131 protein-coding genes, 6 pseudogenes and 2 riboswitches (1 of these 139 running past the window's edge) are annotated in these 115343 nt (G+C 36.2%); of the genes and pseudogenes, 110 read left to right on the top strand and 27 right to left on the bottom strand.

All coding sequences use genetic code 11. The features are described from left to right. Positions 1–163: 163 nt before the first annotated feature. The 9 genes from C9J31_RS13290 (at position 164) to C9J31_RS13255 (ending at position 4869) form a co-directional block, all read left to right on the top strand. A complete protein-coding gene (locus C9J31_RS13290; RefSeq protein ID WP_107951343.1) occupies positions 164–445 on the top strand; it encodes a helix-turn-helix domain-containing protein in 282 nt (93 codons plus the stop codon). Between the two features lie 237 nt (positions 446–682). Beyond that, positions 683–991 carry a hypothetical protein gene (locus C9J31_RS13285; RefSeq protein ID WP_107951344.1) on the top strand — a complete coding sequence of 103 codons (309 nt, stop codon included), beginning with the start codon at positions 683–685 and terminating at the stop codon, positions 989–991. A gap of 75 nt (positions 992–1066) precedes the next feature. Next, positions 1067–1333 carry a helix-turn-helix domain-containing protein gene (locus tag C9J31_RS13280; RefSeq protein WP_036164188.1) on the top strand — a complete coding sequence of 89 codons (267 nt, stop codon included), beginning with the start codon at positions 1067–1069 and terminating at the stop codon, positions 1331–1333. Positions 1334–1388: 55 nt separating this feature from the next. Continuing rightward, entirely contained in the window at positions 1389–2123 is a 735-nt protein-coding gene (locus tag C9J31_RS13275) for a hypothetical protein (RefSeq protein WP_107951345.1), read from the top strand. Positions 2124–2161: 38 nt separating this feature from the next. Beyond that, positions 2162–2398, top strand: coding sequence for a hypothetical protein (locus tag C9J31_RS13270; protein WP_107951346.1), 237 nt, complete (start codon positions 2162–2164; stop codon positions 2396–2398). Between the two features lie 248 nt (positions 2399–2646). Then, the gene (locus tag C9J31_RS13265) at positions 2647–2856 is read left to right on the top strand and encodes a hypothetical protein (protein ID WP_107951347.1); all 210 of its coding nucleotides are present in this window, start codon (positions 2647–2649) and stop codon (positions 2854–2856) included. Positions 2857–2921: 65 nt separating this feature from the next. Then, complete coding sequence (locus C9J31_RS23995) at positions 2922–3056, top strand: hypothetical protein (RefSeq protein WP_274520199.1); 135 nt, start codon at positions 2922–2924, stop codon at positions 3054–3056. 74 nt (positions 3057–3130) lie between these two features. Beyond that, positions 3131–3775 carry an ORF6N domain-containing protein gene (locus C9J31_RS13260; RefSeq protein WP_107951348.1) on the top strand — a complete coding sequence of 215 codons (645 nt, stop codon included), beginning with the start codon at positions 3131–3133 and terminating at the stop codon, positions 3773–3775. Positions 3776–3786: 11 nt separating this feature from the next. Next, a complete protein-coding gene (locus C9J31_RS13255) occupies positions 3787–4869 on the top strand; it encodes a DNA replication protein DnaD (RefSeq protein ID WP_107951349.1) in 1083 nt (360 codons plus the stop codon). A 45-nt stretch (positions 4870–4914) separates the two neighbouring features. On the opposite strand, the gene C9J31_RS13250 is transcribed toward C9J31_RS13255, so the two are convergent. Then, a complete protein-coding gene (locus C9J31_RS13250) occupies positions 4915–5646 on the bottom strand; it encodes a hypothetical protein (protein ID WP_107951350.1) in 732 nt (243 codons plus the stop codon). 82 nt (positions 5647–5728) lie between these two features. Between C9J31_RS13250 and C9J31_RS13245 the strand changes: the two genes are divergently transcribed. The 30 genes and pseudogenes from C9J31_RS13245 (at position 5729) to C9J31_RS13100 (ending at position 30583) form a co-directional block, all read left to right on the top strand. Further along, on the top strand, positions 5729–6136 hold the full coding sequence (locus C9J31_RS13245; protein ID WP_107951351.1) for a hypothetical protein: 408 nt from the start codon (positions 5729–5731) through the stop codon (positions 6134–6136). Next, entirely contained in the window at positions 6124–6375 is a 252-nt protein-coding gene (locus tag C9J31_RS13240) for a hypothetical protein (protein WP_107951352.1), read from the top strand. The genes C9J31_RS13245 and C9J31_RS13240 overlap by 13 nt, the downstream gene beginning before the upstream one ends. A gap of 87 nt (positions 6376–6462) precedes the next feature. Further along, positions 6463–6660, top strand: coding sequence for an XtrA/YqaO family protein (locus tag C9J31_RS13235; protein ID WP_107951353.1), 198 nt, complete (start codon positions 6463–6465; stop codon positions 6658–6660). A gap of 202 nt (positions 6661–6862) precedes the next feature. Then, positions 6863–8413, top strand: a complete 1551-nt coding sequence (locus C9J31_RS13230; RefSeq protein ID WP_107951354.1) for an AAA family ATPase — start codon at positions 6863–6865, stop codon at positions 8411–8413. Further along, on the top strand, positions 8400–9368 hold the full coding sequence (locus C9J31_RS13225; protein WP_107951355.1) for a DUF4435 domain-containing protein: 969 nt from the start codon (positions 8400–8402) through the stop codon (positions 9366–9368). Before C9J31_RS13230 ends, C9J31_RS13225 begins: the two co-directional genes overlap by 14 nt. A gap of 189 nt (positions 9369–9557) precedes the next feature. Further along, positions 9558–10098 (top strand): annotated as a pseudogene (locus tag C9J31_RS13220) (site-specific integrase). A 144-nt stretch (positions 10099–10242) separates the two neighbouring features. Further along, complete coding sequence (locus tag C9J31_RS13215) at positions 10243–10650, top strand: sigma factor-like helix-turn-helix DNA-binding protein (RefSeq protein ID WP_107951356.1); 408 nt, start codon at positions 10243–10245, stop codon at positions 10648–10650. Positions 10651–10848: 198 nt separating this feature from the next. Then, the gene (locus C9J31_RS13210; RefSeq protein ID WP_107951385.1) at positions 10849–11112 is read left to right on the top strand and encodes an HNH endonuclease; all 264 of its coding nucleotides are present in this window, start codon (positions 10849–10851) and stop codon (positions 11110–11112) included. Position 11113: 1 nt separating this feature from the next. Beyond that, the gene (locus C9J31_RS13205) at positions 11114–11422 is read left to right on the top strand and encodes a hypothetical protein (protein WP_107951357.1); all 309 of its coding nucleotides are present in this window, start codon (positions 11114–11116) and stop codon (positions 11420–11422) included. Between the two features lie 124 nt (positions 11423–11546). Then, positions 11547–12077 carry a P27 family phage terminase small subunit gene (locus C9J31_RS13200; RefSeq protein WP_274520201.1) on the top strand — a complete coding sequence of 177 codons (531 nt, stop codon included), beginning with the start codon at positions 11547–11549 and terminating at the stop codon, positions 12075–12077. After that, positions 12064–13713: a terminase large subunit domain-containing protein gene (locus C9J31_RS13195; protein ID WP_107951358.1), complete on the top strand. Its 1650-nt coding sequence runs from the start codon at positions 12064–12066 to the stop codon at positions 13711–13713. Before C9J31_RS13200 ends, C9J31_RS13195 begins: the two co-directional genes overlap by 14 nt. A 12-nt stretch (positions 13714–13725) precedes the next feature. Then, positions 13726–14880 carry a phage portal protein gene (locus C9J31_RS13190; protein ID WP_420798450.1) on the top strand — a complete coding sequence of 385 codons (1155 nt, stop codon included), beginning with the start codon at positions 13726–13728 and terminating at the stop codon, positions 14878–14880. After that, positions 14877–15614 (top strand): head maturation protease, ClpP-related, encoded by a 738-nt coding sequence (locus tag C9J31_RS13185; protein WP_107951359.1) that lies wholly within the window; start codon positions 14877–14879, stop codon positions 15612–15614. Before C9J31_RS13190 ends, C9J31_RS13185 begins: the two co-directional genes overlap by 4 nt. 37 nt (positions 15615–15651) lie before the next feature. Continuing rightward, a complete protein-coding gene (locus C9J31_RS13180) occupies positions 15652–16839 on the top strand; it encodes a phage major capsid protein (protein ID WP_107951360.1) in 1188 nt (395 codons plus the stop codon). 14 nt (positions 16840–16853) lie between these two features. Further along, positions 16854–17195, top strand: a complete 342-nt coding sequence (locus C9J31_RS13175; protein WP_107951361.1) for a hypothetical protein — start codon at positions 16854–16856, stop codon at positions 17193–17195. A 2-nt stretch (positions 17196–17197) separates the two neighbouring features. Further along, positions 17198–17506, top strand: coding sequence for a head-tail connector protein (locus C9J31_RS13170; RefSeq protein WP_107951362.1), 309 nt, complete (start codon positions 17198–17200; stop codon positions 17504–17506). Continuing rightward, positions 17472–17855 carry a phage head closure protein gene (locus C9J31_RS13165; protein ID WP_107951363.1) on the top strand — a complete coding sequence of 128 codons (384 nt, stop codon included), beginning with the start codon at positions 17472–17474 and terminating at the stop codon, positions 17853–17855. Before C9J31_RS13170 ends, C9J31_RS13165 begins: the two co-directional genes overlap by 35 nt. Beyond that, a complete protein-coding gene (locus C9J31_RS13160) occupies positions 17818–18219 on the top strand; it encodes a hypothetical protein (RefSeq protein ID WP_107951364.1) in 402 nt (133 codons plus the stop codon). The genes C9J31_RS13165 and C9J31_RS13160 overlap by 38 nt, the downstream gene beginning before the upstream one ends. After that, positions 18216–18629, top strand: coding sequence for a hypothetical protein (locus C9J31_RS13155; protein ID WP_107951365.1), 414 nt, complete (start codon positions 18216–18218; stop codon positions 18627–18629). The genes C9J31_RS13160 and C9J31_RS13155 overlap by 4 nt, the downstream gene beginning before the upstream one ends. Further along, positions 18629–19222 (top strand): phage tail protein, encoded by a 594-nt coding sequence (locus C9J31_RS13150; RefSeq protein ID WP_107951366.1) that lies wholly within the window; start codon positions 18629–18631, stop codon positions 19220–19222. Before C9J31_RS13155 ends, C9J31_RS13150 begins: the two co-directional genes overlap by 1 nt. Before the next feature lie 57 nt (positions 19223–19279). Beyond that, positions 19280–19750, top strand: a complete 471-nt coding sequence (locus C9J31_RS13145) for a hypothetical protein (protein ID WP_107951367.1) — start codon at positions 19280–19282, stop codon at positions 19748–19750. A 159-nt stretch (positions 19751–19909) separates the two neighbouring features. Next, positions 19910–23458: a coiled-coil domain-containing protein gene (locus C9J31_RS13140; RefSeq protein WP_107951368.1), complete on the top strand. Its 3549-nt coding sequence runs from the start codon at positions 19910–19912 to the stop codon at positions 23456–23458. A gap of 75 nt (positions 23459–23533) precedes the next feature. Next, a complete protein-coding gene (locus tag C9J31_RS13135) occupies positions 23534–24145 on the top strand; it encodes a phage tail tape measure protein (RefSeq protein WP_153062544.1) in 612 nt (203 codons plus the stop codon). Beyond that, positions 24111–24539 carry a distal tail protein Dit gene (locus tag C9J31_RS13130; protein WP_107951370.1) on the top strand — a complete coding sequence of 143 codons (429 nt, stop codon included), beginning with the start codon at positions 24111–24113 and terminating at the stop codon, positions 24537–24539. Before C9J31_RS13135 ends, C9J31_RS13130 begins: the two co-directional genes overlap by 35 nt. Next, entirely contained in the window at positions 24536–26815 is a 2280-nt protein-coding gene (locus C9J31_RS13125) for a hypothetical protein (protein ID WP_107951371.1), read from the top strand. Before C9J31_RS13130 ends, C9J31_RS13125 begins: the two co-directional genes overlap by 4 nt. Continuing rightward, the gene (locus C9J31_RS13120) at positions 26808–27986 is read left to right on the top strand and encodes a M26 family metallopeptidase (RefSeq protein ID WP_107951372.1); all 1179 of its coding nucleotides are present in this window, start codon (positions 26808–26810) and stop codon (positions 27984–27986) included. The genes C9J31_RS13125 and C9J31_RS13120 overlap by 8 nt, the downstream gene beginning before the upstream one ends. A gap of 290 nt (positions 27987–28276) precedes the next feature. After that, positions 28277–28663, top strand: coding sequence for a phage holin family protein (locus C9J31_RS13115; RefSeq protein WP_107951373.1), 387 nt, complete (start codon positions 28277–28279; stop codon positions 28661–28663). Continuing rightward, positions 28660–29325: a M15 family metallopeptidase gene (locus tag C9J31_RS13110; RefSeq protein WP_107951374.1), complete on the top strand. Its 666-nt coding sequence runs from the start codon at positions 28660–28662 to the stop codon at positions 29323–29325. The genes C9J31_RS13115 and C9J31_RS13110 overlap by 4 nt, the downstream gene beginning before the upstream one ends. A 138-nt stretch (positions 29326–29463) precedes the next feature. Continuing rightward, positions 29464–29718 carry a hypothetical protein gene (locus tag C9J31_RS13105; RefSeq protein ID WP_107951375.1) on the top strand — a complete coding sequence of 85 codons (255 nt, stop codon included), beginning with the start codon at positions 29464–29466 and terminating at the stop codon, positions 29716–29718. A 64-nt stretch (positions 29719–29782) separates the two neighbouring features. Continuing rightward, positions 29783–30583, top strand: coding sequence for a hypothetical protein (locus C9J31_RS13100; RefSeq protein WP_107951376.1), 801 nt, complete (start codon positions 29783–29785; stop codon positions 30581–30583). 648 nt (positions 30584–31231) lie between these two features. Here the strand turns inward: C9J31_RS13100 and C9J31_RS13095 are convergent. Continuing rightward, on the bottom strand, positions 31232–31495 hold the full coding sequence (locus C9J31_RS13095) for a hypothetical protein (RefSeq protein ID WP_107951378.1): 264 nt from the start codon (positions 31493–31495) through the stop codon (positions 31232–31234). Between the two features lie 342 nt (positions 31496–31837). On the opposite strand from C9J31_RS13095, the gene C9J31_RS13090 reads away from it, so the two are divergent. The 5 genes and pseudogenes from C9J31_RS13090 (at position 31838) to C9J31_RS13075 (ending at position 36209) form a co-directional block, all read left to right on the top strand. Next, complete coding sequence (locus tag C9J31_RS13090) at positions 31838–32269, top strand: BrxA/BrxB family bacilliredoxin (protein WP_107951379.1); 432 nt, start codon at positions 31838–31840, stop codon at positions 32267–32269. After that, on the top strand, positions 32257–33045 hold the full coding sequence (locus C9J31_RS13085; protein ID WP_107951380.1) for a class I SAM-dependent methyltransferase: 789 nt from the start codon (positions 32257–32259) through the stop codon (positions 33043–33045). The genes C9J31_RS13090 and C9J31_RS13085 overlap by 13 nt, the downstream gene beginning before the upstream one ends. Before the next feature lie 470 nt (positions 33046–33515). Beyond that, positions 33516–33728 (top strand): annotated as a pseudogene (locus tag C9J31_RS24390) (hypothetical protein); the annotation flags it as partial. A gap of 715 nt (positions 33729–34443) precedes the next feature. Continuing rightward, on the top strand, positions 34444–35331 hold the full coding sequence (locus C9J31_RS13080) for a nucleotidyl transferase AbiEii/AbiGii toxin family protein (RefSeq protein WP_107951381.1): 888 nt from the start codon (positions 34444–34446) through the stop codon (positions 35329–35331). 269 nt (positions 35332–35600) lie between these two features. Continuing rightward, entirely contained in the window at positions 35601–36209 is a 609-nt protein-coding gene (locus C9J31_RS13075) for a YpjP family protein (protein ID WP_107951382.1), read from the top strand. A gap of 153 nt (positions 36210–36362) precedes the next feature. Here C9J31_RS13075 and C9J31_RS13070 read toward each other — a convergent pair whose 3' ends face one another. Together C9J31_RS13070 and C9J31_RS13065 are read right to left on the bottom strand one after the other, a co-directional pair. Next, the gene (locus C9J31_RS13070; RefSeq protein ID WP_193767175.1) at positions 36363–36539 is read right to left on the bottom strand and encodes a hypothetical protein; all 177 of its coding nucleotides are present in this window, start codon (positions 36537–36539) and stop codon (positions 36363–36365) included. 43 nt (positions 36540–36582) lie between these two features. Beyond that, positions 36583–36935, bottom strand: a pseudogene (locus C9J31_RS13065) (alpha/beta fold hydrolase); the annotation flags it as partial. An 848-nt stretch (positions 36936–37783) separates the two neighbouring features. Between C9J31_RS13065 and ltrA the strand changes: the two are divergent. Further along, positions 37784–39553 carry a group II intron reverse transcriptase/maturase gene (gene ltrA, locus C9J31_RS13060; RefSeq protein ID WP_107951743.1) on the top strand — a complete coding sequence of 590 codons (1770 nt, stop codon included), beginning with the start codon at positions 37784–37786 and terminating at the stop codon, positions 39551–39553. A gap of 169 nt (positions 39554–39722) precedes the next feature. Here ltrA and C9J31_RS13055 read toward each other — a convergent pair whose 3' ends face one another. Both C9J31_RS13055 and C9J31_RS13050 read right to left on the bottom strand, forming a co-directional pair. Beyond that, positions 39723–40232 carry a DUF3231 family protein gene (locus tag C9J31_RS13055; protein ID WP_107951610.1) on the bottom strand — a complete coding sequence of 170 codons (510 nt, stop codon included), beginning with the start codon at positions 40230–40232 and terminating at the stop codon, positions 39723–39725. 166 nt (positions 40233–40398) lie between these two features. Further along, on the bottom strand, positions 40399–40644 hold the full coding sequence (locus C9J31_RS13050) for a gamma-type small acid-soluble spore protein (protein WP_107926570.1): 246 nt from the start codon (positions 40642–40644) through the stop codon (positions 40399–40401). Between the two features lie 186 nt (positions 40645–40830). Here C9J31_RS13050 and C9J31_RS13045 point away from each other — a divergent pair, with 186 nt between their 5' ends. The 5 genes from C9J31_RS13045 to C9J31_RS13025 all read left to right on the top strand — a co-directional run bounded on the left by C9J31_RS13045 (position 40831) and on the right by C9J31_RS13025 (position 43193). After that, entirely contained in the window at positions 40831–41034 is a 204-nt protein-coding gene (locus C9J31_RS13045) for a hypothetical protein (RefSeq protein WP_107951611.1), read from the top strand. A 22-nt stretch (positions 41035–41056) separates the two neighbouring features. Next, positions 41057–41302 (top strand): hypothetical protein, encoded by a 246-nt coding sequence (locus C9J31_RS13040; protein WP_153062551.1) that lies wholly within the window; start codon positions 41057–41059, stop codon positions 41300–41302. Positions 41303–42122: 820 nt separating this feature from the next. Further along, the gene (locus C9J31_RS13035) at positions 42123–42281 is read left to right on the top strand and encodes a hypothetical protein (protein WP_193767239.1); all 159 of its coding nucleotides are present in this window, start codon (positions 42123–42125) and stop codon (positions 42279–42281) included. 290 nt (positions 42282–42571) lie between these two features. Beyond that, positions 42572–42742: a hypothetical protein gene (locus tag C9J31_RS13030; protein ID WP_193767207.1), complete on the top strand. Its 171-nt coding sequence runs from the start codon at positions 42572–42574 to the stop codon at positions 42740–42742. Between the two features lie 265 nt (positions 42743–43007). Beyond that, on the top strand, positions 43008–43193 hold the full coding sequence (locus tag C9J31_RS13025) for a sporulation protein Cse60 (RefSeq protein ID WP_107951613.1): 186 nt from the start codon (positions 43008–43010) through the stop codon (positions 43191–43193). A gap of 407 nt (positions 43194–43600) precedes the next feature. Here the strand turns inward: C9J31_RS13025 and C9J31_RS13020 are convergent, their stop codons facing one another. Next, positions 43601–44227, bottom strand: coding sequence for a nitroreductase family protein (locus C9J31_RS13020; RefSeq protein WP_107951614.1), 627 nt, complete (start codon positions 44225–44227; stop codon positions 43601–43603). A 130-nt stretch (positions 44228–44357) separates the two neighbouring features. On the opposite strand from C9J31_RS13020, the gene C9J31_RS13015 reads away from it, so the two are divergent. Then, positions 44358–44729, top strand: coding sequence for a winged helix-turn-helix transcriptional regulator (locus tag C9J31_RS13015; RefSeq protein ID WP_107951615.1), 372 nt, complete (start codon positions 44358–44360; stop codon positions 44727–44729). Between the two features lie 428 nt (positions 44730–45157). On the opposite strand, the pseudogene C9J31_RS13010 reads toward C9J31_RS13015, so the two are convergent. From C9J31_RS13010 to C9J31_RS13000, 3 genes and pseudogenes are all read right to left on the bottom strand, one after another. After that, a pseudogene (locus C9J31_RS13010) lies at positions 45158–45346 on the bottom strand (Ger(x)C family spore germination C-terminal domain-containing protein); the annotation flags it as partial. Positions 45347–45620: 274 nt separating this feature from the next. Continuing rightward, positions 45621–46151 carry an HXXEE domain-containing protein gene (locus C9J31_RS13005; protein WP_107951635.1) on the bottom strand — a complete coding sequence of 177 codons (531 nt, stop codon included), beginning with the start codon at positions 46149–46151 and terminating at the stop codon, positions 45621–45623. Between the two features lie 435 nt (positions 46152–46586). Continuing rightward, a complete protein-coding gene (locus C9J31_RS13000; protein WP_107951618.1) occupies positions 46587–47048 on the bottom strand; it encodes a GNAT family N-acetyltransferase in 462 nt (153 codons plus the stop codon). Positions 47049–47420: 372 nt separating this feature from the next. Here C9J31_RS13000 and C9J31_RS12995 point away from each other — a divergent pair, with 372 nt between their 5' ends. The 3 genes from C9J31_RS12995 to C9J31_RS12985 all read left to right on the top strand — a co-directional run bounded on the left by C9J31_RS12995 (position 47421) and on the right by C9J31_RS12985 (position 49906). Continuing rightward, a complete protein-coding gene (locus tag C9J31_RS12995) occupies positions 47421–48701 on the top strand; it encodes an oligosaccharide repeat unit polymerase (RefSeq protein WP_107951619.1) in 1281 nt (426 codons plus the stop codon). Positions 48702–48857: 156 nt separating this feature from the next. Then, a complete protein-coding gene (locus C9J31_RS12990) occupies positions 48858–49229 on the top strand; it encodes a DUF4181 domain-containing protein (protein ID WP_107951620.1) in 372 nt (123 codons plus the stop codon). Between the two features lie 32 nt (positions 49230–49261). After that, positions 49262–49906: a hypothetical protein gene (locus tag C9J31_RS12985; RefSeq protein ID WP_107951621.1), complete on the top strand. Its 645-nt coding sequence runs from the start codon at positions 49262–49264 to the stop codon at positions 49904–49906. Positions 49907–50114: 208 nt separating this feature from the next. Here C9J31_RS12985 and C9J31_RS12980 read toward each other — a convergent pair whose 3' ends face one another. Beyond that, positions 50115–50765 (bottom strand): FusB/FusC family EF-G-binding protein, encoded by a 651-nt coding sequence (locus tag C9J31_RS12980; protein WP_107925576.1) that lies wholly within the window; start codon positions 50763–50765, stop codon positions 50115–50117. Positions 50766–50988: 223 nt separating this feature from the next. On the opposite strand from C9J31_RS12980, the gene C9J31_RS12975 reads away from it, so the two are divergent. The 9 genes from C9J31_RS12975 (at position 50989) to thrS (ending at position 58218) form a co-directional block, all read left to right on the top strand. Beyond that, positions 50989–51195 carry a hypothetical protein gene (locus tag C9J31_RS12975; RefSeq protein ID WP_107925578.1) on the top strand — a complete coding sequence of 69 codons (207 nt, stop codon included), beginning with the start codon at positions 50989–50991 and terminating at the stop codon, positions 51193–51195. 137 nt (positions 51196–51332) lie between these two features. Further along, positions 51333–51731 carry a MarR family winged helix-turn-helix transcriptional regulator gene (locus C9J31_RS12970; protein WP_054768358.1) on the top strand — a complete coding sequence of 133 codons (399 nt, stop codon included), beginning with the start codon at positions 51333–51335 and terminating at the stop codon, positions 51729–51731. After that, on the top strand, positions 51731–52078 hold the full coding sequence (locus tag C9J31_RS12965) for a DUF3147 family protein (RefSeq protein ID WP_054768359.1): 348 nt from the start codon (positions 51731–51733) through the stop codon (positions 52076–52078). The genes C9J31_RS12970 and C9J31_RS12965 overlap by 1 nt, the downstream gene beginning before the upstream one ends. A gap of 15 nt (positions 52079–52093) precedes the next feature. Further along, the gene (locus tag C9J31_RS12960; RefSeq protein WP_107951622.1) at positions 52094–52570 is read left to right on the top strand and encodes a GNAT family N-acetyltransferase; all 477 of its coding nucleotides are present in this window, start codon (positions 52094–52096) and stop codon (positions 52568–52570) included. A gap of 97 nt (positions 52571–52667) precedes the next feature. Continuing rightward, entirely contained in the window at positions 52668–53132 is a 465-nt protein-coding gene (locus tag C9J31_RS12955; RefSeq protein ID WP_107925582.1) for a hypothetical protein, read from the top strand. Between the two features lie 223 nt (positions 53133–53355). Continuing rightward, the gene (locus C9J31_RS12950) at positions 53356–53865 is read left to right on the top strand and encodes a hypothetical protein (protein WP_107925584.1); all 510 of its coding nucleotides are present in this window, start codon (positions 53356–53358) and stop codon (positions 53863–53865) included. A gap of 236 nt (positions 53866–54101) precedes the next feature. Beyond that, complete coding sequence (locus tag C9J31_RS12945; protein WP_193767205.1) at positions 54102–54917, top strand: lipid II flippase Amj family protein; 816 nt, start codon at positions 54102–54104, stop codon at positions 54915–54917. 269 nt (positions 54918–55186) lie between these two features. Next, positions 55187–55465 carry a hypothetical protein gene (locus C9J31_RS12940; protein ID WP_107925586.1) on the top strand — a complete coding sequence of 93 codons (279 nt, stop codon included), beginning with the start codon at positions 55187–55189 and terminating at the stop codon, positions 55463–55465. Between the two features lie 821 nt (positions 55466–56286). Continuing rightward, positions 56287–58218, top strand: a complete 1932-nt coding sequence (thrS, locus tag C9J31_RS12935) for a threonine--tRNA ligase (RefSeq protein ID WP_107951623.1) — start codon at positions 56287–56289, stop codon at positions 58216–58218. Between the two features lie 104 nt (positions 58219–58322). Here the strand turns inward: thrS and C9J31_RS12930 are convergent, their stop codons facing one another. From C9J31_RS12930 to C9J31_RS12920, 3 genes are all read right to left on the bottom strand, one after another. Continuing rightward, on the bottom strand, positions 58323–58781 hold the full coding sequence (locus tag C9J31_RS12930) for a hypothetical protein (RefSeq protein ID WP_107951624.1): 459 nt from the start codon (positions 58779–58781) through the stop codon (positions 58323–58325). Between the two features lie 233 nt (positions 58782–59014). Beyond that, positions 59015–59182, bottom strand: a complete 168-nt coding sequence (locus tag C9J31_RS12925) for an aspartyl-phosphate phosphatase Spo0E family protein (protein ID WP_054768363.1) — start codon at positions 59180–59182, stop codon at positions 59015–59017. Positions 59183–60530: 1348 nt separating this feature from the next. Next, on the bottom strand, positions 60531–61091 hold the full coding sequence (locus C9J31_RS12920) for a GNAT family N-acetyltransferase (protein ID WP_107951625.1): 561 nt from the start codon (positions 61089–61091) through the stop codon (positions 60531–60533). A gap of 405 nt (positions 61092–61496) precedes the next feature. On the opposite strand from C9J31_RS12920, the gene C9J31_RS12915 reads away from it, so the two are divergent. The 4 genes from C9J31_RS12915 to ccsB all read left to right on the top strand — a co-directional run bounded on the left by C9J31_RS12915 (position 61497) and on the right by ccsB (position 64822). Then, positions 61497–62090 (top strand): SMI1/KNR4 family protein, encoded by a 594-nt coding sequence (locus C9J31_RS12915; protein WP_107951626.1) that lies wholly within the window; start codon positions 61497–61499, stop codon positions 62088–62090. A gap of 90 nt (positions 62091–62180) precedes the next feature. Further along, positions 62181–62666 carry a GNAT family N-acetyltransferase gene (locus C9J31_RS12910; protein ID WP_107951627.1) on the top strand — a complete coding sequence of 162 codons (486 nt, stop codon included), beginning with the start codon at positions 62181–62183 and terminating at the stop codon, positions 62664–62666. Positions 62667–62832: 166 nt separating this feature from the next. Then, positions 62833–63252: a GNAT family N-acetyltransferase gene (locus C9J31_RS12905; protein WP_107951628.1), complete on the top strand. Its 420-nt coding sequence runs from the start codon at positions 62833–62835 to the stop codon at positions 63250–63252. A 400-nt stretch (positions 63253–63652) separates the two neighbouring features. Beyond that, entirely contained in the window at positions 63653–64822 is a 1170-nt protein-coding gene (gene ccsB, locus C9J31_RS12900; RefSeq protein ID WP_107951629.1) for a c-type cytochrome biogenesis protein CcsB, read from the top strand. A gap of 518 nt (positions 64823–65340) precedes the next feature. Here ccsB and C9J31_RS12895 read toward each other — a convergent pair. The 3 genes from C9J31_RS12895 to C9J31_RS12885 all read right to left on the bottom strand — a co-directional run bounded on the left by C9J31_RS12895 (position 65341) and on the right by C9J31_RS12885 (position 68667). Then, positions 65341–65541 (bottom strand): cold-shock protein, encoded by a 201-nt coding sequence (locus C9J31_RS12895; protein WP_010859201.1) that lies wholly within the window; start codon positions 65539–65541, stop codon positions 65341–65343. A gap of 311 nt (positions 65542–65852) precedes the next feature. Beyond that, a complete protein-coding gene (locus C9J31_RS12890; RefSeq protein ID WP_107951630.1) occupies positions 65853–66479 on the bottom strand; it encodes a response regulator transcription factor in 627 nt (208 codons plus the stop codon). Beyond that, the gene (locus tag C9J31_RS12885; protein ID WP_107951631.1) at positions 66472–68667 is read right to left on the bottom strand and encodes a sensor histidine kinase; all 2196 of its coding nucleotides are present in this window, start codon (positions 68665–68667) and stop codon (positions 66472–66474) included. Before C9J31_RS12885 ends, C9J31_RS12890 begins: the two co-directional genes overlap by 8 nt. Before the next feature lie 214 nt (positions 68668–68881). On the opposite strand from C9J31_RS12885, the gene C9J31_RS12880 reads away from it, so the two are divergent. The 7 genes from C9J31_RS12880 (at position 68882) to aspA (ending at position 74459) form a co-directional block, all read left to right on the top strand. Beyond that, positions 68882–69802: a hypothetical protein gene (locus C9J31_RS12880; RefSeq protein WP_107951632.1), complete on the top strand. Its 921-nt coding sequence runs from the start codon at positions 68882–68884 to the stop codon at positions 69800–69802. A gap of 170 nt (positions 69803–69972) precedes the next feature. Continuing rightward, on the top strand, positions 69973–70950 hold the full coding sequence (locus C9J31_RS12875; protein WP_107951633.1) for a thymidylate synthase: 978 nt from the start codon (positions 69973–69975) through the stop codon (positions 70948–70950). Between the two features lie 203 nt (positions 70951–71153). Then, positions 71154–71360 carry a hypothetical protein gene (locus C9J31_RS12870; RefSeq protein WP_107951634.1) on the top strand — a complete coding sequence of 69 codons (207 nt, stop codon included), beginning with the start codon at positions 71154–71156 and terminating at the stop codon, positions 71358–71360. A gap of 56 nt (positions 71361–71416) precedes the next feature. Continuing rightward, positions 71417–71623, top strand: a complete 207-nt coding sequence (locus C9J31_RS12865) for a hypothetical protein (protein ID WP_054768377.1) — start codon at positions 71417–71419, stop codon at positions 71621–71623. A gap of 148 nt (positions 71624–71771) precedes the next feature. Continuing rightward, positions 71772–72182, top strand: a complete 411-nt coding sequence (locus C9J31_RS12860; RefSeq protein ID WP_054768366.1) for an Rrf2 family transcriptional regulator — start codon at positions 71772–71774, stop codon at positions 72180–72182. A gap of 75 nt (positions 72183–72257) precedes the next feature. Beyond that, the gene (locus tag C9J31_RS12855) at positions 72258–72887 is read left to right on the top strand and encodes an NAD(P)-dependent oxidoreductase (RefSeq protein WP_107925608.1); all 630 of its coding nucleotides are present in this window, start codon (positions 72258–72260) and stop codon (positions 72885–72887) included. Between the two features lie 153 nt (positions 72888–73040). Then, entirely contained in the window at positions 73041–74459 is a 1419-nt protein-coding gene (aspA, locus tag C9J31_RS12850; RefSeq protein ID WP_107925610.1) for an aspartate ammonia-lyase, read from the top strand. A gap of 107 nt (positions 74460–74566) precedes the next feature. Here aspA and C9J31_RS24300 read toward each other — a convergent pair. Next, positions 74567–76140, bottom strand: a protein-coding gene (locus C9J31_RS24300) for an IS3 family transposase (RefSeq protein ID WP_420798456.1) whose coding sequence is annotated in 2 segments (ribosomal slippage) — positions 74567–75498 and positions 75498–76140 — 1575 coding nt in all. Because the reading frame shifts where the segments join, the coding sequence is not laid out codon by codon here. Between the two features lie 192 nt (positions 76141–76332). After that, a pseudogene (locus C9J31_RS24135) lies at positions 76333–76521 on the bottom strand (hypothetical protein). A gap of 252 nt (positions 76522–76773) precedes the next feature. Here C9J31_RS24135 and C9J31_RS24295 point away from each other — a divergent pair. From C9J31_RS24295 to C9J31_RS12760, 19 genes and pseudogenes are all read left to right on the top strand, one after another. Further along, positions 76774–77148: pseudogene (locus tag C9J31_RS24295) on the top strand (PAS domain S-box protein); the annotation flags it as partial. Positions 77149–77193: 45 nt separating this feature from the next. Further along, entirely contained in the window at positions 77194–77589 is a 396-nt protein-coding gene (locus tag C9J31_RS24290; RefSeq protein ID WP_420798440.1) for a methyl-accepting chemotaxis protein, read from the top strand. A gap of 392 nt (positions 77590–77981) precedes the next feature. Beyond that, on the top strand, positions 77982–78209 hold the full coding sequence (locus C9J31_RS23700) for a hypothetical protein (RefSeq protein WP_238602178.1): 228 nt from the start codon (positions 77982–77984) through the stop codon (positions 78207–78209). Between the two features lie 46 nt (positions 78210–78255). Next, entirely contained in the window at positions 78256–78495 is a 240-nt protein-coding gene (locus tag C9J31_RS23695; RefSeq protein WP_238602177.1) for a hypothetical protein, read from the top strand. Positions 78496–78983: 488 nt separating this feature from the next. Then, positions 78984–79286 carry an urease subunit gamma gene (ureA, locus tag C9J31_RS12830; RefSeq protein WP_107925614.1) on the top strand — a complete coding sequence of 101 codons (303 nt, stop codon included), beginning with the start codon at positions 78984–78986 and terminating at the stop codon, positions 79284–79286. A gap of 14 nt (positions 79287–79300) precedes the next feature. Then, positions 79301–79669, top strand: a complete 369-nt coding sequence (locus C9J31_RS12825; RefSeq protein ID WP_107950809.1) for an urease subunit beta — start codon at positions 79301–79303, stop codon at positions 79667–79669. Beyond that, complete coding sequence (gene ureC / locus C9J31_RS12820; RefSeq protein ID WP_107925616.1) at positions 79666–81381, top strand: urease subunit alpha; 1716 nt, start codon at positions 79666–79668, stop codon at positions 81379–81381. The genes C9J31_RS12825 and ureC overlap by 4 nt, the downstream gene beginning before the upstream one ends. A 93-nt stretch (positions 81382–81474) precedes the next feature. Beyond that, entirely contained in the window at positions 81475–81921 is a 447-nt protein-coding gene (locus C9J31_RS12815; RefSeq protein WP_054768368.1) for an urease accessory protein UreE, read from the top strand. Beyond that, positions 81863–82603 (top strand): urease accessory protein UreF, encoded by a 741-nt coding sequence (locus C9J31_RS12810; RefSeq protein WP_235616353.1) that lies wholly within the window; start codon positions 81863–81865, stop codon positions 82601–82603. The genes C9J31_RS12815 and C9J31_RS12810 overlap by 59 nt, the downstream gene beginning before the upstream one ends. 18 nt (positions 82604–82621) lie before the next feature. After that, positions 82622–83251, top strand: a complete 630-nt coding sequence (gene ureG, locus C9J31_RS12805; RefSeq protein WP_107950807.1) for an urease accessory protein UreG — start codon at positions 82622–82624, stop codon at positions 83249–83251. Then, positions 83244–84050: an urease accessory protein UreD gene (locus tag C9J31_RS12800; protein ID WP_107950819.1), complete on the top strand. Its 807-nt coding sequence runs from the start codon at positions 83244–83246 to the stop codon at positions 84048–84050. The genes ureG and C9J31_RS12800 overlap by 8 nt, the downstream gene beginning before the upstream one ends. A 35-nt stretch (positions 84051–84085) precedes the next feature. After that, positions 84086–85678, top strand: coding sequence for an ABC transporter substrate-binding protein (locus C9J31_RS12795; protein ID WP_238602176.1), 1593 nt, complete (start codon positions 84086–84088; stop codon positions 85676–85678). Then, complete coding sequence (locus C9J31_RS12790; RefSeq protein WP_107950805.1) at positions 85668–86639, top strand: ABC transporter permease; 972 nt, start codon at positions 85668–85670, stop codon at positions 86637–86639. The genes C9J31_RS12795 and C9J31_RS12790 overlap by 11 nt, the downstream gene beginning before the upstream one ends. Further along, a complete protein-coding gene (locus tag C9J31_RS12785; RefSeq protein WP_238602175.1) occupies positions 86636–87448 on the top strand; it encodes an ABC transporter permease in 813 nt (270 codons plus the stop codon). The genes C9J31_RS12790 and C9J31_RS12785 overlap by 4 nt, the downstream gene beginning before the upstream one ends. Continuing rightward, a complete protein-coding gene (locus C9J31_RS12780) occupies positions 87441–88190 on the top strand; it encodes an ATP-binding cassette domain-containing protein (protein ID WP_107950803.1) in 750 nt (249 codons plus the stop codon). The genes C9J31_RS12785 and C9J31_RS12780 overlap by 8 nt, the downstream gene beginning before the upstream one ends. A 12-nt stretch (positions 88191–88202) precedes the next feature. Next, positions 88203–88925, top strand: a complete 723-nt coding sequence (locus tag C9J31_RS12775) for an ABC transporter ATP-binding protein (protein ID WP_107950801.1) — start codon at positions 88203–88205, stop codon at positions 88923–88925. 223 nt (positions 88926–89148) lie between these two features. After that, entirely contained in the window at positions 89149–89349 is a 201-nt protein-coding gene (locus C9J31_RS12770; protein WP_054768370.1) for a hypothetical protein, read from the top strand. Between the two features lie 40 nt (positions 89350–89389). After that, on the top strand, positions 89390–89983 hold the full coding sequence (locus C9J31_RS12765; RefSeq protein ID WP_107950799.1) for a YdeI/OmpD-associated family protein: 594 nt from the start codon (positions 89390–89392) through the stop codon (positions 89981–89983). Between the two features lie 213 nt (positions 89984–90196). Beyond that, positions 90197–90380: riboswitch (cobalamin riboswitch) on the top strand. A gap of 269 nt (positions 90381–90649) precedes the next feature. Continuing rightward, positions 90650–91432 (top strand): hypothetical protein, encoded by a 783-nt coding sequence (locus tag C9J31_RS12760; RefSeq protein ID WP_107950797.1) that lies wholly within the window; start codon positions 90650–90652, stop codon positions 91430–91432. A gap of 150 nt (positions 91433–91582) precedes the next feature. Here the strand turns inward: C9J31_RS12760 and C9J31_RS12755 are convergent, their stop codons facing one another. After that, a complete protein-coding gene (locus C9J31_RS12755; protein ID WP_107950795.1) occupies positions 91583–93523 on the bottom strand; it encodes an elongation factor G in 1941 nt (646 codons plus the stop codon). Between the two features lie 180 nt (positions 93524–93703). Next, a riboswitch (cobalamin riboswitch) is annotated at positions 93704–93889 on the top strand. Between the two features lie 195 nt (positions 93890–94084). Here C9J31_RS12755 and C9J31_RS12750 point away from each other — a divergent pair. Continuing rightward, positions 94085–95080: an ABC transporter substrate-binding protein gene (locus C9J31_RS12750; RefSeq protein ID WP_107950793.1), complete on the top strand. Its 996-nt coding sequence runs from the start codon at positions 94085–94087 to the stop codon at positions 95078–95080. A gap of 104 nt (positions 95081–95184) precedes the next feature. Next, the gene (locus tag C9J31_RS12745; RefSeq protein ID WP_107950791.1) at positions 95185–95856 is read left to right on the top strand and encodes a nitrite/sulfite reductase domain-containing protein; all 672 of its coding nucleotides are present in this window, start codon (positions 95185–95187) and stop codon (positions 95854–95856) included. Positions 95857–95878: 22 nt separating this feature from the next. Here C9J31_RS12745 and C9J31_RS12740 read toward each other — a convergent pair whose 3' ends face one another. Together C9J31_RS12740 and C9J31_RS12735 are read right to left on the bottom strand one after the other, a co-directional pair. Further along, positions 95879–97075: a class I SAM-dependent rRNA methyltransferase gene (locus C9J31_RS12740; protein WP_107925630.1), complete on the bottom strand. Its 1197-nt coding sequence runs from the start codon at positions 97073–97075 to the stop codon at positions 95879–95881. Between the two features lie 61 nt (positions 97076–97136). Continuing rightward, positions 97137–98054, bottom strand: coding sequence for an alpha/beta hydrolase (locus C9J31_RS12735; RefSeq protein WP_107950789.1), 918 nt, complete (start codon positions 98052–98054; stop codon positions 97137–97139). A gap of 174 nt (positions 98055–98228) precedes the next feature. On the opposite strand from C9J31_RS12735, the gene C9J31_RS12730 reads away from it, so the two are divergent. Continuing rightward, entirely contained in the window at positions 98229–98717 is a 489-nt protein-coding gene (locus tag C9J31_RS12730) for a dihydrofolate reductase (protein ID WP_054768373.1), read from the top strand. A 300-nt stretch (positions 98718–99017) separates the two neighbouring features. Here C9J31_RS12730 and trhA read toward each other — a convergent pair whose 3' ends face one another. Beyond that, positions 99018–99653 carry a PAQR family membrane homeostasis protein TrhA gene (gene trhA / locus C9J31_RS12725; RefSeq protein WP_107950787.1) on the bottom strand — a complete coding sequence of 212 codons (636 nt, stop codon included), beginning with the start codon at positions 99651–99653 and terminating at the stop codon, positions 99018–99020. Between the two features lie 273 nt (positions 99654–99926). On the opposite strand from trhA, the gene C9J31_RS12720 reads away from it, so the two are divergent. The 5 genes from C9J31_RS12720 to msrB all read left to right on the top strand — a co-directional run bounded on the left by C9J31_RS12720 (position 99927) and on the right by msrB (position 103580). Continuing rightward, positions 99927–100769: a DegV family protein gene (locus C9J31_RS12720; RefSeq protein ID WP_107950786.1), complete on the top strand. Its 843-nt coding sequence runs from the start codon at positions 99927–99929 to the stop codon at positions 100767–100769. A gap of 330 nt (positions 100770–101099) precedes the next feature. Next, on the top strand, positions 101100–102029 hold the full coding sequence (locus C9J31_RS12715) for a GDSL-type esterase/lipase family protein (RefSeq protein WP_235616357.1): 930 nt from the start codon (positions 101100–101102) through the stop codon (positions 102027–102029). 4 nt (positions 102030–102033) lie between these two features. Then, a complete protein-coding gene (locus C9J31_RS12710; protein WP_107950784.1) occupies positions 102034–102612 on the top strand; it encodes a YpmS family protein in 579 nt (192 codons plus the stop codon). A 12-nt stretch (positions 102613–102624) separates the two neighbouring features. Then, entirely contained in the window at positions 102625–103155 is a 531-nt protein-coding gene (gene msrA / locus C9J31_RS12705; RefSeq protein ID WP_107950782.1) for a peptide-methionine (S)-S-oxide reductase MsrA, read from the top strand. Further along, positions 103152–103580, top strand: a complete 429-nt coding sequence (gene msrB / locus C9J31_RS12700; protein WP_107925640.1) for a peptide-methionine (R)-S-oxide reductase MsrB — start codon at positions 103152–103154, stop codon at positions 103578–103580. The genes msrA and msrB overlap by 4 nt, the downstream gene beginning before the upstream one ends. A gap of 475 nt (positions 103581–104055) precedes the next feature. Here the strand turns inward: msrB and C9J31_RS12695 are convergent, their stop codons facing one another. Next, positions 104056–105894, bottom strand: a complete 1839-nt coding sequence (locus C9J31_RS12695; protein ID WP_238602172.1) for a methyl-accepting chemotaxis protein — start codon at positions 105892–105894, stop codon at positions 104056–104058. A gap of 271 nt (positions 105895–106165) precedes the next feature. Between C9J31_RS12695 and C9J31_RS12690 the strand changes: the two genes are divergently transcribed. Together C9J31_RS12690 and deoD are read left to right on the top strand one after the other, a co-directional pair. After that, a complete protein-coding gene (locus tag C9J31_RS12690) occupies positions 106166–106387 on the top strand; it encodes a YozE family protein (RefSeq protein WP_107950778.1) in 222 nt (73 codons plus the stop codon). A 115-nt stretch (positions 106388–106502) separates the two neighbouring features. Next, positions 106503–107210 (top strand): purine-nucleoside phosphorylase, encoded by a 708-nt coding sequence (gene deoD, locus C9J31_RS12685; RefSeq protein WP_107925646.1) that lies wholly within the window; start codon positions 106503–106505, stop codon positions 107208–107210. Positions 107211–107336: 126 nt separating this feature from the next. Here deoD and C9J31_RS24285 read toward each other — a convergent pair whose 3' ends face one another. Further along, positions 107337–107561 carry a tyrosine-type recombinase/integrase gene (locus C9J31_RS24285; RefSeq protein WP_107950776.1) on the bottom strand — a complete coding sequence of 75 codons (225 nt, stop codon included), beginning with the start codon at positions 107559–107561 and terminating at the stop codon, positions 107337–107339. A gap of 768 nt (positions 107562–108329) precedes the next feature. Between C9J31_RS24285 and C9J31_RS12675 the strand changes: the two genes are divergently transcribed. Both C9J31_RS12675 and C9J31_RS23990 read left to right on the top strand, forming a co-directional pair. After that, positions 108330–108479, top strand: a complete 150-nt coding sequence (locus C9J31_RS12675; RefSeq protein ID WP_016429071.1) for a hypothetical protein — start codon at positions 108330–108332, stop codon at positions 108477–108479. Positions 108480–108797: 318 nt separating this feature from the next. Then, positions 108798–108932, top strand: coding sequence for a hypothetical protein (locus C9J31_RS23990; protein WP_274520191.1), 135 nt, complete (start codon positions 108798–108800; stop codon positions 108930–108932). Between the two features lie 238 nt (positions 108933–109170). Here the strand turns inward: C9J31_RS23990 and C9J31_RS12670 are convergent, their stop codons facing one another. Next, complete coding sequence (locus tag C9J31_RS12670; protein WP_107925158.1) at positions 109171–109287, bottom strand: YjcZ family sporulation protein; 117 nt, start codon at positions 109285–109287, stop codon at positions 109171–109173. Between the two features lie 407 nt (positions 109288–109694). Here C9J31_RS12670 and C9J31_RS12665 point away from each other — a divergent pair, with 407 nt between their 5' ends. The 4 genes from C9J31_RS12665 (at position 109695) to C9J31_RS12650 (ending at position 113136) form a co-directional block, all read left to right on the top strand. Then, entirely contained in the window at positions 109695–109868 is a 174-nt protein-coding gene (locus C9J31_RS12665) for a hypothetical protein (RefSeq protein ID WP_193767136.1), read from the top strand. A 9-nt stretch (positions 109869–109877) separates the two neighbouring features. Then, positions 109878–110300, top strand: a complete 423-nt coding sequence (locus tag C9J31_RS12660) for a hypothetical protein (RefSeq protein WP_107950774.1) — start codon at positions 109878–109880, stop codon at positions 110298–110300. A gap of 447 nt (positions 110301–110747) precedes the next feature. Beyond that, the gene (locus C9J31_RS12655) at positions 110748–111548 is read left to right on the top strand and encodes a CsxC family protein (protein ID WP_193767135.1); all 801 of its coding nucleotides are present in this window, start codon (positions 110748–110750) and stop codon (positions 111546–111548) included. Positions 111549–112302: 754 nt separating this feature from the next. Then, positions 112303–113136, top strand: coding sequence for a CPBP family intramembrane glutamic endopeptidase (locus tag C9J31_RS12650; protein ID WP_107950772.1), 834 nt, complete (start codon positions 112303–112305; stop codon positions 113134–113136). Positions 113137–113342: 206 nt separating this feature from the next. On the opposite strand, the gene C9J31_RS12645 is transcribed toward C9J31_RS12650, so the two are convergent. Continuing rightward, entirely contained in the window at positions 113343–114494 is a 1152-nt protein-coding gene (locus tag C9J31_RS12645) for a GerAB/ArcD/ProY family transporter (protein ID WP_107925161.1), read from the bottom strand. Between the two features lie 470 nt (positions 114495–114964). Between C9J31_RS12645 and C9J31_RS12640 the strand changes: the two genes are divergently transcribed. Further along, positions 114965–115343, top strand: the 5' portion of a protein-coding gene (locus C9J31_RS12640; RefSeq protein WP_107950769.1) for a putative glycolipid-binding domain-containing protein. The gene runs 131 nt beyond the window's last position; only the first 379 of its 510 coding nucleotides appear in the window; it begins with the start codon at positions 114965–114967; the stop codon falls past the right edge of the window.

The following is a 115343-nucleotide window of genomic DNA, read 5'->3' as shown; positions in this document are numbered from 1 at the left end:
GTTTTCACCGCTTTCAGTGAGTTCTAATATTAAATATATCACGTTTCCATTTTAGAAATAAAATAATTTCCAAAATGGAAATTTAATACTTGAATTTCTAAAATAGCAATGGTATATTGTATTTAACGAGTTGCTGAAATAGCAATTTAAAGAGGTGAGAAAAATGAAGACTTTTAATTTAGAGTATGTTAAGCAAAGACGACAAGAGTTAGAAATGACACTTCAAGAGGCAGCAGATTCAATGGAAATGAAGAATGCATCTACTTATATGAAGTATGAAAATGGGACATATTTATTTAAAGCAGAGCAACTGCCAATGTTAGCAAAAGTATTGAAATGTACTACAGAAAAATTTTTTAATGAAATTATTGCTGAAATAGAAATTTTAGAGGGTGTGCGTGATAGAACAAGAAAAAGTATATGTAATCCTTACGACAAGGCATAAAGATATTAATTTTGGTGGAAAGATTTCTGTAGATATTCAGCAATTCTATAAAGAGTGAGGCTTTATACAAAAACAATCTGTCAGGCACCAGTAGTATCTCCAATTACAAACGATTCTAAAAAGATTATAGCGAAATCGAAAATGGTGGTTAAAAAGGGGCTTTAAGAAAGACATTTGAACAAAAATCTAGAAGATATAACATGCTATGACATAACTGGTTTGGAAGGAGGTGAGAGGATGTATAGCGAGGAGTTTAAAGCGGATATAAGGAAGGAGTTTCGACAGCTGTTTCGTGAGGAACTGGAAAAGGCATTTGCACCAAAACCGTTAGTTCGAGAGCTGCCAGTACTATTAACTCGAGATCAAATGAAAGAGTTATTCAATATTAAAGATACAAAGGCCGCTGAATTGCTAGGGCGTATTGATTTTCCTAAGTTTCACGAGGCAGGGAGGGTGTTAATCCCAACCAAAGCTTTGTTGCATTGGATTGATGAACATACGGAATGGGTGAATACGCATACCACGTACTTTAAATCCATTGTGTGATGCTTCATATAAAAATTTTATCGCACAACAACTGAATAGAGTATTCCAGTTTGGAATGTGGAAGGTGGTGAGAATATGAAAATAGGAGCCATTTTGCAAGCATGCCGTGAACGTGCAGGGTTTTCACAAGAAGAAATGGCGCATCGCATGAATCGTACACAACCATGTATTTCGAAATTTGAGAATGATAACAAGGTTCCTGATGCTTCCACCTTCTTGGATTGGTTTAAGCAAACCAACTCGCAAGAAGTAGCTGTCGCATTTTTTATGGGGGTAGACGGACTTACTATCATGCAAACTTTGCTTCCGATTATCGGTGGATTTGCTTGTTGGTTTATTTGATGGCTGGTTTACAGTATTACTCAAAAAAATATTTGCTAGGAGGACATTATACATTATGGATATTCAAAAAATGATGAACGAAGCATTAGTTGAACTACATGAAGAGGGGACAGTTAAGGACATTATTAAAAAGCAAGTTACTTCAACTGTTGAAAGTTCCATAAAAGATTTGTTGGGTTCTTGGAGTCCATTATCAAAAGCACTTGAAAAGGAACTAAAAGAACAATTACAAATCAACTTAGATAAATTAGATATTCCTTCTTACAACGAATTGCTCGCTCAAGCAATTAAGAAGCAGCTAGATGATGCAATTTATACAAAAGGTTTAGAAGATTTTAATAGACGTGTTGGTAAGATTATTGGTTCTGGAATGCCAAATGAAATTAAATTATCGCAATTAGTGTTGAAAATGGCCCAGGAAGTTGACGATTTAGATGATTTATCTATGGATGATTATGTTGAGATGACCCTTTTTGTAGAAAAATCCAGTCATGTAGAAAATTTATACCACATTTATATGGACCCAAATGAGCATAAGCAATCAATTGATTGCAAATATCGTTTGTGCATTTCGGATGGTAAGTTATCTAGCGTTACTGTCAACGCTAAAGAAAAGTATTCCGCTGATCGTTTCTATTCAAAAGTTTCTCCTCGAATCATCATGGAGGGCAAGATGTCTCGTCTTGAAGAGGAATTGTTTAAAGCCTACGTTCATAGTATTCCAATTGTTGTAGACGAAGAAAAATGTGAGACTGAGATTTCCATTGAGAGTATTAGAGAGGATTACTAAACATTTTAAAAAATTCAAAGAGAAGAGGTGAGACATGGATGGATAAGATCAAAGCATTTATGGCTTTTCTTGAAGAGTCTAAATTCAAGGAACATAGGCTTGCTAATGCAAATTTAGATATGTGTTATTCAAAGTTCGACATGGATAAATTGTTAGCGATGTTAAAAGAAAAGCATGAAATGGCGAAGGCGGCAAGTATATTAGCTACCGATCTTTACGACGGTGTTTGCCATGCTCAAGTTATGTATGAGGACTTTGAGGTTTTAACGGCATAGGTTAAGGAGATCCACATTGAGCCTTCTATATTCGAACCAATGAAAAGTGAATACCTGTTTGCAGAGGTAAACGGTATTCATTTGGTGACTGTACGAAAAGTTGAGAATAAAAAAATGCAAGCGCAATGAGCACCTGCATCAAGCTTGAACTGTAACTTTGGTCGGTGCACAGTTCAAAAATTTAATAAAAACCTTGTCCCTTTATTATGGGCAAGAACTGTATATAAGTCAATAAAGGAGGAATTAACATGGAACAAATTTTAGAAAAGCTAGGTACATTTTTAGCGCATGAGGAAGAGCTGCTACGGGATTTTGCAGTCGATGTTGCTGAGGCTTTCGATAGTTGTTTGTATATGAGTAATCAAAAGGATTATTTTGCACAAAAAGGTCGAGTAACTGCACTTAAAGACGCAATTGAACTAGTGGAAGATTTAGAGAATCCTTTGAAAGCTGTCTGATTCGTTCTCGTCACAGGATTCATAAGCAACTTGCTTGTGAGTCCGATGAAAGGCAGGTGGTCCGTGTGAAAATCAATGTGAAAGAATGGTTGGCAATGAAGCCAGTTGAGCGTTATATGCTCATCTACCGAGCCGCACGTCAAAATGACGCTACCCTTAAAAGTGGGCATAAAAAAGGCTTACAAGCACTGGCATGCTAGTAAGCGGGTTAAGAAAAATATATTACTAAAACTATATCAAAAATCTAGTGAAGCAGCAAGAAAGGAGATAATACATGCTACCAGAAATTATTGTACATGACAGTTTACGTGTGTTGACAAGTGCACAACTAGCTGAATCGTTTAAAACGAATAGTAAAACTATCAATCGTAACTTTCAACGAAATCAGGATCAATTCGAACTAGGTGTACATTATTTTGCACTAACAGGTGGGGATTTAAAAGCTTTTAAAGGTGAGCGACAAAATGACGTCACCCTTAAATATGTTTCAGTACTTTATCTTTGGACTGAAAAAGGAGCATTTCTCCATGCCCAATTTTCTAAAAGCAAGCAGGCTAAAGATGCGTATCGAGCTCTAATTGATAACTATTACACAATGTTGTTGGACAAGCCACAGAAAGTACAGGCTCAAACTTTGGCAATTAGTCTAGTTGATTTTCAAAACTTAGAAAGTAGGTTGATGGCTTTGGAAAATCAAATGTGTGAAGTAACAATACACTCAGGAGAACAACTTCGTTTACGAAAAGCTGTGAATGAGCGTGTGTATCAATTAGCAGAACAAACAGGAGCAAGACGTGTATTATTCAGAGCCTTATATTCTGCTATCAAAGAACGCTATCAAGTGGGTTCATATCGTGACGTAAGACAACATGAGCTACAGGACGCTTTGAAGTTCATTGCTAACTGGGGAGCAGCATAGGAGGAACATTTATGTTTACATCAGGAAATAATACAGTCGATTTAGTGGGACAAATGCACTTAGAAGGTAACGTTATTCCACATATGTGGTTTGAAAGTTTCCGCCTAGATAGTGGCAAGCCTGATTTAAACGCCATAATCATTCTTGCAGAAATTGTTTATTGGTATCGTCCAAGTTATGAAAAAGATGAGACGACAGGACGTCTCATCAACATAAAAAAGAAATTCAAATCTGATTTATTACAACTCTCGTATGATCGCTTTGCTGAGCAATTTAGTTTTAGTAAAAAACAAGTTAAAGAAGCAATGGATCGCCTAGAAAATAGGGGCATTATTAAGCGTGAATTTCGGACGATTAATGCTAATAGAACTCGATTATCGAATGTGCTTTTTATTGACCTAAACGTAACTCTTTTAGAAAGTTTCACCTTTAATTCTGGTAATGGGGTATTACCGCAGAATGTAGGAGGGTATTCCCTTCAAAGTAAGGAGGGTGGTGACTTGGAGGTTGGGAGAGTGCAACCTTCTACGGTAGAAGGTGGTACCCCACAGGTGGGGACGTATACAAAGATTACTACAAAGATTACAAATACAGAGATTACTAATAAAAAGAATAGTAGTCGCAAACGAGTTTACGACGAATTCTCTGTGTATTACCAACTAGCTGATAGACTCTATCAAAAAATCCTGATTGATGATCCAGGCTTTAAACAACCAAACATGAATACATGGGCAGATGGTATTCGCTTAATGATGGAACAGGATGATAGAACAGTAGAGCAAATCGAGTATCTTATTGATTGGTCACAATCGAATTCATTTTGGAAATCAAACATTCTCTCAACCAGAAAATTACGAGAAAAGGCTACAACGCTAATTCGTCAAATCAAAGCTAAAAAGGCAAAAGAGGATAAAGCTAAATCGCCTTCACCAAACTATCATCGGCAAGGGCGTACAGAAATTGTCCCAGAGTGGTTCCATATGCGAAATGATGATAACGCAGAATTTGTAGAAGTCGGGCAAGAAACTGACTTTGAAGCTGAACAACAAAAAATTTTAGAAACTTTAGGGAGGATTAACAAAAATGTGCAATGATTCTTAGCAATAAAAAAATCCCCTTTTTGAGGGGATAAATGCTGATTAACTCTGTTGATTGAATTTAGAGTATAAGTAATGATCAACCCATATCATTGCAACAGTAAGTAATAAAAAAGCACTAAGAAAAAATAAGGGAAACATCATTAAGTTTTTTATAAAGAAACAAGAAATAAACCCTACTAGTGAAAGGACAAAGATTATGGGAAAAATAATTTTATTCAATATTTTAGTATTTGGAAAGAGCATATAGATTTTTTTTAATGGAATAGAATCTTTTGGTTGAGAGGATATCACCTTGTGATTCCAATCATTTATAAACATATATCTATTGTCTTTTCTTACTAACATTGAAGTTTCATTTTTCATTTTAATAATTTTCCATTCTACTTCTTCTAGAGTAATAAAAAACTCATTGTTAGAAGTTAAGTTATGATCAATCCAAGTAATCGTGTTAGATAAAACAATAAAAGCTATTGTCATGATGAGCCAAACGATTGCAAATGCTAGTAGACCTACTGAAATGGAAGGGAAAACATTGTCTAATGAACTAGGGTTGCTAAAAGCTATATAGAGAATGCCTATAGTTAAAAGGACAAAATTATAAACCCCATAATTTGATAAATCAATTTTGAATCTTTTCCAGTTAGTCATTAATATTTTTTCTATATCTGAAAGGTTTCTATTATCAATAATATTTTTAAAAGTAATAACCAATAATGGAATGAAAGCTATGTAACTAATTTCACTAAAAAATTTGGATAAAAGGTTCTCCATTTAAATGCTCCTTATTTTATATTGATAGTTAAATTTTAACATAAGTGTATGGGTAAAATTGATTAAAGGAAAGGAGAATTTTATGAGCAACAGAATCAAACTCTTAAATCTACAAAATATATTACACAATCAGCACTGTGTTACGTGTCCAAATCGAAATGATCGTAACGCTAAAAGCTGTAAAAAGTGTGACATCTTTATTCAATTTAATGAAATTGGTAATAGTTTGTTAAATCTGAATAAACGTCAAAATATACAAGCACCTAGGAAGAAAAATAAGAATGATATTTTAGCAGAATCGATGACTGAACATGGCATGATTTTAACCATAGATCGGTATCTAGATTTGCAAGAAATGGGCTTGAAAAACTTTCAAATAGCAGAATATTACGGTATTACAACACAGGAACTTAATGAATGGAAAGTATGGCAGGGGGTAACTAGTAAATGTGGTCCAGTGTCTAAAAATGATTTAGCATGCAGCAGCTAAGCATTTTTGATTATCCAGGAGACTCAAAAAATGAGGCTATTAAACTGCATGATAAGGTGAAACTTAAACTTTTAGACGAGTCTATAGATTGGGAGATTCACAATTATCGGAAATATTACTGTGATCATTTGATTGGAAAAGTTGGAATTGTGTTAGAAGTTAATAAAAATACAGTGGTAATACAATTTGCTGAGGAAACAGTTATATGTGATGTTAGTGAATTGGAATGGATTGCATAGAGCCACGGCGGCAACCGTAGCTCTAGAATAACAAAGGTTTCACCCTTGCTAGCAGTATAACCATTATAGCATAAGGGGGAAGCATTTATGCGTTTAAAGCAACTAGAAATTACGAACGAAGGTATGCTGCAAGTTGACATTATGGAACTGCCCGAAAACTGTGTCATCGTCTTATCTGATGGAATTGCAAAATTCTCCGAACTTCCGGCACATGCTAAAACTAAGATTGTTACTTATCAAGGTAAAGTAAAGCGTGTTGAATTTGATGAGGGTGAGGAGTTTTAATAAAGTATTTTATGACTTTTCCAATTATTTATAAGAGAAAAGATATGTTAACTATATCAATAGAATAGATATAATAGAATTATTACTTGGTATTTATTGTGGTAAATTTGGTATAATACTATTAAGTTTTATAAAAGATGGGTGATTACTCTTAGATAGAGATGTTTGATTAGAAAATAAATTTATTTTATGAGGTGGAAAAATGATTAACAGTTTTTACATAAAAGGTCTGTATGGCCAAAAAGATACAATAAAATTAGAAAATATAAGAAATTTATCTATATTAACAGGTGATAATGGATCAGGGAAAACAACTCTATTAAATTTACTATTTACTGTTCTTACTGGAGATTTTGAAAGCTTATTTAAAACAAAGTTTAATAGTCTTGAGATTGATTTCGATAAAAATAAAAGAGAACTACTTTCTATTGACATAAATAAAAGAAAATCAACACTAGAAGTTTATTATATATTTAAAGATTTCGAGTTTTGCATAGAAATAGAAGATATTGGTGTGCCTTGGCGAGGTTTTTCCTATAAGTTAATAGACTATTATCTAGAAGATACAGAATTAACTCCAGAAGAAATCACGGAATTTACGGATAATTTTTATGATGAAGTATTAGATTATGAAACTGCTATGAGTGAGGATGAAGATAATTATTATACTACTACAAGATTGTTTGATAATCTTGATGAATTGAAAGATTACTATCCAGAACTTTCTTTCATCGATGAAATTAAAAATTCAATATTATATTTTCCAACTTATCGAAGAATTGATAGTGATATAAAAAATTTACTAGAAGATAAATACCATCTTAGTTCTCAATCTGCTTCAGATTTTGATATATATAGAGATTTGAAAAGTTTTCCAATTGATCGTCGTGTTATTGGGGTTGATGACAAAGATATTGATTATATATATCAATCCTATTCAAAAGAGCTTCGTGACTTTAATTCAGAAGGATTAAATGAACTATTAAAAAAGTTTATAAAAAGTATTATTGAAAGTATATATGAAAACAAGGATGAAACTAGAAAAGAAAGTAAAAATGATATCAATTTATATGGAAGTGCAGCTGAGCAACTAATTGAACTTTCTAATAAATTGGGGATAGGTGAGGGGATAGACAAAGAAGAAATTAATAAATATTTTGAAAGTCAAAAATTAATTAGTAATGATTCTAAAAATATTGTAGATAAAATAGAGATAAAATATACAGAAAGTTTGAATAACAATTATATTTTTGTTAGAGACTCATTTCCGAGCCTTGTTGACATAGTGAATCAGTCTTTAAAAACAGTTAGTACAGAGACAAATTTCTTTATTAGATTAATTACACTTTATAGAGAACATGTTAATGAACAAGATAAATTGCTGGAACCATTCAGATATTTGGAAAATGGATTTAGTAATTTTTTCAAAGAAAAAGTTAAACTTGATTTTAATGAGAAAAATTATAATATTTCTTTATCACGCCCATTTGAAAAACTTTCAACTGGAGAAAAACAATTAATAACAATTTTATCTTATATTGGGTTAGTGTTAAGGAATTGTGTATTTACGCCATTAATTATAATAGATGAACCAGAATTATCATTACATATATCATGGCAAAGTAAACTTCTCCCACAATTATTAAAGAAGGAAGACACTAAGTTCTTGCTTGCAACACATTCCCCTTACGTAGCTAATATAAAATATAAAAATAATCTAGTAAAATTAGGTGATATAGATGAATATAAGTAATGGGGAGATGCATGAAGAACTTCTAGAAGCTGTATTAGCTGAGGATTTCTTTGGTTATTCTGAAAACAATAACGACATATTATTAGTTGAGGGTTCTGATGATATTCAAGTTATAAAAAAATTTTATTACCATAGAAGGAGCGGTGATATTCCATTTAGGGTAGTAAAAGCTGAAGATTTAAACGAAATATTATCAGGCAAAAAAAATGCTCTTAAAGCATATGAAAAATATAAAGATGATAAATCAAATTTAATATGTTTATTTGATCGTGACTTAGATTTCTTTTTAGATCAAAATTGTAAAGATGACAGAATACTTTACTATGATTTTTATGAATTGGAGAATTATTTATTTGATGAATCTATTCTAAAATTATTCTTTGATAGATACTATGATTGTGATGAAAATGAACTTTTTGAAAAAATACTTGATGAATTTAATTATATTACTGAGTTATTATTACCTTATCCTAAACTAAGTTTAATAAGAGAACTGAATTTTAAGTATAATTTTTTAAATGAAGATGAATTAGATAAAATAGTAAGACTTTCAAAAACAAAACCCATTCAAGTTTTTAATAATCAAGCAGAGAAATATAGAAATTTAGATTTACTACAAAAATTTGACCTATTTATTTTTGAAGAATTAAATAAAGTTAATACTAGCTTAGTAGAAATTGAACAAAGAATTCTTCCAGATAATGTAGCAGCTACGATTTTAGACAATACAAGTGTGGAAAAATTGTTTTTCTTCAAGTACTGCATAAGCGCAAAATTTATTTTGAGTTCTTTACATTTCTTGATGCAAAATTGTATTAAGATAGGTACAATAAATAATTCTGGAAATTCAAGTAGCTTAGAGCGTACTTTAAAAAAAGAGTGGATTCCTTGTAGATCTGATCATTTCCAATCGTTGATGCTAAAAATAGAGAATAAATTTAAACAATTAAGTTGATTTATATTTATATAATTTGAGTAAGCGATGATTAATTTGCAATTTAAATACGAGCCATTAATAATAAAATAAAATGTACTACCAGCTAACTGGAGGACAACAAATGATAACAGCAATCGCTGTTTTCGTTTGTTGTCCTTTTTATTTCCATTTAAATGATCAATTAGATGAAACAAAGGAGGAAGGTGTATGAATTTTGTACAACCAATACGTGATCCAGAATATATCCGTGTAATCAAAAAGTTTTTGTTTGATTGGAACTATCGCAATTACATGTTGTTTCTTGTTGGGATTAACAGCGGCCTTCGTATTTCTGACATCTTGCAGTTAAAGGTGTCAGACACAAAGAAGCCATACTTTAATGTGGTGGAGAAAAAGACAAAAAAGGCAAGACGTATTGAAATGACACCACAAACGAGAATTGAAACAATATATTGAGGGCAAGGATGAGCATGAATATTTGTTTAAGAGTCGTGAAGGTGTTAATAAACCAATTAGTCGAAGTGCAGCATACAAAATATTAAATAAAGCAGCATTAGCAGTTGGACTCGAAGAAAATATAGGCACTCATACTTTAAGGAAAACATTCGGCTATCATTTTTACAAACAGACAAAGGACGTAGCCTTGTTACAAGAAATTTTGAATCATTCGTCGCCTAAAATTACGTTGCGTTATATCGGCATTAATCAAGATCAGATGGACAAAGCGATGAAGGACTTTAGAATTTAACTTTTCTATTTAGTTCCCTTTAAAAAGATAGTGAGGAACTGAATTTTAGGTAATGGCTCTAATCACTGTAAAAATTAGATTAAAAGCAATGCGATGAGTTCAACACAATATACATTGAAGTGAACTGAAAGGGGCAAAACGTTGATGGAAATTATGAAGAATTATGCGGATTTATTGCGCATTATTGATATTGTGAAAGCTGAGATTGAAATGCTGGAGGTAGACAAGGAGTATTGGATTGGTAAGGATGAGCATTTGCCGTTCTTTTCAACAGGTGCCAGAAAGTATGGCCTTGATATTGCATCACAGCGAACAGATCGTTTGAATAAACGCATTGCTTCATTAGAAACTAAACTTGAACATTATCAAGCAATTGAAAAAGAAATTCGTGAGAACGTAGAAAAGCTAGAAGGATTGGAATATAGAATCGCGAAGCTTCGCTTTATCGATGGCATGACATATCAAGAGATTGCTGATGAGCTTGGATATTCACATGATCATATTCGCCGTGTTGCAAGTAAAAGTAAGAAGAAAGAAGCTTCATTTATTTAAAAAGCCACAGTCATGCCACATAAGTTATTGACAAGATTGTATATATTCATAGATGAAGCAACAGCAAAACAACTGAATATAGCGACGAATGCGAGCCCTTCACTTGTGCGGAGTGAGGGCTTTTTATGGTGGGGGATGATAATGATTAAGGAAGAACGAAAGCAAGAACTGATCAAGTTCATTAACCAAAATGAATTAATGAAATTTTATAAGAGCAGAGAGTGGATGCAGTTACGACAAGAAGCTTTGAAGCGAGACAATTACGAATGCCAATTATGCAAGGCAGTTGGTGGTTATCACAAAGCAGAGAACGTTCATCATTTGAAAGAGGTGAAGACACATCCGCATCTATCTTTGACTTTAAGTAATCTACAATGCCTATGCATTAAATGCCATAACGATGTACATGATCGTCTAGAGTCAACGAGGTCGCCTAAGTTTACCAATGAAGAGAGGTGGTAGAATGATTCTCACTGATGGGACATGGACATATGACACAGAGATTATCGATGCAGCCATTATGAACTCACAACGTGATTGGTATGAGAGAGACATGCTAAATGCTTTTACTCGCTATGCTTACTATCGATACAAGCAAATAAGGGATTGTGTTAACGGTCGTAAGTGTAAGCACATGACAGTAGATAAAGTGCGTGAGCAATTAAAATCAACTGATAAACTTCAGTTCACATGCAATTTGTTATCGATTTCGGCCAACGAAGTTTGGTACATCATTGACTTTGCCGATCAGCATTTGAAATACGTAAAATAAACACCCCCCGGTCAAAAAATTTCCGATTTATTAAGGGAAACGTTCAACGGGTAGGGTTCAGGAATGAATAATTTTTTTAGATTTCCGTGCGACAACATGCACACTAAAATATAAATGTATAAATATGCAATATGAAAGGTGGGCGGTGAAGGTGCAAAGTCATGAGTTAGCTTTTACGGATTGGCTAGAAGGTATGAAATATAAGGACATTGCGGCAAAATACAATGTCAAAGAAAATACGGTGAAATCTTGGTACAAGCGATACAATTGGAAGGAAAAGAGGGAGCAACGCACACAAGAAAGTGGGCAAGAAACCGAAATAATTGCACCCGAAATCATTGAGTTAGTACCTGGTAATAAAAAATTGCGTAGAAGGATTGAAAAAGACCTTCGAGAGCAACTTTTTGATATAGGGGCAACCCAGGCGCATTTCATGGATCTCGTAGACGATTATCTTGCATTGTGGGATGTGAAGAACAAGCTCATTGAGGATATTCAGGAGCGGGGTGTCACAGTTCCAGGTGCTCGTGGTGAAAAGAAAAATGATAGCATTGGCGAGCTAAATAAAACGAACGCTCAGATGTTGAAAATATTAAGCGAATTAGGACTTAAAACGAGTGAAATAAAAATAGAAGGTGAGGATGATGATTACTAAAAAAAGTAATGTACATATTGAAAACTACATTGCTGCTGTACGTAGTGGTGAAGTTGTGGTCAGTAAAGATATAGTTGCATTAATTGAATTAGTAGAAAAGAAATTAATGCAAGAAAATGTATGGATTGATGAAAATGCTATTGAAGAAGCGATTGAATCCATTGAAAAATACTTTCCATTCAAACTTTTCATATGGCAGAAGTTCGTTATTACTTGTATGTTCGGGCTTTTTTATGATGATAATTCACTTGTTTTCAATGAATTTCTTTTATATATGGGCCGAGGCGCAGGGAAGAATGCTTTTTTAGCAGCACTTGCATTTCACATGTGCGGCAAACAAGGCATCCGAGGTTATAACATTGATATTGTGGCCACATCGGAGAAACAAGCTAAGACGTCATTTAACGATTTACATGATGTCTTAGAGGATCACTGGAAAACATTCAAAAAGCACTTCAAAAAAACTTTGCAAGTGATTCGCCACATCAAAACGAAATCGGAAGTAAGCTTCTATACAAATAACGCTAAAACGAAAGACGGTTTCCGTCCGGGCGTTGTGGTATTTGATGAAATACATGCTTATGAAACAGAAGATAATATTAAAGTGTTTACATCTGGTCTAGGAAAAGTGCCGCGTGCTCGTCGTATTTATTTGACCACAGACGGAAATGTTCGTGATGGATTTTTAGATCAGATGAAAGAAGAGGCAGAACAAGTGCTTCTAGGTGAGATTTCTAATTCTCGTTTGTTCCCGTTCATCTGCCGATTAGACGATCCTGAAGAAGTAAATGACAAGCGCATGTGGGAAAAAGCAAATCCATCGCTTATGCATTTACCCGATTTGATGCTTGAAATGGAATTAGAATATGATCGTATGCAGAATCGACCATCTGCAAAAATTGAATTTATGACAAAACGCATGAATCAACCTTCCCAACTATCCGCTGATGGTGTAGCAGATTGGGATAAGATTGTAGCAACAAATCGCCCATTGCCAGACTTAAAAGGTGCTGAATGCATAGGAGGTATTGATTACGCAGATACGCGGGATTTCGTTGGCGTTGGCCTACTGTTTAAGAAGGATGGTAAAAGATACTGGAAGCATCATACCTTTATCAATCATCGGTCACTAAAATTATTTAATTACGCAGTCGATATTGAACTTGCTAAAGAACAAGGCTTGGTCACAATCATTTATGAAGAAACCAATAAACCTGAAATCATTGCAGCATGGTTTGCAGAGCAATCTAAATATTATCGTATTAAAAAAATTGCGAGTGATTTAATGCGAATTAATCACTTGCGAGAAGTGTTTCAGAGTTATGGTTTTTCTCTCGACATCGCGCGCAGTGGAACAGTAACGCATACAAAGTTACAACCTACCATAGAAGAAATGTTTGCTTACGAAAATATTATATGGGGCAATGACCTAATGATGCGTTGGTATACAAGAAATACCTATGTCCAGCCAGATGGTAAAGGAAACATCACATATGAAAAAATCGAGCCGAAGATGCGAAAGACTGACGGCTTTTTTGCGTTGTTGCACGCTTTGCAATTCGAATTAGAAATTGCTGAGACATCGACGATAACGCCCGAAAATGTAGCAAAAGCATTTAAAACATACAGCTACTAGGAGGTGAGAAATTTGAGTATGTGGCAATGGGTAAAGAGGTTCTTTAAAAACGGCCAATTAGAAAGCTTAAAAGATTGCTATTATGAATTGTCAGCAGAGTATTATTACAAAAAGCTTGCGGTAGAGACTTGTGTGAATTTAATTGCAAATGCTTTATCAAGGTGCGAAATAAAGACATTTAAAGAGGGAAAAGCTCATCGTGGGAACATGTACTACGCGTTAAACGTGCAGCCGAATCAAAATCAAAATGCGACGGCCTTCTTTCATAAAGCTATTCGTAAATTTATCTATGAAGGTGAATGTTTAATCATCATGCAGAATGATAACTTCTATATAGCAGACAGTTTTAATGTGGAAGAGTTCGCATTCCGGGAGAATAAATATTCAGGAATCCAAATTGGAAACTTGGCGATGAACAAGACGTTTGAAGAATCCGAAGTTATTCGTTTGAAGTTGACTGATACAAAAATTCTATCTGTCATAAATGATTTGTATGAATCTCATGGCAGAATGATAGAGGCAGCTAAGAGTTACTACAAGCTTAAAAATAATAAGCGTGTATTAGTCAAAGGTGATTTTTTAAGACCGCAAGACGATAAAACACAAGAAGCAATTGACGATATGTTTGAAACACAATTAAAAAATTGGTTTGATGCAGATAAGAAAAGCGTGGCCTTCCAATTACAAGAAGGCTTTGAGCTTGAAGATATGTCAGACGCTAAAGTGGGATTAACCATTGATAGCCGAGACATTAGTAATCTTATAGACGACATTTTTAATTATGTAGCAATGGCATTTCACGTCCCTCGTGGCTTGTTGAAAGGCGACCTCGCTGACATCGATAAACAGACCGACAATTTTATTATGTTTGCCTTGAATCCGCCAGCAGAGATGATGGAGGACGAATTTAATCGCAAGGCGTATTCCAAAGAAGACTATCTAAATCGTACTTATGTAAAGATAGACACATCGAAAATAAAGATCACAGACATCGTACAGTTGGCAACTGCTTTCGATAAAATGTTTGCGATTGGTGTCTATACAATAAATGATATTTTAAGTGAGTTGGGCCATGAAATAGTCGATGATGAAATAGCGAATAAGCGTCATGTTACAAAGAACTATCAAGACGCAGAAGACGCATTAAAAGGAGGTGAGGAAAATTGACAGTTCAAGCAAATAAAAGACGAAGACGCTTCAAAAATTCGCAATATGAAGACCTGATACCCGAAATTCCAAAAAACTTTGCTATTGAAGTGAATGAGGATAATGACGAAACAGTCTTAACTATTTATGGAGATATAGGTGAGAGTTTTTGGTATGAATCTACGTCTGCAAATGACATAGACCGTGCACTGAAAGAAGTAAAGACAAGTAATATCACAATAAGATTAAATAGTCCTGGGGGCGATGCTTTTGATGGAATCGCTATTTACAACCGATTGAAGGATCATAAAGCTAAGGTGAAAATCATTGTTGATGGTTGGGCTTGTTCAGCTGCATCTATTATGGCTATGGCCGCAGATGAATTAATCATGAATACGGGTGCTATGATAATGGTACACGAGGCATGGACAATTGCTATCGGTTCTAAAACAGAAATGCAAAAGACTATTGATATGATGGCAAAACTAGACGAATCACTTTTAGATATTTATATGACCAAAGCGCAAATCACACGAGATGAGATGAAGCAATTTGTGATAAATGAAACATGGTTCACGGCAGACGAAGCGGTGGCGATTGGCTTTGCTACTGCAACAGAGGACACAAAAGATGAAGAAGCGGACAAAGCGAATGCAGAAGCATACAAAAATAATGTACTTGCTCGTTTTAAGCAGGAGCCCATACAACAACCAAATAATGTTTTAAACAAATTCCAACGCAACTCAACTGAGTAGGCGTTTTTATTTTATTTAAAAATAGGAGGTCATTTACATGACAGGTATAAAAAATTTAGATAAAGAGCCACAAGGCATTGACAAACAAGCGCAAATCGATGGGTTGAAAGCTGCTTTTGAAAATGGCGATGCAGCCGAAGTTGCGGCTCGAATTGTACAGCAATATGAAGAGAATTTTACTCATTATCAGGATGTAATGAACACAACCATCCGTGAAGCAAAACGCGCAAATGAGCAACAATGGGATGCGACAGTCTTGGCTACTCGCGGAGTACGTCAATTAACAAATGAAGAGAAGAAATTTTACTCACAAGCGATTGAAGTGGAATCTTTTGACGAGGTATTAGCGCTTATGCCTACGACAGTATATGATCGTGTATTTGAAGATTTAGCCCTGGATCATCCATTGTTATCACTCGTAAACTTTACGCAACTTGGTGCTACTACACAATGGGTTGTACGTAAAGAAGGTGCTACAACGGCATATTGGGGCGATGTATGCGACGAAATTCAAGAAATGATGGATAGTGGTTTCAAAACAATTGAAGCAAAAGCATACAAATTATCAGGCTTCTTGGTTGTATGTAAAGCAATGTTTGAGCTTGGCCCTGAATGGTTAGATCGATATGTGCGAGCAATCATGGCAGAAGTTGTATCAGCAGAATTGGAAAAAGTAATCGTCAACGGCACAGGGAACAAACAACCAATTGGTATGATGCGAAATCTGGATGGTGCGGTAGTTGGTGGCGTTTATCCTGAAAAAGCGACAGTAGATTTAGTGTCATTTACACCTCATGAGATTGGGACGAAAATTCTAGCACCCTCAACAAAAAATGGACAACGTGATGCGCAAGGTGTTGTTTTAATTATTAACCCATTTGACTACTATTCTAAATTATTTGCGTATGGTGCTAAACAACGTGATGATGGTGTTTGGACTTTTGGCAATTTCCCAGTGCCAGAGCTTGAAATCATTAAATGTTCAGCAGTACCACTAAACAAAATGGTTTCAGGTAAACCAAAAGACTACTGGATGGGCGCAGGAAAAGCAACGTTAGAAACATCGGATCATGTGCGAATGATTCAAGACCAACGTCTTTATTTAACTCGTCAATTAATAAACGGACAACCACTTGATAACGAAGCATTTACAGTATTTGATATTACAAAAACAGCTATTAATAATGCATCGACTGGGGCGACACAAACACCGGACACGCCTTAAAGGAGGAAAAACATATGATGACAGCAAAAGTAGTGAATCCATTTAAAGAAATGCAACACAATGGCCATATGTACAGTGCAGGAGACACGTACCCAGCTGAAGGTTTTGAAGCTACAGAAGAACGTGTCTATTGTTTAACAGGTGTTCATCCGAAATACAATAAAATCTATCTTGCAGAGGTAGCAATTGATGAGCAGGAAGAACAGAAAGAAAAGGGAGAGCAAGAACAGGAAGAACATGTATCAGAGCATCCTAAACATACAGGCGGCGGCTATTATGAGCTTTCTAACGGTGAAAAGGTAAAAGGTAAGGACGAAGCTATTAAGGCTGAAAATGCTCTAAAAAGTGACGAATAACCATGTCTGAATTACTTACAGAATTAAAACATCGGTTACGTATTACCTGGGACGACGAAGATGCTGAATTAGATCGGATCATCAATAGAGCAAAGTCTTACTTCAAGAAATTGACGGGTAAGGCTTTTTCTTTTGAATTAGAAGCATGGGAAACGGAGCTCCTATTGGAACGTTGTCGCTATGTTTACAATAACGCAGTAGATGAATTTGAGAAGAATTTTGCAGATGAGCTCAAACGCCTTATCTTACACGTGGCATTGGAAATGAGGGAAGCTGGTGGCGAACAAGAAAATCCGCGATGTGTTAAATGATGGCTTTATTCAATATGGCGTTAAAGAAACAGAACGATCTGCAAGGGGAAAACAGATAGGCGGAAAATTTGTACTGATGGGGCGGCTTGCTTATCAAGAAATGTCATGTCGTGAGGCAGATTATGAAATGGCCAAAGTTTTGAGTGGTGTATTGGATTTAAAGATTCGTACACATTATCCGCCGCAATTACAAAGATTGAATAAGAGTAAATTAAAAGTGATTAAGGATGGTACAGAATACGATGTTATCAAAGTAGATCACGACCGTGAAAAAATGTATCTCTATTTTTACTTGCAGGAGGTGGGTACACATGAGCAAGACAAAACAGAAAATGAATCAACAAATTGAGGGGATGTTAGCAGCTTTACAAACATTTAATTTATCAATTTTTGAAGATAATCTTGCAGAAGATGAGGAAGTGCAGTTTAAGAAGAATGACTACCATTTCTTTGTCTATGAAACGGGCGATATGATTAAAAATGATGATCTTAAAACAATCAGTCAGGATGTCGTGATTTACTATTACTCAGAAAATCGAGACGATTTGGATGAACGAACAATTGATATTATTACCGCATTATCTGATGTATCAACGATGACGCTTGAACGCACGCAGAAGCAACGTTTAAGACGGAAAGATACAGACAGCTACGTTGATCGAATCATCTTCTTATATCGTCGTAAAATCGTTACTGGGTGTACGAAACTATGAGAGCACAAGTCGGATTTAATGACATCATGTCACTTGAAGAAAAAATTAGGATGCTTCCGAATCGCGCAGAAAAGGCGATTAATCGCGTGTTGCATACACGTGGTATCGAAATAGCAACAAGAGAAATGACCAATCTTTTGCCAGTTTCACGTGTTAGTAATAAAAAACACGCGAAAGAAAGTAAGTGGTCCACAAGTGAAATGGCCAATTTAGAATTTGTTGTGAAGTCAAAAGGCGGAGCAGCTAACAAAAAAGGAAGCTTCGGCTATCTTGTATTTCCGGATGAGGGGCGAGGCCCTTCTAATCCGTGGGCTCAACATTTTAGTGACCGATCTTTACAAAAATCAGCGCCGAAAATTTTAGCAGAGTTAGACGAAGCGCTACAAGAGTTATTAGAGGAGGGCTTATAATGCCAACACAAGTTATTGAACAATTCGATGCGTGGAACATTCAAAACGCATCTATCCAATTCATCAAAGGGGATCAACAAGAACCAGGTACAAAATTTGGTTGTGTGGGTACAATTGCATCTGAACCAGAAACGGTTGTTTTATCGAAGAAGTGCGGTCGTGCAACAATCGGTGAGAAAACAGTCACAACAAAATTAAATGTAACGGTAAGTGCACACGTACCTGTCAAAGTTTTGCGTGACTATTTTGGATTAACAAATACTGATTTGAAACCTGGAATTTATAGCTACGGTTCTAATTCAATAGGTAAAGATTTTGTATTTACAGCTGACGTTATGGATGAATTTGAGGATCTAACGAAATTAATTGCTTTTCCGAAAGCCTCTAATGCAGGTGGCTTTACCATCAACATTGATGCATCCCAAGAAGAATTAGCCATGTTAGAACTAGCTTTCTCCGCTGTTTCGGATGCCAATGGCCAATTTTATTATGAAGCCATCACCGCTGAATTAGAAGATGAGACAGTCTCCGAAAAATGGCATACAAATTTCACGCGTGCATTAGTTGAAAAACCAGCGCCCGATACGCCTTAACAAAACACCTCCTATACGGGGGTGTTTTTATTCTTTATGAAATAGGAGGAAAATCACATGAAAATACAAAGGGTCGAATTAAAGGAAGTAGAAATAGTTGAGCTCGATGGTGAATTTGAAAGACGTTTTGTAAATGCAAAAGTACACCCTGCATTTTTAACGAATGCCGCAGTGAAAAAAGGCTATGACATGGGCTTGTTAGCGTCTAGTTTATTTGAGGATTTATTGAAAATAAAAGGACTTGAAACACTTGTTTCTCAAGCCGATGAGGAAAATTCACTGGAATTATTGAATGCATTCGATGAACAAAAATTAATAGCTGTTATTTATTTAGCAGTGCTTGGCGCAAATAAAAATATAGGCTTATCTTTCGAAGAATTTCTGGACGTGTATCATCAACCGTTAACTGAAACGATTAAACTTTACGCCACTTTAATAACAGGCTTACTTTCTGAATCGAATGAATTTGCTCAAGCATTACACAAGCAAACAAAGAAATCTAAAAAAAAACACCGCCACCAAAGCTAGTTATCAAGCATGTGGAGGATTTATATGCACTCTATGTATTAATAGCAGACATCGACCACGAAACCTTTTGGCATAGCCCAATTGCAACGGTAGAGCGTATATATGCAAACAAACTAGCGTTCGATGGGTGGAGCAACAGCTTGATAGGAGAGTGATGATGTGGCAAATAACAGCAATGAAGTACAAATAACCTTTAAGGCTTATAACCAAGAATTTAATAAGTCTATGACGGAAATGAATAAAGAAACAGCGTCATTACGTCAACAGATGAAGCTCCAACAAGAGCAGATGAAGCACAACGCTACTGATTCTGAAAAGCTGGAATCAAAATTAGACAGCTTGCAACAAATATATGAAGTGGCACGCAGAAAAACAGAAGCAACCACAAGGCAGCTAGAAGAAGTACGAGCATTGTGGGGAGAAAATTCAGAAGAAGCGAAGAAGCTTGAGACACAATTACGTAGAAATCAAATTGCCGAACAACAAGCAGCGAACGCTATTACAGCTACACAACAAGCATTACAGCGTGCGGAGCAAGCGCAAGCAGACCAAACGCAATCTTTACGACAATTAGAAAATTTATTTACAGTCACTGGCCAATCGGTTAGTGATTTTTCTGATTTACTGGGCCGTGACTTAACTAGAGCGATTCAAAATGGATCAGCAAGTGCTCATCAATTAGATCGAGCATTTACTCAAATTGCTCAAGCTACACAAGGCGCATCCGCAAATGTTAACGAGGTCCGACAAGCATTATCTCAATTAGATAACGGCGCAAGTATTGAAAGCGTACAAAATAATTTACGAGCCTTAAATAACGTTTCACGTACAACGGCAGATGAAGTAAAAAGCTTACAGCAAGCTATGCGACTACAACAAGAAGGAATGAAACATACAGCTACGGAGTCGCAAAAGTTGGAAGCTAAATTAAGTAGCTTAGAAGCTATCTATGCAGCTATGCAACGTGAGACACAAGAAACTGCACAACAGTTACAAGCTGCAAAAGCGGCATACGGAGAAAATTCAAGGGAAGCACAACAATTAGAAGCGCAGTTACAACGTAACCGCATAGCACAACAGCAGATGGCCAATACGATTACTGAAACTCGTCAAGCCATTGAAACACAAGAAAGAGCGTTTAATCAATTACGTTCATTAATGCAAGTCACAGGCCGATCCGTCAACGATTTTTCGGATGTTATCGGTGCTGACATGGTTAATGCGATTAATCAAGGGCGCGCAAGTGCGCAGGATTTGGACCGTGCCTTTGAGCAAATTTCACGCGCAACACAAGGAACATCCACAAATATAGATGAGATTAGACGGGCATTATCCAGATTAGACGGTTCCAATATCGAAGAAATCCGACGCGATTTGGAACGGCTTGGAGAAGAGGCGGACGAAGCCGAACAAGAAGTGAATGGGCTTACGGATAGTTTAAAGTCTATGGCAGGTGCGGCAGTTGCAGCCGTGGGTATTGGTACAGCTGTGTCAGAGGCGCTGGATAGTGCAAGTCTAGATACATCCATTAAAATTTCTTTTGATGTACCTGAATCGTCAAAGGATACTGTACGTCAAGCAGTTAAAGATGTGGAAGCGTATGGCGTTGATGGGGAGGCAGCATTAGAGGGTGTCCGCAGACAATGGGCGCTTAATAAGGATGCAACAGATGAAGCAAACCAAGAGGTCGTAAATGGTGCAGCTGTGATTACCAGGGCTTACAGTGGCGTCGATTTCACTGAATTAATTCAGGAAACAAACGAAGTAGGAAAAGCGCTCGGCATATCGAACATCGAAGCAACTAATTTAATTAATCGTGTACTAAAAATCGGTTTTCCACCTGAACAGCTAGATATTATTTCAGAATACGGCGTACAACTAAAAAGAGCTGGCTACAATGCGCAAGAAATCGAAAATATATTAACAAGAGCGTCTCAAGAAAAATCCTGGAATATTGACAATTTACTAGACGGATTAAAAGAAGGACGTATTCGCGCGGTTGAAATGGGTCGTGGCGTAAGTGAATCCATGAAAGATACCATTCGAGACGTTGTTGGTCATACGCAAAAAATGTCCGACGAACAGCTTTCCACAATGCAAGCCGGATTTACAAAGCAAGAAGATGCGCTTTCGAGATCATTAAGCAATCAAGAAAAGGCGCTTTCTAAAAGCCATACCCAACAACAAACTGCACTGTCAAAAAAATTAGATCAAGAGTATAGCGCTGTATCTAAAAATTACGAGACTCAAATACGTGGTTTAGAAAAGAAACTCAACGCAGAATATGATGCAGTTGTAAAAAATTATGAGAAGCAACAAAGAGCATTAGAAAAATCATTAGAAGTCGAAGTGCGGGCGTTTGAAAAAGCATCCGAAGAAAAAATTAAAATCATCGATAATGAATATAAAGAGCGCATGAAGTTGATCGATGAAGAAAAATATAATCAGTTAAAAGCTTTAGATACTCAAATCAATGCACTTAACGCAAAAACCGAAGTCGAAGACAAAGCAATTAAACAACAAGAAAACGCTCAAAAACGTTCTGAATTATCTTTACGAGTAATTAATGCAAAAACAGGTGCAGAACGACAAGAAGCCATGCGCGCATTACGTGACTTTGAGGAAAAGTTACGTATCGAAAAGGTGCGTGAAGAACGTAAAGGGCAAATTGATTCTTTAAAAGAACAAAAGGACAGCGTAAAAGAAGCATCTGATGCTAAAAAAGAAGCCCTTAAAACGGAGATTGATGAACGTAAAGAAAAGCTAAAAGAGCAAACAGATGCCGAAAAGGAAGCTTTAAAAGAACGACAGAATGCCCATAAAGAAGCTTTTCAACAACAGAAACAAGAAGAATTAAAAGCACTTAGTGAATCGAATAAAGCACAGATTGAAGCCGCAAGAGAAGTAAATAAAGTTAAATTAGATGCGTTAAAAGAAGAACATAATAATCGCAAGCAAGCGTTAAGCGAACGACTAACGAATGAAATGGACGCTGTGCGAGAAGCACATAAAGCAGAACTAGATTCATTTAAAGCGATGAACGCCGAGAAGATGGCCATAGCGAAAGATCCACCCGATAGCGCAGCTGTACAAGCTTTATTTTCTCAACTGGAAGGTTGGGGAAAAGCTGTTGCAAAAGGTGGAGAAGAGGGCTCTAAAGCATTTTCTGAAATGGCACAATGGCTGTCACAGATTGAAGATGCTACTTTACGCGAAGCCATAGGAGTAGAGATTTTCGGAACGATGTGGGAAGACCAGGGCGACTCCATTGTTAGTGTGCTAAAGGATGTAGCAAGTGGCCAAGTGACTGTAGCAGAAGGCCAAGAGAAAATTCAAGAAATGACCGATCAACTCGATTCTGATCCAATGACAGAGCTTAGACAAGCTGTATCAGATGTAAAAGAGGCACTCCACCCATTATTAGATGTCATTGCTAAAGTAGTCGGTGGAATTGCTAGTTTTGCAAAAGAAAACCCCGTCTTAGTTTCTACCATTGTTGGAATTATAGGCGTGATTGGCACACTTGGCGGAGCTGTCGTCGCCTTAATGCCGATTATAAACGGATTGATGATGTTATGGCCTGCATTGTCTACAGCGTTTAGCGTGGCATCTGGCGCTATTGTTGCAGCTGTCGGTACTATTTCAGCGCCTGTTTTAGCTATCGTTGCTGTAGTGGCCGCAGTAGTTATTGCCGTTATTGCATACTGAGACGAGATATGGGCAGCCACAAAGAAAATATTTGGTTGGATTGGCGACTTCCTAAAAAAAATCTGGCAATTGATTTTGAAAGTTATAACCGAACCAGTAGGCCAAGCAGTAAAATTCGTAAAAGATAGCTGGGATAAAATAAAGCAATTTACTGATTTTAGCGAAACATGGAAGAAGACAAAAGAAGTATGGAATAACATTTTAACGGCAATCAAAACGCCTATCGAAAAAGCGAAAGATGCCGTTAAAAAAGCAATTGATGCCATAAAGGGTTTCTTTAAATTCGATTTTGAATGGCCAAAGCTGAAAGTCCCGAAATTCAAAATCAAAGGCTCTATCAACCCGTTAGATTGGTTTGGGGAAGGACTGCCCAAGATCGATATTCAGTGGCACGCAAAAGGCGGCGTCTTCAATAAGCCGACATTATCCAATACAAACTCTGGCTTACATGGTGTAGGCGAAGCAGGACCAGAAGCAATCTTACCACTAAATGAGCGTGTACTTGGCGCTATCGGGAAAGCAATCTTCGATGCTGCGGGTGGCGGACGAGGAGAGACACAGGTCATTCACAACAATTATGAACGTATGCTCGAAGGTGCTACGTTTGTCATCCGTGAAGAAGCTGATGTTAAAAAAATAACACGTCAAATTTATGAGCAACAACAACGTGACAGAAAGGGGAAATAGTATGTGCGATGTAACTTTTAAAAATATCCATTGTTCGCAAGTGGGGCTAGAGGTGATGGATACCGAAAGGCCACTTTTTGGCGAGTTTAGCGATTCATTTATTAAGCTACCTAAAATGAATGGCAGTGTAGTGATCGCAGATAACAGCGATGGGGATATTGAAATCCGTATACAATTTCTCCTTTCGCCGTTGCCGAATCAAACGTATTATGATGCTTGCCGTGCTTTACGTGCGTATTTTAAGTCTACGGACAAAGAACGTTTGATATTTGATAACGATCCAAGATGGGCGTACATGGCCAAGTTTATTTCTAGTGAGAATATTGAGCAAATCGTAAATGAAGGGCTGTTTTGGACAACTTTTCGTTGTTCACCTGATATGGTGGCCGTATGAGTTACCGTATCAGGGTTTTAAATAATAGCAGTTTAACGCTTATCGGTACGCTTGAACATGTCATAAACATAGAAATTTATGAGGTAATCAATGACCAGTTTACGGCTGATATACAGATCGCAGAAAATACTTTTCCGTCATTCTTACATTATCCCAATTTACTAGAAATTGATGGTGATTATTTTATAATTGCCAGTATCGATAAGCAACGGGATAACGGCAAAGAAATCAAGCTTATGCTTGAGCATGTGAGTTATGAATTAAACAATCCTTCGGCTGCACCATTTGTTGCAGAAGATGAAGAGGAATTTTATGAGGGATCACCAGGAAGCATCATTTCTCAATGTTGGGGAAATGGTGCTTTTCAAATTGTTGACCAAGCTGGTGGTTATTATTATTATCGCCCAAGTGCAAGAGGTGGGCGTAGTCGCATGAATGAGTTTGCCCGTCAAAATGGATTAGAAATGGAGTACACAAAGTTTACAATCACCATTCGTAATCGAAGAGGTGCTAATAATGGCCTTGTCTTAGAGGTTGGAAAAAACATACGCTCTATTACTGAAAAAATAGAATTAAATGATTCCTTTGCTATTGAATATGCACATGAAGTGGATATTATCGATTTCAGTAAAATGACTGGTTCACAACAGCAAGCGATAGCTTCGGCCAATCTTGGCGATACGGTAACGATGATTGATAGAGATTTAGCCATTTATGCATCTGAACGAATTGTTGGTAAGCGTTACAACCCGTTATTTAAAGAAGTCCCACAATTAGACGTAGGGCAGGTTATACGCGACATTGTGAATATCATTAATAATGATGAAAAAGAAGAAGAAAAAGAAGAAGATCCATCCGTGAATTACTTTTTGCAGAGTTGGCAAATCGGCTCTATCAACTGCATGGCTCTGAGTGGAATAGAGCTTGATGAGGAGGACATTTTACCAGACGATATTTCAGCTTCTATAGACTATTACATAGAGGGTGAATTTAAAGGTATGTCCTTAACTGTTAAGCCACCATATAGCAATTACCATGTGTACATTGGTGAGTGGTATGAAGACAATCGGTATGAAGAATACAAACTCGCAAGTGTTGCTAGTGTCATGAATACCTGGACACTCCCAAAACCTAAAATGGAAGCAATCAGTATCACAATAAGTGAAGTACCGCTTGAAAATTTGAATCCTGAGATTCATAAATTTAGAGACTATGCTGTTAAATTTAATAAAGCCTATATTGATCCGTTACGTGAATTTAAAATCGGAAAGAAAAACATGCTTGGTGAAAGTGGACTATTGATAGATACCGAAGGAGAAGATTTAGAGCTAGATGATTTTTCAACCAAATTAAACTATCATCTGATGCAAGAATACGAGGGTGTTAAATTATCATTGAGGCGTGAATTTAATCAGTATACAGTGTCCATTATGACGTTTAGCGGTGATGGTATTCCATTTGTGCATGATTACGAGTCGATAAAAGACCAATTACCCAACTGGAAACTACCACGTGAAGATGCAGAATATTTATTAATCGTTGTTTCAGAAGTACCCTTTTCACAATTTAATCCAAAGGTTCATAAAAATGTGGTATACGGCGTTGCATTCGAAAAGATTCCATTTGAGCCGTTTTATCAAATTCGAGTAGGGGACATTAATTGTTTGCAGTTAAGTAATGTGATGTTACCACCTTCACCAGCTTTAAATGAGATTCAAGCAGAAATATTTTATCAAGACTTACAACAATTTGAAGGCTTGCGAATAACGTTACAGCGTGAATTTCGTCATTATTACGTACGTGTGACCACTTACAGTCGTAAAGGTGTAGCAACGGTTAGGCAATATGAAGAAATTATGGATTGGAATTACCCTCGTCTAACTGTCGTGTATATGGTGATTGAAGCATTTGAAAAGCCACCCAGTGTATTTAATCCGACGAAGCATAAACAGGCATGTTATGGCTTTAAATTTACAGAGCAGAGTGATGAACCAATCGAAAATAACGATGCTTACTATTTAGAGTCTGAAACAGTAACAACATCAAGCACAGGTGCACGTTTTGACTTTACCGTGCCATATGACCAGGTTATTAGTGTCACGCTAGGGGTCGGACAAACAGATCAAACAAGTCCTGTTACTGCTCATTGGTCCCTCGTTCAAGATGCAGAAGGATTGTTTACAGGGGTGTTCGTGCATGTAAAAGGCTTGGTAGGGATGATTGATGTGAGTGTTCAAGCTGTATGTCATGAGGGGGTACTTGAAGTAGATGTTTAGTGGAGGCGACGGAAGCGAAAGTAAGCCCTTTTTAATTAAAACAGCACAGGACCTTATTGATGTACGGACAAAAAACCAAGAAAATCCCATGCACCATTACAAACAAGTTGCAAATATCGATCTAACAGGCGTAAATTGGTTACCTATCGGGGATGCATCAATGGGTTCGCCATTCATGGGTACATTCGACGGTGATGGGTATAAGATAAGCTATTTAACAATCAATAACGATTATGAACATTCAGGCTTTATTGCGATAGCCGTAAACGCAACATTAGTAAATATAATGATTGATAACGCTACTATCGCTAATACATTGTATGCATGGATAGGAATTTTAGCAGCGCAAACACAGGGTTGTACAATTACAAACTGTCATGTAGCTGGCACAATTGACGCTACAAATGTAGATAGTAGTTCGGGCGGTTTAGTGAGTAGTGCTGGCGCAGGGACAATTATAAATAAATGTTCGGCTCATGTAGAAATAAAATCAGCACTAGCAGGGGGCTTTGTATGTTATTCCTATGCAAAGATAAAAGACTGTTACGCTATTGGTAAGATTGGCGGAGTACAAGACGAATATGATCCAGCTGAAAAATTTCTATATGCAGGTACATTTGCACGCCATCTATATGATGGCAGTGTAGAAAACTGTTATACAAATGTAGAGCTGTATGACTATGAAGACGGTCAAAAATCGCTATACATTTTTGCTGAAAATCTTGGTGCTCAGATAACCTCCTGTTATAGCGATATAACAGGGGGGGCGATGAGACAAGAGTGGTCAAGCGATAAGGTATATACGGTTGATAGTTTCACTAGAGGTACGGATAACAATTTATATGTTAATGACAAAATGCAAAATAAAGAAGACTATGATTATTGGGACCCTGCATGGAATAGTACAGGTCCTCCTTCCTGGTGGCCAGGTCCTTTTTATAGAGCAAAACCCATATCAGGTGAAATATGGTCACGATATTGGAAGCAAGTTACCTCTTCTACACATCCTGAATCGAGGATAACAGTAGAAATGAAAAAAAAGTCTACTTTTATTGATTGGGATTTTGATAAAGTTTGGACAATAGATGAAGGAAAAGACTATCCGCGATTCAAGTTAAACATCACACAAATAAAATGCAAAAGAATGCCACTAACAAATTACAGGCGGTGATTAGGTGATTAATTTTAATCAAGAAAAACTACAACGTGATGCACTTTTCCGTACGAAAGAGGCCGAACAAGATTTTTAAGATTGGGTTGAAATATCGACTAAATATGCGATGGATAACAATTCAGATTTACAGATAAATCAAAACTCGTAGCAGCGATCAACGAAATTGTGTTGAGGCTAGATGAATTAGAATCAAGAGTATAAATAAATGCTTAATCCCAAACGCTTGGGAATTTTAAGGATGCGTCAATAGACGTGTCCTTTTTATTATGAGAAAAGGAAGGTGTCTTATGGACATTACACAAATTTTGCAACATCCTATACTGGCGTTAGTACCAAAACCAATTTTATATATGCTGTTGGCTTATTTTGCATTTAAAGTGTTAGACTTTGCAACTGGATTACTTAAAACTTGGAAAAAGGTTGTGGGCTATAAATCAGCTATCATGCGAGATGGTATCATTCGTTGGATTAGTGAGCTTGTAGCAATTGTCTTCGTTATCATATTGGATTTTATGTTTGGACTTAACTTTTATTTAACTGGCTTTACGCTTGCGTTGTTTTTATATAAAGAGGGAGGCAGCATTGCAGAAAACTTATCAGCTTTAGGTGTAGACATGCCTGGGATAGTTAGAGAAACGCTTGAAAAGCTTAATAAAGAAGGTGAGCAAAAATGAGCTCAAGCGTTACTACTACATGCCGAGACTTGGCCGAGCTATTACCAGCTGCACAAACAGCCTGTAGATTGTTATTTCAAGAGTGCTTTAAGGCAGGTATTAAGAACATCTTCATCACTGAAACATATCGCTCACAGGCGCGCCAAAATTATCTATATGCACAGGGGCGCACTAGACCAGGGCAGCTTGTTACTTGGACTCTTAACAGTAATCATAAATCACGTTTAGCATGGGATATTGCTGTTGGTCCTCCACAAATTTTATATGATGTAACTACTTTAAATCGAGTAGGGGCTATTGCTAAAAAGTTAGGCATTGAGTGGGGAGGTACTTGGACTAATTCAATTGACCGACCACATTTTGAAGTTAAGTTAAATTGGATTATGCCAAAGGGCTACAAGTTAGAAGGTACTGTAATCGTTCCTAGTAACAGCAAATTGAAGGTCCAATTAATTGTGGAAGACAAAAAGGAGGAAATTAAAGTGACAAATTGGAATCCGGGTTCACCAGCTATGAAAACTGAAACAGAAAACTTTATCGCTCAGGCAGTTAAGGAAGGGATTATTCAGGAATCGCATTTGAAGGATATACAGATTGACAACATGACAACTGACCGTTTGGTAGGGTTGTATATTACTATTCAGCAACGTAGAAGCAAATAAAAACCAAGGATCAGCAAGATGATTTAGCCGAGCTGGTCTTAATAAAATCAATAGTTTTTGTTAATTATAGGTTTTTTGGAGGCTTTTTCCAAGTTTTGTGGAATATAATGAAATATGTATTAAGAAGGAGATGAGTATATGAATATAAAAAAAGAAAAAAGAGAATTAAAAAAAGATGAGAGTTACGATTATTATCCAGAAGCTGCAAGATTTACACTAACTATTTTACTTGCTACTTTATTGATTTGGGGAGTTTTAGATAGTTTAAAGACTGAAAATACTGGGTTTGGTTTTCAATGGTGGTTGATAATTGAAATAGTTGTAATTTTTATAATCTCTAGATATTATTTCATAATTATGAATTCCAGAAAAAAGGAAAATAATAAACAATAACTTTACTTTTATTTACATTAAAGTTATTATATAGAAGTTATTACTAATAATACGGGGTGATAAATTGAAAATTTCAAAAAAAATGATGACGAGTGTATTATGTTCAACCTTATTGGTTGCAGGCCCAGTTAGTTTTATAAATCCTACTAATTCTTATGCTGCAGAAAGTGTTGTAGAAAATAATACTGAATTTAGTGTAGAGAATTCGAGATCCACAGCTAATACACATAATTTCAGTTTAGTTAATGTTGATACTAGTATTGATGTAGATATTAAATATACTGACAATACTGTTACAGTAAATACTATTACTAATGGTACAGAGGTGCATACTTTTACTTATAACGAATTAGATGGTTTTGCACTTTTAGATGGAAAAATAATGAATCTGGAAATTAACGAACCTGATTTTGTTATAGATTCTGAGGAAACTTTATCTCCTATATTCTCTACTTTTTCAACACCAAGTGATGCACCTGTATTTGTATCTCCAGGGAGTATTTCCTTTTCAGAACAAGTTGATGGTGTAGGAAAAATTGTTACTGCAATTGCAGGAGTTATTGTTTTGGCTAAATTGATCGGAGTATCGCTTCCTAAAAAGGTAATTGAGACGAAAGTTTCAGATGCGTTAACCCTTATTGGGCTTGGAACTGCAATAACACTCAATACGATGTCAGGTTCTTTTACTTATGGATTATATAGAACAAAGGATAAATTCAATACAGGGTATCCAGGTTCTATAAATCAGTATCAATACAAATTCCGATACCAAGATATGGCTGTAAACTCTTCTATATTAGGCAAATCTATGAACATTAAGTTTGATGAAGTTGGAAGTTGGTGGTTCCAATCTAAGCCTCAATGAACTAGATTAGTCTTTAAAAGTAACTGAATATATTTTAAATCCAAGATAGTTTAACAGCCATCTTGGATTTTTTTTTTTTTCAAAAATTACCCCTTCAGGGGGTGCAGGTTAAGCATTCGATTCTATAGGCAAGGCGACCAATTCGATTTAAGTTCAAATTTCAGATATTTCTGCAAGTGCCGAACAAGGCCACAAAGTCAAATAAAGCAATTTAAGCTATAAATCAGTGAAGTGAGTTGAAGACCTCTCCGTGTGACGGATGGTTTTCTTTTTATTTCTTTTATGTGCCTATTACCATATCAACTCAAATTGTGATGTGGACGTTTAACAGGTAATCATAAATCACGTCTAGCATGTATATTGCTTTTTGTTTCTCCACAATCACTATATGACGTGAGTACGCTTAATCGGGTAGGGGCTATTGCACGAAAGCTAAACATTACATGGGGTGATTGGGTAAGGAACATTGGCCGTCCACATTTTGAAGTAAAAGCGAATTGGTTAATGCCAAAAGGAGGATACAAATTAGAAGGGAAAATAAATGTTCCAACAAATAGTAAAATGCAACAAAGACTAGCATCTAAATGAACAAAAAAGACCAACATAGACCAAGATAGCTTAATTGCTGTCTTGGTCAAATGACTAGTTTTATAATTTAAATATTAATTCTAAAATTAAACCAGTGAATAAAAATAAGGCTATAATTGTTAAAACCTTACCTGCAGATTTTTCATTTTGCGCATCATTTTGGACTTCATTTTCTACTCTCACTGTCACTTCTCTCATAGTGTCTTCTCTTACTGGTACATCTTCCTTAACCGCATTACAATACTCGCATATTAATAATGTTTTACTTCCTCTATAAATTTGTTTATATGAATTAGTTGCCAAGCAATTAGGGCAATTACTCATTACTTATTCCACGCCTTCCTATAAATCTACTATTTACCATTTTAGGTAATTAAGCTTAAAATGTACACAGAAAAAACAGACAACCTAATTAGTTATCCATCTTGAAAGAAACATATCCACTAAGCAAAATACTTTCAAAAAGCAGAAATAAATCCCATTTATTAGGTGTGAAACGAGTGTTGAACAAGACAATCCACGTTACACAAAAAAGTCACCAAAATCACGAAAAAGTCACATTTCCCCCGAAAACCTACGAAATCAGGCAAAAAGCAAGACTTTGTACATTCATGAGAAACCTTGCTATAATAGGCTTTGCGAATACATATGAAAGAGGGTAAAAAGATGAACGCTTACGATGAATATATGAAGCAAGTGGTAAAACCGATGCGTGAAGAATTAGTGGGGGCAGGGTTTAGTGAGCTTACGACTGCAGATGCAGTGAATGAATTTATGGCGGAGGCCAAGGGCACGTCATTAGTGGTTATTAATTCAGTGTGTGGTTGTGCCGCTGGGCTAGCACGACCTGCTGCGCGTGAAGCGGTAGCGGCAGCGAAGCCAGATCATTTAGTGACGGTTTTTGCAGGACAAGATCCTGAAGCGACTGCGGCTATGCGTGGTTTTTTTGAGGATGTCCCACCGAGCTCACCATCAATGGCCATTTTAAAGGATGGCGAATTAGCCTACTTTATTCCACGTGAGCAGATTGAAGGTTTCCCTGTGGAGCAAATTACCGCGCATTTAACGGGCGTTCTAGAGCAAACATGCGAGAAATAACAACAATTGTCACTACAGCGGGTAGACCAGACGACATGTCGATGGCGCTCGCTGCTTTTGCGTGCAAAAATTTAAATATCTTGTTTGAACCTCGCAAAAAGCGCTCAGTGCGAAAGATATCACAGGAAATGCAGGCCCATGTGATTGTTGCGGGAAAAAATCGTTATGACTATTATGCGTTTGAGGCGAGTGAGCCGTTTTTCTTTCATCCGAATTCTGCAGCTTTTCGTTTAAAGCGCGTGGCTCGTGGAGAGACTGACCCGTTTTTAGAGGCAATGCAGCTTAACGCAGGGGATTCGGTGCTGGATTGTACGCTTGGTCTTGCAGCAGATGCAATGCTTGCGGCGTATACGGTGGGAAATGCGGGCCGTGTAACTGGGGTTGAAGCAAATCCGAATGTAGCCTTTATTGTGGAACAGGGTATGCAGGCATACGATACGTCTGAGTTACCATTAACAGCTTGTATGCGACAAATAGAAGTCGTACAGGCGGAAGCGGTCACTTATTTGAAATCATTACCGGATAATGCATTCGATGTCGTATATATGGATCCGATGTTTGAGGAAATCATTGACGAGGCCAATAATTTTCAAGCATTACGATTGGCCGGAGAGCATTTAGTATTAACCGAAGAGTGGGTTAGTGAAGCAAGACGTGTGGCAAAAAAGCGTGTAGTGCTAAAAGCGCATTTTCGTTCCGAATGGTTTGAAACATATGGTTTTCACCAGTTAACGAGGGTAACCGCGAAATTCCATTATGGAGTTCTTGAGGCCTGAGTGAAAGTCCAAACAATAGGTAAGCCGGTTTTACAATTCAAGTGAATGATGCTTCGTCAATCTAGCAGTTGAACTACGAGTAGATGGAACAAACTTGGGCACCTATGATGAAGTGAAGGTACTACAACGTTTTGGACTCCTCCTATACGTGAATTATTAAAATAGACACTTTATTCGCTGGTTGTGACGCATTTAAAACAACAAAAGTCCATTTTATTGGCGAATATTTATCTACAAGCTTAATTTGCTCGAAATGAACAATGAAAGTCAAAGCAAAATGGCATTTTGATGCCGAGGATTTTCCGAGTAATCTAGAGATTTCGCAAGGTGGGGTTCATATCGCCTTTTTTATCGCTGGATGCTAAAGAATGATTTTGCTAGTGATGAATTATATGAAGATGCACAAGAAGAGATAAATCTGATACAAGAAGGACAATATAGTGTTTTGAAATTTCTGAGATGGGGTATTATTAGATGAGGACTTAAATGATTCGGGTGCGGATTTTGCGAATCATTATTATGAGGACAAAAATAACTTTGCAGATAACTTTAGCAATTACTTAAGTGACTATAGTCACCTAGATTTTGATTATTTACCAGACATAGTTGATACGCTTTATGGCGTGTTGTTTTCAGAGGTGAATTACAAAAAAAGTCAAAGAAGTCAAAGAAGTGATGGATAGACGATATAAGGAATTTTTAATATGGAAAATAACTATGGATAGAGCGAAAGCTAGTAGTCACAAAGAGTTTTAAAAATGATTTTACTTTTATCGAATGCTATGCTATAATTGATATCGTGCTATTTTAGGTAGCGAATTTCTGTAATCTGGCATTCTGCTTTTTGTTTTTTAGGATACTTATTCACACTGGCGCATGCTTTGGGGCTGCAAGGACGCAAGAGAAGGTTGGGTTTGCGTTGCTTAAGTTAGAAGGCACACAGTGGAATTTTACCGCGGTAAGGAAACAATGACGTTTCTAGATAATATTCCCCAGATGATTGGGTTGAGACTTTATAATTTACAAAAATGTTACCTATTAAATACTAAAGGGGTGGTTTCGCGTATAGCGAGGCTGCCCCTTGCCTAATTTAACTTGTAATAATAATATTGATGAAATAACAGTTAAGCTCAGTATTGAAAAATTTAATATCAGTAATGGATAGATAAAGCATCTCTAAGTTGATTTTTGACGGAAAGATGCTTTTTTGCATTGACAGTCCATGTCGACACAATCGCTAAGATTCGATGATAATCTACACAATAAGGTTGGATTATATTACCGTTTACGCCATTTGAAATTTACGTAATAATAAAAGATAGAATGTTAGAAAAAATCAATTTTTTGCTAACTACCCTAAAAATCCGAGAGAAAATTGTATAAAGGCGGGGCTGAAATATGGACAATGTGAAGACTATATCAAGTAAGGTATTATTGCATTTGAAAACAATGGCTACAGAAAAGGACGAGAGCCTTGATGCACTGTTAGGGCGTTATGTTCAAGAAAGATTGTTATATCGAATATCGATATCCCCTTATCAAGAAAGATTTGTGCTTAATGATGACGTGTTGTTATTATCATTAACAAATGGCGCAGTAACACTATCCCGTGAGATGGCTCTGATTGCAATACATATGCCTAAGGATATGGCGAGTATCAAGCAAGCGTTTATTGAAATTTGTTCGATTCCAATCCATGAAGACGGTATTCACTTTCTTGAAGATGAATTCGACTTTACTTACGAAAATGATGAAGAGATTCAAGTAAGTATTGTGGCTACACTGGCCCAAATCAAAACATACATACAAGTTAGTATTAGTTTTTTGAACAATTACCGAATGACACCTACCATTACGGCGTTTCCTTCATTACTGGAAATGCCATCACCAATGATTTTAATGTATCCAACTGCCTTCGTTATTGCAGAAAAATTTGAGAAAATAATCAGTTTGCCAGCTTCAAATTGTCGAATGAAAGATATTTATGATATTTTTAGGCTATCAACTACGCAAAAAATAGAGGGGCGTGTTTTGCAGGAAGCAATCACAGAAATATTTGATAACCATAGAACAATTATAGAAAAAGATCATCCGGTATTTACCAAACATTTTTATTTAGATACCGAGCGTAATAAAGTTTGGTTAGCTTTTATTGGGCAACAGCCGTTCAAGTTTGAAGAAGTCATGAAGCGTATAAAAATTCTTCTATGGCCAATCTATAATGAAATTTTGGAGGAGGGTGAATTTTTCAAAAATTGGGATAACACATTACAACAATGGAAATGAACATGAAAAAGACCGCGAACTCGGTGAAGATCGCGGTCTTTTAACGAAAATGAATTAGTCCGTGAAGCATAATGATGATAAATAACCTAACATTATTAAAAGTCCAATACCCATTGCGATTGACATGCTTTGTACCTCCTTTAAAAAACCACACATTTATACATAAATATTGTACAATGAATTATAGAAATATGAAACCTTTTATTGGGCTAAACGTATATATAGATAGAATAATTACCAAATTGTACATAAAGAGAAGGTGTTAATTAATGAAAAAGTGGGTTCAAAAAAGTATCGTAATTATGGTTGCGTTTTTAACATTTGGATTAATTACGCCAACACATGAAATATGGGATGCATTCGATCAAAATTCGTCAAACCGTGCCGCTATCGGGCCGTCATCGGGTACAAGCACTGCCGTAGCTGCTGAACCAGATTCAAATCAAGAAGAGGATACCGAATTATATCAAGAAGCGATTGACTACGGTGCATTACTTATGGATGCAGCAAAAGAGCAATCGTATATAAAGTTTGGTACAAAAATAGGGCCAAAAATTAGCAATGAATTTGATGCCATAATTTTTCCGAAAATGGAAGAAGCGATTGCTATGACAGTTGCGAGCTTAGACGATGGATCTTTGGCGTCTCTAGCAATTACGGAAAGACCGAGTGGCAACTATGGTGAAAAAATTTTCAATATTACTAACAGTCAAACAGGATCGGATTTAATCCGTTTCCATGTACGTACAGAGAAACGACCTCAAGAAGGTTATTATTATAATTTTCATTACCACAGTGCCGAAGACGACTTTATGGCACATAATAACTTAGGTGATATTTACTGGGAAAAAAACACACCACCGAAGTGGTTGTCCTAAAAATCTTGAAACACTCGTCACAAAAACGAGTGTTTTTTTTTACAAACATTGCTATATCAACGTTTTCACTGATTTTCTGAGTAATTATATTTACAAGTTGTTTGGGTAGGTGAGTGAGAAGAAAAGTGAGTGCCCCAAAAAGGCCCCAATTCATCATTTTTTAATTTCCTCTGATTCTTCAAATGAACTCAAGTTGATAATTTCATCCATAAGATTAGACGCGTGTACTTCATCTTTTTCAAATGAATGTGCATAAACTTTATAAATTGTTTTAGGAGTATCACCAACTAAAGCTGCAACTGTAGGTATTGGATTATTGTGTATCGTCACAAATGTGTGCCGTGCTTCGCTCTTTTTCAGTTATATCACTTTATCCATAACCAAAAGGCTCCATCACTACGACTCTGTAAAATGGCGATAACTCTTCTACAAGCGGCTTAAAATCAAGTGCTGGTGTTCCTGTTCCCAAACCTGGTAGTAGCACGACGGTTTCTTCGCCTTGTCCTTGAATCAAAACATTCATATTTTTCCCATCTACTGTTACAGACTGACCATAAGGTTTTATTTTTCCTTCCTCTACTTTGCTACTGATCTTATCAATGACAAAAACAATGGCTAAAAAACGACCATTGCTATAACTAATGCTGCTAAAATTTTAAGTGAAATGATAAGCAATTTTTTCCTCTTATTAGCTGGTTTTTTGCCTGTTGTTGTGTCCAAGTCCATTTTCTTCACCTTTTGTATTTTCACTCACATCTTCTGGGCCACCTTTAAGAGCCCTAAGGAAAGCCTAAACGACGAAGATATACTTTCAGTGAGATGAAACAAGTGAAAGATATTGTTTAGTGTGCGAAACGTTTCCCTATAAATGTTTATTCATGAAATGGGAGGGCTGTTATTACAGCCACAACTGATTAACCGAAATTCGGAATGAAAGCCGTCATGTTGAGCTGAAACGAATTATCTGATACTCCTACATGCATGAACTGGTAATAGACAGGATGTGTATGAAGCTAGGTAAAGTCGGCTGAAGAGTACCTAAGTTGCTAAGAAAGGATAAGGTACTTAATAGGTCGGGATGCTATAAAATATCTATGGTGAGAATGCCCATTAGGGCTGACGAACTTGCGAATGTAAGGGTCTAGACAATAACTATGATTGAAAAACATAGTCTGATTTATTCAGAGTTAAACACCGAAAAGTAAGATTACTGAATATGAACTTCGGGATATTCGACAAGGAGAATATAGTTTAACAGGCTTATAGCAAGACCTAAGGATATATGGAAAGCTAGGTTAATCGGAACGTTGTAAGCAAGGAACATCCATTTAACGACTATTATCGGGATGGTGGACATAAGGCATATGCCGAAATTTCTTTATCCTTGTGAAAGTAGGGGCACAGTACCAATGAAGCGAGTAATGACCGTGGAGGGATAGCCCCAAGTCTTGTTCTTTGAAAACTAAATCAACTAAATGAAACTCACAAGGTCGAGTAAGATGATGGGACTTTTCTTATGAAAGGGGCAACACACCATCGGTGAGTACAAACTACGACATGCAGAATATTATGATATGCAAAGTATATTTGATGACTTTTACGAAAGAAGTAAGAATAATGCAACCAAAGGTTTAAATTTATACGAACATATTATATCTAAAAATAATATTCTACTAGCTTATCGGAATATTAAGGCTAACACAGGTTCAAAAACAGCTGGTACAGATGGTATCACCATAGAGCAATATAAAATAGAAGATGTTGAAACATTTGTGGACGAAATAAGAACAACATTAAAGAACTACAAACCTCAAACGGTCAGAAGAGTAGAAATACCAAAACCAAATGGGAAAACCAGACCACTAGGGATTCCGACCATGAGAGATAGACTTATACAACAAATGTTTAAACAAATACTAGAGCCAATCTGTGAAGCTAGATTTTACAACCATTCGTATGGCTTTAGACCAAATAGGTCAACTCATCATGCAATGGGGAGATGTCAATTCCTTGCTAATATTGCATTAAATCAACATGTAGTAGACATAGATATAAAAGGTTTCTTTGATAATGTCAGTCACTCAAAACTGTTAAAACAAATGTACAGTATAGGAATTTGTGACAAAAGGGTATTAAGTGTAGTATCAAAAATGCTAAAAGCCCCTATAAAAGGTATAGGAATCCCAACAAAAGGAACTCCGCAAGGAGGGATTCTCTCACCTCTTCTATCCAATGTTGTATTGAACGATTTAGATTGGTGGATAAGCAATCAATGGGAAAATATGAAAACCAATTCCAATTATAAAGAAAGAAAAAATAAAGTTTACATGATAAAAAGAACTACGACCTTAAAGGAAATGTATATCGTGAGGTATGCAGATGACTTTAAGATATTCACAACATCCCATAAAAATGCTACCAAAATCTATCATGCAGTTAAAGGTTATCTCAAGAATTACTTACATCTTGACATTTCCAATGAAAAATCAAAGATCACCAACTTACGGAGAAGAGCATCCGAATTTCTTGGATTCTCACTCAAAGTAATCAAAAAAGGAAAGCGATATGTAGCCAATACACACGTTATGGATGATAAAGTGAAAACAATTCTGCAAAAAGCCAGAAAGTTAATTCATGAAATCCGAAAAAATCCAACAGCTAAAATGGCTATGAATTATAACGCATATGTTCTTGGAATAAAAAACTACTACAAGATAGCAACGCATGTGAATACTGACTTCTCTGAAATAGCCTATCGGCTTTCTCGAACCTTATACAATCGACTCAAATCTATTGGGAAATATGGAATACCAATTAAACCCTCAGGAACATATAAAAGGTTTAACAAAAATAATTATAAGACATTTGAAATAGAGGGAATACACCTTTTCCCTTTAGCGGATATAAAAACTGTGAACAGTAGAAATTTTAGTCAAGACTTATGCAACTATACAAAAGAAGGAAGATTACAGCTACATAAACAGTTAAAAAGTGACGTAGCTATTGAAATAAATAAACTACTAAAAAGAATTCCTTATAGCGATAATCTTGAATATGTAGATAATCGAATTTCAAGATACTCTATGCAATCAGGTAAATGTGCGATAACAGGAGAATTCTTAGTGGCTGAAGAAGTTCATTGTCATCACAGAATCCCTCGACATATGGGTGGTACTGATGAATTCAAGAACCTCGTAATAGTGCATAGAAATGTTCACAAATTAATCCACGCTACAGAAACAGAGACGATTGAACGATATAAGAGCCTTCTCCGATTGGATGGTAAACAATTGGAGAAATTAAACCAATTTCGTAAGAAATGTAATTTAGTTGCTTTAGTCTAAAAGGATAAGATGGAACGCCTAATGCGGTGAAAGCTGCACGTTGGGTGTGGAGCAGGGGAAAAGATGGAGATAACTTCAAAATCTTACCTATTGCTATAGTGGGGGGCATCAAAACCAAAAAAACCCCAGTTTTAGTACTGGGGGAGACGGTTTGTCAGGTAAATAGATACTATTTTTCTGGATAATCTACATGTAATGGTGGTGAAACTAACCAACCTTTATTTTTATTAAGACGTAGAAGTTTAGCACCGATTAGAGCTTTTGCCGCATGGAATTGACCATACATTAAAGCAATGTCTTCACGAGTTGAAGTGCCCATTGCTTGACTGCATGCAACCAATCCAGCAACTAGGTCGGCTGTAAGCGCGGCGCTGATTTCTGGATCATTAAACTTTGCTCCTGGAGGAATATCTTCCAGTCTTGCTACAGGTCTTTCAGGTGGAGCAGGTGGTAAACCAATACCATTAGTTTTTAAGATTTTTTCTAATTGTTTTACTTCATCCCTACAAAGGTCGATTATATCTTCAATAATTTTTTTTAGATCTTCGTCACCTGCATGATTATAGAATGTTTGATAGCCAGCAATCATGCTAGAGCCTGCAACTAAACCTGACCAAACACTAAATACTTCACCATAATGCAATGGTTCATCTTTTGGATTTCCGCTAAGTATGCCCATACTACACTTCCTTTCTGGTTTCTTGCCTTTTTTTAAACAAGTATGGATGAAATTTAAAAAATAATTCATTTAAAAACAAGGTTACTGAACACTTTGAGGATTTTATTCAGCAGGGGAGAATAAAAAACCGGCAGAAAAAGATTGCCGGTTTGGGCTTATTATCAACTTAATTTGTATTGTTTCCGTAACCATTATTTGCGTTACGACCAGAAGCTTGTATTTTCTTAGCCTCTGCTTGCTGAATTTGTTGTTTAACTTGGTTAACATCAGTCTCAGTCCCGAATTCTTCGTTCATTGAGTTCATTGCATTCGGAGTTGCAAAACGACCTGAAGCTTGATTTTTGTTAGCTTCGGCTTGTTGGATTTGTTGTTTGATTTGGTTAACGTATTGATTGTTGTTATTATTTGGCATGGGTTTCACCTCCTGAATTTAGTCTGTTCAGAACATGTTTTATTATCCTTATATTTTTTTCAAATTTGAAAAATTGCTGAATTAACAAACTATATTTAATAACCAAAAATCCCTAGATATTCACAGAATAAAATATGGACATGTTGCTCACGATAAGCTGAATATTTTCTAAAGGGGATGGATTTAATGTTCAATCGTTCATTAGCACATAATGGCGTATTTAGATTACCACCAATACAACGAAAAAATGACTCTGAGTTAGATGTTGCTATTGCTGACCTTGAGAAAAGGGGATTTCGTTTAGTTAGACGTGGCAAAACACCTAATCGATATATTTGTGATACAGCATGCCTTCGAGTTTGGGCCATTATGGAAAAATATATGTATTAGTAAAAAGATTTGTAGTAGGAAGGTGAGAAAAATCAAAGGTTACATGGCTTCGTTTCATAAAAGGAAAAATACGAAAATTTATGTAAAAGAAGTAACATTACTCGAAATTGGCGGTATTTATTATCACATAGAAATTGAAGGGGATTTATTAGTTGGGGAGGATTTACGCAAGCCAATAGAAGAGAATAATAAAGTGTATATATATGATTGTGACGAAAATTCTGTATTAGTTGTTGCAGATGAATATATTCGCAATATTTGCTACTGAAAATTTTGAGGAAATTATAAAAGGGCTATTGTGGCATTATCAGTGACCCCAAAAAGTAGAGGTATAAAGCAAATGGATTAGCTTTATACCCTAACTATTATTATGATGTGATATGTATTTTTTCTGTGGGCATTTGACTGTGAATACGAAAGAACTTGTTAAACAATCTGATACTGCACTATATGAGAATTAATCGCAAGATTTGGAATGATGGGATAGCAAAAAGCAATTACAGTTTGGGGCGATGCAAAAGTAGCTATCCCAAAACTAATATATGTAATGGGATTTAATACCATTTCAACTGTATGGAAAGAATTTCTAAGAGAAAAATGGGATTACTAAACAAATATTATAGGGTCACTCGTAGGAAAGTGACCCAGAACTAACAATTCAGGAGGTGCCAAGCTAAGCGAAATTAGCTTAACACTACTATTTATATGATTGGATAACTAGGTTTGTATAGTTCATTGCCTTTGAAATAGATTAAAAAGTAAAAAACCGCAGCGTTATTACGGTAAACAAGGGTCACGTGTGGGAGTGACCCAATGTTCAAGAAAAGAGTGATCTTGAGTGATTTTGTAAGGCTAAATTAGCTTTACATTATTATTAATATGACGTTATAGCTATGTTTGTATAGTGAATTGCCTTGAAAAATAAAAAAACCGCAGCGAGCGAAATCTCTGCAGCCTTAAGTAAAATGAGAACACTATAGACACTCTTATTTTGTCCAGACTTTATTATATTTATACATCAAACCAGAGTGGGATCGTTCGTTACAACTCACAATTAAGTAAATTAACAAACAAGGTAGGTGCTGCAAATGCCTACGTTATCGCGTAGTGATATACAAATAATCGAAAGGTATTGGATACAATTTGATGAATATAAGAAGAAATTGAAGTATCGAGAATGGGAATTACTTAATGAACATAATATCGATGGTGGACGCTTGAACAATATTTCCAATCCCAGAACGTAAAGCTATAATCCTTGCTGAAGAAAAGCTTTATCAAAAACTAAAAGATATTGTTAACACAATTGAAGAAATATATTCCCAGTTGGATCACGATCTAAAAATCATAGTAGACATGCGTTATTGGGATACAGAAAAGAAATGTTATGAATGGGAAGACATTGCAGATCGATTGTATATGTCGCGATAAGGTGCTAGGTAAACGCAATGCATTAATTGATGAAACAGCCAAGCGATTAGCATGGGCTTAATGCATGAAGAATATATTAATGTAAATGTAAAGGATAGAAAAGGGGATGGGGGTTATTGGATTATTAAATATTATTTTGAACGCTTTTGGGATTACCATGATAACATTGTTTATTTTTCTTTGGACACTTGATGAAGACAAATGGAGTTTAAATGGAATATCTTCTTACGCAGTTCCTACAGCATTAGTTTATTTTGTTGTTTTTGTGTTTGTGTAGAAGTTAGAAATTTCTAATAATCCATATATTGAACTTCCTAACACTAGCGAAGTTCACAAAAATCTGTAGTAAATTGATATTATCAAGTTTTATCAAAAGCGTACGGAAATATGCTAATTAAATTTCCATTACAAAATAAGCACGCTCGCTTGTACGGCGTTTTGCAAACAAGCATAGAAGGCTACTAAAATGGTAGTCCCTTTTTATAATGGCAATACATTCCATTTATTCTATTATTAAGTTAGATGGAAGTGGATGAAAGTGGATGAAAGTGGCACAATTAAGAACCAAAATGCTTGAAGCAAAGGATAATGGAATTCTTGAAAACATGATTAATACATTTTTGTATGATTTACCCGAAGGAGATTTTATTGATATTAAGTTATCTATGGCTCAATATAAAATTTCTTATGCAACATATACAGCACTTATTATTTATAAAACTAATTAAGAGGTCACATCTAACAAGGTGTGGCTTTGTTTCATATTTTTTTACACCATAGAAGTGAGATCTTTCTCAAAATGCACTGTCATTTTTTGTTTCCAACTATTTGTCCTATACAATTGTAATTAAAAATTTTTTATTAATTGGATATTATTAGTTAAAAATGTATATTATCCAAGTAGTTATGTTTATATTTCTTTTTAAACCATTTGTTGGATACTATCTATATACTTGTGTTGATATAATAATTCAGGTGCAACTTTTCCTTTCTGCACAAAGGGTTAAGATGCACCATTCCTCAACCATACAGCAAAGCCCAGGTACTCAATTAATTTTGAGCCTGGGCTTCTTGTCATCAAGAATGACATATTTCTTTGTCTACCTATTTTACATAATTAGATACTATAAGAACATTAAATTATTTCGTTTCTATACATTACCTTATTTGCATCATGCCTTACGGTCTTATGACCGGCTTTAGTACCTTTACCAATAGCTATGAGCATAACATCTAAATACCTTTCAGAAATATTTAAGATGTCTTTTAATTTTTTAGAGTCATAGCCTGACATAGTAATTGTGTCAAAACCAGCTTCATTTGCCAATAAAATTAATGACATTGACGCAAGACCTACATCTCTAGTTAATTCTAGCTTTAGATCTTCTTTTGATTTATTTTCATAATAATTTATTGCGGCATTCGCTAGATAATCTCTTAGCGATTCATCAAAATAACCTGCTTGAAAGCCTTCCTCATGTATCTTAATAATATTACCTTTGTCAAATGCCTGATAATCACCCAACATAACAATTAAAGTTGAAGCTTCTATCACTTGTTGTTGATTAAAGGCTATAGGCAGTATTAAATTTCTTAGGTCCGGATTATCAATAATTAAGTATCGAGTAGCTTGAATATTATTTCCATTAGGTGACTTACTTGCACTTTCAACTAATGAGGTTAGAATTTCTGAACTTATTTTATAACTTGAATCATAATGTCTAACTGAACGTCTTTTTTCCAAAATATTTTTTACACTCATGCTATCAACTCCGAATATTTTTTATCTTGCAGCTTTAATTATAGTAAGCAATAATAAATAAGAAAATAACGCACTTTAAAGTGGTATAGCCACTTTAAAGTGCCTATTCGTGAGTTAGGAGGAAAAGAAGATGGTTAACTATAATACCGGAATCAACATTTTTATGAACATTGCAGGTGGTAAATGGAAATGTTTAATACTCTTTTTCTTGAGTCAAAAATCAGTAAGAACAAAAGAGTTTTACGAATTAATACCTGGAATTACACAAAAAGTCTTAACAGATCAATTGAAACAGTTAGAAAAAGATGGACTTGTACGAAGAGAAATATTTAAAGAAGTACCACCAAAGGTTGAATACAGCTTAACTGATCTAGGAAAATCATTTGTACCAGTATTAAACACAATGTGTGAATGGGGTAATAAATATGTAATTATAAAAGGTATAGATAAAGATCAACAAATTTATTGTGATATGTTCCTAAGTTCTCAAAATGAAATGTAAATGTAATAATCACTTTTTAGTTATCAAAATAAATAACCAGGCGCTCATTTTAAAGTGAGTACCTGGTCTTTTTTTGGTTATTCGTCTATTAACTCTGGACTTTGAATAAAATGACTCTTTTATAAATTAGGATTTTCCCTGTGAAGTTGCCAATAAAGTTGAACTAGTTGGGTTTCATACATAAAATGCTAATTGTAAAAATACATACGTCTTTCTGGATCAATATGTATAGTATTTAGCTAAAGTACCATATAAACTTACCTTTTGAAGTAATTGTGCTAAGCGTGGATTCATTAATTTCCGCCTTTCTTTGCCATGTAGAGATAACATATGCTAATTAAATAGGTTTGGTATAGGAAGTGTTTTGCAAAAGGCTGAAACCTTTGGTAACACGGGGAGAGGACCTTTCAGTACCTTAATATTTAATATTACTCTTTTAATTTCAAGTTTGTCATAGTGCCCAAACTGCTTGTATTTACATTGACTTCAACTTTTACCTCTAATTCGGGAAATACCGTTGGCCAATCAGCTTTAATTTCTTTCCATGCTTTGTAATCTTCACGGTGAAGCACATCACTAAATCCTACAATATCTGCTTGATAATTCTTTTGAATTGTATTAAGTGTTTTTCAATCGCGCCATTAATGGAACAACTAAGGTTACCTTTGCTGTATTTTCCTAAAAGTAATTACCTTACGCCCAGTTCAAAAATATTGTATTAGTTGAATGTATTTTTGAGAGGGAAGGGCAGAGAAAAGCATGTACGCCAAACTTAACAGGCTACTGAGATGAACGAGAAAGTTATGATTATTAACCAAGGGCTTAATGGTGAACAAGAACCCATTAAAAGAATCCAACTGGATGTTGGGTTCTCATAAATGCTATTAAATTTTATATAACCTTTTTCCCTAACCAATGAGCAGTTAAGACAACTGGGAAAAATAAAATACCGAAAGGTAAACTTAGTAAGATAATTTTCCAAGTAATGATTTCCTGAATAAACAATGATTTATATAAAACAAAACTGTATGGGAGTATGATTATTACCGATGTGATTGCTCCAGGAGTAATAGATCGAAATAATATAGATTGCCCGATATGGGAAAATGCATGGATGAAAAAAACTAATGTTATGGCTGTGAAAAAATAGATATTGATAGCTATCCCATTAATTAAATACTGGTTGGCCATAATCGTAGAGAGACTTACAAATAAAAAGATGAATAATACTGCAACAGCAAATTGTGCTGTAGACATGGAAAATTGCTTTACTATTCTATCAGCTATTTTTGCGGGCAATCTTTCATACAGTTTATTACGATTCTTCGTTAACCATTTTTCTACCATAATAATCTCCTCGAAGTCATGGATAATAAAAAAAATGGGAAACAACCAAATAAGTGTGTGAACATTGAATGACATTTCCATAGTTATACCTCGTTTTTGTTATTTCTTTTCATCTTTTTTTACTTCTAAATAGCAGTGTTACCACGAAAATAAAAATTACTAACCATAAAGAATAGAGAAAATTATTGAGCAGAGCCCAATTTCCATTTCTGAAATACTCCCAAGCTGTTGTAAATAAAAACAGGGTTACAAAGAAAGCAATATATATGTATTTTCCGAATAATATCATTTTAAGCACCTCGATATGTATGTTTGTAAATTATAGTTGCAGTGATGTCACACGATACGTCGTTGAATGGCCAGTAGTTTAGTAAAAGTAGAATACTGAACAATCGTGGTTTGCGTCAGAAAAATTTTGTGTAGCAAGAGACGCTTATTTTTTACTTGGAGAGCTGAAGTATTTGGAGCTGTAATTAACAGCTCCTTTAATAATGAATTCTCTGTCCTCGTTTAAAATTCAAGACGCATAGTATGACTCGTATCTTTGAACCCATGTTTTTCATATAAAGCTATAGCGCCGATGTTTTCAGACAATACGTTCAACTCCAAGTAATCCAAATTGCGTTTTTCTGCCCATTTTTTCGCTTCTAATAGTAAAGCTGAACCGATTCCTTGATTTTGATATTGGCTTCCAACAATTACATCAATAATAAAGGCATAATTATGATCAATCAGACATGAATATGGTGGAGTCGTTGATTCTTGAATTAACAAAAAGCCTACTACTCGGTTATTTATATCAGCTATTAAAATATCTGATTTTTTTTCATTAATTGTATTCTTAATAAACACCACATCTTGTTTGGCGGGTTTCAAATATTTTGGTTGTAGGGCTGACATTTCAAAAAAAAGCTCTTCATATAAAACCTCGATTTGTTGAATGTCATCTAGAGTGGCAATCTTTATTTTCATTGTATACCTCCTAAGTGTTTTTATCGTAAAAAGAGTGAATTGCGCCATCAAGTAATATTTTACATTATTGGTTGATTTATAAATATGATACTTTGAATTTACTTCTTAATACTAATTATTGTTTGAGTTGAAAGTACTGAACAATCTGTGGAACGTAAGTATAAAAAACTAAAACCGATTCTGATTTGAAAGTATAAATACATGGTAAATTATCAATAATATAATCTTTTGTGAATTTATTATAAAATATAGTAATATTTTCTATAAATGAAATTTTATTTATGTTATACTATTTTTGTTTTACTTCGAAATTGGTAGCAATCAGTTGATGAATGAGGAGGGGAATGAACATCTTCATAAGGTGTGATATGTATGAGTAAACTGAAACATTTTTTTGGAAAGTTAAATCAGATTGATATGTTTTCACCGTATTTCTTTTTACCTTTTATATTAGTGCTATATTTTTTTACTAGCTTATTTGATTGGCATAAATTTGAACAGTATAGTGTTCGTGTATTCATATGGCCAGTCGTTATTTTAGCACTTGTCTGTTATTACATAGGTGTATATTTAATCGATAAACTCCAATGGACCATTCCAACATTTGGTCTGTCGTTCTTAGGGAAATATGTAATTCATTTTATAGTTGTATTAACATTTCTTGGGTTAGTCTCCTATTTAATGATGCTATTTAGTGGTAACTTAGGGATTACCGATGAAGCCAACCGCCGTAACCTGGACCCAAAATTAAACTTCTTTAGCCAATTATTATGGTTCGGGACTTTATTGCTCTTGTCTTATAAAATGATTTTGGAAAAGAATATGACATGGAAAAGGGCAATCGTCTATGGTTCGATTTTCGCTGTAGTGATGTTCCTGTTCTTATTAATGGGCTATCGAACACCATTAATCATTATGTTATTTACGGGTATCATTATTTTCCACTATATGGTGAAACGGGTGAAGTTAACGTGGTTCTTAACAGCATTAGTCGTTATTGGGGTATCTTTCTCTATGTTCGGATTTATCCGTGTCCTAACAGAGGATTTATCAAAGGATTTTAATAATCGTGAACAGCCAAATGTGGAATTGTCAGCAGAAGAGGAAGAGAAGCTATTAACGGCTGAACAAAAGGTAAACATGACACCTAGTTGGATGCGTGCCATCAACGCGGAAAGTGTCACAAGTCATATCGTTTTGAGTAAGATTATCGAATATACACAAGATGAAGGGTACTTAAAAGGAGAAATGCATCAGGGGATTTTTAGTACGATTTTACCTGGTGAACAAATCTCACCTCGCATGAAGGTAACGGAGGTCGTAAACTCTATTAGTGTAAAAGGCGGTATATTTATTACGCGTGAAGGACGAACAACAACCCCAACCTTTATTGGACAATTGTTCTTAGATGGTGGTTATTTATTAGTAGCAATCGGCTTCTTGTTGTATGGTGTGTTAATTTCATTAATCTATAATAAAGTGAAGCAGGAAGGGATTCGCAGTTTCCACTCTGTCGCATACGCATTTACAATTACGTTGTTTACCGTTTCGATGCATACTGGTTTACTGGATTTAATCTTTATTTTAATGCTGGGCTTCGTGATTATCGCATCTACCATCATTAAAACAGATAATCGAAAACTTCAATACTAATGCACATGGGCTGTCCTAAAGTTGGTTAACACCTGCTTTTGGTGATAGTCCATTTTTTATAGAAAAAGATAAAGTAACATTTCGAAATATGTAAATATATTGAAACTTTTAGCTGGTTTAACCGTATATGTGAGTAAAGAAGCGAGGTGGAAACACATGCTCAAGCTCATAGTATTTAGTGTCATCATGTTTAGTGGATGGTTGTTAATCGATAAGTACTTATACAAGCGTTTTCAAATTCAAAAGCAAGCAAACATGATGGATAAAACGGTTCATCGTTTACAAATAATAGTTGAAATTGTGATTCTTTTGCTATTTATAATTGGCCTAATAGGCTATTTCTATTTTACAGAAGTAAGGGAATTTCCAATAGGCACTTTCATCTTCTTAAGTGTGGCTATCTATGGATTTCGAGCAATTATGGAGTGGCAATTTAATCGTGCGTCGAAGCGGTACATTGTAATGTTGAGCACACTTGCTTATTTTGTTAGTTATCTAAGTATTTTGTCTGTATTCATGCAATCCTAATTTAGAATAAGAAGACTGGAGGAGGGTGATAAATGATAAGAAATTGGTATTATTTTAAGATAGCCATAGTTCTGTTATTCGTAGCTATATTGCTTGCGATACCCTATCCTGATGCTTTAAATAATATCAGTGATGTGGTCCTGCTCAATGTTCCGATTGTTACACTCGAAGCTTTTCAACTAAAGAGCATACTCGCTATCATTTTCCTTATCGGATGTTTTTATTGCATTAGAAGGTCATTAAAGAAACATTTCTTATTGATGTATATAACTGCGATTTTAAGTTTTGTCTTTATTCCATCTTTCTTTGTTTGTGTCTACCAGTATACATGGGCAACAGGCATTCAGGCGATATCGTTTGATGCCTATCGCAGTGAATGTACATATGACAAGTTGGATGAAGACACTTTACAAGGGGTTTGCCAATTGACGCTACGAAATTTAAGTAAGGAAGATGTTACGTTTCAAGTAGAATTTAATGATGCCATCTACAAGGAAGAGATGATTTTCATGAATAATAATGCACCGTATGAGGTTACGCTTCATGGACAACAAAAAAAGGTAGTGAAAATTAGGAGCGTTTTGGATATGACACAAATGGAAAATCACATTTATGACGGTAAAATAGCCAATCTCAGTATTAAGATTTCAGCAGGTCATCAACAACGGAGGATATAACAGAGGACTGTATAGGAATAGATATTCAATAAGCTATACAAAACATTACATAGCGAAAGAGAAAACGAGGGCATAAGCGCTTATTATAATTGAACTTTCTAAAATGACTAATGATGCTTGGCGTGTATGCAAGAGTCATATCCCCGATGGATTTCAATAACTGGGCCAAATTAAAAGCCTTCTCCAAATTGTGGAGAAGGCCCATTTTTTATTGCGTGATGCGATTGAAAAACGCATTTACTTTTTGCATATCTGATACATGCTGGTTACATTTGTCGCTATCCGCACAAATGTAATTACTATGGTTGGTAAATGTGCCAACGATTTGACCTTTAACAGAAGTTGTAAAGAGGCCAACATCAGAGTGACGGTTGCAAATAGCGCAAATACCACGAATCGTATTGTTTGCAAAAATTCCTTTAATGGCTTTTAGTTGCTCGTCTTGCTCAATGATTACATATTTTCGATGTGTACCAGGATCATCCCAAGCTAAATAGCAAATTTGCTGAAAATCCATATCATCCAAACTTGGTAACTTTAACTTTTTTTCCTTTTTGAACAAGCTTTTAATTGTACTAGCAGTGACAGGTTTGAACGGGATGACATAGACCTTTAAACTTTCTAAATAATCTTCACCTTGTTTACGGTCTGTTACGGAAAATAGCTGCTCAATCAGCTGAGCTTCGGCAGCAGTCATTGTCACCTTTGTTGTAATTTCTGTTTCTACAATACCGCGAACGGCAAGTATAACATTCTTGTCCTGAGTTGTAGCAAGTGCCTGTAAGATTTTATTCATTTGTTGCTCGAGTAAATGATAGTTGGCAACCGATAAAAACGGCTGGTTTGTTTGTTTTTCCATGTGAAATCACTCCATTTAATATAGGCTTTTTGGTTGTGGCCTAAAGAGATCATCCATTTTGTGTTATCGAAGTTAACTTAATCTAGATCTCTTTGACCTGCAAAGATGTCGTTCTAGAGCAAGCATTACAAAAGAATGCGACCATTTCGATTCCTCCTAGTAAAGAAAACTACAATTATCTTAACATTTTAAGGAAACGAAATAAAGAAAGGAGTACTTGTATATGCGATTTTTGCGAAAAAATAAATATCTATCATTTTTTATCATTTTGTTTTTCACTCAGTTAGGTGGCAAGTATTATCAAACACAAGAGGTTTATCTCGTATCGAGCTTAGGAATGGCGCTGTGGATTATCGTGGTTTATGCCTTTGTAGATTGGGCATGGGATAGTAAGGATTATACAAAAAAACAAAAAGACATCAGTCGATAAAAATAAAAAATTGGGTGATAAATCCAAATCTAAAGGGATAAGAGGATGTCTTGTCAAAACATTATAAAAAAACCTTTTAATATATCGTTATATACGATATAATCGCTCTTGACGATATATTAAAGGAGTAATAAACAATGATACAAGATATTAATAACTATTTTACAACCATTTTCTATCATCTTCACACTACCCATGAGGATGTTATTTCGCATCAGAGTGTGCGCATATTACAAATGATTCAGAAGGAAGAGGAAGTAACAGTTCGACAAATTGCAGAGCTGTTGAATATTTCACAAAATACAGCGTCTGAGCATATAAAAAAACTAGAGCGCAATGGTTGGGTGCAAAAGGAGCGGGCAGTCGATGATCAGCGTAAGGTGAATCTTCACCTAACAGCAGATGGCCTAAATGTTGTAAAGAAAAACACTGAATTAGATGATAAGAAACTGCAACATGCACTTAATCATTTATCAGCTAGTGAACAACAAACAATCTTACAGGCATTTCGTTTATTAAGTGAGGTGTCGAAATAATGTATACACTGTTAAAAATTCTTAGCTCAGCGGCAATCATTGGCATCGTGACAGAGGTTGCAAGGAGATTCCCAACTTACGGAGGTATAATTGCAGCACTACCGCTTGTTAGTATTTTAAGTATTATTTGGCTTACCGTTCAAAGTGAATCAAGTGACCATATCCAGCGATTTACGGTTGGTGTTTTGGTCGGTCTCCCGGCAACGATGGTCATGCTTTTTGTTATTTACATGGCAATGAAGTCATCTGTTCATATTGTGTTCGCTATTGGACTTGGCATCGTTTCTTGGGCAGTGTTTTTAGGTATACAAAAAGCCATTGCAGGTGTCTTCCATATTTCAATTTAGAGTAGGAGATTATATATGACAGTTGTTGCTATTTGGCAGTTGGCTCAAAATAAAGTGTTACAGTTTTTTACGGATCATTGGGGGAGCACAGAGATGGTCATATCCAGTGGCATCTATGACTGTAGTAAGTTAGATGGCTTTGCTTACGTTAATGAGGATCAGATGATGATTGGACTAGTCACCTACAAGATGCGCGGGGAGGCATGTGAAATTATTTCACTTGATAGTATCGATGGTGGAAAAGGTATTGGTTCATTACTAGTACAGGCAGTAGAAAATATTGCGATCCAAAATGACTTTACAATGATGACACTTATAACGACCAACGATAACTTACATGCCTTAAGGTTCTATCAAAAAAGAGGATATCATTTAGTTGAAATCATACAAAATGCAGTAGAGCTAGCAAGGGCTTATAAACCAGAAATCCCAGTGGTTGGCGAACACGGAATTCCGATACGTGATGAAATACTATTAAAAAAAATATTGTAAACTGCTATAGCTATAACTGATTAGACAAGGAAAATTCAATTCCACTGGCAATGATTTGCCGCTATACTTGTTGTGAAGCAAGAAAGTGAGGAATTGAATGAAAAAAATACTATTTGTGTTGTTCTTTAGTTTGTTTGTGGTAGGTGCTATTTTAATCGTCTATCTAAAAAGTAATCCACCACTTGTCATCAATGGCTATACAAGCATTGATGACAACTCAACTGTTCGATTGATTGAAATTGAAAATAAGGGTATGCGGGAAATTCAGTTACAGAGTATTGTTGTAAATGAAAAGCTCCCAGAAAGTGTTGAATTGGTTATAAGTAAGTCTGAGCCATTTGAAGCGGAAACTAAAATAGAAGGCAACCCAAACTTTACATTTCATAAATTAAAACAAGTGAAGCTTTTTCCTAGTCAATACATAGATAGACAGGCAATCGGCAAGCAGCCACAGCACTATGCTTTAAAGCTTAATACTTCTGACATCCAAAAGATATCCATTCAGTATGAATATTTAAAAATGCCGTTTACAGTTACTGCTGAATTACAAGCTACCAAATAACAATACATGAATAAGCACTTTCATACAGCTGCTTTGAATCGCTACGATTTATCCATTTGATGGATGACTATTGTTATGCTTTCTTCTTAAGTAAGGTATCTCGTTTTTTGTCACATCATTTATGGCCATGTCATATCTTAAGATTGTTTGGTGAAACAATACCATTATACCTAAAACATGGTAATCTATTGGTAATAGTAAATGGGATTATAGGAGGGGTCTAATGGCGATAGTAATTGTTGGCGTTGCGCTAATCATTTGTATTTTTGTTACGATTTTAGTTATTGTATTTAAGCTCTCAAAAGAGGACATTAAACTGCAAGTAGTAGCTACGTGTGAAGGAAAAAATGAGTTGGAACAGGCTGTTATAAAGATATATTTTACGTTTTCAATTGGAAAACTCGTCAGTCGAAAAAAAGAAATACTTGGAAGTATTGACTGGTCAGAAGGATGGATGCCAGTGAGCTATAATTTGAAAGAGCAGGGCGTCTATCAAGAGGAACGATTACTCGTTTCGAAGGATGAAGATACGTATGCTACTTTTGAATTTGATGCCACTAACGCTGTAGATGCACAAGGTCAAGGTGAGGGTTATGTCGTTTTAGTATTAGAAAATCCTACAAATGTTACGAGCTTTCGAGCAGGCATTGTGCTCGCTGTAACCGCCAATATGGTGACCTACCAACTTTCTGAGTCTACCAGTTGGAACCACGAGTTTGTAGTAAATCATTAAAAGAGCAAAAATGCTATTCACAGGCTGAACCTTGTGAATAGCATTTTTCTTTATCGGAATAAAATGTAAAATATAGTTTTCTACGGAACTTATTAACACCGATTTCGTAGAATATACTAAAGAAAGGACTGTGTATCGCAAATTTATACGATATTTTAAAGCACAGAATTGGCAAATAGAAAACCCTAACGTAGGATTTAGAAAACAAGCGCTTGCTAAAAAGAAGGTAAAAGAATTTGGACATATTGACGGAAAAGCTAATCATAATCTCTTTATTCATCTTAATCATACATGCCATTGAAACACTAGCATATGCAGTGCGTTTATCTGGAGCTCGTGTGAAGTTATTGGCTTCTGCACTATCACTGTTTAATGTCATGGTAATGGTATCAAGGTTAGCGAATATGATGCAACAACCCTTTACAGGGAGTTTGATAGATAAAGCACCCGAGGAAAACACGTTTGCGTTTGTAGAGCAGCAATTTCGCATTATTATAGGCTCTGCTTCACTTGGAACTCTACTAGGTATTCTGTTGTTGCCGACGTTTGTAGCTATTTTTTCAAGGGCAATTATTCATTTGTCAGAGGAAAGAGGATCAATTCCTGCACTCATGAAAAAGGGCTTTAGTATAGAATATTTTAAGCGAGGCATAAAGCATATTCGTATACCTAGTTTTTCATACGTAAAGGGAATGAGTTGGCGCGATATCCCATTGAAATTATTTGTCATTAATATAGTGATTACAGCCATTTATACAATCGGGGTTTTATCAGCACTGTATGCTTCTTTATTGGTGCCTGAAAGAGAGACAACGGCGGTGATGGCTTCGGGGCTTATCAATGGGGTGGCAACGATGTTATTAATAGTATTCATTGACCCGAAAATTTCAATTCTTGCAGATGATGTAATCAATGAAAGAGGCAGTTATCTTAGTCTAAAAAGAGTTTCAGTAATGATGATGGGCTCTCGTTTGTTAGGAACGATGCTAGCACAAGTTTTATTTATTCCAGGTGCCAAGTATGTAGCATGGTTGACGCAATTTATGGTGTAAATCATAGTTTTTGATGATTCAATTAAGGAGAAGTGACATGAACCAAGAATCTGATAACCGTCCAACAAATCAAAATCATTATGATGAGCAGCTTCTCGCTATTGATGAACAAATGATTCGAAAGAGAGTAACGGTGAAGGGAAATAATAACATATAGGGTGTTCAAGAAAGAAGAAAGAAGTGAAAATCAAATGAAGAAATACTACTTCCTGCTTTTGATGATGTTTATTTTATCTGCATGTAGCGGGTTTCCTCAAGAGGTCCATTATGTGGCAAAAAGTGAGCACTGGAAAGCGATATATCACAGTAATACAAATGAAGGCTTACAGCTCATATATCTTGGCGATGGACAAGGACTTGGAGATTTACATATTAATATCGAAGCAGCAAACGAGGCTTTGGATCTTTCAGATACGCGTGTAAATCGCGATGGTAAAGTGATAATTCCTAAAAAAGATACTGCTAAACTTTTCAATGATAGTGCCTCCGAAACAATGATTCAAATTAGTTGGCAATCATATGAAGAAATTTTAGACATTCAAGAATAAATCGTGGGATTTATGCGAATCATGGTGAGAACATGAAACGACTTGAGATTGAGATTATTAGCTTTATAAATAAAGAAAAAAGTAGCTCAAAATGCAAGTACACTTTATTGACCATGAATTCTTTGATACTTATTTTTGTGTCTAAAGGCCTGAGTTTTTATTACCAAATAATAAGAATAACTAAATTGCTTTTTAAATACGCTATTACGAAACGATGCTGCTAAGAAAAAGTTTTTAATTTAAGCGAAAATTCCAAAAAAATTAGCGTTACCAACAAATAACAGATTTTTTGTTGCCATAAAAATAATTTTCAATTATTGACAAGTAATGGAGTGTCCGCTATAGTAAATATCAATTTCACGAAACAATGAAATCAGCGATGATAAGGACATGAGTTTTGATTGAACGATTCACAGAGAGGGAAGTCTAGGCTGAGAACTTCCTATTGCCGCATCAAACCTTACTACCTTGGAGCAGTGCTAGGAAACTTGCACCGTATTATGCGACGTTACAAGCATAGTCAATGAGCCACTAGCTAGCGTATCTAGTGGAAATTTGGGTGGAACCACGGGTAATCAACACATACTCGTCCCTTTGTGGGACGGATATGTGTTTTTTTATTTTATCTTCATTCAGCAAAAAAACATCACCTCTGCAAGTAAGAGATGAATAAAGATGAAACTTTTATTCCACTGGTGTATAAATTTTTGCTGGACGACGATTAAAGCCTTAGGGCAATGTCAAAATATCTTTTGTGCGCGAAAGCGAAGCGGCAGCTTGCAATTACGTCAAGGCAAATTAAAGAGAAAAGGAGAAAGAACATGTCAAATCAATCAATTAACATTCAGTTTCCAGATGGTCATCAACAACTATTTACTAAAGGTGTTACACTAACCGATATTGCACAAGCGATTAGTCCAGGACTACGTAAAAAAGCAATAGCAGGGAGAGTGAATGGAACCATTGTTGATTTGACGTACCCGATATTGGAAGATGCACAAATCACACTATACGATGCTAGTTCAAAAGAAGGAATTGAGGTTATTCGTCACTCAACAGCTCATTTATTAGCACAAGCTTTTAAGCGTTTATTTCCAACAGCACAATTTGGTGTAGGGCCAGTCATCGAAAATGGGTTTTATTATGATATTAACATTGCCCATTCTCTTGTACCTAGTGATTTACAACAAATTGAAAAAATGATGAAGCAAATTGTCCGAGAAAATATGCAAATACATCGAAAAGAAGTTACGCGAGAAGAAGCGAAACGATTATTTGCGCATGATAAGTTAAAGCTGGAGCTTTTGGAGGATATTCCTGAAAACGACATCATATCGGTTTATGAACAAGGAGACTTTTATGATTTATGTCGTGGGCCCCATGTACCTTCAACAGGTAAATTACAACACTTTAAATTAATGCATGTTTCAGGTGCATATTGGCGTGGGGACAGCCAAAATCAAATGTTACAACGTATTTATGGCGTAGCGTTTGCTACAAAAGAGGAGATGAAGGATTACTTTGTTTTCTTAGAAGAAGCAGAAAAACGCAATCATCGTAAATTAGGAAAAGAACTCGAATTGTTTATGTTTTCGGAAGAAGCACCTGGTATGCCGTTTTACTTAGCCAATGGCCAAATCATTCGCAATGAATTGGAGTCCTTTTTACGCAATCTACAAACGATATATGACTATAAAGAAGTGCGTACACCATTGATGATGAATCAGCGCTTATGGGAACAATCAGGACATTGGGATCACTATAAAGAAAATATGTATTTTACACAGGTAGATGAGCAAAGCTTTGCTTTAAAACCAATGAATTGTCCAGGACATATGCTGATTTTTAAAAATGACCGACATTCCTACAGAGATTTACCGATTCGTATGGCTGAATTTGGTCAGGTTCATCGACACGAGTTTAGTGGTGCTTTAAATGGACTTCTACGCGTACGATCATTCTGCCAAGACGATGCGCATATTTTTGTTACACCTCAACAAATAGAAGATGAAATAGCGCTTGCTCTTAAAATTATTGATCATGTCTATCAAGTATTTGGCTTTCAATACGAAATTGAACTGTCGACGCGTCCAGATGACTTTATGGGCGATATAAAACTTTGGGATCAAGCTGAAGCGGCATTAGAAAATGTACTACATCACTTAGGATATCCTTTTAACGTAAATAAAGGGGACGGGGCATTTTATGGACCAAAAATTGATATTCATATTAAAGATGCCATTAAGCGAAGTCATCAATGCGCAACGGTACAACTTGATTTTCAAATGCCAGAAAAGTTTGATCTAACATATATTAATGAACAAAATGCAAAAGTACGGCCGGTCGTTATTCATCGTGCTGTCTTTGGCTCAATTGATCGTTTTTTAGGTATTTTGATTGAACATTTTGGAGGTGCCTTCCCAACGTGGTTAGCACCCCAGCAAGTCAAAATAATCGGTGTAGCGGATTCGCATCAAGATTATGTACAACAAGTAATGAGAGCCTTACAACAGGAACAAATACGTGTTAGTGTAGATAATCGTCAAGAAAAACTTGGGAAAAAGATACGTGATGCGCAGATGAAGAAGATACCGCACATTCTAGTGCTTGGTGACAAAGAATGTAGCAATGAAAGTGTAACAGTCCGAAAATACGGTCAGTCAGATTTAGTTAATATCCCACTTCGGCAGTTCATAGCGGAGGTAAAGCAAGAAATTGTGCAAAAAGAGTTGGCTGGTCGTAATGAAGAATGACTCTGATAATCTATCTATTTCAATCAAAATACTTCTAGAAACACTTTTAAATGCATATTATAAACTAAAGCGATTACAAGCTAAGCATGTAAATAGGGATTATCCTAATGATGATAGTGGCTACCGCCAAGAAGTAAAGTGTTTGTTTCGGCATCTATGACAACAAATTTATGGAATTCTTCATGGTCATGTTGATAAAAAGAGGCTAAAAAATATACTTGTCGATTCGGATGAATAAATGTGTGATTGGAAAGATCCATTCTATCATTTGCATGATTCGTTTTCAGATGAAAAGCATGCGCCACATCCGGTACGTCTTTGAATAGTATTTTTTGTCGAATACTAAACGCAGCATGGTTATATTCCTCGTAGATGGTTCTATCTAATTTGTTATAAAAATCGTCTTCTTCAAGAAATGATTTAGTTTGGTTGACAGGATATTGTAAAGTTGGACTAGATGTTTCAACAGGTGCACAAATATTGTCTGTTGAAACTTCTGGTGTAGTTTGAGGTTGAAAAAACAAGTTCGAAACGACAACCAATGTTAGAAATATTACCTGCATGATTGTACCTCCTGTTTTAGCGTTAACAATAGGTTTCCCTAATTCTTGTTATGTATACATTGATTTACATACTTGTATATGAGGGAAGTTGTTGGCTAGGAGGCTCTATAGTAGCCGTGTAAAAAATCGAATATTGTGATAATAAAACCAGCCATGCGAACGTATATTGTGACTGGTTTTATTGTAAATAAGTATGCAAAATTAAAGTTATTTATAAAAACTCCTCCTTTTACTTACGATGCTTGCTTTAAATATCTATTCAGTAATACATCTAATTCTTGACTATAATCAACAACCTTTGGATGAGTAAATCCTAAATCCTTTGCCTTTTTGTACATAATTCTTCTTTTAATTTCAATTTCAACCTTCAAGAATTGTTTAAGTAAAAAATTTACAAACATAATTTCCTCCTATGTTTTTCTCCATATTCATGAAATAAATTCTAGTGGCCTCGATTCAACTTTTTCATTGTATATCACTTAAATTAAAAAAAATGTCATATTGTGTATCGGAATAGAAATTCGTAAATTAGTCACATATAAGCGGCTTAATTCTTAGTAGGGAATAAAAATCAATAGAATGAAATTAGTTCTTTTTAATTAATATATTTCTTTTTTAATGGTATTTTTTTATATTTTTTTAACTGATACTACTGTTTTTTAGCCTTTTAAGAATGATGAGTTTTAGAAAACATTAAGAATACAATATGTAGAATTAACTACTTTTTTCCTATGTTTAATGTTAACTAAAAAAATGGTGAAAGTTAACAAAAATTATTCTGCTACATATCTTGTCAGAATTTATCAAATAACCTTTTATGTTGTTTATCGATTGAAAAACTTCTCTGTTTTGAGGGCGAAATTTTAAAAAGTAGATACAATATTGTATATTTCTGTAATAAATGGGTTATAACGGGTTTTGGTCGATGTTGAATAATGCAAGGCGTAACGTATAGACATAGTGTTTGTGGATCGAGAACAATGTAACTCGATTTTTTCGCGATAAAACGATTCATGCTGTTTAAGCAAGTCCTTATAAGAGAGCTATTCAGAGGTTGAAGAAAAAGCGAAAGAGCATAATGGAACGTATACTAGCGGAAGGACAAATCAGTGATTTCGACGATGACATTTTCAGTTATATAGCAATCCTGCATATGCATTTGCAGGGGAGTCGAATAATATGGCAAAAGGATAAGCTGTGAATGGTTGGAACAAGTGATTTTAGCGCAACCAATTGAGCACATAGTTTTAGCATCACATAGCAATTATTATGGTTCTAATGATGTAATATATTGATTCGCATTTTGGTTATAAATTAGGAAAGAATTTGGGAGGGAGGCAGCTCTTGAAGTGGATATAGAACTGAAAGAACAAATTTTAAAACTTGAAGAACAATTAATGTATGCTAGAAAAAACGATTTTGAAAACATACTGTCCGATTATTATGTGGAGTTTGGTAGTCCAGGTTGAAGTATGATAAGGCTTTTTTAGATGAAAATCAGGCTTACATAAATTACTGTATTGAATTACAGATTTTACTGTTATACAATTAGCACCGAGTATTATCCATTCCACCTATGGTACGACGACAATTGCAAATGGTAAAAAATTTTAAGAAGTTCCATTTGGCTGTTCGAAAATGCTAGGGAATGATATAAAAATAAAACTAGGGATGTTGCATACGTGAGCTTATAATTTTTACATAGATAACGCACGCATTCAATTAGTTTTGAATGCGTGCGCTGTTGTTTCATCTACTACTTAATTCAGACCACTCTTCACGTAATAGACCAAATAACACAATATCATGAAATTTGCCGAAGCGGAAAAGCTCATGACGTAGGACGCCTTCTTTTGTAAAGCCGCATTTTTCGTAGGAGCGTATGGCTGATCCGTTAAAGCTGAATACTTGGAGTTTAATTTTGTTTATCGCGATGTAATCAAAGATAAATGTGATGAGGGTCCGCATAGCATCTGTCCCAAATCCTTTTCCTTGCCATTCTTCACCTATTGAAATCCCCACAAAGCAAGTACTGTTTTTCCAATTAATTGCATAAACACCGCAGGAACCAATAAGCTGTTGAGAAGTTTTTTCAAAAATACCAAAGATGAATTCTTCTTTTTTGCCACTAATGCTTTGAAAGAATGAAGCATGGTCTTCAAATGTATTTGGAAATGGCATCTCATCGTTAGCAAGTAACAAAGTGCTATTTTCGCTCTCGATTTTTACAAATGTCTCAAGGTCAGACGAAGTCATTTGCTTTAAAGTAATCAATTGGCCTTCAAGAAAATCCTTTAAATATTGTTCCATTGTATATTCTCCCTTGTTCAAGGGGTGCAGTAAAATTACATCCCTTGGATAATTTGATTGACAAAACAAACATCTACTGCACTTTTCACAATCATATTCACAACTCCTTAAAATAGCATAAACAAATACTAGCATATATAGAATTTTTTGAAAATATTATTATAGTTGAAGATAGAAGCTAATAAAATAGGGAACTATTTTAAGTTTATTGCGTATAACAAATAAGAAGGAATTATTATGTAAAAACCATTGAAAGGGATTCACCAGAAAAAGGAGGGTTTGAAATAGATTTTGTGAGAAACATGATGAACTTTGGCATTCGAATGATCAATGAATGTGATAAACACTGGATGGTATTTTTAATAGAAATTACTGTTTGTTACAACATAAAGAAGGGGATATAAAATGCGACAGTTTAATCGATATTTTAGTGAATTAATGCATTATTTACCGGAAAATGAACAGCTTCAATTACAACACACGACAGGAGCAAATGAAAAACAAATTAGCACCTTACTTGAAGTATTTCCACAATGTCCACAGGCGCTTATCAGTCTATTAAAAGATGTGAACGGAACGTATTACTGTAAGCATGGCGAGCATACGATTTGTGTACTAGTCTTGGGCTCCGATTTATATGAATATCCTTATTATTTAAAGTCAATTGAGCAAATTATGAATGATTACCAAGTAGACAATCAGGATAGTATTTTAGATCGTTATAGTGAGTTTATAGATCAGATTGAAGTTGATGAACGTATCAATATTCATGTGCCTTTAAGAGAGCGATTATGTTTTTCAGATTGTATGAATAATGGCGGTACGTCGAGTTTATACATCGACTTTACTCCAAATGAAGGAGGAAAAGTGGGGCAAATAATTCGCTATGTACATGACCCTGATAGTTATGAGGTCATCGCACCTTCTTTTGACGTTTATCTACAGCAACTCATGGATGGGGCATACGAATTCACTGCTTTTTATGAGGACGAGCTTTGAGTAAATGTTCTGTGTTGAACAAATATTAAAATGAATTACAGTATCTGATTGAAAAATAGATGCAATTTATTCTTAGAAAGAAGGGCTATAATGCAACTGAAATTTTATGAAGACACGGATAAGCAAATGATAGAACAGTACACGATTACCGAACAACAGCTTCGTTATACGAAGTCCCCTCAAGCTAGCATTGAACTAGCAAAAAACGAAGCAAGCCGTCATGCAGTTTTAGCGATGAAAGAAGGAAAGCTCGTTACCTTTTTGGTGCTCCATGAAAAGGAAGGGGTAGTACCGTATTCGGCAAATACAGGTGCTATTTTAATCCGCTCATTTTCGACAGACTTTCATGAACAGGGGAAGGGCTACGCCAAAGAGGCATTACAATTATTACCTACTTTTGTACGAAAGTATTTTCCTGCTATAAATGAGCTTGTATTAGGCGTAGACTTGCCGAACATTGCGGCACAGGAATTGTATAAAAAATGTGGTTTTGTAGATGAGGGTGTACGCACCAAGAGTTTCGATGACGAGCTTATAGTAATGAGCTACAACCTTGGCGAAAACAAAGTTGACTAAACATGAGGATGTTATGTGCAGGACTTCTTTTGGCTGTTATGCTGATAAAACATCAGTCGTTTGGTTTCGGCTATTAAGTAGGAGCCATGTTAGCTGGAACAGAATATTTTTAGCTTTTAAATTGTCCAAAGTGAGTAAGTATTAGTAGGATTGGAAGTGATAGACAATGAGACATCTGATGTATGCGACTATGGAGGATTTAGACGAATTAGTCACCATTGATCAACAGGTCATTGGTAGTACTAGTAGACGTGATTTCATACAAAAAGCGATTGCAGAACGACGATGCATCATTCAAAAAACGCAATGTGCGATAGTTGGTTTTCTAATTTTCTCCACTGATTTTTTTGACTGTAGTTTTATTAATTTAGTGATTGTAAAACCCACTGAGCGGCGAAAAGGCATAGCAACCTCTTTATTAGCGTATTACGTCGAGAGGGCATCAACGCAAAAAGTATTTTCTTCCACAAATCAATCGAATACGACTATGCAAAAAGTATTTGCAACAGCAGGATTTATTAGGAGTGGCTATGTAGAAAATTTAGATGAAGATGACCCGGAAATTATCTACTTCAAATTAAGGTAGTGTAGAATTATCAATAATAATGCTTCATCTAGAGTAGGTTTTAACCTTAAGTGGCAACCGCAAGCCCACAGATGCAAAAAGCATCAGTGAAGCCTGCTTGGCACGCTACTAACGCTGATAAGAGAATATGGAAAATCAATTGTTCCGGTAGCAATCATGCACGGCATGATGAATGTATTTTATTTAAGTGAAGGGCAATTGTCCTTGTCCATGGATAGCCAAGAAGTGTTAAAAGCTACTGGACTATTGTTGGCTTTGTACGCCATAAATATGTCACAATTAACAATAAATATAAGGAATTGTAGTTAAAAAATGGCACCTGTTTTAGCTGGTCGACGTTCCTGTTATAGGCGAAGTGATTGACAGCTTCTCCTATAAAAAGAATGTTGGGGGAATTTAATTGAGTACAGAACAGATTTTAAGTTTAAGTAGCAATGCGTTGTTTCTTGCATTTATCTTGCTATTAATTGCTATTTTACCGTTTGGGCTTGCTGTGAAATCGAAGGGTAAAATGTTTAAGCGTCTAGGACTTGTTCTTACATATATCGCTTTTGCTTTACAATTAAGCTATTTCATTTTAAGGTGGAATGCTGTCGAGCATGCACCAGTCAGTAATATGTATGAGTTTATGACGTTTTTTGGCATTATGCTTACTGGTAGTTTCTTAATCATTCATTATTTGTATAAACAAAGCGTTGTAGGTTTGTTTACCATTCCAGTTTCGTTAATCATTATTGGCTATGGGAGTGTGTTTGCCAAAGAGGTGACACCACTTGTACCTTCACTTCAAAGTCACTGGTTAACAATTCATGTTATGACCGTTGCATTTTCTAGTGCGATTTTATCTATCTCCTTTGCAACAGGCATCATTTACTTATTGAGAACGTTGGATGTTACCAAGAAATCAATCAGTACCTATGCATTAGAATTTGTGATGTATTGTTTAGTTGTTGTGATTGGCTTTATTGGCGTCTCCACGGTGTTCAACTTAACGACTGATGAAGTCAATATTCACTTTGAAAATGCGCAAGGGGACGGTGAAAAAGCAATTTATACAATGATGCCGCTTATCGTCAGTAAAGGTGCTACGACAGAAAGCGGGGAATCAATCGGCATGTTTAAGATCACAAATACTGTTGATGCGAAAAAGCTGAATTCCATCGTCTGGGCATTTATTGTAGGTACTATTTTATATAGTATTATTCGACTCGTCTCGAGAAAACCAATTTCGGTATTAATCAAGCCATTAACAAACCGTGTGCAGCCGAATTTGATGGATGAAATTTCATATAGAGCGGTTGTCATTGGATTTCCCTTGTTTGCTCTTGGGGGACTATTATTTGCCATGATTTGGGCACAAATCGCTTGGAGTCGATACTGGGGCTGGGACCCGAAAGAGGTTTGGGCACTCATCACATTTTTATACTACGCAGCCTTTCTACATTTCCGACTCTCGAAGGGTTGGGAAGGAGAAAAAACGGCTTGGCTTGCGATTATCGGCTTTGGCATTATAGTCTTTAACCAAGTGTTTGTTAATTTAGTTATCGCTGGTTTGCATTCCTATGCGTAAAAGTTGCAGGAGGTATAGGGATTGCGCTATTTTTAAAAAGCTGAATGTGGTAAGCTCTCTTAGGTTTTTTGTTCTGACGTCAATAGAATTACAATTGAATTATTATCGTATGTTATGATTAACAAGGCTGGAACAGCAAAAATGTCACCCTCTTGGTGATCGTTCACATCATGGGTCTAGCTGCTGTAAGCTTGCTACTTGTATGTATAGACATGTAAATGGCGAGGGGATAGGAAAGCGAATGATTGGACAATGATTCTTTGTTTACCTTATTCACTATTATTAATCATCCTATTTGTCACTGCTTTTCGAGATAACAGATCAGAGAGATAGGCCAGCACCTGTACAAGGACTATTAGTAATGGCTCAACTCATATGCTACCCTGTCTATATTTGTATATTTTGAATATTCTGAGTGATGGTTCTAAGACTGATGTAGTACAGGGAGAAAAAAGTTAAAAGAGACATCCAAATTTGGATGTCTCTTGGATTTTGAACTGTTAATTCTTTAAGGAGAATTAAAGTTTCACAACGTTAGTAGCTTGAGGGCCACGGTTGCCTTCTTCAACGCCGAATTCTACTTTTTGACCTTCTTCTAGTGTTTTGAAACCTTCAGATTGGATAGCAGAGAAGTGTACGAATACATCGTTTCCACCTTCTACTTCGATGAAGCCAAAACCTTTTTCTGCGTTAAACCATTTTACTGTACCTTGTGTCATTTGAAAAACCTCCAAAAATAAATTCAACAATCATATTCCTTCACACTGTAAAAAAAACACATAACCAAAGATCGCATGAATACGTCACTTTCGCCTGCATGATTTCATTGTTTACGATGAAGCAATTTAATTATTGCTTTTATTATATAACAGATTTATACATTTATCCAGCATATTCCGTTTTTTAGTAAGAAAAATTTACATGGGATTGTTTACAAGTATAATATTGATAAAACATCCTGAAAAACAGGGTATTATTGTAACGTTTCCCTTCTTTCGAGCTAGTAAAAGATAACATGGTTTTCATGTCATTAGTCAATCCACGCCTTTTCCTTAGCGACAATTACGGCTTCAGCTCGTGATTCAACATGAAGTCTTACAAACAGTTTCGATAAATAATTTTCAACCGTCCGTTGTGTGACACCTAGTGCGGAGGCAATAGCTTTATTGGTGTATCCTTGTGCCACAAGCTGTAAAATCTCTTGTTCTTTGTCACTCAGTAAAATTTCCTGCCGCCTATTTGGTTGGTGTGAGCGACGCTGCACAAAGTCTAAAAAGTCGGCTGACAGTAAAATTTCCCCTCGAAGTGCAGCTTGAATGGTTTGAATAACTTGTTCTTTTGTAGCAAGTTTCGATAAAAGTCCATCCACTTTTTTTTCGACGAGTAGCTCGTAATAATCAGTCAGTTCGTAACCTGTATAGAGCAAAATTATCGCTTCGGGTTGCTTTCTTTTAATCATCTCTGAAAGGTGGATGCCATTGAGAGGCTTCATATTAATATCAATTAAAAAGAGCTGGAATGTTTGCATGTCCATTCTTGAAAGCACGGCAGCACTGTCTTGTTCTGTTTCGATTTGTACATTTACTAAATCCTGTAATAATGTTTTTGTGCCATCTAAAACAACAGGGTGATCATCTACAATTAGGATGTTAATCATTTATTTTTTCGCCTTCCTCTTGTATTTTGATATTTATATGCATGCCTTCATTTGGTTTGGAGATTATGGATATGTGACCGTTAAAGGCGCGAACACGTTCACGAATACCGTTGATACCCATGGAAGCTGAAGATTTCATTAAATCTTCGATATCACAGCCGATGCCGTTATCATCATAGTACAGTTCAAAGCCGTGCTCTATTGCAACAAGTCTCAGGGAAACTTCTGTAGCTTCCGCATGTTTAATAGCGTTATTGAGTAGTTCTTGAACAAGACGATAGACGACTAAGTGTAATGATAAATCTTGAAAATGGACACGTTCTATCTGCGTATTCAGTAAAAAGTTTGCCCGAATATTTACCTTTTGTACAAGTTTTTTTAGCGCAATTTGTAAACCAAAAGTATCGAGTAGGGGAGGGCTTAAATTTTCACAATACTCTCGTAAATCTTTGGTCGCATTCAGAAGTTGCTCTCGAATAGCTCGCACCTTCTCTCCTTGAATGGTTGATGAACCTGCGAGTACATCAAGCTCTCGGGCCAAATGGAGTTGCTCTTGTAAAATAGTGTCGTGTAATTCCTGTGCTAAAATGCTCTTTTCTTTTTCGATAATATTCCATAATAATTTATCTAACCAAGGTAACTGTGTTTCATTGGTCACTTTCATATGTTGAATATCAAGCACTAAATCCTCGATCAGCTTCAAACTATCCATAAACATAGAAACGTAAAGAGCGAGTAATTCTAACCAAAGCAGCTCTTCTTTTTGCAATGTATGGCTAATCAATAACACAATTTTTTCATCCGTTGTATCATATAAAAGTAGCTGTGTCGTCTGATTCCTTGTATTAATTTCACCACGTGATAAAGGAACATGTTGTGAAATAGTTTCAATGGTAAATGCTGTTGTGCCAAGTTTTTCAGTTATTTCATATGTAAAGCGGGCCAGTAATTCCTGCTGATTTTTCGCCTTGCCCATTCTGTTCACCGCGGCATATAAATTATGTACATAATCGCCATTTGATGAAAATATAACTTTTCGATGTTTAAAATCAAGTTGCTCTTTTACATAGAAGCTAGCAAGATTTACTAAAAAAATGAGGGCAAAAATCGCCGTTAGCAAAGTGAATGAACGTTGTTCCACTAAGAAAATAGAGATGCCAAGCGTCAAGATAAGCGCACTAAAAAATGCCAGTGCACAGTAATATCTGAATCGGGATAATTGGTACTCAATATCAAATAAACGCTCATTTACTTGAATGAAAATAAAAGAAAAAGGTATGAATAGTAAAAATAATGCAGTGAATTCTGCTGGTAAAATCGGCGGATAGTGTAAAATTTCTGGAACTACAAATAACAGTAAAAACGGTAGGAAAGGAATGATTAATGCGATGGCTATTAATCGTATTTTTACTGATTGTGTTCGGATATAGCTAGTGATTAATATAGCAAGTGCATAAAGAACAAGTATACCAAACAAACCTAGAATCACAATTGGTGTGATTTGATTAAAGCGAGAATCAACGAATTCCACAAGATAACAGCATGTTAGTAATATGGGTAGTAAATAGAGCCATTTCGAATGGAAAGAGGGCCATTTTATATGGAGATAGTAGAAATAATGTTGCAAAAAATGAATGAATAGCACTAAGCAAAATACGATGCAATAGCCTATGACCATCTTGCCAATTATATCTCCTCTGCTAGAGGCACCAATACTTGTGTAAGCTAAAGAACACGTTAATAAAAATAGTGTAAGTAGGTTAGTGATTTGATTTTCTTTAGGACGTTTCCATAAAAAGATGGCCACGCCAAAGGACAGCAAAAAATATAACAGGGGAAAAACAATATGTACAAACAGCTCTTCTGGTATATCTGTATGCTTGATTTTAATGGAATGGATGACTCCATTAGCCTTTTTAATGGATAATTCTTTTGCGCTTCTAAAAATATGTGATTTTCCCTCCATTATTTTTTCTTCAGCAAGTTGGCCATCGATGGTAAGTAAGATGTCTCCTTTTTCAATATTTTGTTGCTGTGCCCAATCCGTATAATAAGATTTTACAATGACTGGTTGACCGTTTGCTGTATCTACTAAAATTCCGATGAAGGGGGTTTGGATAGCAATTACAAGCGCATAGATACCAAGGAGTAAGTAGGTGATAAAAATACTGCAGGTTAATTTGCTCATGTACATCTCTCTTTAATGTTTAATAAAATCATGTTCATTTCTCATTTCTCTAAAATTGTATGCTATATATTATGCGTAATTTTTGATAATTATGGAAGACCGAAAAGGCGATTTTCGGAAAACCACTAACAGTTTTTCGGAAAAGCGAAATGGTGTTTTCGGTCAAGTATATGCTAGTGTGTACATAGCAAACGTGACGGGAAGGGGGCGTAGTGTGAAAAAATATCGAATGTCATTTATTCTGTTTTTCCTCGTTGCTTTACTAGCGTATCCTACGATGACAACAGCCGAAACAAAGAAAATAGATGCTGTAGAAGTGGATATTTGCATTATTGGTGGTGACAATCATTTTGTCTACAAGATTCCCAAGCATTTACATAATGATACGACTTATTTTGAAATGAAGGATTACATAGAAACCTCCTTATCCAGCCATTGGAAGGTTGAGGATGCCCATTATGAAACAAATCAATCGAATGTGGCATATACATTTTTTATTGAGGATTTATTTCAAGAGAGACAAAATGGTCAACTAAAGATATCGATACCATACAGTATCTTAGTGGGAATGTTTGGTGAAGATGAAGGCATCCAATTACGCATTATGGCAAGTAAATTAACAAATTGGAAGGTCAATGCAAAAGAATGGACTTCGCTCGGTTTTGTTCAACCATTTACATTTTTAAGTGAACGTGAATATGTCTTTGAAGGTGCCGTCAACGAGCTATTACAACAGCGAGTGGGTCATTTAGATGGGTCCTTCGCGAAAGGACAAATGATACTCTATAGTGTTATCTATTTTAGTTTCATTCTTGTGCAAGTGGCAAGTTGTCTGTTTTTAGCAAGACGCTTAAAAAATCGAATCCTTCAGTTTCCCGAGGAGATTCAGCATTTTAGAAAGCTTAATTATATGTACCAGATAATACCGTTGATGATCATAACTGCGCAAATTGTATTTCTTGTAATGTCTGGATTATTGACAGCGTTTGGGCTCTACTTTAACCCTGGAATTGATTTGTTATTTATTGTTGGACCAGTTTTACTTAATATTATTGTGTTACCTATGTTTTTTGTGACGACAGAGCGTGAAATTTCCAAGGAACTGCGCAATAATTCGGTAGGCACGGGTATGTAATGAAAAAATTTTAACACAAGTTATTATGGCAAAAAAACACAGTTGGATGCACCTGATTTTTCCAATTCTAACAGGTGAAAGTTGCACACCGATTTTCCTTTTTTGGCGTTCAAATGAAGTTTTTGATGGTATAATGGTCAACAGCATATTTGAAGGAGCTGTTGACAATCATGACGCATCCAGAAACTGCGTATTTAGATTTATTACAACATATATTAGAGAATGGTGTAACAAAGGAAGATCGTACGGGAACCGGTACATACAGTGTATTTGGCTATCAAATGCGCTTTGATTTAAGTAAAGGCTTTCCACTTTTAACGACAAAGCGTGTGCCGTTTAAACTTGTTGCAAGTGAGCTACTGTGGTTCATTAAAGGGGATACTAATATCCGCTATCTATTACAACATAACAATCACATTTGGGATGAATGGGCTTTTAAAAAATGGGTACAATCAGATGAATACTCGGGCCCTGATATGACAGATTTCGGTCGTCGTTGCTTAGTTGATGAGGCGTTTAACGCTAGTTATCAAGCTGAACTAGCATCATTTTGTGAACGAGTACTAACTGATGATGATTTTGCTAGTAAATACGGGGAACTTGGCAATGTTTATGGCAAGCAGTGGCGTCATTGGACAACGTCAACTGGAGAAGACTTAGACCAACTGCAGGATGTGATTCATCAGATTAAGCATAATCCAGATTCACGTCGTATTATTGTGAATGCTTGGAATCCAGAGGATGTTATTAATGCTGGAACTAAGGGGAGTAAAGCTGCGTTGCCTCCTTGTCATGTCATGTTCCAATTTTATGTCGCAAATGGGAAGTTGAGTTGTCAGTTAATGCAACGTAGTCTTGATACATTGCTAGGCTGTCCGTTCAATATTGCTTCCTACGCATTACTTACGCATTTAATTGCTCATGAATGTGGGCTTGAAGTTGGGGAATTTATTCATAGTATTGGCGATGCACATATTTATACAAATCATGTGGAGCAAGTGAAAGAACAGCTATCACGTGAGCCAAAGGACCTACCAACCTTAAATATAAATTCAAATAAAACGTCAATTTTTGATATAGAACTTGAAGATCTTTCTATCGAGGGCTATGATCCACATCCAGCAATTAAAGCACCAATTGCCGTATAACTAAAAGCAGCAGCCCTGAAGGTTGCTGCTTTTTTGTAAACAGAATTTTTCTGTTTTAAAGTATTACATAAAGAAATACTAGGTCAAAATTATCCTTTTCTAAAATAGGCTAGTTGGCCGATGTTATACAAAATGATTGACCTTAATATTAGATGTGGTATTTATAGGTTATTTTTCCAACTAAATGTGCAGAGGTGATTGTGGTGAGAAAAATTTTAAAGTGCCCCAAAGAAAAGGGGGGAGGGGGACAGAAACTGAGGGAAAAGACAGCTGAAGAACCTCCCTACGAAAAATTGGATATTTCACACAAACAATCTAACTTACCACACATTTCAACGAAACTATCGCAAGAGCAGGTACAAAAAATGATGCAGGTAGTTGAGGAGATTCGCCTTCACCGCCTAAAATAAACGCTATAAAAATAGGCACCTTCTAAGCTATAATAGCTATGGAGGTGTTTTTTTTGATGAATGTGGTATTTGTTGAAACGTTATCAGGCACAGAGCTTTTACAGATGGTGTCACATGATATGGCTGGACTATTGGCTGCGGCACAAGGAGAGAGCGTGACGTTTCCGTTGGGGCATTTTAAATATGAATTTCATAATCTAGATTTTTATGAAGAAAACGGTGAAATAAGACAAGAACTAGTTATTTACGTTTCGAAAATATAAATGCAGCAAACCTAAAATTTCCGCAAGGACACAAAGTATGTGCTAGTTGACAGTATATAAAAGTTTAATTTTGTACAGGCTTAGGAAGCAAAGTATTTGCTATTTTCTAAACCTGTAACTATAATAGTTACAACAGGTGGTGATAAGTATGGTGAACAGTCGTTTTTCGGTAGCGATCCATATACTTTCGCTCATTGCAACAACTTCAGATAAAAGTCAGCTTTCATCCGATTTTATCGCAGGTAGTGTTAATACAAATCCAGTTGTCGTACGTCGTATGATTGGCCTCTTAAAAAAAGCAGGACTACTCACATCACAATCAGGTTTAGCAGGCTACGAACTTCTAGTTGAACCCAAGGATTTGTCATTATTAACAATTTACCATGCGATTGATGGACCTGAGCAGCTTTTTGCTATTCACGATGAGCCGAATCCAGATTGTACTGTTGGTCGTAAAATTCAACGTACGTTGGAGGGCGTTTATACATCTGTTTGGGATGCAATGGAAGAACAGTTACAAGCACAGACTTTACAGGATGTACTAGATCAGCTTCGTTAATATAAACGAGGTCGATCTTACTGTATCCAACCTGTAACCGATTATGTTACAACTGATATTAGGAGGAATTTACGTATGAAAATTGCTGTAATTGGAGCGACTGGGAAAGCAGGACAAATAATAGTTGAGGAGGCATTACAACGCGGTCATGAGGTAACTGCTATTGTACGTTCTGCTTCAAAAGTGACAGCTAATATCCCTGTCATGGAAAAGGATATTTTTGAGCTAACACAAGAAGATGTAAAGGGCTTTGATGTAGTTGTGAATGCGTTTGGTGCCCCTTTTGGCGAAGAGGAATTACATGTGAAAGTGGGCCGTCATTTAATTAGTATTTTTTCTGGCGTTGCTACAAAATTATTTGTGGTCGGTGGTGCAGGAAGCCTCTTCGTAGATCCAGAGAAAACAGTACGTGTAATGGATACACCAGACTTCCCAGAAATGTTTTATGCAACTGCAAAAAATCAAGGGGAGAACTTAAAGGATTTACAAGCCTCAAATATTACTTGGACATTCTTAAGTCCATCTGCATTTTTCGACCCACAAGGTCCACGTACTGGTAGCTATACAGTAGGTATTGACCATCTATTGGTAAATGCTGCTGGAGAAAGCTATGTTAGTTATGGCGATTATGCGATTGCGTTAGTGGATGAAATCGAAAATCCACAACATATAAATAGTCGCTTTACTGTTACTTCAAATAAATAAACCTAAAAACCGAGCGTGTGAATTGCGCTCGGTTTTTTAGGTTTTTTTTACCCCTCAGCAAAAAAATCTTGTTTTTACAGAAAATTGACTGTTTACAATCCGTCATTAATTAGCTACTATCAGTGTGAGTATACATAAAAGGAGACGACAATAATGTCCACAGTACGTATTGAAAAAGATTTTTTAGGTGAACGTACCTTACCAAGCGGTGTCTATTACGGGATTCAAACACTTCGAGCAACAGAAAACTTCCCGATAACAGGCTATACAATTCATCCAGCATTGATTAAAGCAATGGGAATTGTGAAAAAAGCTGCTGCATTAGGAAATATGGAGGTCCACCTGCTATCAAAGGACATTGGTGAAGCAATTGTCGATGCAGCACAAGAAGTAATTGATGGGAAATGGAATAGTGAATTTATCGTAGATCCAATCCAAGGTGGTGCGGGTACTTCGATTAATATGAATGCCAATGAAGTGATTGCGAATCGTGCATTAGAGATTATGGGGAAAGAAAAAGGGGACTATCAATCGATTAGCCCGAACAGTCATGTCAATATGTCACAATCGACAAATGATGCATTCCCAACAGCCATCCATATTGCCGTATTACATTTAGTGGATGAGCTTTTAGTGACAATGGAAAACATGCAAGCCGTGTTCCATCAAAAGGCTGAGCAATTTGCACATGTTATTAAAATGGGCCGCACGCATTTACAAGATGCTGTACCAATCCGTTTAGGCCAAGAATTTGAAGCATATTGCCGTGTTATCAATCGTGATATTCAACGAATTCGTCAAACACGTCCAAATCTTTATGATGTGAATATGGGAGCAACTGCTGTAGGAACAGGCTTAAATGCATTCCCTGATTATATTAAATCAGTAGACCAACATCTTGCTGAAATTTCTGGTTTACCCCTGCAAGGTGCAACACATTTAGTGGATGCTACGCAAAATACAGATGCCTACACAGAAGTGTCTGGAGCATTAAAAATTTGTATGATTAATATGTCTAAAATCTCCAATGACCTTCGTTTAATGGCATCTGGACCACGTGCCGGTTTAGGTGAAATTATTTTACCAGCTCGTCAACCGGGGTCGTCCATTATGCCTGGTAAGGTAAACCCAGTTATGCCAGAGGTACTTAATCAGGTTGCGTTCCAAGTTATTGGGAATGACCATACGATTTGTCTGGCGTCTGAAGCAGGTCAATTAGAATTAAATGTTATGGAGCCTGTACTTGTCTTTAATCTTATTCAATCTATTAGTATTATGAATAATGTTTTCCGTGCATTTACGGAAAACTGCTTGAAGGATATTGAAGCGAATGAAGAGCGTATGAAGGAATATGTAGAAAAGAGCGTGGGTGTGCTAACAGCAGTGAACCCTCATATTGGCTATGAAATAGCGGCGCGTCTTGCACGTGAAGCGATTTTATCTGGACGTTCGATTCGTGAGCTTTGCATTGAGTCAGGTGTTTTAACGACGGACCAGTTGGATTTAATTTTAGACCCATATGAAATGACGCATCCTGGTATTGCAGGTGCAAGCATTATGAAATTAAAATAATCACTGTAACTGATTCAGTTAGATAACATAAAAAGCATCTTTAAAAGAACTTTAGTATTGTTTGAACTGCTCCCTGTCAAGTAGACAGTGGAAATAATAAAAATGCTTTACGCGGCTTGAGACCTGAATTCCAAGGGGCTCAAGCTGTTTAATTTTTCTTGATAGCGCTCTGAATTATAAAACGAAATGTATCCTAAAATTGCTTTTTTTAGCGCTTCATATGTATCATATTTATTTAAATAGTATTTTTCGCATTTGAGCGTACCCCAAAAAGCCTCGATTGGTCCGTTATCGATACAACGTCCCACTCTAGACATACTATGTACCATCTCGGCATCATCTATCATACGTTTGAAAAGTTTTGAAGTATATTGATAACCACGATCGCTATGAATAAGTGGATGCTCATCCTCTTTTAATTTTTGTATGGCTAGTGTCATCGTTTGAAAAACAAGTTTATTGTTATTCGAGTGCCCTAATACATAACTCACAATCGAATTATCGTATAAATCAATAATGGCGCTTAAATAAGCCTTTTTACCATTCTCATATTTAAATTCCGTGACATCTGTACACCATTTTTGATTCGGTTTATCTGCTTTGAACTTGCGACTGAGTATGTTTTCTGCTACATAATCTGGATTCGATTTACGATATTTTTTTCGTTTTCGACGAATCACCGATTTTAATCGACACATTTTCATCAAACGATAAATACGTTTTTTATTTACCTTCGGTAAATCTACTTTTTCACGATGACGATTGATTGTAAGTGTGATGCGACGATATCCATAAATCCCATCTACTTGTGTATAAAGGTACTGAATTGATTCTAGAAGCTGTTCATTCTCGATTTCTCGTGCTGATGACTGACGGTTCAACCACTTATAATAAGCAGCACGTGTAACATCGGCAATTTCACATAATAAAATGATTGGCAGTGCTTCCTTCGCTGCTAATTCTTGAATGGCAATATAACGGCTATGTATACGGCTTTTACTTAACGACGCCTCCTTTCGATTTCCTCTAACTTTTTTAAGAAGAGATTTTCTGCACGTAATCGTTCATTTTCACGTTCCATACGCTGGATTTCTAAACGAAACTTGTCTTCAGTGCTTAACTCTTCTTCTAACTTTGTACGCCCACGGCGATCATGCAAGCCTAATTCCCCGTATTTTTCGAATTTTTTTACCCATTGATATACTTGTTGGTAAGAAACCGCATATTGTTCAGCTGTTACTTGATAATTCTTATCGTTGGCAATACAAACTTGTGCTATTTCAATGCGCTCTTGTACTGTTGTTTTTCTACCTTTAGTCATAGTTTGGCTCATTCCTTTACCCGAATCTTTTAATTCACTATGACTAGTATACTTTTTTATCCAATTCCTTAAAACCGATCTACTAGAAAGTCTATACTTTCTTACAACCTCTCTTAATGAAAATTCGCCTGAAAGATAGTCTCGGACAGCCGCTAATTTTAATTCCTTAGCATAACGATTCTGCTGGTTTAATCGTTCAAGACCCTCTTCTCCAAAATAACGATAATCATTTTGCCAATCTTTAATCGTATCACGATGCACTTTATATAATTCGGCAACTTCATTAAGAGTAAATTGGCCAGTATGATAAAATTTTAAAATCTCTAATTTTTCTTCTTTTGAAAAACTACACGTTCTCATAAAAAAATCTCCCCATTTGATAAACAGATTTTATTTTTTAATCTGTCTACTTAATGGGGAGCATACCAGTTCTTTTGGAGGTGCTTTTTCGTATAAGAGAAACAACGTTATTATTTCACCCTGTATAATTAAATGTAACTGCTAGTATCAGCTACATTATTAATAGTTTTTGTGTTTCATAGTTGTTTCGTATTATGAAACAACCTCCAATTTCAAGGTGTTTCGAGTTACTACGATATATTCACCTGTTGATTTATTCATTACTTGAGACACTTCCTTGGTATGTGTTATCTTAAGCTAATCATTTTGTATATCCACCAATCATTTTATTTCCAAATCACTTTCACCATATTTTAAACCACTATAAGATAATTTCGTCATCTTCATCGTTCTCCTTTTTTATAGTACCTATTTCTATTATAAGATACATTGTTGTAATTAACTAAAAAGCAACAATTTTAAGAAAACAGCGTTAAAGTAAGACGACAATATCCTTTTTTAATAAATATTTTTGCTATTCACGATTATATTATTTTTCTAAAATCCTTACATAAAGTGAAAAAGAAAACCATGTAATACATGGTACTATGAAATTTATGAAAAAATGAGTACTAAAAGATAAGGAGTTATTAAATGGTTAATAAAATAAGTACACAAGTGTTGGATCCAAACGATGTATTATATGCTTTGGATTTTAATCTAGCCATGATTGAATTTGATACGGAAGGGAATATTCTTTGGGTAAATGAGCATTTTGCAAGTGCAGTAGGTTACTCCGTTAAAGAACTACAGAAAATGCATCATAAAGAATTATGTGCAGATGAATTTCGAACAAGCATAAAATATAATGAGCTATGGAGAAACTTAATTAAAGGAACGAAGTTTCAAGAAAAAATACAAAGAATAGGAAAGAGAAAAAATAAAATTTGGCTTGAAGCTACGTATATTCCAATCGTCAATACCGAGGATAAAGTGACAGCCATTTTAAAGATTGCAACTGATATTACTGAACGCGAGAATCGTACGATTGAAACAGTCTCTAAACTGCAAGATATGTCCGTGGAATTAGGTGATATAGTTGTTGCGAACTCTAAAGTAAATATGGAGGCACTACAATCATTGATAGAGCAGACAGCTTTAATAAGCGATATCTCTCAAACAATAAAATATATCGCCTCTCAAACAAATTTATTGGCATTAAATGCGGCTATAGAGGCAGCGAGGGCTGGCGATCATGGAAGAGGATTTGCAGTGGTAGCTGACGAAGTTCGACGATTAGCCGTTAATTCAGATGAAGCTATCATAAAAGTTAACGAAAATGTTAAAAACATTTCTGAAGGAGTTATAAAAGTTAGTGAAGTTACTGAAAATTCTCAAAAAATGGTAAAAGAGACTCAATCTAAAATTAGTAAGGTCATGGATTCGTTTGGAACTTCGGTATTGCAATGAACGAAAAATATATTTAAATTCGCTGTACCGAAAAGGGTTTTGTTTTGTATAAATTATCTAATTTTAGGCTATAAATAACTTCTGTATGACTTAGCGCTTTGTTTAACTAAAAGAAGTTTATCGTATTTTCAATGAGTTCATGCAATTAATAAATGGCATTACTAGGCTATTGTTTGAGAATGCCATAAATCCTGTTGAAAGCGCATTATCTATATAAAGCCTACTATGTAGTGAACCACTGAAAAGGGACCTTGTTTGTAACAACAAGGTCCCTTTTTATTATGGTGTCAGATATTGATTGTCAAACAAAAGTTGTGCTTTTTACTGTGTTTTTTAGGAATATTAAACTATGATGACTACATTGGAAATATAAATTATTGGAGGAATTTAGGATGAGTTTAGGCAAAAAAAGTATTCTTGGTTTTTCTGTGTTTAATGTCGTTATGATTGTACTTTTAATCATAGATTTAACAAATTTAACTTCATTAGATTGGCTATCTACATTATTAACTTTTGTAGGAATAGCAATAACATTGTCCTATATTCTTTATGTAAAACAGAAAATTATTACACCACTTAAACAATTGTCAAAATGTACAGCAGGGTGTTTACGTCATTGATGAAGCGACTCAATCTTTTGGCACAATTTCACAACATGTAAGTAAAATGACGAATCAACTTGAGGATATTTCAGCAACAGCAGAGGAACTATCTGGTAGTGCGAAAGGCGTAACAGATTTAGTAATGAATATTGCAAGTGGTATGGACAAATTATCCGATTATACTAGCATAATCTTACATTCTGTGGATGAGCAAAGTGCTTCCATGCAGGCGGTTAATACAGTAACCAAAGATTTAAGTGTGCAGGCAGAAAATTTACAAACTCTTACACAGCAATTCAGCTAAAAGGCAAAGGATGAACGAACTATTGCATATTGTTAGGTTTGTTAGAGTTACAAATAAAGGTAGAGTTGTCAGCGAAAATGCTTGTTAATATACATTTTTTAGTTTCCATAAAAAGTTAATTTTAGAGGAATTTTGTTACAGTTAAGATAGGGACTATTTTGAAAGAAGTCAATTCTTCTGCAAAATAGCCTCTTTTTTATTTTTTATTCGCAATACTTATAAATTGACAGAGTAATATAAATGTTGAATTTTTTGAATTAGTTTCTTATAATAGGTTAGCTGTTACCTCTCATAATGCACCTCACACTTTGCAACCCGCGTCTGCCGGGTCAAATCGTCATTTCTTTGTCTTATTCGCTTGTCCTTGCGAAATCATAAATTGTTTGACCAAACTAAAAGTAAATAAAGTAAGAAAGCTGGAAGTAGTTTTATTTTTATACAGAAAAAACTGCGGAAAAATTCAGATTTTAAGAAAGAGAGAGATTGGATTGAAGCTATCACCTGTGGAACAAGAAAAGCTACTTCTCCATTTAGCAGGAGAACTGGCGCTGAAAAGAAAAGCACGTGGATTAAAATTAAATTACCCTGAATCTGTAGCCCTTATTAGTAGTTATATTATGGAGGGTGCTAGAGATGGCAAAACCGTTGCTCAGTTAATGAGTGATGCGAAACAAGTGCTCACGGCGGAAGATGTAATGGAAGGCGTCGGTGACATGATTTCGGATGTTCAAGTGGAGTGTACATTCCCAGACGGTACAAAACTTGTAACAGTTCATCGTCCGATACTGTAAAGGGGGATTTGTGAATGATTCCTGGAGAAATTAGACCAGCACAAGGTGAGATTGACATGAATGTAGGACGCGCTACTAAAACAGTGATTGTAGCGAATACAGGCGATCGTCCGATTCAGGTAGGTTCACATTTTCATTTTATTGAAGTGAATAGATTCTTAGAGTTTGAAAGACAAGAAGCAATTGGCATGCATTTAAATATTCCTTCCGGAACAGCTGTTCGTTTTGAACCAGGTGAGGAAAAAGAAGTTGAACTTGTTGAGTTTGGTGGCAAACGTCATATTTTTGGATTGAATAAATTAACAGAAGGCTCAACACATAATAAGGACGAGATTTTAGACAAAGCAATTGAAGGTGGCTTTAAAGGAGCTGAAGAAAAATGAAGGTAACGCACGAAGCATATGCAAAAATGTTTGGACCTACTGTTGGTGATAAGGTTCGCTTAGCAGATACTGAACTGTGGATTGAAATAGAGAAGGACTATACAACTTATGGTGACGAGGGAGTTTTCGGAGGTGGAAAATCACTGCGTGTATCAATGGGGCAAAATGGTAAAAACAAGAGAAGTGACGGTGTGCTAGACACGGTCATTACAAATGTAGTGATTATCGATCATACGGGTATTGTGAAGGCAGATATCGGCATTAAAGACGGTCGAATTATAGGTATCGGCAAAGCTGGAAATCCAAATGGGATGGACGGTGTTGATCAGGATATGATTATTGGGGTTGGTACGGAGGTTTATGCAGGAGAGGGCTTAATCGCAACTGCTGGTACTATTGACACACATATTCATTTCATTAGTCCAGATCAGGTAGAAACGGCTTTATTAGCCGGTACAACAACATTTATTGGTGGTGGAACAGGACCAGCTGCTGGCTCTAAAGCGACAAGCTTAACTGCTGGTGAATGGCATTTACATAGAATGCTACAAGCTGTCGAAAGTTTACCAATAAACGTTGGACTACTCGGAAAGGGTAGTGCCTCTGACCCTGAACCAATTGTTGAACAGGTTCGTGCCGGGGCAATTGGTATGAAAATACATGAAGATTGGGGTGCTACACCTGCAGCTCTTGACCAAAGCTTAACTGTTGCGGACGAGTATGATATTCAAGTGGCACTACACTCAGATACATTGAATGAGGCAGGCTTTGTAGAAGATACGATTAACGCAATAGATGGTCGTGTTATTCATATTTTCCATACAGAGGGTGCTGGTGGCGGACATGCGCCAGACCAATTAGTGATGGCATCATTACCTAATATTTTGCCAGCATCGACTAATCCAACGAAACCGTTTACTACAAATACAATTGATGAACATTTAGATATGCTCATGGTATGTCATCACTTAAAGCATGATGTTCCGGAAGATGTGGCTTTTGCGGATTCTCGTATTCGTCCAGAAACAATTGCGGCTGAGGATATTATGCAGGATTTAGGTATTTTAAGTATTATGTCCTCTGATTCTCAAGCGATGGGGCGTGTTGGAGAAGTTACATTACGTACATTCCAAACGGCAGACAAAATGAAAAAACAACGTGGTCCGTTGCCACAGGATGAAGGCAAAGATAACGATAATTACCGTGTGAAACGTTATATGGCCAAACTAAACATAAACCCAGCGATTGCGCACGGTATTAGTCATGAGGTTGGTTCATTGGAAGAAGGTAAACTAGCAGATATCGTGCTGTGGGAACCGGCATTTTTCGGCGTAAAAGCAGAAGTTGTACTTAAAGGTGGCATTGCAGTTTATGCGATTACAGGTGATCCCAATGCATCTATTCCTACGCCACAGCCTATGAAAGGTCGTCAGACGTTTGGCTTCTATGGACAAGGTCCTCAAAATTGTGCGATGACATTTTTGCCAAAGATTGCTGTGGAAGAAGGTTTACCAGAGAAACTAGGCTTAAAACGACAAATCGGTACAGTAAAAAATTGTCGAAATATTAGTAAAGCAGATATGAAACTTAACAACGCTACACCGCAAATTGATGTCAACCCAGAGACATATGAAGTGAAAATCGATGGGGAATTAGCAACTTGTGAGCCAGTAGATGTATTGCCGATGGCCCAAAGATATTTCTTATTCTAAACATTTTGCAATGTGAATTGTTAGAATATTGCAGGAAATATAGTTTCAGTTTACTTTTTAGAAATTTATCATTAAATAAGGGGTGCAAACAGCATGTTAATCGAGAAAATTATCGGAAATATCGCTCAAGAAGAAGAAATTGAAAGCAAGTTAACAGAATGGATCGAACTTGACTGGGAAGAGTTAAGCAAACGTATTCTTCGTACAGAAACAGATAAAGGGACGGATATCGCTTTGCGTTTAAGCGGTGAAGAACCGTTAAAATATGGGGATTTATTATTCGAAGACGGGCATCGACGTATTGCTATCCGGACAAAATTAGAACCTGTCATTGTCATCTATCCAGATAATATGGTGGAAATGGGCAAAGCTGCGTTTGAATTAGGTAATCGTCATACACCATGTTTAATTGAAAACGATGAAATTATTGTACGTGCCGACCATACAATTAATCCGTTATTAGACGAAGTAGGTGTCAAATATGAAACGACAGAGAGACGCTTCCAACAACCGTTCAAATACCGTGGACACGCTCACTGATTTCTCTTTGCTGCGTTTATTACAAATTCATGATTCCGCCTTTCCAATCGGCTCATATACACACTCATATGGAATGGAAACGTATATTCAGGAAGATTTGATTCGAACGAAAGAACAGTTAATTGAATTTTGTAGAACCTATTTATTCCACAACTTGGTTTATGGAGATGCATTAATTATTCAAGATGCGTTCCATGCAACAAAATCTAGCAATAAAGTGCGTCTTGCTGAGCTAGATGAGCTTTGTGGGGCAATTAAACTAGCAAAGGAATCAAGAGATGCTAGTGTGAACGTAGGCAAACAATTTATTCGAACTGTAGCTCCTTTAATTGACAGTCCTTTATTAGAGCAGTGGAAGCACAAGATAGACAAAGAAGATGTCAAAGGCCATTATGCAGTCCTTTATGGCATTTATAGTGAGGCACTTGGGGTCGATGTATATCACGCAGTCATGACATTTATGTATGCGTCGTTGAGTGGATTAGTTCAAAATGCAGTGCGTGCAGTGCCTTTTGGACAAAACACGGGCGTACAAGCTTTAAATGAACTGCTTATTTATGTAGAGCAAGCAGCACAGAAAGTGATGGATTTGACGATAGATGATTTATCTAATAATGCATTAGGAATTGAACTTGCATCTATGAAGCATGAATTTTTATTTTCAAGATTATTTATTTCTTAAGTAGGGAGTTGGAATTTTATGAAACCAATACGAATTGGCATTGGTGGACCAGTAGGGTCAGGAAAAACTTCGTTAGTTGACCAATTAACGCGCGCTATGCATGAGCAATATAATGTGGCTGTCATTACCAACGATATTTATACCCAAGAAGACGCGCAATATTTAATAACGCATGGTGTACTAAATGAGGAACGCATCGTTGGTGTTGAAACAGGTGGATGTCCACATACAGCAATCAGAGAAGATGCATCGATGAACTTTGCAGCAATTGATGAACTAAATAAACGTTTCCCAGATTTAGATATTATTTTCTTAGAAAGTGGAGGCGATAATTTATCGGCTACATTTAGTCCTGAACTTGTTGATGGTTATATTTATGTAATTGATGTAGCAGAAGGTCAAGATATCCCACGTAAAGGTGGACCTGCCTTAACACGTTCAGATTTATTGCTTATCAATAAAACATCACTTGCTCCTCATGTTGGCGTGGATTTAGATGTGATGGATGTAGATGTGAAAAAAATGAGAGCCGGACGACCGTACATTTTTGCGGATGTTCGCTCACAAACAAATGTAGATAAAGTTGTAGCGTGGATACAGCACCAGATGTTATTAGAGGATGCTGAAGCAGTTGACGCAAATGTCTAAGGAAGTAAAAGTAAATCATTTTGGAAAATTAGACATGGCATTTGAGCCTAGAAGAGGGTACACACGACTTGTTCATGTGTACCAACAACCTCCCTTGAAGGCAAGTCGAGAATTATATGAAGGTCAAAATCCGACAGCAACCGTTTTTATCATGGAATCTTCAGGCGGCATGGTAGCAGGGGATAGGAATGAAATTGATATAAAACTAGCTCCAAACAGTCAAGTTCGACTAAAGCAACAATCAGCTTTAAAAATTTATCCTTCTCATACAGGGGAACTTTGTACACAGTCCATTCATGTTAAATTGGGAGAAGGTGCGCGTTTAGAATGGATGCCAGAAGTGACTATTCCTTTCGAACGAGCAAAATTTCAGGTAGATACATCAATTCGAATGATGGCTAGTTCTACGTTAATTTGGGGAGAAATAATCGCCCCTGGCCGAGAAATGCGAGGAGAAATTTTTGATTTTCAGTCGTTTCGTTCGCAATACAAATTATATGTAGAAGATTCTTTAATTGCCTTTGATACGTTGCATTTAAAACCAATGGAGATGGATTTTTCATCAATTGGCTTTCTTGAAAAAGCTTTGTACGTTGGTTCATTATGGATTGTATCCCCGAATGTTGACAAACTTAATGTAAGAGATTTACAGGAAGTGATATATGCGGAAAGTGATATGCAGGCAAGTGTGACGAAGCTTAATGATCTTGCTATTCATTGTAGATGGCTTTCGAAAGAGCAACGGACACTACATAAAGAGATAAACCGCATGTTTTCACATGTTTCAAATTTAATGTAAATACGTATGTTGATTTTTAAAGGAGATAGAGAGAATTGAAAAAGTTTTCATTATTTATCATGTTAACAGCTCTTGTTTTAAATCTTGTTGGCTGTGGAAAAGAGTCTACGCAAGCTGGAGAAAAACAAAAGTCTGCTGCGTCATCATCACAAGCGAATGAACTTATTTATGCCTCGGAGTCTGAGTTTGCAGGCTTAAACCCAATTTTAGAAGAAACAAATTTAGATGCTTTTTTATTTCGTGGATTACTGCGTTTTGATGAAAATAATTTACCAGTCAATGACATTGCAGAAAATGTGCAAATCTCCGATGATCAGTTGACATATACAGTGAACATAAAAAATGATGTGACATTCCATGATGGTCAAGTTTTAACGGTGGATGATGTCATTTTTACAATAGAAAGTATTGTAGACGATCACAATGCCTCGTTTTTAAAATCTGATTTTATTCACGTGGTAGCAATGGAGAAAGTGGATGAAACGACAATGAAAATAATGTTAGATGAGCCATTCACACCGATGTTGGATAAGTTAACAGTTCCGATATTACCGAAACACGCATTTGAGGGACAAGATATGCGCACAGCTTCCTTCAATGAAGAACCAATAGGTGCTGGTCCATTTATGTTCGACAAATGGGAACGTGGAACGAGTTTAACATTGAAAGCCTATTCTTCCTTCTTTGGTACAAAAGCTTCTCTAGAAAAAGTGATCTTTAAATTTATCCCAGATAGCAATGTTCGAGCGTTACAACTTAAATCCGGAGAAGTCGATATCGCTTTACTGGATCCTACACAAATTGCCGAGCTATCGCAAGTTGAGCATTTAAAAATGTATGAAGTAGATTCAGCGGATTACCGTGGAATTTTATTTAATATGCAATCAGAGCTTTGGAAAGATGTAAATATCCGAAAGGCTATTAGTTATGCGACAGATCGCGCAGGAATTGTAAAGGGTATTTTACAAGGTTTTGGTACAGAGGCATATTCGCCACTACAAAAGCATGCATTCGCCAATGAAAATATTGAGCAATATGCATACAATTTAGACAAAGCAATTGATTTACTTGAACAATCAGGTTGGAATTTAAATAATGATGGTTTCCGCTATAAAGATGGTCAAAAGCTTGGTTTTACCATTACCGTGCCTGTAACAGATAGTGTACGTGTCAATATGGCTAACTATGTTGCCGAGAGTTATAAAGCAGTAGGTGCTGATGTTGAAGTAGCTGCATTAGATTGGAGTAATATTGTGATTGAGGAAACAGATACGTTTATGGTTGGTTGGGGCAGTCCATATGATGCAGACCATCATATGTATAGCTTGTTTCATACCAATCAATCAAGCTTAACCAGTGCTGGCTACAATTATGGGAGCTATTCAAACGCAAAAGTGGATGCGCTATTAGAACAGGGTCGTGTAACGGTTGACCCTACTGAACGCAAAGCCATTTATATGGATTTACAAGAGGAATTAGCAGAAGATCCACCGTTTGCTTATTTTGCATATGTTGATGCAGTGTATGGTATCAATAAAAATATTAGTGGCGTGAAAGAACGTATATTGGGCCATCATGGCGCAGGCTTCTTATGGAATGTCGAGGAGTGGAAATGGCATGATCGCTAAGTGGATTGGGAAGCGTGTGATAATGGGGACAATTGTCCTCATTGTCGTGAGCTTCCTATCTTTTTTCATCTTGCATGCTGCGCCAGGAGATCCAGCTGCGGCTTACTATGGTGGAAATTTACAAACTTTAACGACTGCTGAAAAGGAAAGAATTGCACAAGCTTTCGGTTTAGATAAACCTGTGCTGGCTCAATACGCTATTTGGCTCAGAGAGGCTATCACAGGAAATTTAGGTTATTCTGCAAAAGAAGGAAGAGCGGTTTCAACCATTTTACTCGAGAAGTTGCCAAATACGTTACAGCTTGTTGGCATCACTTTAATGATATTAGCAATCATATCTACGTGGTTTGGTTTATTGGCTGGGATGAAAGAAGGTTCTCTACTAAATCGAGGATTGTCTATTTTTAGTATTGCTAGCTCGGCTGTTCCTTCATTTTGGTTAGGCATATTATTAATGATGATCTTTTCAGTGCAGTTAGGTTGGTTCCCCTCATCCGGCATGAGTGATGTACGAGGGGGAGGGGGTATTGCCGATAGATTACACCATATCATCCTACCAGTAACAGTTCTTGTACTTTCTCATGTCGGCATATTCGCGCGATTTTTACAGGACTGCGTTAAGAGTGAAAGTAAGAGCTATTATGTTCAGGTTGCTCGTGCTAATGGTGTTGCAGAACAAGAAATTAGAAAAAATATTTTGCGTAATGCATTTATCCCATATGTAAATTATGTAGGGGTTACGATTCCGTCATTTTTTGGCGGTTCAATCGTTGTAGAGTCACTATTTGGCTGGTCTGGTTTAGGACAGCTACTCGTCAAATCGGTGATGGTGAAAGATTTCCCATTATTAATGGGTGGAGTGCTAATTATCGGTGTGGTCGTTGTTGTTAGCCTTTTTATTATTGATGTCTTAATGGTTGTTATTAATCCTAAGTTAAGAAGGGGTGTGCTGCGCTGTTGAAATCGCGAAAAATGCTCTTTTTCTGGCTTATAATACTTGCTATTATTTTTGTTTCGACTGCTTTTTCATCATTTTTAGCGCCATACGAGCCAAATTCGATGGATATGAATAGTATTTATGCAGCCCCAAGTGGTGATCATTTGCTAGGTACGGATCAGCTAGGTCGTGATGTACTTTCGCGCTTACTTGTAGGAGGGAAAGTGACCCTTTTGATAGCGGTAGTATCTGTTGTGATTTCCACCATCATTGGGTTTATATTTGGCGGAATTAGTGGATATTTCGGGGGAGTGCTAGACATAGTCATGATGCGATTACTAGAAGCATTTTTAACCATCCCATCACTTGTCATCGTGCTTGCGTTTCAAGCTATCATGCGAGGGAGTGTGTGGAATATGGCAGTCATTATGGGCTTGACAGGATGGTTTGTCACGGCACGTATTGTTCGCTCTGAATTTATGCGACTAAAGGATTCAGAATTTGTCCACATGGCTGTGATGTTCCGTACACCTATGTGGAAAATATTGTTCGGCCATTTGTTGCGCAATAGTTTCCCGGCTATTTTTGTCGTGACGTTATTTAACTTTGCTGGTGCTATTTTCACGGAAGTATCGCTTAGTTTTTTAGGAATCGGAGTGCCTCCAGCAACGCCGTCTTGGGGGACCATGTTATATTCAGCCCAAACAGATTTACTTGTTGGTGCATGGTGGATTGGACTATTTCCGGGGCTTATAATTTTCTTCACAATCTTATGTCTTCAATTTATCGGGGAGGCATTGAAGAAGCAAGGAGGTGAGCGCGCACATGCTTAGCATAGAGCAATTATCCGTTGAAATGAATGGTAGACAACTTATTCATAATGTAACGTTTCCGGTACCTAAAGGGCATATTACTTCGATTATTGGTGAGAGTGGTAGCGGCAAAAGTATGACGGTATCTGCCATCCTCGGTTTATTACCTGTGCACGCACAGGTGTGGGGAGATATTTTATTTAATGACAAGAATTTAGTGGAAATGTCCCCAAAAGAAAGAGTGGAGCTGCGCAAAAAGCATTTCTTTACGGTCTTTCAAGATGCTGCAAATAGCTTTTCCCCCTCTACAAAAATGAAGCACCAATTATTTATCTTTACAGGGCATAAACAAGGACATTCGAAAATGGAATTTTATCAAAAAATGCGTGTGATTTTACAGGATTTAGATTTAACGGATGACATTATGGAACGCTATCCCTTCGAGCTCTCGGGTGGCATGCTGCAGCGTTGTATGCTTGCTTGTGCATTATATACTGAGCCCACTTTATTAATTGCTGATGAACCAACATCTGCCCTTGATATGCTCATTCAAAAGGATTTTATAGATTTGCTGAAAAAACTCAATGACGAAAAAGGGACTACTATATTACTCATCACACACGATTTGGACATCGCTGCTTCGGTCGCGCATGCAGTAGTGGTCATGAAAAAAGGTGAGGTCGTTGAAACGGGTCAGGTAAGCGATGTATTTGATAAGCCGCAACATCCATATACAAAGTTACTGTTAGAAAATCATTTTTAGGGGGAAATGTCATTGTTGCTGCAAGTTGAAAATGTTAGTAAAAGCTTTCATAAGGGGCAGCAAGTACTACAGCACGTGAACGTTTATGTTGGACATGGTGAAATCGTTGGACTGGTTGGTGAAAGTGGAAGCGGGAAAAGTACACTTGCTAAAATCATAATGCAGTTGGAAAGGGCCAACCAAGGTCACATTTATTTTAATGACGTGGAGATTACAAAGAAAAATTGTTCGTCATTTTATGAACACTGTCAGTTGATCTTCCAAAACGCGACTGCCGCTTTAAACCCAATGTGGACTGTAAAAGAATCCTTATTGGAGCCATTACAGTATAAAAAAACAGTGACCAACAACGATTTGCATGCCATGCTCGATAAGGTAAAGCTACCAGTCGCTGTGTTAAATTGTTTGCCAAATGAGCTAAGTGGTGGAGAAAGGCAAAGAGTTAATTTGTTAAGATCCCTGTTAGTAGAGCCCAAATTGTTAGTGTGCGACGAAATTGTTTCCAGCTTAGACCGATTAACGCAACGGGAAATCATTGATTTATTAATCACACTAAATAAAGAACAGCACATGGCTATTTTATTTATTTCCCATGATTTAAAGGCTGTTTCCTATTTATGCGAACGCTTGTATGTCATGAAGGATGGAAAAATAGTCGATGAAGGTAAAAAAGAGCATGGTGTTTTTCAATTGACCAACAGCTATGCCCAAAAGCTGTTTCAAGCGATGGGATGATAGATTTTTGCAGGGGACAGGCTATGTTGGACAAAGCGTTCTTCCTTAAAGAGTAGTTACTTCATGTTTATATCCACTTTAGTTAAATTATTGTATAGCGCATTAAACAATCAACGATTAGCTTCGATAGCTTGACCGTTTTTGCATCTACAAAAGGCTAAATTAATGGAGTAGCTTTAGTTCGCCAAGGTATTGACGTTATAATTGAATGGGGTGATAGCGTTTGAAAAGCGTAAACATACAACTTGACCACAATAACTCGATTGAAATAACGCAGATAGATGATACTTTATTCGAAGTTCGTCTTAGTATGGATGGAAGTATTAGTATGTACTATATGACGCGGGCTCAACTAGAAAACCTTGAACAGCTAGGTGTTGATAGTCGTATTGAGATGATTCGCGCTGGGTTACTTCATGAATAATTGATTGCAGCTGAACAAAATTAATGCGAGGTGTTCCTTGATGACAAATAATAGAATGAATCCGAAAGTTGATGAATTTATAAGTCAAGCAAAAAAGTGGAGGGAAGAATTTGCGACGTTGAGAGATATCGTTCTAGCGTGTGAGCTGACCGAAGAAATAAAGTGGAAACATCCTTGTTACATGTTTGACAATAAAAACATAGTTCTAATACATGGATTTAAAGACTATTGTGCACTTTTGTTTCATAAAGGTGCCTTGTTAAAGAATTCCCATGGCATTCTCATTCAACAAACAGAAAATGTACAGGCGGCACGCCAAATTCGGTTTACCAATGTGCGGGAAATCGTTGAAATGGAAGCCATCTTGAAAGACTATATTCTTGAAGCCATTGAAGTAGAAAAGGCCGGTTTGGAAGTGAATTATAAACAGAATACCGAAATTATCTTTCCTGAAGAGCTTCAAAATAAATTCAATGAGTTCCCTGCACTGGAAACAGCCTTTGAAGCATTGACACCGGGTCGGCAAAGGGCATACATTCTTTATTTTTCTCAACCCAAACAATCCAAAACTCGAGTGGCAAGGGTTGAAAAATATATGCAGCAAATTCTCGATGGAAAGGGATTAAATGATTAGTTCATTTGATAGAAAATATCATTAATCAAACTAGAGGATATTTTTTTTTGCTGCAAAGCTATTTTTTTAACGAACTGGGGCAATGTTAACTCTACACTCTACGACACAAAAAATTGGAATATTTTGTGATAATTGACATTAGAAATACACTTCTTTACAATTAATATTAGTAATCTATAAGGAATGTGACTTAGTCCATTTTCTTTCACAACTGAATAGCGTGTAGTAATAGGTGTAAATTGAAAATCAATTTACTAAAAGGGAAGTCGGTGTAAGTCCGACACTGTCCCGCAACTGTAAATGTGAGCGTCTTTTTTAAATACCACTGTCTATAGACGGGAAGGGGAAAGATGCGTTGACCATAAGTCAGGAGACCTGCCTATTACGAGTACACACCAAAACCCTACGAGGAATAGGAGGTGGCATGTTGACAAAACAGAATGTTCTGTTCGTCACAGTACGTCAAACGCCCATAGTAAAAGAAAGTATTCGGTATCGAACCGATTCTTTTCTATATGGGCGATGTTTGATGCTGCGTGATGAATGATATGTATAAGGTGTTAAAGCCATTGCGACGGATTTCCTCTTAAATTAAGAAGAAATTCGTTTTTTTAGTGGTCGTATACCTGTCGTTTTGAAAATATGTACGAAAAGAGGAATGCACGTATGACGAATATTCATGTATGTACAGCACAGGAAAAGCAGCAATCAACGATGAAAATTTGTAAGCATCCACGCACAGAAGTAGGAAAGCAGACGAAGACAAGAATCGTTATCGAATCACTTGTCGATCAGTTTTTAGCAACAGGACTTATTCGCAACGAACAACTGTTTGATCGAATTTTATATAACAAAGAAATTATTTGGATTCAAAATGAAGACTATGATGGACATCTATTTGCCAAGGCGAGTGTGGCAGATGAGTTAAAAACAAGAAAGAATGGCTTTATGATGTATATGCCGACCAATCCAATTGTTTATGAAGTGAACGGAGAAGCATATCATTTAATTACACGTATCGATTCGGTTCGTGCAAAACCAAATTTAGAAAGGCTTCACTTGAACCCGAAGCCCATTTTAAGCGCGGCACGTGTAAATGATCTACTGTGCTCGATGGTCATGCGTTTTTATGAGACGTATTTGGCAGATTTAGCGTTAGTCGTTGCGACAAAAAGAGAGTCTACTAAATTAACGAATCTAAAAAAATACGTAGAGCACGAATATGCGCAATTTATGCAAGCTGTAAAAGCACTGAATGATTACCATTTAAATTGGCACCCGCGTGGCAATGGCCATGAATTATTGCTCCAAACTATCGATAATTTACAATTATTAAAGAGTAAGCCTGGTACAGTGCTCATTGATTTTTCGAATAATCATGGGTATGTCATTGTGGAACCTGCGTATGTACTCGTTGAACAGTCAACGAGTACAGCGCATGCTTTATAATCGCCAGTCCTCCATTTATTGTGGAGGACTTATTTTTGTAGAAAATTTAAAAAGCTTTATAATCCGCTGAATTGTTTATAAAAAAGTTTATTAGAATCATTGTAGCTATTGGCATACCGGGGCATGAAGCCTTTTTATTGAGGTTTCACTTTATTTTATGCAATGCATGGCAGCTTGTGCTTCCTGCCAGGGAACAGAGTAGCCTTTCCCTTTAGCGCAAAATATACTAGAGGATGTATATTCAGGATCGGCCTGTTTATCGTAGCCGATTTGAGTAATAATTTCCGCTGTATTATGGCAAACATCATAGCCATCAAATTGTAGCGACAATGAGCCTTTGCCATTTGTATACGCAGCAAAGACTGTACTATAGCCCATAAATGTAGCAACAGGTGCACGCCCTGTTAAAATTACCTGTTGTTCAGTCAAAATTGGTGCATCGAATGTGCCGGCAGCTTGTTGAATATCGGTCATCATACGGCCAATAAAATCGTTAGGCGCCTTTAGCTTGAAGCGGTAATAGGGTTCAAGTAATAGATTTTCAGCTTGTTCAAGGCCTTGACGCAGTGCGCGGAATGTCGCTTCTCGGAAATCGCCGCCATCGGTATGCTTAATATGGGCTCTTCCTGTTAGAAGGGTGAACTGAATATCTGTGACAGGGAAGCCTGTTAAAAGTCCATGATGTTCACGCTCGAATAGGTGCTTTTCAATAAGTCGTTGATGACCGACAGATAAATCATCAGCGTGACAAGCATTGACAAACGTATTGCCAACTCCGCGTGTAGTTGGTGCCATACGTAAATGCACCTCAGCATAATGCTTTAAAGGTTCAAAATGACCATAGCCAGTTACTGTTGATGCAATTGTTTCCATGTATAAAATTTGTGGTTCACCAAATGTAATTGTCAGTGAAAAGCGATCTTTTAGCACTTCACTCAAAACCTCAAGCTGAATAACGCCCATTATATGTACGTGTATTTTCTGAAATTTCTCGTGCCATACAACACGTAACGAGGGCTCCTCCGCTTCAAGTAAACGGAAGATTTTCAGCACTTCCTTAATATGTTGCTGTCCTACATATTGCACCTTCGCTTGTAATGTTGGTATGAGTTCATATGGTTGGGGTCTTAACGAACTGCCCAGTATATCCCCAACATTTGCCTGATTAAGCCCCTTTACTGCAAATATTTCCCCAGCACTTACTACTTGCACCGTTTCAAAGCGATGTCCATTATATAAGCGTATTTCCGTCACTTTTTCAGACGCCTCACCAAATGTAAATTCGTCACGCACATGCAGCGTGCCTTGTATTGCTTTCATAAATGTTAAGCGCTGTTGCCCGTCATGACGAATTTTAAAGACCTCTCCTTGAAACGCCTCCTCTTTTTTATAATAAGTTTCAGTCAGGAGGGAAAGTTGCATCAAAAATTCCTTGATGCCAATATCTTTTAAGGCGGACCCGCTAAAGCATGGGAAGGCTAACTCTTCCTGAATCATTGTTTGCAATCGAGTTAGACAAGTGTGGTTTTCCAGCGTTTCAGCAAGGAAAGCATCGAGTAACTGTTCATCGCGTTCAGCGAGCCATTCCTTAACAGGAGTTGATATAGTATCTATGTGAAGCGGTTGCTCTATTAACAAAACGTCAGTAGAGCATTCTTTTTGAAGTTGCGCCATGACTGCTTCGATGTCGGCACCATCACGATCAATTTTATTGATAAAGAACATAGTTGGTACATGGTATTGGCGTAGTAACTGCCACACTGTTTCAGTATGGCCCTGAACCCCCTCGACAGCACTAACGACAATAATGGCATAGTCCATGACTCGAATCGCACGTTCCATTTCAGGGGAGAAATCAACATGCCCGGGTGTATCGATAAGTGTGTATGTATCTTGGCCAATTTGCATGCGGGCTTGTTCAGCAAATATAGTAATGCCCCGAGCACGTTCAATCGCATGATTATCTAAAAAAGTATCCTGGTGATCGACACGTCCACGAGCTTGAATGCTATTTGTATGATAAAGTAACTGCTCCGAGAATGTCGTTTTCCCTGCATCCACATGAGCTAGTACGCCAATTGTTTTGTACATAAAAATCCTCATTTCATCGTTCATTTCTCTTTATTGTAACAGAATTAATATAAAAAGATTTCATGTAAAATAGTTAGTGTTTATGTTTGAATAGTGCTAGATTATTAACTATTTTTATTATTGGCTATTTTTGTGTGATTGCTATCAAAATTCACTTCTGCTAGTCTTTCAAGTAGAATAAAATAAAAAATATATATTGGTGCAAATGGCTTAAGTCATTTGCTTAAAAGGGAAATCGGTGCAAATCCGATGCTGTCCCGCAACTGTAAATGGGGAGTCTAGACAACATGCCACTGTAGGAAACTATGGGAAGGTGTATAGATGATGAGCCTAAGCCAGGATACCTGCCAATATGTACAAAATTTACATAGGACCACGAGGATGGTTGTAGTGATTGGTTGAAGAACCTTGGTTAATTCACTATGATATCCTCTTGGAAACAAGAGGGTTTTTTTATATTCTTTTATCTAAATTGCCTTCCAACATGCGCAGGACACTAAATAGCCAAGAAGTCCCTGATTTCTTACTATAACAAATGACACACAAAGGAGAAAACTAAACATGAACAAGTGGAAAGGCATATGGCTTATTTTTACAATTGCGTTGTTAAGCATTTTGGGTGCTTGCAGCAGTAAAGATCAACAAGAATCGGCTGCGCAAAGTGAAAAGGTAGTACCAGCACAAGCCGAGATTACGGAAATTACGATTGACAATAATGATACGACGCAAGTTTATACGGAAGCACCTAAAAAGGCGATTACTTTAAATCAGCATGTCACTGAAATAATGCTGGCTCTAGGCCTAGAAGATTCAATGGTAGGTACAGCTTATTTAGATGATAAAATTTATGAACCGTTACAAGCTGCATATGATAAGGTACCAGTACTAGCAGAACAATATCCGTCAAAAGAACAAGTAATTGATACAGAAGCCGATTTTTTATATGCAGGATGGAAAAGCGGTTTTGGAGAGAAAGGTGTTGGAACACCAGAAGAATTAGAGACACTTGGTATTCATACATATTTACATACCTCCTCAAGTATAACGAATCCAACACTGGACGATATTTTTACCGATATTCGTAATATCGCATCCATTTTTCGAGTAGTGGATCGTGGGGAAGCTTTAATTGCGCAAATGACGAAAGAGGTAAAGTCTGTACGAGAAAAATTACCACAGGATCAGGAAGCGCTACGTGTCCTTGTTTATGATAGTGGAGAAAAGGAAGTCTTTACAGCTGCACAAAACTTTATGAATGAGCTTGTTACAGTTGCTGGTGGTCAGAATATCTTTGGCGATGTGGCATCCGGTTGGACAACTGTATCAAAAGAAGATGCAGTAGAACGTAATCCTGAAGTCATTGTTGTTATTGATTACGGTGCTACAACAGCCGAGGAGAAAATCAACTTCCTAAAAAATGATCCAGCGTTAAAAGAAACAGCCGCTGTAAGGAATGCGCGTTTTGTAATTTTACCGCTATCGGCAGCATCAGAAGGGGTACGTGCTGCAGAAGCGATTCATATTTTAGCGCAAGGGTTCTATCCAGAGAATTTCTAACTCTTGTGCATCATATACACGTAAATGAAAATGTAAATCTAAAGTAATTCGTAATAACAAAGGGCTAGCAATTTGCTAGCTCTTTTTCAAAGGGGAAGAGATTAGTGAACGCATTTCGTAATAATATTCCTGAAAAAACATTTGCAACACTCAATGAGAACGGGGAATTTACACGTCTAGCCGTAAGTCCTGGTATTATTAATAAGCACTATACACCAGCGCAATTTCAAAAAATTGCAGAAGTTGTTGGTGAGCATGGAACCATTAAATATTCAGCCTCGTACAGTATCCTTTTGTCCGTACCTAGCAATGGAGTAGAGCAGGCAATAAAGTCATTACAAGAAGTTGGCTTGTATATTGCAAAACAAGGTTCGGTAGTTGCGATGAAGGCCTGTGATTTTTGTGATGGTGATAAAATGGAGGCTGCTGCAACTACGGAACAATTATACAATGCATTGGAAGGTATAGACGTTCCTAAAAGAATACGCTTAAATGTAAATGGTTGTGCATCTGCTTGCTATAATGCGTTTTATGACGATATTGGAGTCGTTTATCAGAAGGACAGTTTTGACATCTATTTAGGTGCAGTACCAATGGGTGCTCATGCACAGGCGGGTGCATTATTTGCTAAACGAGTACCGATGCAACATATAACAGGCTTTCTACATCAAATTATTACTTTGTATAAAGAACATGGACGCCAGGAAGAACCGTTTTTTAAATTTTACCGTAGAACAAAAACCGCTGTATTTTGGCAAGCACTAAAAAACGAGTGACTCAAAAGAGCCACCCGTTTTTTTAAGTAAGTTTTTGAATAAATACAACCTTTAAATAATTGAACTCAGGAAATTCACGTGGTACGCGGAAATCCTTTGGTAGGCCGAATTCTTCCACAATTTTATAGCGAGTATTTGTTTCTTTGAAAGCTAGGTCAATAAAGCCTTTAAATTTTTTCATGCCAAAGCTTGCATTATTCGTTGATGCGACAATGATACCATTTTTCTCTGTAATAGCGATGGCATCCATTAGTAATTTAGGATAGTCTTTGGCAGTTGAAAAGGTTATTTGTTTCGTACGTGCAAAGCTAGGTGGATCTAAAACAACAAGATCAAATTTTAAATGATGGCGCTGTGCATATTTAAAATATTGAAATACATCCATCACTTTAATGTCTTGTGCCTCGTAGTCAATGTTATTGACACTAAATTGCTCTATTGTTTTCGCTACACTACGTTTGGCTACGTCTACACTAGTTGTTTTCATTGCTCCTCCAAGAGCCGCTGCAACTGAGAATGCCCCTGTATATGAGAATGTATTCAACATACTTTTATGTTGAGAATAACGCTCACGAATAGTAAGTCGCACTTCACGTTGATCGAGGAAAATACCTGTCATTGCACCATCATTTAAATTAACAGCGTAATTCATGCCGTTTTCCTTCACAATGATTGGAAACTCGCCAGGCGTACCCATCACGAAATCGTCCTGTTCCATATATTGCCCTTTACTATCAAAACGCTTTTTCTCATATACGGCTTTATAGTTTACTGTCTCTGTAAGTGCCTCGTAGACCGCTTCTTTAAATGAATAGATGCCTGCACTGTACCAACTCACCAGATAATAGCCATCAAAAAAGTCAATTGTTAGTCCACCAATACCATCACCTTCACCATTAAAGACCCTGAAGGCAGTAGTATTTCCATTATTAAAGAAAGCTTCACGATTTTGAATGGCTTTTTTAATTTTTTTGACAAAAAACGCTATATCTATTTCTTCATTAGCGTCAGGCGTTAATATCCAGCCGATACCTTTATTTTGTATACCATAATAGCCTGTACCAATAAAACGGTTATGGATATCAGTGATTCGCAATAGGGCTCCTTCTTCTTGAGGAAGTTTACGTACGTCAACCGCTTCTTTTGAAATAAGCGGATAGCCTTTTTTTAATGGTCCAGCAAATTGATTGTTAATTTGTAATGCAATAGTTTGTGTCATGTTGTCATCCTTTAAAAACATTTTGCTCTATTATCTCATTGTTTGGTAGTGTTAGACAAACTTATTTCATAAATGCAGCGATTTTTTCAACAGTATCAATAGTAGCTACTTCGAAAAACTCCATTTTGCTGAAGTAACTATGGATCAGTCCAGCCATTTTTACATGTTTGACAATTACACCCGCAGCGGCTAATTTTTGTGCATAGGCAAGGCCTTCATCAAAGAGTACATCTGCTTCTGCCGCTATGATGATTGTCTTAGGTAAGACGCTCACATCTTCAAGAAGCAGTGGAGATACAAGTGGATTTGTATAGTTATCAACCTCTGTATAATGACTAGCAAACCATTTCATTCCTAATTTGTCTAAGCCAAAGTGTTCACCAAAAGTAGCGTAAGAAGTAGTAGTAAAATCAATATTTGTGACTGGATAAATAAGTGCCTGGGCTGAAATTTTGGGTCCATTTAAGACGGCAGCTAAATAGGCGACAACCGTTGCTAAGTTACCACCAGCGCTATCTCCTGCAACTGTCATACGCGATGCATCCCCACCAAAAGTTACTATGTGTTCATATACCCAAAGTAAGCCATCATAAGCATCAAGCAGTGGTGTTGGAAAGGAATTTTCAGGGGCTAAACGGTAATCTACTGATACGACGATTGCTTGTGCTTTTTCAGCGAGTAATTGGCAACCTGCATCAGCGGACTCTAAATCACCAAATACCCAGCCTCCACCGTGGTAATACACAATAACGGGTAATAATTTGCCAACAACAGGTGTATAAATACGTACATTAATTTCTGCTCCATCACGCACCGTTATTCGTTTATCGATAATCGAAGCAAGTTGTGGGACGCGAGTAGATTGCCATTTGGGGACAGCTCGAATAGCTCTTGCTTGTTGGGGCGTTATTTCATAATAATGCTTACCCGAATCAGTTGCATTGATATAGCTTACAGCTTCATTCGTTAACCATGTCATGCTTATCAGTCCTTTATCTTTACGTTTGTTAATCCTATTATAAACTATTCTTATAATTTTACTAGGATTTAATAACGAAAAAGAAAATAAATTTATTATTGAGCTGAAATAGTGCGGTTGTATAGCAAAAATATGTTTATAATATAATGAACTAGTTTACTAGGAGGGAACAAAATGATTTCTTTAATTGTAGCACATGATGAAAAGTACGTAATTGGTTACGAAAATGGTATGCCGTGGCATCTCCCAGGCGATTTACAATACTTTAAGGAAAAAACAATGGGCAAGCCTATGATCATGGGACGCAAAACGTTTGAATCCATAGGCAGACCGCTTCCGGGGCGTCGCAATATTGTCATCAGCCGTGACGAAAGTTATCATGCTGACGGTATTGAAACAGTAACAAGTTTACAGGCAGCTATCGATCTTGCAGGGGATGTACCAGAAATTATGATCATTGGTGGCGAACAAATTTTCCGCTTATCAATGCCAATAACAGATCGAATATACGTCACAAAAATTAATCATACGTTTAATGGGGATACATACTTCCCGAAATATGAAGAGGACTTTATGGAAGTTTCGTCACAACAACCGGAGACAGCACCAGAAGGATACACATTTCAATATCAGATTTTTGAACGAAAAGCTCAAATTCATTAATCATTCGTATACAGTGCTAGTCAGTCATAATCAAGGTGGGGCTGTCTAAATGTCCTTTAAAACAATAAAATATGACCTTTGTACCCGCTTCGCTTTCCCACAAGCAATGCATGAGCCACTAACGCTCCCTGCTGGTCTCATGCTCTTGCCTTTTCCTACTCCTGTACTACGTTTCAATCACGTTTTCGTTGCAAATACGATTCGCAGGGGTCTACGCGGATTTTTACGTTTACATCCAAAAAACTGCCTACTTGGATACAGCTAAGCAAGTTGTTTTTACTTTTGGGACAGCCCATTTTACTATAGGTAAAAATAGATACAGGCATACATGGAACCACAACCTGCTAAAACAAAAAGGTGCCAGATCGTATGGTTGTAGGGAAGGGAGCGCCATGCGTAAAAAATAGCACCAACTGTATAAAAAAGACCACCAGCTAATAATAGGGAGAAGCCATGATTCCCTAAGTACAAATAAAGGGGCTTTATGGCAAATATAATGAGCCAGCCCATACCGATGTAAAACAGTAGAGACAAAATTTCAAAGCGATTGATAAAAAAGCATTTAAAGAGTACGCCCAGAATGGCAAGTGTCCATATAATACAAAGTAACGTAACGCCTAAGCTGCCACCAATAGCGAGTAATAGAAAAGGTGTATAGGTGCCTGCGATTAAAATATAGATAGAAGAATGGTCGAGGATGGCAAAAAAGTACTTGTATTTTTCAGGCATACTATGGAGTAGAGTCGACATTAAAAATAAGATGATGACGGAAGCACCAAATACACTAAAAGTTACAATATGCATGGCACTGCCATGTTGAACACCTGCTAAAATCAGGACAATGAGGGCAGGAATACTAGCTATAAAACCGACGCCGTGGGTAATAGCGTTCCAGAGCTCTTCTTTCCACGTTTTATAGTCAAATGAATTCATCATTGTGAACACGTCCTTTCGTTACTATTACTATACCCCGATAACTTACGTTCGACTATTTACATTTGTCATATCTTTCATGTCAAAAGTGTCATACCGATTTTCTAACTTTTTTAAGGCAATTATTAGACAAATTCAACTAAAAAAAGCTATAGTATCAAAGGTAAAGTCCTCGAAAAAGACTAGGAATTGACATGTCAAATGACAAATGTCATGTTTACATATTGAAACATTAGTCTATATAATAATTTTAATGAAGTAAAAGGATGTGTCAAAGTGGGACGAATTCATATTGTAACGGACTCAACTTGCGATTTAACTAAAGAAGAAGTAGCACAACACGGTATACATATTGTGCCGTTAACGATCCAAATTGATGGGAAAACGTATATAGACGGCGTAAATTTAGAGCCACAACCATTTTTAGGCTTAATGAAGGAAGCCAAAGATTTACCAAAAAGCTCGCAACCTGCACCAGGGAAATTTAAAGAATTATATGATGAACTAGGTAAAGATGGCGATCAAATCATTTCAATTCATATGACAGGTAGCATGAGTGGTACTGTAGAGTCTGCTCGACAAGCTGCTCAAATGACAGATGCAAATGTCACAGTTATCGATTCACGCTTTATCGCAATTGGACTTGCCATTCAATTAAGAGAAGCGATAAAAATGCGCGATGCGGGAGCTACAGTTGAACAAATCGTCGCACGCCTTGACCAAGTACGAGACAATACTCATTTATATGTAATTGTTGATACGCTCGAAAATCTTATTAAAGGTGGACGTATCGGTAAAGGAACAGGCTTTATTGGTTCGCTGCTCAATATTAAAGTTATTGCGAACTTAGAAGGTGGGGCCTATAACCCTGTGTCAAAAGTACGTAGTCATAAACAAGTAGTGAATTTCTTATTTAAGCAATTCCAAGCAGATACAGCTGGTAAAACCGTGAAGGCGGTTGGGATTTCCCATGCTGATGGTTTGACAACTATGGGTGGACCATTAAAAGAATTAATAGAAAGCACAGGTTTTGATGAAGTAGAAATTGCTTTTACATCACCAATTATTTCTACACATACTGGTCCAGGTGCGATTGGATTTATTTATTTTTCAGAATAATAGTCAAGAGCTGCTACATAAATAATTGTAGTGGCTTTTTATTTACTTTCAAGAAGTATGCCAATGCCTACAGAAATATGGAGAGGGCGTCATAGTAGTTATAGGGAGAATACGAAATTTATGCGGTGATGACAGTCTGTTATCTGAGGCAAATGTTTTAAAAGACGAATAAGCAAAAACTTGGAGTTCTAAAATGGAAGATAAGGGGAAAAATGCGGTTTTAGTGGGATGAAACAGATGAAATTATTTCTAAAGCGAAGCATAGTCGCTTTTCATTGCAGCGTGAACTATCTATAATAGTAGTAACAGTAAAAGATGGAAGGTGGTCAAATGGACATCTGGCGAGTAATTTTGTCATGTTTGATCGTCTTAGTACTAAGTGGTTGTGCTATTTCAATAGATGAACCGAATCCGCAGACTGAACCAGTAGGTGATCAGGCAGCGACGGAGCAAGATATGAGACAGGATGAGCAACAAACAGAAGACGAGGCTGAACCCTCTAGCAATATGTTGACGCAAATTTTTGAACATTTTTTTGAACCTTCACCAGAGGATTTACGGCAAATTGATGATGAAAATGCAAAGCAACTACATTACTTGGCACTAGGTGATTCTTTAACAGATGGTGTTGGTGATGAGTATAGTCAAGACGGTTATGTTGGAAGATTAGCAGATTCCTTACTCACTTGGCCTTCGATTTCAGAAGTTGAAGTTGATAATCGAGGAAAAAGGGGAAGACGTAGTGATCAGCTATTAAAATTAGTGAAAAAAGGGCATTATGATGAAGAGTTGCAACAAGCACAACTCATTTCACTGACAATGGGTGGCAATGATGTAATGAAGGTTGTCAAACAGGATCTATTTAATTTAAAACGAGATGCGTTTGATGCTGAATTACAGGCCTATGAAAAACGTTATAGTAAAATTATTGATGGTATTCGTGCAAAAAACCCAACAGTACCTTTACTACTTGTTGGCTTTTATAATCCATTCTCTATTGTCACAAATGAGGCCAATGAGTTTGATACAATTATTACGGAGTGGAATAACGTAATTGAAAGGGTAGCTAGTAAGGATTCAAATGCATGCTATGTATCAGTGGAAGATTTGTTCGATTCGAACGAAGAACTTGTATATCATACGGATTTCTTTCATCCGAACGCAAAAGGTTATGAAAAAATGAAAGAGCGAATTTTAGAAGCAATGGGGCAATGCAAAATGGAAAAGAAAATTAACAAGGAAATAGGCTTCGAGGAGTGACAAAATGAATAAATGGAAATTCGCATTTTTCGCGTTAGCGGGAACGGTACTTTTTGCGATCCTCCTCGTCGTTTATTTAGCTACGAAACCAGTAGATGGAGTAAATTTAGCGAAGAGTTCAGAAAGTGAAGAAATAAAAGGGAATGTACTAGTCGTTCAAACCACAACCAAAGAATTTGAGTCTATATCGAAGAAGTATTTAAAAGATACGGCTAAGGGTTCACCGTTACCAATTGATTTCACAATTGGCGATGACATTCAACTAAAGAGTAAATTGACTGTATTTTATACAGAAATCCCAATTACGATGAATTTTGAGCCGATTGTGGATGAGAAAGGCAATATTATATTAAAGCAAACAGAGATGAATGTCGGCCTATTGAATATTCCACCGGAGACGACGATGAAAATTATGCGTGATTCGGTGGAATTCCCTTCATGGATAACAGTGAATCCAAATAAAGCGGAAATTTACATTGATTTATCACGTGTAAATATTGCTACTGGATCACGTGTTCGCGCAAAGGAATTAGACTTACCAAACGATAAGATTTTACTGGAAATTATCGTTCCTGGTCAATAAGGAGTGAAAACAATGGCAATGCAATATGCAACGTTTGCGGGTGGCTGTTTTTGGTGCATGGTCAAGCCATTCGATGAGACACCAGGTATAGAATCCGTGATTTCTGGCTACACAGGGGGACATGTTGAAAACCCAACATATGAACAAGTGTGCTCTGAAACAACAGGTCATCTAGAAGCTGTTCAGATTATGTTCGATGATGAGCTTTATTCGTACGAGCAACTACTGTCAACATTTTGGACTTTAATCGACCCTACAGATGCTGGGGGGCAATTTTATGATCGTGGAGAGTCTTACACAACGGCGATTTTTTATCATGATGAAGAACAACGTGAATTGGCAGAACGCTCAAAGGCTGATTTAGCAGCATCAGGAAAATTTAATAAACCGATTGCTGTGAGAATTTTACCGGCAAATACATTTTATGCAGCAGAACATTACCATCAATATTATTATAAAAAAAATCCAATGCACTATGAACGTTATGCAGTCGGTTCTGGTCGCAAAGCGTTTCAAGAGCAACACTGGGGGCACAGAAAATGACCAAAGAACAACGTTTAAAAGAACTAACAGATATGCAGTACTATGTGACACAGGAAAATGGGACAGAACCACCGTTTCGCAATGAGTATGATCAGCATTTTGAAGATGGTATTTATGTCGATATTGTTTCGGGCAAGCCATTGTTTAGCTCACTCGATAAGTTCGACGCAGGTTGTGGCTGGCCAGCATTTGCTAAACCGATTGTTAAGGAAGAAGTGACAGAGAAATTTGATACAACACATGGAATGCGTCGTGTAGAAGTGCGTAGTAAAGAGGCTGATTCACATTTAGGACATGTCTTCCCAGATGGCCCAATGGAACTAGGGGGCTTGCGTTATTGCATTAACTCTGCAGCTCTGCGTTTCATCCCTAAAGAGAATCTTGAAAAAGAAGGCTATGCTGAGTATATTTCATTGTTTAAATAATAAAAGCTCCTAGTACTAGGCACTTCAGAATGTAGTCAAACTCAACGAAATTTGAGTTTGGCTACATTTTCTTTTGAGAATAAATAATAAGAAACCATCATTTCCGCTACAGCGCGCGCTTTTCGCGGGCAAGACTTCAGACTCCTTGTTGCTACGCTCCGACCCGAGCGAAAGTTGCGTGTAGCCTAGCGAAATAGCTGATAACCAGAGCGAAAGTTGCTTGTAGCCTAGCGAAACGACAGGAGACCCGAGCGGTATTTGCTTATACCCGAACGAAAACCGTACTAGGTTTTTTTATGAACTTTCTACGACTGTTCTAGAATTACTTAAGGGCAAGTGGAGGTGTGCTTCATATTGGTGGTGTCGATGCTAACCTTGAAATACATTATCAAGGTCTATAAACACTCGGCATACTGCCTAATTCTTGTCGGTGACACAAAAAAGAATGTCCCTGAAAGAGACATTCTTATAGGTGTTACACTTTAAATTCACTCACGACATTACGTAGGCTATCTGCCTGGTGAGCCAGCTCTGCCGCTGCTGCGTTGATTTCTTGCATAGATGCAGAACCCTGTGTTGCGGCAGCAGCTGATGTAACGGTATTACTAGCTGTTTGCTCAGTGAACGCATTCATATGTACAAAATCGCTTGCAACGGCATTACTATAATCAAGTGTTAACGCAATTTTCTCTACCATTTCGGTAATAATTGTCGTTGTTTCTTTGGTATGCGCTAAAATATTCGACAGTGATTGATTTGTTTCATTGGTTACTTCAACTCCTCGAATGACAGAGATAACCCCTTCATGGTTTTGCGAAATAATCGATGTCACTTCATCTTGAATAGACGTTACAATAGAGGTCACTTCTTTCGCAGCTGATTGAGACTGCTCAGCTAACTTCCGAACTTCATCTGCAACAACAGCAAAGCCTCTCCCATGATCACCTGCACGAGCAGCTTCAATTGCTGCATTTAATGCAAGGAGATTAGTTTGCTCGGAAATAGCAGTTATTGTACTGATAATTGATGTAATATCTGTAGATTTGCGACCCAGTGCCTCGACGGTTGTAGTAGTAGATGCCATAGTTTCTTCAATAGACTGCATAACCATAGAGGATTGCTGGACTGAACGACTGCCTTCGTCGGCGGCTTGTTGCATGGCAAGTGAAGCTTGCTGTACCCCAGTCGTTAGCTCAGTTAACTGATGCATAGAATGTTCCAAATCACTCATTTTCTGTTGTGCACTGGTCATACTATGAATCGTATTTTCACTATCACTTGCAATATCTGCTGTCGTATCTGCAATATTTTGAATCGTCCGTGCATTATCCTCTGCCAATGCCATGAGTTCCTGACTACTGCTTGAAACGTGATCAGCAAGCTGACTCACGCGTTTAATGAGGTTTGAAATAGAGATAATTAGTGTATTTGTCGATGCAGCAATGACTGAGAATTCATCATTGTTCCGTACATGGACGCGTCGTGTTAGATCACCACCAGCTTGTGCAATATCTAGAATCGAGTGGTTAATAGCTGATGTATTGTTTTTTAATGATTTAAATAACATATAGCCAAACGTAAGCATCGCAATTAGGCCGACCATCGATATGATAAAAAATGTCATATTTGAAACTTTGATTTGTTGATTGAGTTTACTTAGTTTTGCTTTATTGGATTCATCCATAACAGAGTTGATTGATTCAATATTATTATCAATATGGATTTTCATAGTTTCACCGGTACCGTTCATCATGAGCTTACGAGCTTGTTCGAGTCCAATTTCATCACGCATTGTCATTACTTTTTTAGAGTACTCAAGGTAGTTTTTGTAGTATTGACCGATTGCTTGCATATGGCCCAGTTCGAGTTCACGATCTGCAAATTTTTCTTGTAAAGCGCCAATTTTTTTATTGATAGCATCAATTTTCATATTATAGGAAGTTGAATAACTGCCGTTTCCGGTGATTAAATAGGCTTGTTCAAGATTGGTTAATCTAGCGATTTCATAGGCAAGTTGGTTGACCGTTAGTTGTTCTTGTACATTTTTCTCTGTGAAATCTTTCATTTGTTGTTGCAGATTTGTAATGTTGACGTACGATAATATACCCATTACAGCATTAATAAGGATAAGTAGTGTGAAAATAATCAACACTTTCCCGCGGATTAAATGATAAAAACGTTGTCTTTTTTCTTTAGTAGGAGGGAGATTAGGCCTACTATCCTTTGAATTTGGACTTTTTCTTTTGAAAAAGCCAGATTCAAAGAGAGACGGGCGTTTTTTCGTTGAATTACTTCGATTATTAGAGTTTTGCATCGCCATCACCTTCCTAAATTTGTATAGTCGATTTCAATTTTATCGTATTATGCTAAATATTTCTATTATATTTTCATAAAATTTTCATTTTTCTGATAAAAAAGCAGGTTATCTTTCTGGGAGGATAGTCATAACAAATGAACTTAAAATATTCTATTATACCTAATAGGAAAAAATACTTAAAAGAAAATAAAAATTTTTTATGACGAATTGTAATTTTTTTGATAAACTAGCGAAAAGAAAAATGTGGGATCAGGAGGTCTTTTCGGATATGAAAAAAAGCTTTTATTTATATGTATTAACATTTCGAGGGGGAGATTGGTCAGATAGAAAGGCACGTTTTGCAGAAGAGATGTTTCATGAGCATAATTTTCCAAAGCAAAGTGCGGATTTTGATGAGCTGTCTACATATATCGAAACATATGCAACAGATAATTTAACTACGGAAGTATTTGACGAATTATGGGATTTATATGTGGGTCATGAACAATAAATCGGAATACTTTGATTACTCTTTCTTTTTAAGTTGCTAGACGTCTATCATTGCGTAAATATGAGAAACAAAGTATCATTTAAAGTGATAACTGACAGAAAAGAGGGATTGCAGTATGAGTATTCATATTAATGCAAAAAAAGGCGAAATCGCTGACACAATTTTACTTCCAGGGGATCCGCTGCGTGCAAAATACATCGCAGAAACTTTTTTAGAGGATGTTACTTGTTATAACGAAGTTCGTAATATGTTTGGTTATACAGGTACGTATAAAGGTAAACGTATTTCTGTACAAGGTACTGGTATGGGTGTGCCATCTATTTCGATTTATGCAACTGAGTTAATGCAAGAATATGATGTTCAAAAATTAATTCGCGTAGGTACTTGTGGTGCAATTCAAAAAGACGTAAAAGTTCGCGACGTAATTTTAGCTCAGGCAGCTACATCTGATACGCGTATGAATCAAATCATCTGGGGTGGCGCTATCGATTTTGCACCAATCGCAGATTTTGATTTATTATTAAAAGCGTATAATGCAGGTAAAGAAGCTGGCCTAAAATTACAGGTAGGGAATATCTTCACTGCAGATTTATTCTACTCTGATGAACACCAAAATGAAAAGCTAGCTAAATACGGCGTATTAGCAGTTGAAATGGAATCAGCAGCGCTTTACACGCTAGCGGCGAAGTTTGGCCGTAAAGCACTTTCTGTCTTAACAGTAAGTGACCACATCATTACTGGAGAAGTAACAACTTCAGAAGAACGCCAAACGACGTTCAATGATATGATTGTGGTAGCGTTAGACGCAGCTATTCAAGACTAAGTATATCAAGGGTTTATGAATTGCAATATATTTCAAAATGCCCGAAAGTGCCCAAACTAAAATATAACATTTGAAAAATACTCAATGAGTGACCGAAAATAACGGAGCTTGTTGGGTATTTTTTATTTATAGTATTTCGAACCTAGCTTCTCCCTTCTGCTCTTGAGCTACATGAGAGTACGTATTGTGTATTTCATGAATGATTACGTGTCCAAGCTGTTCTTGAAAGACTTTGATATTTATAATCTTAGAGAGCATGTACGGGGCGAAAGTATGTCGCAAACTATGAAAGGTAATTGAAGGAAGATTGTGTTGTTTAACAATATCGCTCCTTTGTTTACATGCGGTCATGATAGTTAGGGTGACTATTGTCCTTAGAGAACACGAAATAAATGGGCTTCCCTTGTTTATCTAAAATAGGATTAAATTTATCCCCAAGCTTTTTCTAACTTCTTTTTCTTGAGCTCAATGTATTCTTGAAACTCGGTCATAAGATTTTTAGGGGCATGTACGACTCTGTGTAGTAATTTATACGCTTCGTTTTAGCACGCTTAGGTTTGTTCGCCATTGTACATAGGTTCACCTCAAGGCAACCCCATTCAATCGCTTTATTAAACATGGTATTCATTAGTACAAACATTTCTATCAGCGAGCTTGCTTTTGCTTTTTCTGTTCCACGAAAAAAAATTAATTTGTGTTGGTGTTATTTTGTGAAGCAACATATCCCAAGAAATCTAGTAATCCTTGTTATAAGTAGTTTTCATAAGTATTTCGGGATTTTACTTTTAGTTCAACCTCTACATAATCACTCATGAATTGTTCTGAAAAGCTTTTGAATGAGTGTTTCTTTGGTTTGCCGAATACCTGAGATTCTGTACCAAGAGAATTCTCAAATTGGCTGATAGCATTAAAGGTTTAGACTGCAGTTAGCTTAGCCAATGTTACTAATAGATAAGTATAATGAATACCATTTGGTGATGAATTATTTTACTAAGTTTTTAATGATTTACTGATATATGCAAGGTTAGCAGTACACTATTAAGGTTTACTTCAGTAAAATAAGGTATATTATATTTGTTGAATAGATTTCTTTAAAGACAAGAAAAGTAGGTGAATAAAGTGGGGAAATATCAATTGGATACCAAAGGTCAGGTAGCTGTGGCAAAGTATCATGAAAAACACAAGCCAGCTAAATTTGATAAAAAGCAGCAACTTGAAAAAATACGTGCGGAGTATTTGAAAAAGAAGCAAAAACAAACAGATAAATAAAAGGAAGATAAATCTTCGAAATTACAAAAATAGACCAATGGCAAAAGGCTATTTTAGAATTAGTGACTTAATTAACGCGATTTCATTGTTGGGAATAAACCAAAAACGAACAATCGAGGAGGCCACACAAAACTAACAATTACTAAATTTCAATAGAAAGAATATATGTGACAAAAGATAAACGGATAATGAGATAGCGAAAACCTACTATGTTTGTGTATCAACATTAAAGAATTGGAAGCAACGAAAGGATGTTGCTTAGTTGCTAACTTTGAAAGATGAATGTAATGATGGTGAAGGTGTGCAGGCGATGATGATATGGAGCATACGGAAGATCTAATGGAAGCGAATATATTTACGACAAAGAAGCAACGAGAAATTGAATGGGAATATAGGGAAAAGCTTCGAGGTACGGTATGGGTGCTATTTGCATTGCTGGATACACGCATGTGATGAAGCACTTTGAATTCGTGGAAGTGGATTTTCAAGGTTACTCGAAAGATTTTGTGCAGTAAATCAGGTGTGACTGAGTATGCATGTCAGGAAAGAAACAAATAAAAGGGTCTCCAGTGTGGGGGACGACCCTTTGGTCATAATAAGAATGTGTAAGGATGATTGATATTTACACTATTATTATGATAGTTTGCGAAGGGGTTATGGAGATTATTGATTGTGGCCAATAATGAAGGTGTTATTTATGCATGAAACTAGCGCCCACAATAATTAAAAGAATGAATAGGACAACGATTAGAGCGAATGATAAATTATCATGCTTGCCATAGCCCGTACCATAAACTTCATTTCCCATATTAAATTCCCTCCTTTCTATAATTTAGAATATGTAAAGTTATAGAAAGGAGAGATGCTATTCATCTAATCAATCACTTCTTTTGAAAAAATAAATAATCATATTACGTATTTTGAGAAAGAACGTGGTTCGTGTGAAGCTGCATTTAAATTCAATTGAATTAGATATTTATACTCCCTAATTATAAGAATAACTTTATAAATTAGCATTGTATTTCTACCAGCTGCTTCAGTGATGGAATTCACAGATAAAGATAAGTTTATATTTGGAAACTGAGTTATTAGTTTCTCAACTAGATAAAGAGGAATATAAATGAGCATCCTGAATTTAAGGAAGTAAATGTATCATTTACTGATGTTGAATGACAATATTTTGGGGATTTTATTAACACTGCACGAACTACTTTTATGAATTCACAAGTATCAGAACAATTTGTTGTGGCTCCAAGGGTTGCTCCAATTGTATGGTTTGTTAATATTAATGTTGTTTTTATAGGGAATACAAAAGGGTTTGCAACGGTATACAAACCTGATAGTGGGGAAATCGCTATGAAATTTATTAACAGTAATTGGGGATGGTAAGATTTAATTATGGCAACCTTATATGATAGATTATTTGATGCATCAAAGACAAGTTTAGAAGTAGTTAATATAGAGAGTGATACTATTTATGGTAATATTTGGATTAAATTTAATTGTGGCGAACATCATTTAGATTTTAAGTTTTTGGTTTTACGGAGTGACCTTATAATGCTACATACGCTGATATTAAATAATTGGGATGAATTATTGGAAGCGAAAGTATGGGACTCAACGGATCCTTCATTTTCATTTGCTATTTTAGCGAATAATAGCGAGCTAATTGGTGAGCAGATTTATCAATTCCAATTTTGGATTGATGCAGGAGAATTTAACTCTCATAGAGCTACTCGTTCCGGTATTGGTATTACAATTTATCAAGCTAGAAAATCTATTGAAGAATTTGCATTACAGATAAAAAAAGAATTTGATTAGAATTAAAGCGAATGTCCGGTACTCAATTAATATGAACTGAACCCTATAAAGTAGACAGTTTAATAAAAGACCATTCTCTACATTGAACAGCGATTAGATGACTTCGATGCTGCCGGAGTCATTTTTTTAATGTCCATTTCTTTGACGCATTTTTGAAATGCTGGGTGTGTATAATGGAAACCTTGATCTGAATGAATCATCGCTTTGGGAATTGTGCTATAGCAAATGTACTTTTAAAAGGGTACACAAGTACAATAAATTCGAGGCAGTTATGATTGATAGACAAGGGGCTAGAAGATAATTAAAAATCTATCTCTCAGCTCAAAAAATCTCTTTTTTAAAATCAGTAAAAGCACTAGTAAAACGTCCATACATAGAGTTGGTTGCTACATATTCTAGCTGTATAGAGAACATCTCTAATACTAAAAATGAAATGAGGGAATTTTTTTGAGTGATCAATTAGATAATCAGATGCAACCTTTTCTTCCTTGTCCAGTTACATCAACTGAACAAACACCATTATCGAGTGCGAATACGCCAGTAGTCGCTACACCGCTTTCAACGCCAATTGTAAAAATACCTGTAGTACTTTCAGAACCGACACTTCAAATCGTTGTGGAGTCGGATATTACGCTTAGTCCTGCAGCAACTGAAATCAAAAGAGTGAAAAAAAATGTATTCCTAAATCAAGTGAAACTGGTACCGGTTAGATTTACACGTATTGCGGGCACTGACTTTTTTAGGGTAACAAGAGCTAAATTATTCGTAGCGGGCCATATTCGTAAAAATATCGAATATGCTTCAGCTGCATGTAATGGGGCACTTCAAGATAGAATTGCCAATGTTCCATTTTCTGGTTTTGCAGACCTTACTTTCCCACAAGAACCTGGAGGCCCTACGCCAATCCTAGGAATTTCCGAGTTTGCCGAAGTGAACTTCCTTAACGAACATACCCAACTGGATGCTCGATTGGATAAGTTTTTCTTCCAAAACCTCGTAAAATACAATGAACAGCCATTTGGCGAGTTAGTAGCTGCAAACTTCTTTGAACTTGATTTTTCACCAACTATGGCAAGACCTGAAGGTACTTTTAGCAAATTGCGTGAAAAAATTGTACTGGAACTTACTGTAAAAGTACTGCAAGTTCAACAAATTCGCCTAGGTGCGGGTAGTGTAGTAACGCCTGTGCTTTCAGGACTAACTCCTCCAGTTAGTCCTGCTATTGAACCTCCTACTACTCATTGGTAATCACTATTTTTTAGAGGAGCAAAATAAAGAATAAAGGGTTGCACAATGCAAAAATAAACAGCCCTAGAATTTTTAAGAGGCACTGATAAAATCTAAAATTTGAGTTGGTAGTTGAAAGTTCGGTTGAATCGAACTTTCAACTGCCTTTTGTAATAAAACTTGAGTTTGAGCTTTTATTCATAAGCCCGAATTATAAAAATATAAAAATAGGCGCCCCTTTTCAGTACGCATCACATTAGACGTATATCATTAATTTTTATCAGATATACGGCTATTTTATTTCCACATGCAGTTGGCTACAAAGGAATTTTTAAGTTCGGAATATAGTGTGACGGGGATAATCGTTAAGATTTTTTGCTGGGCATAGGGAAGATATCTCCTTTAATAGATTCCTATATAGCAGGTGCTGCGTGTTTATAGTACTAGGTCATGTATTTACTTTTGATAATCCTTATTGCAATCGAAAAAGAGGTAGCCGAGCTCAAAGAATCATTTTTCAATGATCTTTTGAGTCGGCGTCTTTTTATATCTTAGTTCAAATAATAAATCCTGTTGAAATATTAAGTTTTGCGATGGATAAATCGTTTCTAGAATCTAAACCATCCGACTAAATTACTTTCTTCCATGTCCTTCCCGCCAATTGGATAATAGCAGACATGTATTGACCTATGAGTAACCCCTAGGTTTAAGCTGAATGTATACGTAAATGCGAGCGCTATTAAATTTACGAAATACTTTTTTAAGTGGGGATTATATGAATAGTGAAAAGAAATTAAAAAAACCAGTAGCAAGTTTTATTGTACTAACCAATATCATTTTTATGCCACTTTTTTGTCTTGTGGGAGCCATAAGCATGTTAGGATTTCCTGAATGGGTTTTTGATGTAATGCTCTGTATATCAGCTTGGTCCTCAACTTTTGCTTTTGCAATACTATTTAAAAAAATCTATCCTGGTCAGAGTTTTATACAGTTTGTAAAAGATAAATTCAAGAATAAACTTAAATTTTCTGTGATTCTAACTGTAATCATGATTCAAGCATCCATATTTTTAATGATTTTGACTATCGTATCGAGAAATAGTGAAGTAGACTCTATTTTTACTATTACTTCATGGGGAATGCTGTTCTATTTCTTTATCAAGAACCTTCTTGCAGGGCCATTTGGAGAAGAAATAGGGTGGAGAGGTTTCGCTCAAATTGAGCTTCAAAAGAAGCATTCACCATTAACAGCTTCGATAATCATTGGATTTTGGTGGGGGATGTGGCATCTACCCCTATGGTTTACTACAGGGCTTGTGGGTCTTGATTTAATTAAATATATACTATTCTTTATGATTGCGCTGATGTCTACTAAGATCATCATGACAGCATTTTATAACTTAAATCAGAATTTAATCATTCCAATCATCATCCACCAATTCTTTAATTTTTTTATTGGCTTAATAAACGGAAATTTACTCGATTTAATCATGTATAACGCAATTTTTTATTTAATAGTAGCTGTCTTGTTGATCATTATAAACCCAAAGAAAGTACTATATGGAAAGGAAGATACAAATATTATGAATGTAGAGCAGTACATGGTTTAGTATGTACTGCGATATACGTAACGAACAGGAGCGTTAGTACACTAATCAACACAACAAACAAAAAGCCACTCTGGTAAGTGACTAAATGAATGATTACTTTTAATAAACCAGTTACCAAATCAATTCCAAATAATCTATTTTTAACTTGTAATTGTAAATAAAGCATGGCTTATAAGTTTAATATAGACAATAAATCACCATTGCAATCAGTTATTATTTTTTTCTTCTATAACGACACGTTCACTTAGTATGTTTCTAACTTTTTCAGCGCACTGAATTTTACGTAATTTTGCAACAAAAAGTAATAATAAGGGCAATAAAATGGTTAGGGTTAATGTAAATAGTGGCCATGTTTCCTCATTATATTTAATTGAGTGAACAATATTCGGATGTATAATTTGAGAAAATGCAATTGAAATCATGCCAAGTGGTAGTATTAGCGGTCGATGATCTTTAATATTGAATATTTGCGCTAAACCCTTTACTGATGCGTAAAAATATACATACGATCTAACAAAAATTGTGAACATCCACATAAAAGCCATTATTACCTCAATTCGTTGTAGAAAATTCCCTATTGAAATATTTTGTGCCAGTGCATAGCTAGGATAAGATTGGTGTGATGTATTTGTTGCCCCAAGTACAAGTACAGAGAGAGCTATAATAACAGTTAATACTAAACCTCCTGCTACTGAACCTATATAAAACCCCTTTTGAGCTGACTTACGTTCATTAATAGCGGAGGGGAAAATCATTAATAATACAACCAATGGAAAAGAAAAAGTGCTCATAAAATATAATATACCAACTAGCAGTGACTTTGTTGGTGTATCAAGTATCGGTTGAACATTTTTAACGTCTATTTGTGGAGAAATACAGATTACAAAAACAACAAATAAGAACAAAAACAGAGGGAATAATATTTCGGCACATCGTGCAAAGACCTCTACCCCTAAATAAGTAGCAAATAGAATAATGATACTAAACAGGATAGCAAATGCAACTTTAGGCGTCTCTGGCATGATTTCAGTCTTCATAAAAGTCCCAATGAAAAAAAATAATTCTCCTGCTGAAAGTAAGGGAAGAGAGATAAAACCAACGGAGGTTAATTTACCAATAAATTTTCCTAGTATTTTTTCATTGGCCTCAATAAAGGTTAAATTGGGGGTCCTATTTCCTAAAGAAATGAAAAGCTTTACTAGTAATAAACTTAATATCACCCCTATTATAGCCGAAATCCAAGCATCTTGTTTAACTGCATTCGCCATCGTCGCAGGAATAATTAATATAGTTGTACCTATTGAAAAGAGAAAAACAATTATTGTGAATTGGCGTGCGCTAATAATTTCTCCTTCCAAATATGTCACCCTCTTTACGCTCGAAAATTTTTATGGAAATCATTACTTCGTTAAATCTAGAAGCATGTTGTTTTTCTATTTAGTTTTTAAAAGGATATACATATTGGTGAAGAAATAATCAAACTAACATACAACATATTGGAGATGAGATATTGAAAATATTTATACTTCATTCAAAACCATTTCATTAAATGATTGAATAATGCACTTGCCTGAGCATAACATGCGCAATGGGATACCTATTGTGCAGTCGATGACGAAATCGAAACAGCCACAAGGTTTTTAGTTTATTTGCGGGTAGGAGGCTGTCATTTAGGAATGAAAGTCGCAGGACTTAAATAACTTTTAATGTGAATTTGGCGATTGAAAAATTGCATCTCGAGTAAAGTTTATAATTTTTATTATTTTTGCTAAAATAAGAACATTAGTTCTTTTTTGTGGTAAAGATAAATGGAAAGGGAGATAAAATTTTGAATCAAAAGGTTATATGGAAGAATGAAGAACAGTTTGGTTGCGAGCATTTTAACATGATTGTAGAAGAAAAAAGCTACTCAGCGAAAGGAACAATTATCTATGTAGATGGACGTACATCCAATGCTCATATTGTTGAATACAAAATCGATTTAGATGCCAATTGGTTTACAAAAAAATTAAGAATAGTAATGGATGACCACAATAGCTTAAATTTAATGTCTGATGGGAAAGGTACCTGGTTTGATAAGGATGGAAAAGTAATCGATAAGTTAAAGGGCGCAATCGATATTGATATATCTGCCACGCCATTTTCGAAATCTCTTCCCATCAATAGAATTGATTGGTTCCTGAATCAACAGGAACATTTTGAAATGG

Source organism: Lysinibacillus parviboronicapiens (assembly GCF_003049605.2).
GTDB classification, from domain to species: domain Bacteria; phylum Bacillota; class Bacilli; order Bacillales_A; family Planococcaceae; genus Lysinibacillus; species Lysinibacillus parviboronicapiens.
The sequence above is the reverse complement of the archived record's forward strand: the minus strand, read 5'-3'. Positions and strand labels throughout refer to the sequence as shown.

Bases quoted from the DNA above. Each gene is read 5' to 3' on its own strand.
- C9J31_RS13155 (WP_107951365.1), top strand. From the start codon at position 18,216: ATGAGAGCACAAGTCGGATTTAATGACATCATGTCACTTGAAGAAAAA.
- C9J31_RS23700 (WP_238602178.1), top strand. From the start codon at position 77,982: ATGAGTTTAGGCAAAAAAAGTATTCTTGGTTTTTCTGTGTTTAATGTC.
- C9J31_RS13150 (WP_107951366.1), top strand. From the start codon at position 18,629: ATGCCAACACAAGTTATTGAACAATTCGATGCGTGGAACATTCAAAAC.
- C9J31_RS12960 (WP_107951622.1), top strand. From the start codon at position 52,094: ATGACAGTTGTTGCTATTTGGCAGTTGGCTCAAAATAAAGTGTTACAG.
- C9J31_RS12690 (WP_107950778.1), top strand. From the start codon at position 106,166: ATGAAAAAAAGCTTTTATTTATATGTATTAACATTTCGAGGGGGAGAT.
- C9J31_RS12735 (WP_107950789.1), bottom strand. From the start codon at position 98,054: ATGACATGGTTAACGAATGAAGCTGTAAGCTATATCAATGCAACTGAT.
- C9J31_RS23695 (WP_238602177.1), top strand. From the start codon at position 78,256: ATGACGAATCAACTTGAGGATATTTCAGCAACAGCAGAGGAACTATCT.
- C9J31_RS13230 (WP_107951354.1), top strand. From the start codon at position 6,863: ATGATTAACAGTTTTTACATAAAAGGTCTGTATGGCCAAAAAGATACA.
- C9J31_RS12980 (WP_107925576.1), bottom strand. From the start codon at position 50,765: ATGGAAAAACAAACAAACCAGCCGTTTTTATCGGTTGCCAACTATCAT.
- C9J31_RS12715 (WP_235616357.1), top strand. From the start codon at position 101,100: ATGGACATCTGGCGAGTAATTTTGTCATGTTTGATCGTCTTAGTACTA.
- C9J31_RS13290 (WP_107951343.1), top strand. From the start codon at position 164: ATGAAGACTTTTAATTTAGAGTATGTTAAGCAAAGACGACAAGAGTTA.
- C9J31_RS12925 (WP_054768363.1), bottom strand. From the start codon at position 59,182: ATGTTTGTAAATTTTTTACTTAAACAATTCTTGAAGGTTGAAATTGAA.
- C9J31_RS12740 (WP_107925630.1), bottom strand. From the start codon at position 97,075: ATGACACAAACTATTGCATTACAAATTAACAATCAATTTGCTGGACCA.
- C9J31_RS13250 (WP_107951350.1), bottom strand. From the start codon at position 5,646: ATGGAGAACCTTTTATCCAAATTTTTTAGTGAAATTAGTTACATAGCT.
- C9J31_RS12930 (WP_107951624.1), bottom strand. From the start codon at position 58,781: ATGCAGGTAATATTTCTAACATTGGTTGTCGTTTCGAACTTGTTTTTT.
- C9J31_RS12950 (WP_107925584.1), top strand. From the start codon at position 53,356: ATGGCGATAGTAATTGTTGGCGTTGCGCTAATCATTTGTATTTTTGTT.
- C9J31_RS24285 (WP_107950776.1), bottom strand. From the start codon at position 107,561: ATGACCGCATGTAAACAAAGGAGCGATATTGTTAAACAACACAATCTT.
- C9J31_RS13115 (WP_107951373.1), top strand. From the start codon at position 28,277: ATGGACATTACACAAATTTTGCAACATCCTATACTGGCGTTAGTACCA.
- C9J31_RS13205 (WP_107951357.1), top strand. From the start codon at position 11,114: ATGATTCTCACTGATGGGACATGGACATATGACACAGAGATTATCGAT.
- C9J31_RS13090 (WP_107951379.1), top strand. From the start codon at position 31,838: ATGAACGCTTACGATGAATATATGAAGCAAGTGGTAAAACCGATGCGT.
- C9J31_RS12990 (WP_107951620.1), top strand. From the start codon at position 48,858: ATGCTCAAGCTCATAGTATTTAGTGTCATCATGTTTAGTGGATGGTTG.
- C9J31_RS13200 (WP_274520201.1), top strand. From the start codon at position 11,547: ATGCAATATGAAAGGTGGGCGGTGAAGGTGCAAAGTCATGAGTTAGCT.
- C9J31_RS13105 (WP_107951375.1), top strand. From the start codon at position 29,464: ATGAATATAAAAAAAGAAAAAAGAGAATTAAAAAAAGATGAGAGTTAC.
- C9J31_RS12965 (WP_054768359.1), top strand. From the start codon at position 51,731: ATGTATACACTGTTAAAAATTCTTAGCTCAGCGGCAATCATTGGCATC.
- C9J31_RS12895 (WP_010859201.1), bottom strand. From the start codon at position 65,541: ATGACACAAGGTACAGTAAAATGGTTTAACGCAGAAAAAGGTTTTGGC.
- C9J31_RS13050 (WP_107926570.1), bottom strand. From the start codon at position 40,644: ATGCCAAATAATAACAACAATCAATACGTTAACCAAATCAAACAACAA.
- C9J31_RS12885 (WP_107951631.1), bottom strand. From the start codon at position 68,667: ATGAGCAAATTAACCTGCAGTATTTTTATCACCTACTTACTCCTTGGT.
- C9J31_RS12790 (WP_107950805.1), top strand. From the start codon at position 85,668: ATGATCGCTAAGTGGATTGGGAAGCGTGTGATAATGGGGACAATTGTC.
- C9J31_RS13030 (WP_193767207.1), top strand. From the start codon at position 42,572: ATGGGGGTTATTGGATTATTAAATATTATTTTGAACGCTTTTGGGATT.
- C9J31_RS12890 (WP_107951630.1), bottom strand. From the start codon at position 66,479: ATGATTAACATCCTAATTGTAGATGATCACCCTGTTGTTTTAGATGGC.
- thrS (WP_107951623.1), top strand. From the start codon at position 56,287: ATGTCAAATCAATCAATTAACATTCAGTTTCCAGATGGTCATCAACAA.
- C9J31_RS13285 (WP_107951344.1), top strand. From the start codon at position 683: ATGTATAGCGAGGAGTTTAAAGCGGATATAAGGAAGGAGTTTCGACAG.
- C9J31_RS12995 (WP_107951619.1), top strand. From the start codon at position 47,421: ATGAGTAAACTGAAACATTTTTTTGGAAAGTTAAATCAGATTGATATG.
- C9J31_RS13075 (WP_107951382.1), top strand. From the start codon at position 35,601: ATGAAAAAGTGGGTTCAAAAAAGTATCGTAATTATGGTTGCGTTTTTA.
- C9J31_RS13175 (WP_107951361.1), top strand. From the start codon at position 16,854: ATGATGACAGCAAAAGTAGTGAATCCATTTAAAGAAATGCAACACAAT.
- ureG (WP_107950807.1), top strand. From the start codon at position 82,622: ATGAAACCAATACGAATTGGCATTGGTGGACCAGTAGGGTCAGGAAAA.
- C9J31_RS12710 (WP_107950784.1), top strand. From the start codon at position 102,034: ATGAATAAATGGAAATTCGCATTTTTCGCGTTAGCGGGAACGGTACTT.
- C9J31_RS12810 (WP_235616353.1), top strand. From the start codon at position 81,863: ATGAAACGACAGAGAGACGCTTCCAACAACCGTTCAAATACCGTGGAC.
- C9J31_RS13225 (WP_107951355.1), top strand. From the start codon at position 8,400: ATGAATATAAGTAATGGGGAGATGCATGAAGAACTTCTAGAAGCTGTA.
- C9J31_RS13280 (WP_036164188.1), top strand. From the start codon at position 1,067: ATGAAAATAGGAGCCATTTTGCAAGCATGCCGTGAACGTGCAGGGTTT.
- C9J31_RS12660 (WP_107950774.1), top strand. From the start codon at position 109,878: ATGGCAACCTTATATGATAGATTATTTGATGCATCAAAGACAAGTTTA.
- C9J31_RS13255 (WP_107951349.1), top strand. From the start codon at position 3,787: ATGTTTACATCAGGAAATAATACAGTCGATTTAGTGGGACAAATGCAC.
- C9J31_RS12765 (WP_107950799.1), top strand. From the start codon at position 89,390: ATGACAAATAATAGAATGAATCCGAAAGTTGATGAATTTATAAGTCAA.
- C9J31_RS13240 (WP_107951352.1), top strand. From the start codon at position 6,124: ATGCAGCAGCTAAGCATTTTTGATTATCCAGGAGACTCAAAAAATGAG.
- C9J31_RS12665 (WP_193767136.1), top strand. From the start codon at position 109,695: ATGAATTCACAAGTATCAGAACAATTTGTTGTGGCTCCAAGGGTTGCT.
- trhA (WP_107950787.1), bottom strand. From the start codon at position 99,653: ATGATGAATTCATTTGACTATAAAACGTGGAAAGAAGAGCTCTGGAAC.
- C9J31_RS13085 (WP_107951380.1), top strand. From the start codon at position 32,257: ATGCGAGAAATAACAACAATTGTCACTACAGCGGGTAGACCAGACGAC.
- C9J31_RS13245 (WP_107951351.1), top strand. From the start codon at position 5,729: ATGAGCAACAGAATCAAACTCTTAAATCTACAAAATATATTACACAAT.
- C9J31_RS13260 (WP_107951348.1), top strand. From the start codon at position 3,131: ATGCTACCAGAAATTATTGTACATGACAGTTTACGTGTGTTGACAAGT.
- C9J31_RS13195 (WP_107951358.1), top strand. From the start codon at position 12,064: ATGATGATTACTAAAAAAAGTAATGTACATATTGAAAACTACATTGCT.
- C9J31_RS13130 (WP_107951370.1), top strand. From the start codon at position 24,111: ATGAGCAACAACAACGTGACAGAAAGGGGAAATAGTATGTGCGATGTA.
- C9J31_RS13015 (WP_107951615.1), top strand. From the start codon at position 44,358: ATGGTTAACTATAATACCGGAATCAACATTTTTATGAACATTGCAGGT.
- C9J31_RS12905 (WP_107951628.1), top strand. From the start codon at position 62,833: ATGAGACATCTGATGTATGCGACTATGGAGGATTTAGACGAATTAGTC.
- C9J31_RS12815 (WP_054768368.1), top strand. From the start codon at position 81,475: ATGTTAATCGAGAAAATTATCGGAAATATCGCTCAAGAAGAAGAAATT.
- aspA (WP_107925610.1), top strand. From the start codon at position 73,041: ATGTCCACAGTACGTATTGAAAAAGATTTTTTAGGTGAACGTACCTTA.
- C9J31_RS13160 (WP_107951364.1), top strand. From the start codon at position 17,818: ATGAGCAAGACAAAACAGAAAATGAATCAACAAATTGAGGGGATGTTA.
- C9J31_RS13045 (WP_107951611.1), top strand. From the start codon at position 40,831: ATGTTCAATCGTTCATTAGCACATAATGGCGTATTTAGATTACCACCA.
- msrB (WP_107925640.1), top strand. From the start codon at position 103,152: ATGACCAAAGAACAACGTTTAAAAGAACTAACAGATATGCAGTACTAT.
- C9J31_RS13000 (WP_107951618.1), bottom strand. From the start codon at position 47,048: ATGAAAATAAAGATTGCCACTCTAGATGACATTCAACAAATCGAGGTT.
- C9J31_RS12920 (WP_107951625.1), bottom strand. From the start codon at position 61,091: ATGGAACAATATTTAAAGGATTTTCTTGAAGGCCAATTGATTACTTTA.
- C9J31_RS13125 (WP_107951371.1), top strand. From the start codon at position 24,536: ATGAGTTACCGTATCAGGGTTTTAAATAATAGCAGTTTAACGCTTATC.
- C9J31_RS12650 (WP_107950772.1), top strand. From the start codon at position 112,303: ATGAATAGTGAAAAGAAATTAAAAAAACCAGTAGCAAGTTTTATTGTA.
- C9J31_RS12825 (WP_107950809.1), top strand. From the start codon at position 79,301: ATGATTCCTGGAGAAATTAGACCAGCACAAGGTGAGATTGACATGAAT.
- C9J31_RS13170 (WP_107951362.1), top strand. From the start codon at position 17,198: ATGTCTGAATTACTTACAGAATTAAAACATCGGTTACGTATTACCTGG.
- C9J31_RS13095 (WP_107951378.1), bottom strand. From the start codon at position 31,495: ATGAGTAATTGCCCTAATTGCTTGGCAACTAATTCATATAAACAAATT.
- C9J31_RS12985 (WP_107951621.1), top strand. From the start codon at position 49,262: ATGATAAGAAATTGGTATTATTTTAAGATAGCCATAGTTCTGTTATTC.
- C9J31_RS12755 (WP_107950795.1), bottom strand. From the start codon at position 93,523: ATGTACAAAACAATTGGCGTACTAGCTCATGTGGATGCAGGGAAAACG.
- C9J31_RS12970 (WP_054768358.1), top strand. From the start codon at position 51,333: ATGATACAAGATATTAATAACTATTTTACAACCATTTTCTATCATCTT.
- C9J31_RS12800 (WP_107950819.1), top strand. From the start codon at position 83,244: ATGTCTAAGGAAGTAAAAGTAAATCATTTTGGAAAATTAGACATGGCA.
- C9J31_RS13080 (WP_107951381.1), top strand. From the start codon at position 34,444: ATGGACAATGTGAAGACTATATCAAGTAAGGTATTATTGCATTTGAAA.
- C9J31_RS12750 (WP_107950793.1), top strand. From the start codon at position 94,085: ATGAACAAGTGGAAAGGCATATGGCTTATTTTTACAATTGCGTTGTTA.
- C9J31_RS23990 (WP_274520191.1), top strand. From the start codon at position 108,798: ATGGAGCATACGGAAGATCTAATGGAAGCGAATATATTTACGACAAAG.
- C9J31_RS13275 (WP_107951345.1), top strand. From the start codon at position 1,389: ATGGATATTCAAAAAATGATGAACGAAGCATTAGTTGAACTACATGAA.
- C9J31_RS12670 (WP_107925158.1), bottom strand. From the start codon at position 109,287: ATGGGAAATGAAGTTTATGGTACGGGCTATGGCAAGCATGATAATTTA.
- C9J31_RS13005 (WP_107951635.1), bottom strand. From the start codon at position 46,151: ATGTCATTCAATGTTCACACACTTATTTGGTTGTTTCCCATTTTTTTT.
- C9J31_RS13120 (WP_107951372.1), top strand. From the start codon at position 26,808: ATGTTTAGTGGAGGCGACGGAAGCGAAAGTAAGCCCTTTTTAATTAAA.
- C9J31_RS24290 (WP_420798440.1), top strand. From the start codon at position 77,194: ATGTCCGTGGAATTAGGTGATATAGTTGTTGCGAACTCTAAAGTAAAT.
- ureC (WP_107925616.1), top strand. From the start codon at position 79,666: ATGAAGGTAACGCACGAAGCATATGCAAAAATGTTTGGACCTACTGTT.
- C9J31_RS13265 (WP_107951347.1), top strand. From the start codon at position 2,647: ATGGAACAAATTTTAGAAAAGCTAGGTACATTTTTAGCGCATGAGGAA.
- C9J31_RS13215 (WP_107951356.1), top strand. From the start codon at position 10,243: ATGGAAATTATGAAGAATTATGCGGATTTATTGCGCATTATTGATATT.
- C9J31_RS13235 (WP_107951353.1), top strand. From the start codon at position 6,463: ATGCGTTTAAAGCAACTAGAAATTACGAACGAAGGTATGCTGCAAGTT.
- deoD (WP_107925646.1), top strand. From the start codon at position 106,503: ATGAGTATTCATATTAATGCAAAAAAAGGCGAAATCGCTGACACAATT.
- C9J31_RS12730 (WP_054768373.1), top strand. From the start codon at position 98,229: ATGATTTCTTTAATTGTAGCACATGATGAAAAGTACGTAATTGGTTAC.
- C9J31_RS12860 (WP_054768366.1), top strand. From the start codon at position 71,772: ATGGTGAACAGTCGTTTTTCGGTAGCGATCCATATACTTTCGCTCATT.
- C9J31_RS13270 (WP_107951346.1), top strand. From the start codon at position 2,162: ATGGATAAGATCAAAGCATTTATGGCTTTTCTTGAAGAGTCTAAATTC.
- C9J31_RS13020 (WP_107951614.1), bottom strand. From the start codon at position 44,227: ATGAGTGTAAAAAATATTTTGGAAAAAAGACGTTCAGTTAGACATTAT.
- C9J31_RS13035 (WP_193767239.1), top strand. From the start codon at position 42,123: ATGCCTACGTTATCGCGTAGTGATATACAAATAATCGAAAGGTATTGG.
- C9J31_RS12975 (WP_107925578.1), top strand. From the start codon at position 50,989: ATGCGATTTTTGCGAAAAAATAAATATCTATCATTTTTTATCATTTTG.
- C9J31_RS12695 (WP_238602172.1), bottom strand. From the start codon at position 105,894: ATGCAAAACTCTAATAATCGAAGTAATTCAACGAAAAAACGCCCGTCT.
- C9J31_RS12760 (WP_107950797.1), top strand. From the start codon at position 90,650: ATGACGAATATTCATGTATGTACAGCACAGGAAAAGCAGCAATCAACG.
- ltrA (WP_107951743.1), top strand. From the start codon at position 37,784: ATGCAAAGTATATTTGATGACTTTTACGAAAGAAGTAAGAATAATGCA.
- C9J31_RS12910 (WP_107951627.1), top strand. From the start codon at position 62,181: ATGCAACTGAAATTTTATGAAGACACGGATAAGCAAATGATAGAACAG.
- C9J31_RS13055 (WP_107951610.1), bottom strand. From the start codon at position 40,232: ATGGGCATACTTAGCGGAAATCCAAAAGATGAACCATTGCATTATGGT.
- C9J31_RS12875 (WP_107951633.1), top strand. From the start codon at position 69,973: ATGACGCATCCAGAAACTGCGTATTTAGATTTATTACAACATATATTA.
- C9J31_RS12780 (WP_107950803.1), top strand. From the start codon at position 87,441: ATGCTTAGCATAGAGCAATTATCCGTTGAAATGAATGGTAGACAACTT.
- C9J31_RS12855 (WP_107925608.1), top strand. From the start codon at position 72,258: ATGAAAATTGCTGTAATTGGAGCGACTGGGAAAGCAGGACAAATAATA.
- C9J31_RS13180 (WP_107951360.1), top strand. From the start codon at position 15,652: ATGACAGGTATAAAAAATTTAGATAAAGAGCCACAAGGCATTGACAAA.
- C9J31_RS12915 (WP_107951626.1), top strand. From the start codon at position 61,497: ATGCGACAGTTTAATCGATATTTTAGTGAATTAATGCATTATTTACCG.
- C9J31_RS13145 (WP_107951367.1), top strand. From the start codon at position 19,280: ATGAAAATACAAAGGGTCGAATTAAAGGAAGTAGAAATAGTTGAGCTC.
- C9J31_RS12955 (WP_107925582.1), top strand. From the start codon at position 52,668: ATGAAAAAAATACTATTTGTGTTGTTCTTTAGTTTGTTTGTGGTAGGT.
- C9J31_RS13210 (WP_107951385.1), top strand. From the start codon at position 10,849: ATGAAATTTTATAAGAGCAGAGAGTGGATGCAGTTACGACAAGAAGCT.
- C9J31_RS12865 (WP_054768377.1), top strand. From the start codon at position 71,417: ATGAATGTGGTATTTGTTGAAACGTTATCAGGCACAGAGCTTTTACAG.
- C9J31_RS13025 (WP_107951613.1), top strand. From the start codon at position 43,008: ATGAAAGTGGCACAATTAAGAACCAAAATGCTTGAAGCAAAGGATAAT.
- msrA (WP_107950782.1), top strand. From the start codon at position 102,625: ATGGCAATGCAATATGCAACGTTTGCGGGTGGCTGTTTTTGGTGCATG.
- C9J31_RS13110 (WP_107951374.1), top strand. From the start codon at position 28,660: ATGAGCTCAAGCGTTACTACTACATGCCGAGACTTGGCCGAGCTATTA.